This window comes from Pseudoalteromonas sp. OF5H-5, from assembly GCF_021530695.1.
Taxonomy (GTDB): domain Bacteria; phylum Pseudomonadota; class Gammaproteobacteria; order Enterobacterales; family Alteromonadaceae; genus Pseudoalteromonas.
Genome location: NZ_JAKGBF010000005.1, coordinates 227971 through 333937, shown reverse-complemented (window position 1 = coordinate 333937; position 105967 = coordinate 227971). Strand labels below are relative to the sequence as shown.

The 105967-nt window shown below is 42.7% G+C and carries 100 protein-coding genes and 2 pseudogenes (1 of these 102 cut by a window edge); 53 read left to right on the top strand and 49 right to left on the bottom strand.

Annotated features, from left to right (window positions below):
* Positions 1-484: 484 nt before the first annotated feature.
* The 3 genes and pseudogenes from L1271_RS10290 to L1271_RS10280 all read right to left on the bottom strand — a co-directional run bounded on the left by L1271_RS10290 (position 485) and on the right by L1271_RS10280 (position 3165).
* The gene (locus tag L1271_RS10290) at positions 485-1858 is read right to left on the bottom strand and encodes a hypothetical protein (RefSeq protein WP_235367761.1); all 1374 of its coding nucleotides are present in this window, start codon (positions 1856-1858) and stop codon (positions 485-487) included.
* 372 nt (positions 1859-2230) lie between these two features.
* Positions 2231-2576 (bottom strand): annotated as a pseudogene (locus L1271_RS24930) (transposase); the annotation flags it as partial.
* 172 nt (positions 2577-2748) lie between these two features.
* The gene (locus L1271_RS10280; RefSeq protein WP_235367760.1) at positions 2749-3165 is read right to left on the bottom strand and encodes a MerR family transcriptional regulator; all 417 of its coding nucleotides are present in this window, start codon (positions 3163-3165) and stop codon (positions 2749-2751) included.
* 154 nt (positions 3166-3319) lie between these two features.
* Between L1271_RS10280 and L1271_RS10275 the strand changes: the two genes are divergently transcribed.
* A complete protein-coding gene (locus L1271_RS10275; RefSeq protein ID WP_235367759.1) occupies positions 3320-4240 on the top strand; it encodes an NAD-dependent epimerase/dehydratase family protein in 921 nt (306 codons plus the stop codon).
* A gap of 137 nt (positions 4241-4377) precedes the next feature.
* Here the strand turns inward: L1271_RS10275 and L1271_RS10270 are convergent, their stop codons facing one another.
* The 3 genes from L1271_RS10270 to L1271_RS10260 form a co-directional block, all read right to left on the bottom strand.
* The gene (locus tag L1271_RS10270) at positions 4378-4686 is read right to left on the bottom strand and encodes a hypothetical protein (RefSeq protein ID WP_235367758.1); all 309 of its coding nucleotides are present in this window, start codon (positions 4684-4686) and stop codon (positions 4378-4380) included.
* A 111-nt stretch (positions 4687-4797) separates the two neighbouring features.
* A complete protein-coding gene (sohB, locus tag L1271_RS10265) occupies positions 4798-5811 on the bottom strand; it encodes a protease SohB (protein WP_235367757.1) in 1014 nt (337 codons plus the stop codon).
* 102 nt (positions 5812-5913) lie between these two features.
* Positions 5914-8343, bottom strand: coding sequence for a VolA/Pla-1 family phospholipase (locus L1271_RS10260; protein WP_235367756.1), 2430 nt, complete (start codon positions 8341-8343; stop codon positions 5914-5916).
* A gap of 196 nt (positions 8344-8539) precedes the next feature.
* Between L1271_RS10260 and L1271_RS10255 the strand changes: the two genes are divergently transcribed.
* Positions 8540-9283 (top strand): YciK family oxidoreductase, encoded by a 744-nt coding sequence (locus L1271_RS10255; RefSeq protein ID WP_010604961.1) that lies wholly within the window; start codon positions 8540-8542, stop codon positions 9281-9283.
* A gap of 301 nt (positions 9284-9584) precedes the next feature.
* Here the strand turns inward: L1271_RS10255 and L1271_RS10250 are convergent, their stop codons facing one another.
* From L1271_RS10250 to rnm, 6 genes are all read right to left on the bottom strand, one after another.
* Positions 9585-9989 (bottom strand): GFA family protein, encoded by a 405-nt coding sequence (locus tag L1271_RS10250; protein ID WP_206470951.1) that lies wholly within the window; start codon positions 9987-9989, stop codon positions 9585-9587.
* A gap of 273 nt (positions 9990-10262) precedes the next feature.
* Positions 10263-11123, bottom strand: a complete 861-nt coding sequence (rluB, locus tag L1271_RS10245) for a 23S rRNA pseudouridine(2605) synthase RluB (RefSeq protein ID WP_010604963.1) — start codon at positions 11121-11123, stop codon at positions 10263-10265.
* The gene (gene scpB, locus L1271_RS10240) at positions 11120-11707 is read right to left on the bottom strand and encodes an SMC-Scp complex subunit ScpB (RefSeq protein ID WP_010378581.1); all 588 of its coding nucleotides are present in this window, start codon (positions 11705-11707) and stop codon (positions 11120-11122) included. Before scpB ends, rluB begins: the two co-directional genes overlap by 4 nt.
* A gap of 53 nt (positions 11708-11760) precedes the next feature.
* Positions 11761-12555 carry a segregation and condensation protein A gene (locus L1271_RS10235; RefSeq protein ID WP_235367755.1) on the bottom strand — a complete coding sequence of 265 codons (795 nt, stop codon included), beginning with the start codon at positions 12553-12555 and terminating at the stop codon, positions 11761-11763.
* A gap of 11 nt (positions 12556-12566) precedes the next feature.
* Entirely contained in the window at positions 12567-13187 is a 621-nt protein-coding gene (locus tag L1271_RS10230) for an L-threonylcarbamoyladenylate synthase (protein ID WP_235367754.1), read from the bottom strand.
* 4 nt (positions 13188-13191) lie between these two features.
* Positions 13192-14037 carry an RNase RNM gene (gene rnm / locus L1271_RS10225; protein ID WP_235367753.1) on the bottom strand — a complete coding sequence of 282 codons (846 nt, stop codon included), beginning with the start codon at positions 14035-14037 and terminating at the stop codon, positions 13192-13194.
* Between the two features lie 437 nt (positions 14038-14474).
* On the opposite strand from rnm, the gene L1271_RS10220 reads away from it, so the two are divergent.
* From L1271_RS10220 to trpA, 6 genes are read left to right on the top strand one after another with little or no spacing between them, the layout of a single operon-like run.
* A complete protein-coding gene (locus L1271_RS10220; RefSeq protein WP_235367752.1) occupies positions 14475-16052 on the top strand; it encodes an anthranilate synthase component 1 in 1578 nt (525 codons plus the stop codon).
* A complete protein-coding gene (locus tag L1271_RS10215; RefSeq protein ID WP_235367751.1) occupies positions 16045-16626 on the top strand; it encodes an aminodeoxychorismate/anthranilate synthase component II in 582 nt (193 codons plus the stop codon). Before L1271_RS10220 ends, L1271_RS10215 begins: the two co-directional genes overlap by 8 nt.
* Before the next feature lie 9 nt (positions 16627-16635).
* The gene (trpD, locus tag L1271_RS10210; protein WP_235367750.1) at positions 16636-17640 is read left to right on the top strand and encodes an anthranilate phosphoribosyltransferase; all 1005 of its coding nucleotides are present in this window, start codon (positions 16636-16638) and stop codon (positions 17638-17640) included.
* Positions 17633-18997, top strand: a complete 1365-nt coding sequence (trpCF, locus tag L1271_RS10205) for a bifunctional indole-3-glycerol-phosphate synthase TrpC/phosphoribosylanthranilate isomerase TrpF (protein WP_235367749.1) — start codon at positions 17633-17635, stop codon at positions 18995-18997. The genes trpD and trpCF overlap by 8 nt, the downstream gene beginning before the upstream one ends.
* 7 nt (positions 18998-19004) lie before the next feature.
* Positions 19005-20189: a tryptophan synthase subunit beta gene (trpB, locus tag L1271_RS10200; RefSeq protein ID WP_010604969.1), complete on the top strand. Its 1185-nt coding sequence runs from the start codon at positions 19005-19007 to the stop codon at positions 20187-20189.
* Positions 20186-20992, top strand: a complete 807-nt coding sequence (gene trpA / locus L1271_RS10195; protein WP_010604970.1) for a tryptophan synthase subunit alpha — start codon at positions 20186-20188, stop codon at positions 20990-20992. The genes trpB and trpA overlap by 4 nt, the downstream gene beginning before the upstream one ends.
* A gap of 42 nt (positions 20993-21034) precedes the next feature.
* Here trpA and L1271_RS10190 read toward each other — a convergent pair whose 3' ends face one another.
* Positions 21035-21307, bottom strand: coding sequence for an HU family DNA-binding protein (locus L1271_RS10190; RefSeq protein ID WP_010604971.1), 273 nt, complete (start codon positions 21305-21307; stop codon positions 21035-21037).
* A 122-nt stretch (positions 21308-21429) separates the two neighbouring features.
* Between L1271_RS10190 and L1271_RS10185 the strand changes: the two genes are divergently transcribed.
* On the top strand, positions 21430-22005 hold the full coding sequence (locus L1271_RS10185; RefSeq protein ID WP_211866259.1) for an inner membrane-spanning protein YciB: 576 nt from the start codon (positions 21430-21432) through the stop codon (positions 22003-22005).
* A 90-nt stretch (positions 22006-22095) separates the two neighbouring features.
* Positions 22096-22737, top strand: a complete 642-nt coding sequence (locus L1271_RS10180; RefSeq protein ID WP_102056944.1) for a CPBP family intramembrane glutamic endopeptidase — start codon at positions 22096-22098, stop codon at positions 22735-22737.
* A 72-nt stretch (positions 22738-22809) separates the two neighbouring features.
* On the opposite strand, the gene L1271_RS10175 is transcribed toward L1271_RS10180, so the two are convergent.
* The gene (locus L1271_RS10175) at positions 22810-24234 is read right to left on the bottom strand and encodes a sodium-dependent transporter (RefSeq protein ID WP_102056945.1); all 1425 of its coding nucleotides are present in this window, start codon (positions 24232-24234) and stop codon (positions 22810-22812) included.
* Between the two features lie 221 nt (positions 24235-24455).
* Here L1271_RS10175 and L1271_RS10170 point away from each other — a divergent pair, with 221 nt between their 5' ends.
* From L1271_RS10170 to L1271_RS10150, 5 genes are all read left to right on the top strand, one after another.
* A complete protein-coding gene (locus L1271_RS10170; protein WP_102056946.1) occupies positions 24456-24755 on the top strand; it encodes a YciI family protein in 300 nt (99 codons plus the stop codon).
* Between the two features lie 108 nt (positions 24756-24863).
* Positions 24864-25121, top strand: coding sequence for a PepSY domain-containing protein (locus L1271_RS10165; protein WP_010374059.1), 258 nt, complete (start codon positions 24864-24866; stop codon positions 25119-25121).
* Between the two features lie 2 nt (positions 25122-25123).
* On the top strand, positions 25124-25798 hold the full coding sequence (locus tag L1271_RS10160; RefSeq protein ID WP_010374057.1) for a response regulator transcription factor: 675 nt from the start codon (positions 25124-25126) through the stop codon (positions 25796-25798).
* Positions 25792-27135, top strand: coding sequence for an ATP-binding protein (locus L1271_RS10155; RefSeq protein WP_211866261.1), 1344 nt, complete (start codon positions 25792-25794; stop codon positions 27133-27135). Before L1271_RS10160 ends, L1271_RS10155 begins: the two co-directional genes overlap by 7 nt.
* Positions 27119-27553, top strand: a complete 435-nt coding sequence (locus L1271_RS10150; RefSeq protein ID WP_010604978.1) for a hypothetical protein — start codon at positions 27119-27121, stop codon at positions 27551-27553. The genes L1271_RS10155 and L1271_RS10150 overlap by 17 nt, the downstream gene beginning before the upstream one ends.
* A 121-nt stretch (positions 27554-27674) precedes the next feature.
* Here the strand turns inward: L1271_RS10150 and L1271_RS10145 are convergent, their stop codons facing one another.
* Positions 27675-28712 (bottom strand): AI-2E family transporter, encoded by a 1038-nt coding sequence (locus L1271_RS10145; RefSeq protein ID WP_010604979.1) that lies wholly within the window; start codon positions 28710-28712, stop codon positions 27675-27677.
* Between the two features lie 115 nt (positions 28713-28827).
* On the opposite strand from L1271_RS10145, the gene L1271_RS10140 reads away from it, so the two are divergent.
* Positions 28828-29724 (top strand): TIGR01777 family oxidoreductase, encoded by an 897-nt coding sequence (locus L1271_RS10140; RefSeq protein WP_235367748.1) that lies wholly within the window; start codon positions 28828-28830, stop codon positions 29722-29724.
* 14 nt (positions 29725-29738) lie between these two features.
* On the opposite strand, the gene L1271_RS10135 is transcribed toward L1271_RS10140, so the two are convergent.
* Together L1271_RS10135 and L1271_RS10130 are read right to left on the bottom strand one after the other, a co-directional pair.
* Complete coding sequence (locus L1271_RS10135; RefSeq protein WP_235367747.1) at positions 29739-31064, bottom strand: transglycosylase SLT domain-containing protein; 1326 nt, start codon at positions 31062-31064, stop codon at positions 29739-29741.
* Positions 31065-31105: 41 nt separating this feature from the next.
* Complete coding sequence (locus L1271_RS10130; RefSeq protein WP_010604982.1) at positions 31106-31684, bottom strand: LPP20 family lipoprotein; 579 nt, start codon at positions 31682-31684, stop codon at positions 31106-31108.
* A gap of 176 nt (positions 31685-31860) precedes the next feature.
* On the opposite strand from L1271_RS10130, the gene L1271_RS10125 reads away from it, so the two are divergent.
* From L1271_RS10125 to L1271_RS10115, 3 genes are read left to right on the top strand one after another with little or no spacing between them, the layout of a single operon-like run.
* On the top strand, positions 31861-33522 hold the full coding sequence (locus tag L1271_RS10125; RefSeq protein ID WP_235367746.1) for a hypothetical protein: 1662 nt from the start codon (positions 31861-31863) through the stop codon (positions 33520-33522).
* Between the two features lie 4 nt (positions 33523-33526).
* Positions 33527-34144, top strand: a complete 618-nt coding sequence (locus L1271_RS10120) for a penicillin-binding protein activator LpoB (RefSeq protein ID WP_174168739.1) — start codon at positions 33527-33529, stop codon at positions 34142-34144.
* A complete protein-coding gene (locus L1271_RS10115) occupies positions 34092-35132 on the top strand; it encodes a hypothetical protein (protein ID WP_235367745.1) in 1041 nt (346 codons plus the stop codon). Before L1271_RS10120 ends, L1271_RS10115 begins: the two co-directional genes overlap by 53 nt.
* 36 nt (positions 35133-35168) lie before the next feature.
* Here L1271_RS10115 and L1271_RS10110 read toward each other — a convergent pair whose 3' ends face one another.
* The 3 genes from L1271_RS10110 to yejK form a co-directional block, all read right to left on the bottom strand.
* A complete protein-coding gene (locus tag L1271_RS10110; protein ID WP_010374038.1) occupies positions 35169-35573 on the bottom strand; it encodes a phosphate ABC transporter substrate-binding protein in 405 nt (134 codons plus the stop codon).
* 10 nt (positions 35574-35583) lie between these two features.
* On the bottom strand, positions 35584-36660 hold the full coding sequence (locus tag L1271_RS10105) for a porin (RefSeq protein ID WP_010604987.1): 1077 nt from the start codon (positions 36658-36660) through the stop codon (positions 35584-35586).
* Positions 36661-36814: 154 nt separating this feature from the next.
* On the bottom strand, positions 36815-37828 hold the full coding sequence (gene yejK / locus L1271_RS10100; RefSeq protein WP_102056952.1) for a nucleoid-associated protein YejK: 1014 nt from the start codon (positions 37826-37828) through the stop codon (positions 36815-36817).
* Positions 37829-37893: 65 nt separating this feature from the next.
* On the opposite strand from yejK, the gene L1271_RS10095 reads away from it, so the two are divergent.
* The 7 genes from L1271_RS10095 (at position 37894) to L1271_RS10065 (ending at position 44380) form a co-directional block, all read left to right on the top strand.
* The gene (locus L1271_RS10095) at positions 37894-38106 is read left to right on the top strand and encodes a DUF1414 domain-containing protein (RefSeq protein ID WP_010374035.1); all 213 of its coding nucleotides are present in this window, start codon (positions 37894-37896) and stop codon (positions 38104-38106) included.
* Positions 38107-38110: 4 nt separating this feature from the next.
* Positions 38111-39631 (top strand): DUF3413 domain-containing protein, encoded by a 1521-nt coding sequence (locus L1271_RS10090; RefSeq protein WP_235367744.1) that lies wholly within the window; start codon positions 38111-38113, stop codon positions 39629-39631.
* A 65-nt stretch (positions 39632-39696) separates the two neighbouring features.
* Entirely contained in the window at positions 39697-40173 is a 477-nt protein-coding gene (locus L1271_RS10085) for a hypothetical protein (RefSeq protein WP_102056954.1), read from the top strand.
* 162 nt (positions 40174-40335) lie between these two features.
* Positions 40336-42060 (top strand): bifunctional isocitrate dehydrogenase kinase/phosphatase, encoded by a 1725-nt coding sequence (gene aceK / locus L1271_RS10080; protein WP_010604991.1) that lies wholly within the window; start codon positions 40336-40338, stop codon positions 42058-42060.
* A 16-nt stretch (positions 42061-42076) separates the two neighbouring features.
* Positions 42077-43015, top strand: coding sequence for a LysR family transcriptional regulator (locus tag L1271_RS10075; RefSeq protein WP_010604992.1), 939 nt, complete (start codon positions 42077-42079; stop codon positions 43013-43015).
* Between the two features lie 99 nt (positions 43016-43114).
* Positions 43115-43489 (top strand): hypothetical protein, encoded by a 375-nt coding sequence (locus tag L1271_RS10070; protein WP_235367743.1) that lies wholly within the window; start codon positions 43115-43117, stop codon positions 43487-43489.
* A 282-nt stretch (positions 43490-43771) separates the two neighbouring features.
* Positions 43772-44380, top strand: a complete 609-nt coding sequence (locus L1271_RS10065; RefSeq protein WP_017219127.1) for a MarC family protein — start codon at positions 43772-43774, stop codon at positions 44378-44380.
* Between the two features lie 37 nt (positions 44381-44417).
* Here the strand turns inward: L1271_RS10065 and mltG are convergent, their stop codons facing one another.
* The 9 genes from mltG to yceD all read right to left on the bottom strand — a co-directional run bounded on the left by mltG (position 44418) and on the right by yceD (position 51549).
* Positions 44418-45389, bottom strand: a complete 972-nt coding sequence (gene mltG / locus L1271_RS10060; RefSeq protein WP_102056956.1) for an endolytic transglycosylase MltG — start codon at positions 45387-45389, stop codon at positions 44418-44420.
* A 5-nt stretch (positions 45390-45394) separates the two neighbouring features.
* Complete coding sequence (pabC, locus tag L1271_RS10055; RefSeq protein ID WP_010604996.1) at positions 45395-46234, bottom strand: aminodeoxychorismate lyase; 840 nt, start codon at positions 46232-46234, stop codon at positions 45395-45397.
* Positions 46235-46267: 33 nt separating this feature from the next.
* Positions 46268-47506: a beta-ketoacyl-ACP synthase II gene (gene fabF / locus L1271_RS10050; RefSeq protein ID WP_102056957.1), complete on the bottom strand. Its 1239-nt coding sequence runs from the start codon at positions 47504-47506 to the stop codon at positions 46268-46270.
* A gap of 86 nt (positions 47507-47592) precedes the next feature.
* On the bottom strand, positions 47593-47829 hold the full coding sequence (gene acpP, locus L1271_RS10045; protein WP_010374019.1) for an acyl carrier protein: 237 nt from the start codon (positions 47827-47829) through the stop codon (positions 47593-47595).
* 216 nt (positions 47830-48045) lie between these two features.
* Positions 48046-48792, bottom strand: coding sequence for a 3-oxoacyl-ACP reductase FabG (gene fabG / locus L1271_RS10040; RefSeq protein WP_102056958.1), 747 nt, complete (start codon positions 48790-48792; stop codon positions 48046-48048).
* A 13-nt stretch (positions 48793-48805) separates the two neighbouring features.
* The gene (fabD, locus tag L1271_RS10035) at positions 48806-49732 is read right to left on the bottom strand and encodes an ACP S-malonyltransferase (protein ID WP_010604999.1); all 927 of its coding nucleotides are present in this window, start codon (positions 49730-49732) and stop codon (positions 48806-48808) included.
* Between the two features lie 53 nt (positions 49733-49785).
* On the bottom strand, positions 49786-50832 hold the full coding sequence (plsX, locus tag L1271_RS10030) for a phosphate acyltransferase PlsX (protein ID WP_010605000.1): 1047 nt from the start codon (positions 50830-50832) through the stop codon (positions 49786-49788).
* A gap of 11 nt (positions 50833-50843) precedes the next feature.
* The gene (gene rpmF / locus L1271_RS10025; RefSeq protein ID WP_010374010.1) at positions 50844-51014 is read right to left on the bottom strand and encodes a 50S ribosomal protein L32; all 171 of its coding nucleotides are present in this window, start codon (positions 51012-51014) and stop codon (positions 50844-50846) included.
* 10 nt (positions 51015-51024) lie between these two features.
* A complete protein-coding gene (gene yceD, locus L1271_RS10020; RefSeq protein ID WP_235367742.1) occupies positions 51025-51549 on the bottom strand; it encodes a 23S rRNA accumulation protein YceD in 525 nt (174 codons plus the stop codon).
* A 119-nt stretch (positions 51550-51668) separates the two neighbouring features.
* Between yceD and L1271_RS10015 the strand changes: the two genes are divergently transcribed.
* The gene (locus L1271_RS10015) at positions 51669-52271 is read left to right on the top strand and encodes a Maf family protein (RefSeq protein ID WP_010605001.1); all 603 of its coding nucleotides are present in this window, start codon (positions 51669-51671) and stop codon (positions 52269-52271) included.
* On the opposite strand, the gene L1271_RS10010 is transcribed toward L1271_RS10015, so the two are convergent.
* Complete coding sequence (locus L1271_RS10010; protein ID WP_102056960.1) at positions 52257-52901, bottom strand: HAD family hydrolase; 645 nt, start codon at positions 52899-52901, stop codon at positions 52257-52259. The genes L1271_RS10015 and L1271_RS10010 overlap by 15 nt on opposite strands.
* Position 52902: 1 nt before the next feature.
* Entirely contained in the window at positions 52903-53853 is a 951-nt protein-coding gene (gene rluC / locus L1271_RS10005; RefSeq protein WP_102056961.1) for a 23S rRNA pseudouridine(955/2504/2580) synthase RluC, read from the bottom strand.
* 610 nt (positions 53854-54463) lie between these two features.
* On the opposite strand from rluC, the gene rne reads away from it, so the two are divergent.
* Together rne and L1271_RS09995 are read left to right on the top strand one after the other, a co-directional pair.
* Complete coding sequence (gene rne / locus L1271_RS10000) at positions 54464-57871, top strand: ribonuclease E (protein ID WP_235367741.1); 3408 nt, start codon at positions 54464-54466, stop codon at positions 57869-57871.
* Between the two features lie 148 nt (positions 57872-58019).
* The gene (locus L1271_RS09995; protein WP_010605005.1) at positions 58020-59678 is read left to right on the top strand and encodes a SulP family inorganic anion transporter; all 1659 of its coding nucleotides are present in this window, start codon (positions 58020-58022) and stop codon (positions 59676-59678) included.
* Here the strand turns inward: L1271_RS09995 and L1271_RS09990 are convergent.
* Positions 59665-60540: a LysR substrate-binding domain-containing protein gene (locus L1271_RS09990; RefSeq protein ID WP_235367740.1), complete on the bottom strand. Its 876-nt coding sequence runs from the start codon at positions 60538-60540 to the stop codon at positions 59665-59667. The two genes, L1271_RS09995 and L1271_RS09990, sit on opposite strands and share 14 nt — an antisense overlap.
* Before the next feature lie 95 nt (positions 60541-60635).
* Between L1271_RS09990 and L1271_RS09985 the strand changes: the two genes are divergently transcribed.
* The gene (locus L1271_RS09985) at positions 60636-61757 is read left to right on the top strand and encodes an S-(hydroxymethyl)glutathione dehydrogenase/class III alcohol dehydrogenase (RefSeq protein ID WP_102056964.1); all 1122 of its coding nucleotides are present in this window, start codon (positions 60636-60638) and stop codon (positions 61755-61757) included.
* Positions 61758-61813: 56 nt separating this feature from the next.
* The gene (gene fghA / locus L1271_RS09980; RefSeq protein ID WP_235367739.1) at positions 61814-62656 is read left to right on the top strand and encodes an S-formylglutathione hydrolase; all 843 of its coding nucleotides are present in this window, start codon (positions 61814-61816) and stop codon (positions 62654-62656) included.
* Between the two features lie 99 nt (positions 62657-62755).
* Here the strand turns inward: fghA and L1271_RS09975 are convergent, their stop codons facing one another.
* Positions 62756-64654, bottom strand: coding sequence for a beta-ketoacyl synthase (locus tag L1271_RS09975; protein ID WP_227387057.1), 1899 nt, complete (start codon positions 64652-64654; stop codon positions 62756-62758).
* 117 nt (positions 64655-64771) lie between these two features.
* Here L1271_RS09975 and L1271_RS09970 point away from each other — a divergent pair, with 117 nt between their 5' ends.
* Positions 64772-65764 (top strand): GlxA family transcriptional regulator, encoded by a 993-nt coding sequence (locus L1271_RS09970; protein ID WP_010605009.1) that lies wholly within the window; start codon positions 64772-64774, stop codon positions 65762-65764.
* A gap of 30 nt (positions 65765-65794) precedes the next feature.
* Here L1271_RS09970 and L1271_RS09965 read toward each other — a convergent pair whose 3' ends face one another.
* Positions 65795-66271 (bottom strand): transcription elongation factor GreAB, encoded by a 477-nt coding sequence (locus L1271_RS09965; protein WP_227387056.1) that lies wholly within the window; start codon positions 66269-66271, stop codon positions 65795-65797.
* Positions 66268-66702 (bottom strand): hypothetical protein, encoded by a 435-nt coding sequence (locus L1271_RS09960; protein WP_010605011.1) that lies wholly within the window; start codon positions 66700-66702, stop codon positions 66268-66270. Before L1271_RS09960 ends, L1271_RS09965 begins: the two co-directional genes overlap by 4 nt.
* A gap of 306 nt (positions 66703-67008) precedes the next feature.
* On the opposite strand from L1271_RS09960, the gene ccoN reads away from it, so the two are divergent.
* The 10 genes from ccoN to uspE all read left to right on the top strand — a co-directional run bounded on the left by ccoN (position 67009) and on the right by uspE (position 76104).
* Complete coding sequence (gene ccoN, locus L1271_RS09955) at positions 67009-68442, top strand: cytochrome-c oxidase, cbb3-type subunit I (protein ID WP_010373997.1); 1434 nt, start codon at positions 67009-67011, stop codon at positions 68440-68442.
* Between the two features lie 12 nt (positions 68443-68454).
* Entirely contained in the window at positions 68455-69129 is a 675-nt protein-coding gene (gene ccoO, locus L1271_RS09950) for a cytochrome-c oxidase, cbb3-type subunit II (RefSeq protein ID WP_010373994.1), read from the top strand.
* 5 nt (positions 69130-69134) lie between these two features.
* Entirely contained in the window at positions 69135-69320 is a 186-nt protein-coding gene (locus L1271_RS09945) for a cbb3-type cytochrome oxidase subunit 3 (protein WP_010373992.1), read from the top strand.
* Positions 69317-70282 (top strand): cytochrome-c oxidase, cbb3-type subunit III, encoded by a 966-nt coding sequence (gene ccoP, locus L1271_RS09940; RefSeq protein WP_102056969.1) that lies wholly within the window; start codon positions 69317-69319, stop codon positions 70280-70282. The genes L1271_RS09945 and ccoP overlap by 4 nt, the downstream gene beginning before the upstream one ends.
* 118 nt (positions 70283-70400) lie before the next feature.
* The gene (locus L1271_RS09935; RefSeq protein ID WP_010605013.1) at positions 70401-70892 is read left to right on the top strand and encodes a FixH family protein; all 492 of its coding nucleotides are present in this window, start codon (positions 70401-70403) and stop codon (positions 70890-70892) included.
* Positions 70893-70898: 6 nt separating this feature from the next.
* Complete coding sequence (locus L1271_RS09930) at positions 70899-73274, top strand: heavy metal translocating P-type ATPase (RefSeq protein ID WP_235367738.1); 2376 nt, start codon at positions 70899-70901, stop codon at positions 73272-73274.
* Entirely contained in the window at positions 73271-73471 is a 201-nt protein-coding gene (gene ccoS, locus L1271_RS09925; protein ID WP_102056971.1) for a cbb3-type cytochrome oxidase assembly protein CcoS, read from the top strand. The genes L1271_RS09930 and ccoS overlap by 4 nt, the downstream gene beginning before the upstream one ends.
* Before the next feature lies 1 nt (position 73472).
* The gene (locus L1271_RS09920) at positions 73473-74144 is read left to right on the top strand and encodes a sulfite exporter TauE/SafE family protein (RefSeq protein ID WP_102056972.1); all 672 of its coding nucleotides are present in this window, start codon (positions 73473-73475) and stop codon (positions 74142-74144) included.
* Between the two features lie 184 nt (positions 74145-74328).
* Positions 74329-75063 carry an FNR family transcription factor gene (locus L1271_RS09915; RefSeq protein ID WP_010373979.1) on the top strand — a complete coding sequence of 245 codons (735 nt, stop codon included), beginning with the start codon at positions 74329-74331 and terminating at the stop codon, positions 75061-75063.
* Positions 75064-75180: 117 nt separating this feature from the next.
* On the top strand, positions 75181-76104 hold the full coding sequence (uspE, locus tag L1271_RS09910; protein ID WP_010605017.1) for a universal stress protein UspE: 924 nt from the start codon (positions 75181-75183) through the stop codon (positions 76102-76104).
* Between the two features lie 176 nt (positions 76105-76280).
* On the opposite strand, the gene ttcA is transcribed toward uspE, so the two are convergent.
* The 4 genes from ttcA to L1271_RS09890 form a co-directional block, all read right to left on the bottom strand.
* On the bottom strand, positions 76281-77174 hold the full coding sequence (gene ttcA, locus L1271_RS09905; protein WP_235367765.1) for a tRNA 2-thiocytidine(32) synthetase TtcA: 894 nt from the start codon (positions 77172-77174) through the stop codon (positions 76281-76283).
* Positions 77175-77337: 163 nt separating this feature from the next.
* Positions 77338-78474 (bottom strand): ABC transporter permease, encoded by a 1137-nt coding sequence (locus tag L1271_RS09900; protein ID WP_010605018.1) that lies wholly within the window; start codon positions 78472-78474, stop codon positions 77338-77340.
* Complete coding sequence (locus L1271_RS09895; RefSeq protein WP_095729531.1) at positions 78471-79205, bottom strand: ABC transporter ATP-binding protein; 735 nt, start codon at positions 79203-79205, stop codon at positions 78471-78473. Before L1271_RS09895 ends, L1271_RS09900 begins: the two co-directional genes overlap by 4 nt.
* Positions 79206-79208: 3 nt before the next feature.
* Positions 79209-80693: an alpha/beta fold hydrolase gene (locus tag L1271_RS09890; protein ID WP_235367737.1), complete on the bottom strand. Its 1485-nt coding sequence runs from the start codon at positions 80691-80693 to the stop codon at positions 79209-79211.
* 89 nt (positions 80694-80782) lie between these two features.
* Between L1271_RS09890 and L1271_RS09885 the strand changes: the two genes are divergently transcribed.
* Genes L1271_RS09885 through L1271_RS09875 form a run of 3 tightly spaced genes read left to right on the top strand, consistent with a single transcriptional unit; the run spans position 80783 to position 83237 of the window.
* Positions 80783-81154: a GntR family transcriptional regulator gene (locus L1271_RS09885; protein WP_010605021.1), complete on the top strand. Its 372-nt coding sequence runs from the start codon at positions 80783-80785 to the stop codon at positions 81152-81154.
* Positions 81154-81987: an ABC transporter ATP-binding protein gene (locus L1271_RS09880; RefSeq protein ID WP_102056975.1), complete on the top strand. Its 834-nt coding sequence runs from the start codon at positions 81154-81156 to the stop codon at positions 81985-81987. Before L1271_RS09885 ends, L1271_RS09880 begins: the two co-directional genes overlap by 1 nt.
* Entirely contained in the window at positions 81984-83237 is a 1254-nt protein-coding gene (locus tag L1271_RS09875; RefSeq protein ID WP_235367736.1) for a hypothetical protein, read from the top strand. Before L1271_RS09880 ends, L1271_RS09875 begins: the two co-directional genes overlap by 4 nt.
* 120 nt (positions 83238-83357) lie before the next feature.
* Here L1271_RS09875 and L1271_RS09870 read toward each other — a convergent pair whose 3' ends face one another.
* Entirely contained in the window at positions 83358-83918 is a 561-nt protein-coding gene (locus L1271_RS09870; protein ID WP_010605024.1) for a TIGR00645 family protein, read from the bottom strand.
* Positions 83919-84091: 173 nt separating this feature from the next.
* Here L1271_RS09870 and L1271_RS09865 point away from each other — a divergent pair, with 173 nt between their 5' ends.
* Positions 84092-84337: a hypothetical protein gene (locus L1271_RS09865; protein ID WP_235367735.1), complete on the top strand. Its 246-nt coding sequence runs from the start codon at positions 84092-84094 to the stop codon at positions 84335-84337.
* Between the two features lie 208 nt (positions 84338-84545).
* Here the strand turns inward: L1271_RS09865 and topA are convergent, their stop codons facing one another.
* Positions 84546-87191, bottom strand: coding sequence for a type I DNA topoisomerase (gene topA, locus L1271_RS09860; RefSeq protein ID WP_235367734.1), 2646 nt, complete (start codon positions 87189-87191; stop codon positions 84546-84548).
* A 251-nt stretch (positions 87192-87442) separates the two neighbouring features.
* Positions 87443-90421, bottom strand: coding sequence for a hypothetical protein (locus L1271_RS09855; RefSeq protein WP_235367732.1), 2979 nt, complete (start codon positions 90419-90421; stop codon positions 87443-87445).
* A gap of 180 nt (positions 90422-90601) precedes the next feature.
* On the opposite strand from L1271_RS09855, the gene L1271_RS09850 reads away from it, so the two are divergent.
* Entirely contained in the window at positions 90602-91936 is a 1335-nt protein-coding gene (locus L1271_RS09850) for a dicarboxylate/amino acid:cation symporter (protein ID WP_102056977.1), read from the top strand.
* A gap of 254 nt (positions 91937-92190) precedes the next feature.
* Here L1271_RS09850 and L1271_RS09845 read toward each other — a convergent pair whose 3' ends face one another.
* From L1271_RS09845 to L1271_RS09830, 4 genes are all read right to left on the bottom strand, one after another.
* Entirely contained in the window at positions 92191-92385 is a 195-nt protein-coding gene (locus L1271_RS09845; RefSeq protein WP_235367764.1) for a hypothetical protein, read from the bottom strand.
* A 355-nt stretch (positions 92386-92740) separates the two neighbouring features.
* Entirely contained in the window at positions 92741-95407 is a 2667-nt protein-coding gene (locus tag L1271_RS09840; RefSeq protein ID WP_235367731.1) for a TonB-dependent receptor plug domain-containing protein, read from the bottom strand.
* Between the two features lie 316 nt (positions 95408-95723).
* Positions 95724-96374 (bottom strand): DUF2987 domain-containing protein, encoded by a 651-nt coding sequence (locus L1271_RS09835; protein WP_102056979.1) that lies wholly within the window; start codon positions 96372-96374, stop codon positions 95724-95726.
* The gene (locus L1271_RS09830; protein WP_010605030.1) at positions 96364-97185 is read right to left on the bottom strand and encodes a glucosaminidase domain-containing protein; all 822 of its coding nucleotides are present in this window, start codon (positions 97183-97185) and stop codon (positions 96364-96366) included. Before L1271_RS09830 ends, L1271_RS09835 begins: the two co-directional genes overlap by 11 nt.
* Positions 97186-97440: 255 nt before the next feature.
* On the opposite strand from L1271_RS09830, the gene L1271_RS09825 reads away from it, so the two are divergent.
* Complete coding sequence (locus L1271_RS09825; RefSeq protein ID WP_235367729.1) at positions 97441-98736, top strand: anti-phage deoxyguanosine triphosphatase; 1296 nt, start codon at positions 97441-97443, stop codon at positions 98734-98736.
* A 172-nt stretch (positions 98737-98908) separates the two neighbouring features.
* Here L1271_RS09825 and L1271_RS09820 read toward each other — a convergent pair.
* Positions 98909-99139: pseudogene (locus tag L1271_RS09820) on the bottom strand (response regulator); the annotation flags it as partial.
* Between the two features lie 158 nt (positions 99140-99297).
* Here L1271_RS09820 and L1271_RS09815 point away from each other — a divergent pair.
* Complete coding sequence (locus tag L1271_RS09815; protein ID WP_235367728.1) at positions 99298-101241, top strand: LTA synthase family protein; 1944 nt, start codon at positions 99298-99300, stop codon at positions 101239-101241.
* Positions 101242-101441: 200 nt separating this feature from the next.
* On the opposite strand, the gene L1271_RS09810 is transcribed toward L1271_RS09815, so the two are convergent.
* A complete protein-coding gene (locus L1271_RS09810) occupies positions 101442-102677 on the bottom strand; it encodes a DEAD/DEAH box helicase (RefSeq protein ID WP_235367726.1) in 1236 nt (411 codons plus the stop codon).
* 281 nt (positions 102678-102958) lie between these two features.
* Here L1271_RS09810 and L1271_RS09805 point away from each other — a divergent pair, with 281 nt between their 5' ends.
* The gene (locus L1271_RS09805) at positions 102959-103771 is read left to right on the top strand and encodes a hypothetical protein (RefSeq protein ID WP_010605039.1); all 813 of its coding nucleotides are present in this window, start codon (positions 102959-102961) and stop codon (positions 103769-103771) included.
* Between the two features lie 149 nt (positions 103772-103920).
* Positions 103921-104205 (top strand): hypothetical protein, encoded by a 285-nt coding sequence (locus L1271_RS09800; protein WP_010605040.1) that lies wholly within the window; start codon positions 103921-103923, stop codon positions 104203-104205.
* A gap of 39 nt (positions 104206-104244) precedes the next feature.
* Here L1271_RS09800 and L1271_RS09795 read toward each other — a convergent pair whose 3' ends face one another.
* Complete coding sequence (locus L1271_RS09795) at positions 104245-104679, bottom strand: hypothetical protein (RefSeq protein ID WP_010605041.1); 435 nt, start codon at positions 104677-104679, stop codon at positions 104245-104247.
* A gap of 265 nt (positions 104680-104944) precedes the next feature.
* On the opposite strand from L1271_RS09795, the gene xthA reads away from it, so the two are divergent.
* Both xthA and L1271_RS09785 read left to right on the top strand, forming a co-directional pair.
* Positions 104945-105754: an exodeoxyribonuclease III gene (xthA, locus tag L1271_RS09790; protein WP_235367724.1), complete on the top strand. Its 810-nt coding sequence runs from the start codon at positions 104945-104947 to the stop codon at positions 105752-105754.
* An 81-nt stretch (positions 105755-105835) separates the two neighbouring features.
* Positions 105836-105967: the beginning of an energy-coupling factor ABC transporter permease gene (locus tag L1271_RS09785; RefSeq protein ID WP_010605043.1), read on the top strand. 492 nt of this gene lie beyond the right edge of the window; 132 of the gene's 624 nt are visible here — the first part of the coding sequence; its start codon is at positions 105836-105838; its stop codon lies off the right edge, out of view.

Sequence of the window (105967 nt, the reverse complement as noted above, 5' to 3'; positions counted from 1 at the left end):
TCAAAGTGACTGTTTATCAATACATACAAATAGTAAATGAGAGATAAATAAAAGAAGCAACAAGGCTGTTAAAACAACCTTGTTGGATGAGTATTACTTGACTGCAGCTGAGCGTCCATATATGTCATCAATGATTCTATTTTAGAAATGGCTGTCCTTCTTTCTGTTAGAAATGGCTGTCCTTCTTTCTGCTCCCTTTGCCAGCATAGGTACAAATAATAGTGGGTGTCATCAATGATTCAAACTGCGAGCGCTTACTGGCTTAGTAAAACGAACATATTCAATTCTAGAGTTTCTTGCTGCTGTATTTTCAGCGCTTTGCCGTGCGCGATAACCCAATTTTAGTGTAGAGATACGCTTATCCGCCAAAGGTCACCCTATCTAAGAACTCTTTTTGTCCATATTCTTTAAGTGTTTCCGCACGTTTTAATCTCACTTTGTCAGCTTAGATACAAATAACGTTGGGTGTCATCAATGATTATTGCTATCGAATATCGCCACTTTTAATTAGAGCTTCCAGTTTTGGGGTTTCAAAGCCATGAAACTCAAGAAAATACATTGTGTCTCTGAACTTCAAATCAATATTACATTCGAGAGTATGCGCATTTAATATTGCTTGCTTTAACATCTCTGACAACTCACTTTCTTCTGTAGATTCAAACAAGATGATTATTGAGTGAATATTAGAATATAAAAAGTCTTGATTTTCGATCTCACGAGTTAAGTAAAACCTATAAAAATCAACGCATTGACTGGCAGATATTTTTTTATTTAACACGAATGAACTTATCCCGCCGTTGACGATATTTTCTTCTGCACCATATATTTCATCTAGTAGTTTGAAACTACCTGAAGACAAGTATTCTTTTGTTTCATGGGAATCTTTAATCAGGAATGTTTCGACAATATTCCACTCGTTTGAATATAAGTTAACCCCCAATTGCTTTGAAATAACATTAGCAGCTAAAACTCGAACAAACTGCAACGGATAAATTGTATCGGTAACCAGAGGAAAAAAAGGTTGAACTGGAAATATGGACTTATCGTAAAAAACTCGTCTTCCGTGGGCTACACTATTTCTAGCTTCGACCAAGTTTTTGATCCAAAATGCTGTTTGGTTACTATAAAGATCATATTTTTTGAGAAGGTAAAGTATCTTTCCTGTGACGGATAGGTCTTTAGACAATAAGCTTGAAAGTAACTTAGCCTTTGAGTTATTTTCGTTTTCTAGGGATTGCCCTGATAAAGATAAAACTTCTTCATTGTATTCTTCAACAAAAGTACTTATCAGATCATTAGACCTTGTTTTTAGTTCTTTTAAATAAAGATCTCCCAAAAGCTCAAGCACATGAAAATAGGCTAAAGTAGCTTCATCTGTGTATATAAGGCTCGTCTCGGAATCTTTTTCCATAAACCTCGCTTTTCGCCACCTGTCTAGCAAGGAAAAAAACAGCTCACTTTCGTGTTTTTTCATTGCATTAAGCTTTTCAATTATTTCGGTAAGGTATTGAGTATTATCCACTCCATCAATAATGAACCTAGACTCTACAGTCTCGGCATCGCCTTCAAAAACGTAACTTTTAGAGGTGGAACCAAATACGTCCAAAGGCTCATCAATAACGAATGACACAACTCCTAAAGCAACAAGATACTTAGATCGTGAAGATATTGCTGAATCAGTTATTGATTCATAATCTTTTAAATTTGACTCAACGGAAATTTTTAAATAACCATAGTTTGACAAAGCATCCGCACCGTCTAATTCAGTAAGGAATTGTACGGAAAAACCATTTAACTGAAACTGAATTTCTACAGGTTTATCTAGCTCGCAGTAATATTCATTAATACATTTTTTCATTTATGTTATTAAGAAACCATAGGTTAAAAATTTGAAAGCATATAACACTTTAGTATTTATGCGACACGCTGTTTGTGTTGCATAATCGCTTGTTGAACTGAGCTGCTACCTGCTCGATGTGACGGAGTTGGTGTTGTTTATGCTATAGCTTACTTAGAAAAAATAGGCTTTTTAGAGGCTCTCACTTTCCTAGCTAGTGTAATCAGTTTAGCTAGTGTTATGTAAGCTTTCCCTGCATTGCTCAGCGCTTATTATGTATTCATTACACCTAAATTTGTCTTAATAAGCAATTATATTTTTTACGCCTACAGAGGCCGCTAGCCTGAGCAATTAAGCAGGTTAACTAATTGATTTTAAGCAACTATCGAGCTGCTAACTCGTTCGCTCTACTTTGGTTGTTATTGCATCTAACTTGAATACGTCAATTAGCCGCAAGATATCTGCCTTACAATGCTAACAAGGCCAATGCGGTATCAGTGTCACGGTTTCTGTGTTTGGCCTCTTTGTTCAGCATGTGCATGTGCATGACGCCTGCGACCTTATCAGCGCTAACTTTCGCTTGCGGCATGCATTGGCTAAAAAACCGTAATGTCGAATACGCATAAATCCTTTCGGTAATTAATACACGCTGCAAATGACGCCGTATGAATTCGTCATTACTCAGTGTCATCACTTTATCGCAGTTATCATCTGCGTAATCTCGGTATGTGAAGCTCACCGGTTGGGTATTTGCTAATACTAAACGTGCTTTGTTATACACGCAGCATTAGAAATGGCTGTCCTTCTTTCTCTCCCTCTTTCAGATATCGCGCTGATCTTGATACTACTCAGTTGACAAACATTACAAAAAATAATCTCCGCTTTGGCAAGTTTACTGCATTTTTTTGCATCTACCTCCTCCCTTTACCCATCCCTATTTGTGATATCACTCGCTTGGCATTGTCGGCACACGCCATGTCACCCGGTTTGGCTTCTATGTCATTAAGGATGGAGTTTAATTGTCGTTTGTTGTCTGCAAGCTTTTTCTCCATCAGTTCAATATCAGCAAGTTTTTGACGTAAAGCGTTAAGTAGCTGATCATGTTTCCAGTCACTTAGATCACTCAGAAGTAATTTACTCAACTCATCTAAACTAAAGCCTGCCTTTTGACCATTTGAAATTAAATGCAATACAGTTTCAGCTTCAGGGGGATAGGTCCTATAACCATTGGCAGCGCGCTTAACTAATTTAAGTAGGCCAATATCCTCATAGAATCGAATTTTCGACGTCGCTAAGCCTGTTCTTTTTGATAATTCACCAATTTTCATAAACTCGAGTTCCTACTGCACTCAGTCTGCTACCTTAAATGAAAAAATCTGTGCTTATCCCAAACAATAGCAGATAACAGAAATTAAGTATTGACCTTCAAGTTTACTTTAACCTTATGCTTGCACAAAACAGATACAAATTAAGGTAATTTTTATGCAAACAATACTTGGAGCAAACGGCCAAATTGGTAGTGAACTCGCCCGAGCTTTAAAGAAAGACTTTACCGATAACATTCGTCTTGTCAGCCGAACACCAAAAAAGATAAACAACACGGACGAATTACTCAGCGCTAATCTACTTGACGGCAGTCAAACGCAAAAAGCAGTAGCAGGCTCTAAAATTGTTTACTTAACCGCAGGACTGCCGATTGACACAAACATGTGGGTTGAGCAATTTCCTATTATGATGCGAAATGTAATCGATGCGTGCGCAAAACATAATGCCAAATTAGTGTATTTTGATAACACCTATATGTATCCGCAAAGCAATGAACGTCTCACAGAAGAAACACCTTTTTTGCCATATGGCGAAAAAGGCAAAGTTAGAGGCCTAATAGCGAATATGCTGCTCGATGCGATGAGTACAGGCCAAGTCAATGCGATGATTTGCCGCGCGCCTGAGTTTTATGGACCGGGTAAAACGCAAAGTATCACCAATACAACGGTTCTTGATAAGCTGCGAGCAGGCGATGCTGCGAAAATCTTTATCAGCGATAATACGTTACGTACCTTGATATACACGCCAGATGCTAGCAGAGCAATGGCGTTACTAGGCAATACCTCTGATGCGTATGGCCAGACATGGCATCTACCATGTGATGACAATCGACTCACTTACAAGCAAATCGTTAACTTAGCGAGCGAAATACTCGGCATTCAAGGCAAGTATTCAATATTAAAGAAATGGCAGCTATCACTGCTAAGCATTTTTAGCAAACCTATAAGAGAAACACGAGAACTGTTACCTCGATATGCAGTCGACAACATATTTGTATCAGATAAATTTAAGCAGCGCTTTACGGAGTTTGAAATTACCACTTACCGAGATGGACTAACAACAACTCTCAAGGAATGACGACGTTATTTAATACCTAGATCATTAGGCGTTAAGTTAAGTGCTACAACTAACACACGCTTTGGCGAGGAACAAACACTTAGATTGCTAAACTTGGACTCTGTACGGGAAATTGCCCCGCACAGAGTTGATGCTTTTTATCTCATCCCTTTAAGAATTTCGACAATTTCTAGGGTGTTTTCAAGTACCCTGATGACCCTACCTTCAACGCTTATCGTTACCAAATCCCGATCTCTGTCGCGATAAATCACTTTGCCATGGTCGTAGATATCTGGATCTAAGCGTTCTCCAACTTGGAGTTTTTTTTGCCAACCTGGCGGAAGTGATTTGCCCTGCTTCAACTTTTTCTCAAGGCCCGGCGGTAACTTGTCCGGTTTTGCATTCGCCTGATTTAAACCTAAAGTCAGGCTAAAGGTAAGTAGAGAAAGTACAATAACTTTATTCATAACAACCTCTCTTTTAGCGCGGCATCATGCGCTTTGTGAACACAATGCCGTCTATAAAGTATTGTTAATAGTTTGAAATAAAGCTTATTGATATAAACTGAACAACAATCACTAATATTTAGATTGATTTAGTTTTGTTAACGCTTTAACGGAGAAACGTTCAATGGCGATCCCCAACTGAAGTCCAAACTTCTCAGCAACGCCTTTTTTAGCTTTATAAGCCACTTTATAAAGTTGGTGACTTTCATTTAGTGACATGAGTAAATCGTCACTGGTTGATATTTCATCAACTAGTTTAAGTTCTAACGCTTGTGTACCAAACCAATGTTCTCCAGTGGCCACTTTCTCAATATCGAGCTCGACACGATTATCAGAGACAAAGTGTTTGAACAGACCATGCGTTTCTTCAATCTCCTCTTTAAACTTTTCTCTGCCTTTATCCGTATTTTCACCAAACAGCGTGAGTGTACGCTTATACTCACCAGCGGTTACCATTTCAAAGTCAACGTTATTCTTTTTCAATAAACGATTGAAGTTGGGGATCTGCGCAATCACACCGATTGAACCAATAATTGCAAACGGCGCTGCAATAATCTTATCTGCAACACAGGCCATCATATATCCGCCACTTGCAGCAACCTTGTCTACACAGACGGTTAGAGGAATACCCGCTTGCTTGATACGCGTAAGCTGCGATGCACCAAGTCCATAACCGTGAACAACCCCACCACCACTTTCTACAGACACAATAACCTGATCCTTTTCTTTATCTGCAATCGTTAAAATAGCGTTGATCTCTTCTCTTAAACCCGAGACTTCGTGAGCGTCCATACTCCCGTTAAATTCAAGATAAAAAACGTTTTTCTCTGCTTCTTTATCTTTATTTTTTTGCGCTTTTGATTGCGACTTATTTAGGGCTTTTAGCGCCTTTTTATCAAGCGTTTGCTGCAAAAACTGCTGCTTAGATTGCGCCAAACTGTCACTTAAATCGATAACTTCAATCTCACCCTTTTTCGATTTTGGTTTTGAGCTTGCTCCCACCATCAAAATAATGACTACTGCGATACCAAAGATAATGGTTACTGTCTTGGCTAGAAATAACCCATATTCAAACAAAAATGCCAAGTCGTTCTCCTCATTTAGCTCATAAAGGGGGCCATTTAACTCAATATTAAATGGACACAAAAAAGACCGCTAGCGCGGCCTTTTATAGTCTCGAAAAATGTCTTAGTTTGCAACAACATCCGGGTTAGATACTTGTAAAACCAAACCCTTTGACTTCAAGAAGCTTGCAACTTGTGTTTGCATTTCGAGTGACGCTGCGGCGTGTCCTGCTGCTGTACCACCAGCTCTTTCATCAAAGCCTGTCGTCAAGATTGAACTATGATGGCCCTGAGAGAACTTCACTACATAACTTCCAGGTGTTCCGTCTTGACTCATTTGCGTTTCGCTTGCAGGCATTAAGCCCATGAAACCAGCAAGTGGTAAGCTACCTGACAAGAAGCTGCGTTCTGTTGTTGGAGGAATAACCAAGTCAGCAGCATTGCCATCAACACCACCCGTAACAACGCTCATATATACTGGCGTTTGTAGCGCTTTCACGGAAGCTGCATAGTTAAGTGGATCGGCACTGTCTAATGCCGTTTGTGCTGCAAAACCAAACTGCGTCACCGTACCATCAATCAGTGCAAGTGTTGCGGTATCTTCAGCCGCCTCGAGCCCTGCTCTAAAGGTTGCATAAGCACACGACACAAACTCACTTTGTACAGCAGCAAGCGTACCACAGTCAGCAATTGCGCCTTCTTGCAGATAGGTATTAAACGCTTGCGATGCTAGGTTACCTGCAGAACTCAACACTGAACCTTGTACAAACGGGCCAAATGATTTTGATTCAATCAAGAAATTAGCAATACCCGAACCACCACTTGCAAGCGCTGCTGACTCAACTTTAAAGAAGCCATCAATTGCTGGATTTAATGGTGTATTGGTTTGTGCAAGGAAGCTTGGGCCTACAATAGAACCAAGTGAGTGACCTAGGTAACTAACTTGTTGAGTATTAAAGTTAACTTGACCGCCAGATGCTAGATTAATGAAGTTTAAGCCTAAACGTAAACCCATTAAATCTGCTGCTGATTGCTTTAAGTTATCACGCGCAACCAACAACGATGTAAGGTTCATGTAGGATAACACGCTACCTGTCGAGGCATTAAAATCATCAGTGCCATCACCATCGATATCTAAACCGCGAGCACCGTGCATTGGGTGATCGATCGCAACTGTGGCAAATCCTGCTTGTGTTAATGACAACGTCAAACCAAGCATGTCTTCTTTTTTACTCGTGATACCATGTTGCAAGATAACAACAGGCCAGCCGCCTTCTGGGCGCTGAGACTCATCCGCAGGCATTGTGATTTGCACAGGAACATTAGCAAGCCACTGCTCTTTAGGGATTGGATTGTACTTAGTTAAGAACTTAGTACCATCTAAACCTAAATCTCTCAACTTTCCACCCGAAAGTGTATTACAAGCAATATCATTTGGTTCTGTTGGCTCTGGTAAACCACCAGCTTGCGCCGCATATCCAGCGACAGCTACCGCGCTGTCGCAGCGAGCTTGCCAATAGGTATCAGCTAGCGCAGAGATATCTTTATTTTTTGGTTGTGATAAGTACTGAGGTAGTTGTATTTGACCTTGCAATAAACGTACGCTTCTAAAAGCAGGTAAAATAGCATCAGGCACTTTTCCTGCAAGTGCATCTGCAACGGTGATCACCGGTTGTGCAGGTACAGCGACAACAGGGTTAGCACCACCTTGTAATTTAGCGGCTAACAATTGCTTAGTCGCCGCCAATGCGTGGCCTGTCGACTGTGTCGTCATTGCAGCTGTATATATAATCTCTTCTTTACTCACCGAACCCGCTGCAGTTACCGCCCCTTCATAGCTACGAATCACAGCCTGAAGAGACTTCTGAGCATCAGTTACCAATGGCGCGTCTTGGCGCAATAAGGTGTAAGTCGAAGAAGCATCTACACTTTGACCTTTTGAGTCTTTAAGACCTTTGGTCAAAACAGTAATGTACGTAGTTTCAGGTTTGAATGGTTTAACTGGGATAATAACTAAACCGTTACCTGTGCTATTAGCCATGGTAACGAAATCACCATCAGGGCCAAATTGTAATTCAGCAATTGGCTTACAAGCGATACCTGAAGGCACCTGAGCACAGTCTTCGTCGGTTTGTAATGGTCCACCCATTGCAACTTCAAAAATTCGTACAGAGCCCGGGGTCATGACGCTTTGCGCATCGAGTGTCAAACCATTCGGTGTCGTCATGTCGATAACGTAAGGCATTTGCGTCGACCAACCATCTAAGGCGCCAATCACAATACTTGGGTTTGCGTAGCTTGCACGCGTTACCAGAGGGTTACCTTCACCATCTTTCACTCCTAACATTTCGTCAGGTAGGTTTAAGGTACCGTCTTGAGTGCCGGATAAAAGAATATCGTTTGGAACTGAGATCACACCACCTGATGGATCAAATTTAACAGAAATCGTTGGAGAAACGGGTGTAGTATCATTTTTTACATCTTCTAACGTTTCACCGCCTCCACAGCCAGCGAGTGCTGCTGATACTGCGAGTGAGAGTAGCATTTTTTTCATTTTATAGGCTCCGACATAATCTTATTATTATTGTGATAATTCTCGTTAAATCTATGTAATTGCATTTTTAATAAGACATTAGACCAGTTAAACTTAACTCAAACTTTGTTATTTCGCCAGCCATATTTACAATAAATTCGCTAACTTGCTACGGCATTGTGATAAAATAGCTCAAACATCTTAATTGGAGTCCAGAATGCAGACTTATCAAGCTCCTGAAAACGCACTTGCGAATAAAACGATACTAGTAACAGGTGCCGGCGATGGCATCGGCCGTGTTGCGGCGATTAATTACGCCAAATATGGTGCAACGGTTATTCTATTAGGCAAAACCACCAGTAAACTAGAAGCCGTTTATGATGAAATTGTTAACGCCGGTTACCCACAACCTGCAATTGTACCTTTAGATTTACGTGGTGCAACCAAACAACACTTCCGAGACTTGGCTGCCACCATCGAGCAGCAATTTGGTAAGCTCGATGGCTTGCTAAATAATGCTTCTATTTTAGGCTCTTTAGGTCCAATGGAACACTTTTGCGTTTCAACCTTTGAAAACATAATGAAGGTAAACGTAACAGCCCAAGCGGTGATCACTAAATCGCTATTCCCTGTAATGAGAAAAGCGCCTAATGCTTCTATCGTCTTTACTTCATCGGGTGTAGGACGTAAAGGTCGTGAGTTTTGGGGAGCGTATGCAATTTCTAAATTCGCAACCGAAGGTATGATGCAAACTTGGGCCGAAGAAGTGGGTAAAACCAATATTCGCATCAACTGCATTAATCCTGGTGCAACAAGAACAAGTATGCGTGCATCAGCATTCCCAGGTGAAGATAAAGATAAACTAAAAACACCTGAAGAATTAATGCCAACATACCTGTACTTGATGTCTGATGACTCAATCGGAGTTAATGGCCAATCTTTAGATGCCCAAACCTACTAACTAGCACTTTAAAGGCTGCAGATCCACAATTGCAGCCTTCTATATTAACCTGAGGTTTGGATAAGGAATGTTCCAACTCATTGTTGCTAAAGCACAACTTAGTTTTCTCCTTGTCTAGCCAGAGAGTTTTAGGGAAAACACCGCTTCCTCGTCCTGCTCTCGCTAAGGTACCTACTTCCTGTAGGCAAGGCGAATTTACGCACCAATAGCTGGCTATTGGAAGTGAATTCAACGCAGTTAGCGCTAAAACTGGCTGCTAGAAAGGCATTAATTATCCGCAGCTCAGGTTATATTACTTAAGTTAATCTCTCGGCAAGGTTTCAAACGCCAGCACTTGCTCTAATTTTTCATCCCACTTCGCTTTACTCGCGATAAATAGGTGTGCAGTTGGCGTAAGACTCGGCGCATCATCTAAACTACCGGCAGGTACCACTATACCAACAGGCTGCTGGTTTGGTAATGCAGAGCCACAACAAGTACAAAAGGCTTTAACGTGCTTAGTATTCGGTAAAATAAAGCGGGTTATTAACTTTTCGCCCGCAAGCCAAGTTAGCACTGCATTTTGAAAAAATAAATTCGCAGCATGTGCGGACCCTGTGTCTTTTTGACAATACTCACAATGACATAAATAAAAGCCCTGCGCGTTGCCCTCTACAAGATATTTAACCTGACCACACAGACAACTACCAGCAAACATCTCTTTCATTTGCATCTCCTTATCAAATACAAAAACACCAGCTCACTAGGCTGGTGTTTAATACCAATTAGTCTTAATACTTGATCAATTTGAAGGAGCAAATCTGACGCTAACTACGTTAAAAACTTCTCATTTAGAACAACTAAATAGCAAAATTTTTGCCTTGCCTATATGGATGTAGGTACCTTGGCGATAGCAGGACGCGGTAGCGGTGTTATCGACAAGATTTTCTCGCCTCAAAATAGCTCACTTAAATAAGCTAATTGGTATAAAAAGCTTAAATTACTTTCTTCTTGGGGTTTTGACCCTTTGATTATGCTTTTTCACTGCTTTGCGGATCTTGTTAATTTTCGCGCGCTTGTCTTTGCGCTTTTCTGGCATAACCGACAACTTAGTTTGCTGCTCGGCCCTCATGCTTACCGATTTACGTAGGTAGTTAACATCTTCTAATTTTAATTCTTCCCATCCACCTTGTGGTAAACGCTTATTAAGCTCCAATTTACCATAGCGGATACGGATCAAACGCGACACTTCAACATCTTGCGACTGCCAAAGACGCCTAACTTCACGATTACGCCCTTCCGTCAGTGTTACATTGAACCACTTATTCAGACCTTCACCGCCAAGTGGCTTAATCTTAAGGAATTTTGCAGGACCGTCTTCTAGCTCAACACCTTTGGTTAATGTACGCAACGTTTGGTTTGTTACTTCACCAAATACGCGAGCAGAATATTCACGTTCCACTTCGTATTTTGGGTGCATCAAGCGATTAGCTAGCTCACCATCATTGGTAAAGAGCAACAGGCCTGATGTATTGATATCTAATCGCCCAATAGCTATCCAACGGTCACCATCTAACTTTGGTAGCCTATCGAATACAGTACGACGACCTTGAGGGTCGCGACGAGTACACAGCTCACCTTCAGGTTTATGATACATAAGTACGCGACAGATGCGCTCTTCTTGCTGCTCTATTTTAACAATATGTCCATCTACACGGATCACCGAAGTCTCTTCCACTCGGTCTCCTAGCTTGGCAACTTTTCCATCTACACTTACGCGGTTAGACTCAATATACTTTTCCATTTCGCGTCTTGAGCCAACGCCAGCTCTTGCCAATACTTTTTGTAGTTTTTCACTCATTCAGATGGTTCTCTCACAGAAGGATCGTTTAATAACTGTTCTATTTTCTCATTATGTTGTTCAGGTAATCGAGGTAATTCCCCAAGACCAGATAATGAGAAGTAATCTAAAAATTGTTTTGTCGTTGCATACAATGCAGGCTTACCCGGTACCTCTTTGTAACCCACCACTTTTATCCACTCGCGATCTATCAAGCTTTTGATAATATTAGAACTCACGGTGACCCCGCGCACTTGCTCTATTTCGCCTCGAGTGATTGGTTGCCGGTAAGCAATCAATGCCAAAGTCTCAAGTGTAGCACGTGAGTATTTTGGTGCTTTTTCCTGCCACAGTTTACTTAGCCAAGGGCTCAAGCTCGGGCAAGCTTGAAAACGGTATCCAGTACCAACCTCAACCAGCCTTACACCGCGAGTTTGATAATGATTTACCAGTGTTTCCAGTGCCTGATCAATACGCGGTGATGACACGCTGATATCTTCCAGCACAGTTTCTTTTAAGCGCTTTTTAGATAACGGCTTATCTGAAACGAAAATCGCTGCTTCAACCAATTCAACCAGTTGTTCATCGCTAACGCGTCTTTTCATATTTTATGCTTGAAGATAAAAATGCGGAGTATAGCAGAGGCTGCAGCCATCCCCTAGCCTTTTAAATGCAGGTAAATCGACGCTGCTGTTGCTGACTGAATATAGTCAACCAATTGCTCCTTAATGAGTTCGAGCATGGCAATAAAAGTAACCACCACACCACTGCGCCCTTCGTCCAAGGTAAAGAATCGCGCAAATTCTACCGGCTTATCCTGTTCTCGTAGCAATTGCAATATAAAGCTCATACGCTCTCGAGTCGAAAGTGCTTCTGCGGATATATGATGGTGCTCAAAGGTCTTGGCTCTAGCCATCACTTCCGACAGCGCCAAAAGTAATTCCCTCAGTTCAATGTCTGGGAATTCTGGCTCAGAGTCGGTACTACTGTCTACCAACGCATGAGCGACAAAGATATCACGCTCAACACGAGGGATCTCATCTAAATTCTCAGCAGCTTGCTTAAATTGCTCGTATTCCTGCAAGCGTCTCACCAGCTCTGCTCTGGGATCTTCCTCTTCCTCTAACTCTTCGTGTTTTGGTAGTAGCATTCTTGATTTTATTTGCGCCAGCAAAGCTGCCATCACTAAGTATTCACCCGCAAGTTCGAGCTGCATGTCCTTCATCATTTCAACGTACTGAACATACTGCTGAGTAATACTAAAAATCGGTAATTCTAGAATATCTAATTTATGTCTTTTTATAAGATAAAGCAGTAAGTCCAACGGGCCTTCAAAGGTCTCTAAGATAACTTCTAGGGCTTCGGGGGGAATATAAAGATCTTCCGGCTTTTCAATTACCGCTTCACCGTGTAAAAAAGCCAGCGGTAATTTCTGTTGGAGTGCTTCTGTCATCTCAACATGCGTTATTCAAAAGGCGACGTATCGCCACAGCCACGACGCAAAATTTCAATGGTGTCTTCGGACATATCAATAACGGTGGTTGCTTGCTCGATTAAATAGCCACCATGGATGATTAAGTCTACGTGCTTCTCAAGACGCATGCGGATATCATCGGGGTCAGACTCAGTAAACTGCTCTCCTGGCAAAATCAAAGAGCATGACATCAAAGGTTCACCTAGTGCTTCCAACAACGCGCAAGTAATTGGGTTATCAGTCACACGGATCCCGATGGTTTTTTTCTTCTCATTGAGCAAACGACGAGGAACTTCTTTCGTCCCTTTAAAAATAAACGTGTACGGACCGGGCGTATTATTTTTAATCATCCTAAACATTTGATTATCGACACGGGCATAGGTCGAAAGCTCCGACAGATCACGGCATAAAAGAGTGAAGTTATGGTGTTTTTCGATGCCGCGGATCCGCTCTATCCGCTCCTTAGCTTGCTTATTACCGAGGTTGCAACCAATCGCATAGCCGGAGTCGGTTGGAAACACCACTACGCCACCTTGTTCAATAATATCAGCCGCTTGGCGAATTAAACGCGCTTGCGGATTATCTGGGTGAATATGAAAAAATTGACTCATAAGCTTATTCCTCTTTGCCTCCCCAATGACGCCAAACTCCTTGACAATCTTTAGGTAAATACAAGTTACGACCAAGGTCGACCCAAGGCATTGGGAAGTGAAAATCTGACCCTTGGCTTGCTAACAATTCAAACTCTTGACTTAGTCGCCCCAAAAATTGGCGCTCAGTAGGCGCTTGCTGGGGCTGTGCAACTTCCATTGCAGCTCCCCCAACCGCTTTAAATTCAGCAATTAACTTTCTTAGCCACTTATTCGACATCTTATATCGAGCAGGGTGTGCCAGCACACTTACTCCACCCGCAGCGTGAATAGCAGAAACGGCCGTTTGTATATCGCACCACTGACTTGGCACATACCCAGTTTTGCCGCGTGCTAAAAATTTATTGAAAACGCTTTGCACGTTTTTAGCCACGCCCCGCTCAACCAGCACTTGAGCAAAATGCGCTCTGGTGATCTGCGCAGTTTGGGCAAGCGCAAGGGCATCTTCGTAGACATGCTCATAGCCCTTTTTGGCTAATCGCTCGCCGATTTCTTTTGCTCTGGCTTCTCGCTTTTGCTGCTGTTCGTGCAGTAACTTTGTTAATGCTTCATGCTCAGGGTCAAAATTTAATCCAACGATATGGATCTCAAAGCTTTCCCATTTTGTGGAAATTTCAACGCCATTGATAAGTTCTAACGTGAGATTATTTTGGCTAATGTAGTCACGGGCAGGCTGGATCGCATCTATCGTGTCATGATCTGTAATTGCAAGAATATCAACGCCTTTTTCCGTTGCTCGCTCAAGCAATTCATCAACAGCTAAGCGGCCATCGGAAAAAGTAGTATGGCTATGGAGGTCATATTTAATCAAAATGTATTAACTATCTCTATGAATTATCAACGTTTTGATTATATCACAAGTTAACTGATACGACCTTAGGTTATTTTCTGATATTTGCCCTTGACACTTGTAGCAAGAATAGGGTTTACTGTAGCTAATTTAGATTAAACAACGAAATATTCACAAATGAACAAACAAATTCAAAAAAACATTTGGTGGTGGCACTCGAACTAAGCGGGTGTGTTTCGTTATATCTACGATTTATCAACCCGCGCAATGTCGCGGGTTTTTTTATACTTTTTAGAGGCTTATATGAACAACAATATCACAGTAAACACAATTTGGTGGTGGTGGATGCCCTAGCGGGACGGTATTGTTGTGTCTGAACAATAACCCCCGCAGAGCTCAGCTTTCGGGGGTTTTTTTATTTTCTAAACAGAATATCTAGAAATTAAGAGGAATGAGGTTTGATTTTTAGTCATATAACGACCACACCAGGTGAGGTCACCAGCATAAGACAAAGGCGCGATTATATTGCCAGCCCACTGTCTTTATACGCAGGTTTAAACAAAGCAAACTCGTTACTGCTCGAATCGGCAGAAATAGAGTCTAAAGACAATGTGAAAAGCATCGTGCTTGTGGATAGTGCGATTCGATTCGAATGTAACGGCGCCCAAGTCATTGCTAAAGCCTTGTCTAACAATGGTGCTCAGTTGCTACCGTACCTTGCGCAAAAGGTCACAAATTGTGACGTGACCCTCAATGATAATACCTTGACGCTCACGTACAACGCATTGGAAAGTAACATTGATGAGCATACAAAACTAAAAGCGGATAACGCCTTTAGTGCGCTCAGAACCTGCACAAATGAAATTAAACGTAACTCAGATACGCCATTTTCAGTTTTTTTAGGTGGTGTATTCGCCTATGATATGGTGGCAAACTTTGAGCAACTTCCTGAAGTACCAGATGGGGACAACGACTGTCCCGACTATGTTTTCTATCTCGCTGAAACCCTAGTTGTGATCGATCATCAAGCACGAACTACAGAGCTCATTGGTAATGTTTTCAATGGCCCTGAGGTTCACGCCAATTGTTTTGAAGTAGGCAAACAGCTAGAAGAGCTAAACAGTCAGTGTGACCAAATCACTGAATTTCAGTTTGAGCCACAAAGTGGCGGTGCAGACGTCAAAGTCAATGTGAGTGACGACGAATATTGTCAACACGTTGAAAAGTTGAAAACCAACATTATCAACGGTGACATCTTTCAAGTCGTTCCCTCTCGCACTTTTTCACTTCCTTGCCATAACTCACTCGCCGCCTATAAACAGCTCAAACTACAAAACCCTAGTCCTTACATGTTTTATATGAAGGATGAGCGCTTTGTGTTATTTGGCGCATCTCCAGAGTCTGCACTCAAATATTGTGAGCAGAGTAACCAAGTTGAAGTCTATCCCATTGCGGGGACAAGACCACGAGGTAAGTTTGCTGATGGTAGTATCAATCCAGATTTAGATAGCCGCATTGAGCTTGAGCTGCGCAACGATCAAAAAGAGCGTGCAGAGCACCTTATGCTTGTTGACCTTGCTCGTAACGATGTCGCACGGATCAGTATTGCAGGTACTCGACACGCAAAAGAATTATTGAAAGTGGACCGCTACTCACAAGTCATGCATTTAGTATCGCGCGTCGTTGGCCAATTAAAGCCGGATTTAGATGCGCTTCACGCCTATCAGGCTTGTATGAATATGGGCACTCTCGTCGGCGCACCAAAAGTTAAAGCCGCAGAACTGGTTCGCCATACAGAAAAGCAGCGTCGTGGCAGCTACGGCGGAGCGGTAGGTTATTTGATGGGCAATGGCGCCATGGACAGCTGCATCGTCATTCGCTCCGCGTTTGTAAAAGATAACGTTGCTTACGTGCAAGCGGGTGCAGGTGTTGTGTTTGATTCAAATCCACAAAGTGAAGCAAATGAAACCAAAGCTAAAGCCATGGCAGTGATTAAAGCAGTACAGTCCACATATAAAGGTGCAAACCATGACTAAGGTATACTTTTTAGATAATTTTGATTCTTTCAGTTATAACCTTGTGGATGAGCTTAGTTTGCTAGGACTCGACTTGGTCGTTTATCGTAACAATATCTCTGCCGAAACCATTTTCAATAAAATGTGTGCAGAGGTTGATCCAGTGATATTAGTTTTATCACCAGGACCTGGCGCGCCATCGGAAGCAGGCTGTTTGCTCGCGTTAATTGAGCTATGTAAAGGTAAATTCCCCATGCTTGGGATTTGCCTCGGTCAACAAGCCCTAACCCAAAGTTATGGTGGTAAAGTTGGCAAAGCGGGTGAGACGGTACATGGCAAATCTTCTATTATTGAAGCGGATGAGCATCCGGTATTTGCCGGACTTGGGACGCAATTCCCTGTTGCGCGTTATCACTCTCTGATGGCAACAAGCGTACCACCAGCACTACAAGTGATCGCGAGATATCAGGCCATTCCGATGGCTATCTATCACAGTGAACACAAAGTAATTGGCTATCAATTTCACCCAGAATCAATATTGACCCCCAATGGCGCTCAGCTATTACAACAAAGTATCGCGTACCTTAGCGCTTAGGAGATCAGGATGGAAAAGTTACAACCTCTATTACAGCAACAAGATTTATCGTTCGACGCCGCCAAATCCTTGTTTAGCGATATTATGGCTGGACAACTGAGCGACATCGAACTTACCGCAGCGCTGCTTGCGCTAAAGTTTAAAGGTGAAACAGCGGCGGAAATAGCCGGAGCAGCTCAGGCCATGCGTGATCATGCCACCGCATTTGACAAGCAAAATCTACTCGCAGCAGACAGCTGTGGTACGGGTGGCGATGGCACAAATACCATCAACGTGAGTACCACCGCCGCCATTGTCGCCGCAGCATGTGGTATTAATATGGTCAAACACGGTAATCGCAGCGTGAGCAGTAAATCAGGTTCCGCGGATTTACTAAAAGCACTTGGGATCAACATTGATATGACCCCCGCACTTGCAGAAAAGTGCTTAGCAAAGACCGGCTTTACCTTTTTGTTTGCACCGCATTACCACGCTGGTGTAAAGCATGCCATGCCGGTTCGCACGCAACTAAAAACACGCACGATATTTAATATTCTCGGGCCATTGGCAAACCCAGCTAAGCCTGAGGTGCAATTACTCGGCGTTTACGACCCTGCCCTTGTTTTACCCATGGCCGAAACGTTAAACCGCTTAGGTACGAAACGAGCGATGGTAGTTCACGGTAGTGGCACAGATGAAATTGCCCTACACGGCGAAACGCTAGTCGCAGAAGTAAAGCAGGGTGAAGTGACGCAGTACACCGTTACCCCAAGCGATTTTGGACTAGAAAACTATTCACTTGAATCTATTGCTGGTGATACGCCAGAATATAACGCGAAAGCGAGCCTTGCGATTTTAAATGGTGAAGGCGAAGCAGCACACAATGCAGCGATAATTGCAAACGTTGCAGCCTTGTTGGTATTAACCGATAAGGCCACAGATTTTAAAACCGCAAGCGAACAAGTACGCGAAGTGCTTGCAAGTAAGAAAGCCATGACAACCTTGGCTAACATTGTAGAGGTGAGTAATGGCTAATGTATTAGAAAAAATTGTTGCCGATAAAGTCGAAGAATTAAAAGCGCGCAAGGCGCAGCGTCCGTTAAGTGACTTTATCGATGAAGTAACCCCCACCACGCTTAACTTTATCGCTGCGTTGGCGCAAGCTGGGACCCAATTTATTTTAGAGTGCAAAAAGGCGTCACCTTCAAAAGGCCTTATTCGCTCACATTTTGATTTGACTGAAATTACCAGTGTTTATCGTAAGTACGCGACATGTATTAGTGTACTAACCGACGAAAAATACTTTCAAGGCAGTTATGAATACCTTGCCACGGTGAGAAAGCTGGTTGATCAGCCTCTGATCTGTAAAGACTTCTTTATTGATGAATATCAAGTTTATCTCGCCCGCCTACACGGTGGCGATGCCATTCTTTTGATGTTGTCTGTATTAAATGACGAAGAATATTTGGCACTAGCGAGCGTGGCCAAATCACTTAATATGTCGATTTTAACGGAAGTAAGCAACGAAGAAGAAGTGACAAGAGCGCTTGCGTTAGATGCTGAACTTATCGGTATTAACAATCGTGATCTCAGAGATTTATCAACGGATTTAGCAACAACAGAGAAACTAAGAAAGTTAATCCCCGAAGACAAAGTGGTGATTTCAGAGTCTGGCATATACACGCACCGCGATGTGAAACGCTTATCACCGATTTGTGACGGCTTTTTGGTCGGCAGTTCACTGATGGCTGAACAGGACTTAGAACTTGCTTGCAGACGCTTGATTTTGGGCGAAAACAAAGTGTGTGGTCTTACTCGAAGCCAAGATGCGCAAGCAGCTTATGAAGCTGGAGCGGTATACGGTGGCCTTATCTTTTATCCAAAATCGCCTCGTTATGTCGACATTGATTGTGCGAAGGCCGTCGCCGATAGCGCACCGCTCAAGTACGTTGGTGTGTTCGTTAACGCACCGCTTGAGCAAGTTGCTGAGTATGCGCAAATATTAAAACTGAGTGCAGTGCAATTACATGGCAATGAAGATGAGTTGTACATCAATACCCTGCGAAAACAACTTCCAGTTACCTGTCAAATTTGGAAAGCACAGGGTGTGGACACAGCACTGCCAAGCCCCTTCGCTGGCGTAGACAAGCAATTGTACGATACCAAAACCGACACCGCATTTGGTGGCACGGGACAAGTGTTTGATTGGCAGCTATTAAATCGTAGTTCGAGCAATTATATGTTGGCTGGCGGCCTAAACCCCGAAAACATTCACGGTGCCGTTAATATAGGTGCCGATGGTCTTGACCTAAATTCAGGCGTTGAGCAATCGCCTGGTAAAAAATGCGCTCAAAAAATCGCTAACGCGTTTACACAAATTCGAAAATATTGAGGTGGACATGAGTAATTCAGCTTATTTTGGTGACTTCGGAGGCATGTTTGTGCCCGAGTTACTCGTACCTGCGTTAAAGCAGTTAGAACAGGAGTTTTATAAGTCACAAAAAGACCCAGAATTTCAACAGGAGTTTTATCAACTTTTGAATGAATTTGCGGGTCGCCCGACCCCGCTGACTAAGACACGCAACTTAGTTAAAAACCCTAAGGTCAAACTGTACTTAAAGCGTGAAGATTTACTTCACGGTGGTGCACACAAGACCAACCAAGTGTTGGGTCAAGCGCTCTTAACCAAACGTATGGGTAAAAAAGAAGTCATCGCTGAAACCGGCGCTGGACAACATGGTGTTGCAACCGCCCTAGCCTGCTCATTACTCGGCTTAAAATGCCGCGTATACATGGGGGCTAAAGATGTTGAGCGTCAGCAACCAAACGTATTTAGAATGCGTTTGATGGGTGCGGAAGTTATCCCTGTTACCGCCGGCTCAGGCACATTAAAAGACGCGGTAAATGAAGCATTACGTGACTGGTCTGCAAACTACAAAACGGCACATTATTTACTCGGCACGGCTGCAGGTCCTCATCCATTCCCGACGATTGTCCGTGAGTTCCAAAAAATGATTGGTGAAGAGGCGAAACAACAAGTACTAAAAGCGGAAGGTCGTTTGCCAGATGCAGTTATCGCTTGTGTGGGCGGCGGCTCAAATGCTATTGGTATGTTCGCAGATTTTATTGACGAAAAAGGCGTGAAATTAATCGGGGTGGAACCGGCTGGTAAAGGCTTGGATACTGACGAACACGGCGCAGCATTATGTAAAGGTACTAAAGGTATTTTACATGGCGCCTATACCTATATCATGCAGAACAAAGATGGCCAAATTGAAGAATCTTATTCTGTCTCAGCAGGTCTTGACTACCCAGCTGTTGGTCCACAACACGCCTACCTTCATGAAACAGGCCGCGCGCAATATGTTGGCATTACCGACACTGAAGCATTAAATGCCTTTCAAGCGCTTGCTAAACACGAAGGTATTATTCCAGCCCTAGAGTCAAGCCATGCTCTGGCATACGCACTAAAATATGCAGAAGCGCAAACGGAAGAAACGGTGATTGTTGTTAACTTAAGTGGTCGCGGAGACAAAGACTTAGCTCACGTCCACCAGGTACTATCTGAGCGAGGTGAACTATGAGACGTTATGACGCGATGTTCGCGCACTTAAATGAAAAAAACCAAGGTGCATTTGTTCCTTTCGTGACGATTGGTGATCCCGATAAGGCACTCAGTATTGAGATCATCAAAAGCCTGATTGACGGTGGCGCTGATGCATTGGAGCTCGGTATTCCGTTTTCCGATCCCATCGCTGATGGTCCTGTTATCCAAGCGGCTAACATCCGTGCATTAGAGCAAGATGTTAATACGCAAGACTGTCTTGAGATCATCGCTGAAATTCGTCGCTACAACAGTGATATTCCAATTGGTTTGTTGCTTTACTCAAACTTGATTTTTGCTCGTGGTATTGAGCAGTTTTATCAAGACGCCAAAACTGCGGGTGTGGATTCTATCTTAGTTGCTGATGTGCCACTGCACGAAGCCAAACCGTTTAGGCTCACTGCAATGGCAAATGACATCGCGCCAATTTTCATTGCCACACCGAATGCCTGCGATGATACGTTACGAGAATGCGCCACCCGAGGTCGTGGCTATACCTATTTACTTTCGCGTGCAGGCGTGACAGGTACAGAAACGACAGCACAAATGCCGGCAACAGAGATGATCACCAAACTTATCGAATATCATGCTGCGCCGCCACTGCTAGGGTTTGGTATTTCTGAACCGGAGCATGTAAAGCATGCGATTGGCTCAGGTGCAGCAGGTGCGATAAGTGGCTCTGCAGTGGTGAAAATCATCGAAAAACACTTGGATGACCCTAGCACCATGTGCTTTGAGCTAAAAACCTTTGTTGAGCGAATGAAAGCTGCAACGCAGAAGTAATATTACTTTCAAGCCAGTGTTTAACACTGGCTTTTCTTAGAATTAACGCAAGTTATCTTTTAAGGCTTTAGCAGGCTTAAATAATACCTTATTTTGTCCCTCAATGGTGATGGTCTCACCCGTTTGAGGATTACGTCCTTGCTTTGGGGGATGATAACTTAACGCGAATGTCCCAAGTCCATTGATTTGCATCTGATCGCCTTCTGACAAGCGCTTTTTAGTGGCCTGTAAAATGACATTTAACACCGTCTGTGAATCTTTCTTTGTTAATCCACTAATTTCCGCCATTTTTGTAACTAAATCGCTCTTATTCATGCAAATACCTCTGAACCATTGAATGAGCGCAGCAGGCTATGGGTTTCGTTAAAGAAAGTCAATGTTGATGTTCTCGCCGTATCTTGGTAAAACCCTTACAACCAACTTTGTTAGGATAAAAAATGTCATTTTTAATTGAGTACTTACCGCTTATCCTGTTTTTTGCGGTTTATAAGTTTGTCGATATTTTTTGGGCAACGGGTGTGCTAATCATCGCTTCTCTTATACAGGTTGCACACCAATACATCACTAAGCGCGAAGTCGCAAAACGTCATTGGGTATTCTTAGCGATTGCGTTGATCCTCGGTGGAATGACGATTTTCTTCCATGATGAGCAATTTATAAAATGGAAAGCCACTATTATTTATGCAATTTTAGGTGTGGCTTTACTCGTATCGAGGTACTTGTTTAATAAAAACTTGGTAAAAGGCGCACTCGAAGGGGTTTTAAAGTCAGTAGCTGAGAAGGAAAAAAGCGAGATTGAGATTGATATTGATTTACCAGTAAAAGACTGCGACCAATTAAACCTATTTTGGGCAGTATTACTTTTCTTCATCGCTGGCCTAAACCTTTACGTTGCGTACCACTTCTCTCTTGATTTTTGGGTGAACTTTAAAGTCTTTGGTTTAATTGGGATCACCTTCGTTGCACTCCTCTTTACCATGTTTAAAATTCAAAAATATTTACCTGAAGAGTAACCATTCAAGGTTCATCTGCAGCTGCTATAGTTAACGAGTAAGAGCTAACTATAGCGGCTTGTAGCCGCCAAATATTTTGGGGAACCAGCCTTGAACGCAAGCCAATACCGGTGGTGTGAACTCGTATTTGTATTCTTTGTCCTGCCCATTGTCGCTTATCAATTCCGTGATCACCTCAACAATTGGCTTTTTCCAGCACTGATCATTTTAATGGCAGTCTGTACCCATTTACTACTAACCGACCCCCATTTCAAACGATTTAGGTTAACCAGTTTGGGAGAGTTTTCGTCCGTCAAAAAACGTTTATTCACCACGTTTTTCGCAGGTGCGATGTTTTCAGCCATGCTCTATGGTTTAGTTAGTCAAGGAAATTGGTTTTCCCTGCCGCTCAATTCACCTAGCGACTGGTTATTATTATTATTTGCTTACCCTATTCTTTCTGTCTTACCACAAGAGTTAATTTTCAGGAGCTACTTCTTTCATCGCTATAAAAGGATTTTACCAAATAAAAACAACCGAGTTTTGTTAAGTGCATTGGTGTTTGCGCTTGCTCACTGCGTCTATGACAATTGGATAGCCGTGGCGTTATCTTTTGTTGGAGGACTACTATTTTCTTATACTTACGCACACAGCCGTTCCCTTGCCGTGTGTGTGTTAGAGCATAGCCTGTGGGGGCTGTGGATGTTTACAATAGGAGTTGGGCAGTACTTAGATTCGGGCGTAAAATTTTAGTGGCTTAGTGAAGAATAAACATCGGCGCATTAATACGCCGATGTCATCGTGCCCAAACCAAATGTTCCGTTGCTAGAAGCCAAAGATACTAAATGCAAAATATTTAGTTGCAACGGTATTAATGAAAATAGCTAACAGGATCACCGGGATGAATGTAGATAGGGAGAAATTAATATATTTCTCAGTAAAGCTGCCTACGTACCCCTCTGAACCTTGCGCAAGTTCTTCATTCAAACCAGATTTTTTCCAGCGATAAGTAACAAATAGACACAACAGCAAACCATTCAACGGTAAAATAGTGTCGTAAAACACATCGTAGATTAGGTCAAAGAAGCTCTTCTGAGCATCGCCATAACTTACAAAACTTGTAAGCCAATCCACCATTCCAAAAGACATAGTAGATAGCACAGTCAAGATACCTGTGGTCAACGCTAAGATAATCAATGCCTTTTTACGTGAAATACATTTTTCTTCCATCAAAGTCGCTGTAGGCACCTCGACAATTGACACTAGCGACGTTATCGCAGCAAAGAAAACCAGTAAAAAGAAAGTACCTGCAACTATTGAGGCACCGACGTAGCCAATATCATCTTGTAAAGCCAATAACAATTTCGGCAAGTAATCGAAAATCATAGATACAGAAGAGTCAGATAACTTACTTGGATCTGTATTCGGATTGAAACTGAAGATAGCCGGAAGTACCATCAGACCTGCGATAAACGCCACTAATGAATCTGTAATAGCGACCATTTTGGAGCTACCGACGATGTCGTCTTTCTTAGAAATATACGAAGCGTATGTGATCAATATACCCATCCCCAAAGACAGTGAAAAGAACGCTTGTGACAGTGCGCCATTTAACACACTTGCATTCATCTTTTCGAAGTCAGGAACGATGTAATAGCGTACACCTGCCATCGCGTTATCAAGAGTTAATACGTATGCGACAAGGCCAATTAACATGACAAATAACGCTGGCATGAGTAACTTAGCTGCTTTTTCAATCCCTTCTTTTACACCGCCAACCAAGATAAGATTCACGATCACACCCACTATCAACATATAGATGAAAACATTGGTATCGTTGATAAAAGTGCCAAAGTACTTCGGAGAGGCGAGTGCATCTAAGTTACCTAAAGCTGTTTGCGCTAAGAAGCCAAAAATCCAAACGGTAATAACCATATAGAAGACGGCAATCATAAACGGCGTGAGTACAGCCAAGAATCCAGCTATTGACCACTTTTTATCATGATTAGATAGCAGCTTATATGCGCCAAACGGGTCCTTTTGGGCTTTCCTACCCATTGCCATTTCGGCCATCATGACAGGTAAACAGATAAACACTACAAATAGTGCATAGATTAGTAAAAATGCCCCACCACCATTTTTTGCGGCGGAAACAGGAAAGCCGACTAAGTTACCAATACCAACAGCAGAACCTGCAGCGGCAAGGATAAACCCTAATCGGGAGCTAAAATGCTCACGGTTTGCACTCATTGCAATCAACCTTATTATTATTTTCTACAAATATCCGAAGGACTCTACCAGTCAAGCTGAGTGTTTTTCAAGTTTAAATGTCTAATCACTGAAAAACTCTGTGTACATTTACTTTTGCACTGAGGGCGTTTTATCATAGTATTGATAAACGGGCCTGAACAGCCGACAAAATACGTAAAAATAACAATAATAACCTAGAAACCAATCCGGAACTAATACTTATGCTTTACATGATCTATTCAACCGACGCTGAAAACTCATTAGAAAAGCGTCTTGCTGTACGCCCTGCTCATCTAGCTCGTTTAGAAGAATTAAAACAACAAGGTCGATTGTTTGCAGCAGGCCCGTTACCGGCGATTGACTCGGAAGATCCTGGTGAAGCGGGTTTTGCGGGTTCTTTGGTTATTGCTGAGTTTGAAAACCTAGAAAGTGCACAGCAATGGGCGAGCGTCGATCCCTATATTGATGCTGGTGTCTATACTGCTAGTATTGTAAAACCGTACAAGCGAGTTCTGCCATAAAAGTTTACTGAACGTTAAGTTCAGCAAAGGTTAATTACAAAAGCACTAAATTTGTTTGAGATTTATGAAGTTTAGACACTTAGTATCTATGAAACTGTGGAGCTTAAAATGCGATTGCAACTCACTCTTTTAGCGTTGATTTTGGCGTTCGCTTCGAGTGTAGCAGACGCCAATAGCCGCAATGATAAAAATGTAAAGACAATTACAAAAAAAGAAGCGGTGTCTCTGGCGCTTGATAAGTACGCTGGGAAGACGCTTAAGATTTCTGAAGAAAATCAGTTTTTTGTGGTAAGAATTCTCCAACCAGATGGTCGAATTGTTGACTTAAAAGTAAACAAGAAGACAGGTGAAGTAAATAAGGACTAAGGATGCGTATTTTAGTTATCGAAGACGATATTCAACTAGCAGAAAACCTGCGAAATGCATTAGAGAAAGAAAAATATAGCGTTGACTTGTGTCATGATGGTGAGTCTGGATTATTTCACCTTGAAGAATATCCGTTAGATATGGCAGTAATCGACCTCGGTTTGCCAAAACTTGACGGTATTGAAATTATCCGTAGAGCACGTGCTAACGGCGTTAAGATCCCTATTTTAATCTTAACGGCACGCGACCGCTGGCAAGACAAGGTGGAAGGCCTTGATGCAGGTGCTGATGACTACCTCACTAAACCGTTTCATGTTGAAGAGCTAATTGCGCGCTGTAATGCACTTATTAGACGTAGCGCTGGACAAGCAAATCCAGAGATTTGCATTGGTCCAATCAAAATCCATACTCGCTCACAGCAAGTCTGGGTTAACGATAACGAGCTATCACTAACAGCCTATGAATATAAAGTTTTAGAATACTTAATGGTTAACCCACAAAAAGTCATTTCTAAATCTGAGCTCACTGAGCACATATACGATCAGGACTTTGACTTAGACTCTAACGTCATTGAAGTGTTTGTCTTAAGGCTGCGTAAGAAACTTGATCCTGATGGCACTCTGAACCCTGTTGAAACCCTTAGAGGACGTGGATATAGGTTTAAAAATCAGTGGTAAACAGCTCTCAAATTTCGCTTAAAATAAGACAAGGATTTATCCTTGTCTTTGTGCTTATTATTGCCCTTCCCGCGCTATTTTTCTCCGTGGGCAGGGCTTATTACTCTTCTTTAGTCGATGCGACTGAAAAAACATTGGAAGCCCACCTCTACTCACTTATCTCTGAAGTCGAATTTGTCTCTAACGGACTCGAAATGCCTCGCAGTATTCTTGCACCTGAGTTAAACAGATTGAATTCTGATACTTATGCTCTGGTCTATCAAGATAACTCCCTCGTTTGGTATTCCGAGTCGGCTGTAAACCTCTCAATTTCACCTGACTTTTCAGAAAACCAGGCTGGAGCATCTGAGTTTAAGCGAGTTGAATATAATGGCGTACTGTTTTGGCAACTTAGCCTGACCGTTATTCTCGGAAATGCAGAGCAATCGCAGCAAGCCCGCTTTGTACTTTTAAAGAAAAATGACGCGCTGATGGAGTTAATGTCAGGGTTTAGAAACACCTTGGTCAACTGGATGCTGGTTATGGGTGTAGTGATAGCCGGATTGATGGCATTTGGGTTTGTATGGAACGCAAGGCCGCTGCAACGACTCGATAGAGAAATTAAAGAGATTGAAGCTGGCGAGCGCGATAAGATCACAGGTCTTTACCCCGTCGAACTCCTAACAATCAAATCCGACTTAAACCTACTATTGGAATCTCAAAAGCGTCAAAAAGAGAGATATAGAGCTTCACTTAGCGACCTTGCGCACGCGTTAAAAACTCCCCTTGCGGTGATCAAATCCAGTCCACTGGCAAAAGATGCAGACGCTCAGGAGCAGCTAGACAGAATCAATGCAATGATCGAACATCAATTGAAACGTGCTGCAACGGGCGCATCCGATACATGGAAGAAACAAACATCAGTAAAACCCGTACTTGACTCAATACTCAACGCCATGACTAAAGTGTATCATGACAAGCACATTCAATTTTCATCCGAATGTGGTGAGGAGGTTGCATTTTTAGGTGATAAAACGGATTTAATGGAAATTCTTGGTAATATTATAGATAACGCCTGTAAAGCATGTGGTTCCTTGGTCGATATAAAAGTAAGTGCACCTAAAAAGCGCCTACTAATCATAGAAGTAGAAGATGATGGCCCTGGCATTCCAGAGCATCGCCGCTCAGAACTACTAACCAGAGGTGCAAGATTAGACACCTATGAAGCTGGCCACGGCGTAGGAATGGCTATCGTATCTGATTTAGTTAAGTCCTATCATGGCTTGATGCAAATAGGTACTTCCAGACATGGTGGCGCGAAATTTACGATAGAGTTTAACCATGAAAAGAATAATTAGCAGTCTATTGGTATCGGGATTAACCTTTTCTGTGATTGCAGACGACGATGTCACACTACAAGACTGTACGAAGTATGAGTCAACGCATCCGGAAAAGGCAAAAAAATTCCTCATGTGCCTGGATGGCAATATCAACTTACTTGAACGTCATCGTCAAACCTGGATCACTAAGTTATTGCTCGATACTAAAAAGTACCAAGCGGACACTGGTAATACACAGATCTTGCCAATTATGGAACGTGCCCTTCGCAATCAGGAGGAATATATGGAAGACAGCTGCCGGTGGCGATACTTACTAGACATGCCAAACGCGACGCGCTCAGCGACAGCTTATAAAAATTGCAAAATTGCATTTTTAAAAGCGCACATCATCGAGCTAAAGAGCAGTAAAGTATTGAAAGAAGATTTGAATCTCTAGCGACATTTTTGATTGGATTATTAGGTGCTAAGCTTTAATAACCTGAGCTTCAGATAATGACGAGTAAACCTTAGAAAGGAGCTGTTTATAGCTCCTTTTTATTTGCCGGATCTCAGCGTTGTTAAGATGGTCTATTATCGGGTTGTTCTGAACCGAGAAGGATTGCAAGCCATTTACCCTCTTCGCTGGTTTCAAGGGCAATTTTCACAACCATGGTAAGTGGCACAGAAAGCAGCATTCCAACAGTTCCGAGTAACCACCCCCAGAAGATTAACGAGAGAAACACTACCAAGGTCGATAAACCTAACCCTCGACCCATAAACCTTGGCTCAATAATGTTGCCCATCAAGGTATTAATACAAATGTAACCCACAGCAACAATGCCGCTCACCAATGGCCCCTGTGTCACTAAGGCCAGAAAAACAGGCGGCACAGCCGCAATGATTGAACCTATGTTTGGAATATAGTTAAGCAAAAATGCAACTACGCCCCAAAGCACGAAGTAATCAACATCTAACGCCCATAAAAAAACGGCCGCCACGACACCAGTCGCCAGTGAAACAAGCGTTTTAATCGCCAAATAGCTATTGATAGAATCTAAAAATCTATCAATTTGCTGCATTTTCATCTCTGGATCGTCTAGTGCGAGATGCACTTTGTGGCCCAAAGAAGGCGCTTCAAAAAGCATGAAGACGACGATAAGCAGAATTAAAAAACTATTTGCCATCACACCACCAAAGCCAGTCAGCATGTTGGTGGCCACATCGATTAGCTTATTTGGGTCTAGCATGCTAATAAGTTGTTGTTTATCCAATAATATATTGTAGTTCGCTGCAGTATTGACCAACCAAACGAACTTTTCTTGTAAGTCTTCTTTATAAGTTGGCAGCTGCTTAGAGAAATCATTAACTGATTGCCCAACAAGCCCACCAATGCTTGCACCAATTAAAATCACAAGTGCGATAATCACCAGAATGGCCAGACCTTTTGGTATCTTAAAACGGGCCAAAAGCTTGAGCATGGGATTACAGATAATCGCAATGAATGCGGCTAATATAAACGGCACAACAATCTCAGACGCAAGCTTGATCCCACCTAACACTAAAAATAGCGAGGCCAAAACCACCAGCGTTTTGTTAATTCCAGTCAGTGAAGACACAGTTCACTCCTTTTGCTTTTTTACCATTCTAAAACAAACCACCTATAATGAAAATGAGTGATCTAACTCCTTGCTAAAACGTAAGTTTATTTTATTACAATAAAGAGTATTGAGAATGAATATATTCATAACAGGCGCTACAGGATTAATTGGTAAAAAGCTATGCCAATTTTTAGTACACAAACATAATCTAGTTGTACTGACCCGTTCGCCTTCAAAAGCTGTAAGCCTATTACCAGGAGGGGTTAGCTGCGTCACCGATACTGATGATGTCGACTTTAATGAGCTTGATGCGGTCATTAATCTTGCGGGTGAACCAATAGCCAATGGCCGGTGGAGCAAAGAAAGAAAACAAGAGATCTACAATAGCCGGATAAAAATCACTGAGCAAATCGTTACAGCGATAAACACTGCGACGTCACCGCCCAAGGTGTTTATTTCAGGTAGTGCAATAGGTTTTTATGGACGCCAACCGGATAACTTGACCATCACTGAAGATTTCAAGGATTACCATGATGAATTCTCCCATAGGCTGTGCCGAGATTGGGAAGATACCGCCTTTAGAGCCAGCTCCAGCCAAACTAGAATATGTATAATAAGAACAGGCATTGTGCTTTCAAAATCGGGAGGTGCTTTAGATAAAATGTTACCGCCTTTTCGATTTGGCGTTGGCGGCCCGATTGGTTCTGGAAGACAGGTGATGTCTTGGATCCATATCGACGATATGATTCAGGCGATAATGTATCTACTTAAACATGACGAGATCTGCGGTGTTATTAATGCAACAGCCCCAAACCCGGTATCAAATAAGCAATTTTCTCAAGCCTTAGCACGCGCTATCTCACGCCCTTGCCTATTTACCGTACCACCGTTTGTCCTCAAATTGGCATATGGTGAAATGTCAGAATTGCTATTGTACGGCCAATACGTCGTACCAAAAAAACTTCTCGATGCAGGTTATCGATTCCGCCACGATCATATTGAAGATGCCTTGAACGCACTTAACTTATAACTTTGTGCAATACTTTATTCAGATGGTATATAGAGCTTTTCCCGCGTTAAGACTTTATCCAGGTAATGTTTGGTTTCATCATACGGTAAACTTTTGTCTAGCGCTGCTAGTACGTTTTCTGGCGAGAGTGAATTAATTATCTTTGCTGCTTTTGTAATTGATCTCGAATCATCAGCATTAAAAACGCGAGCAACATTTCCAGCACCGGTGTTATAAGCCGCAATCGTGCAATACTTACGACTAAGTGGGTTATGTATTTTACTCAGGTAGCGCTTATCTAGAATATTCAGGTAAGCCGTCCCCGCTTCAATATTATTATCCGTCACATATAGATAAGGTGCCGACATCGGTTCATCGCGATTGTACAACATACGATTCACATCAACACCCGCACTCGTCGGTACTATCTGCATCAAACCAAACGCAGGAATGTGTGACTTTGCCATTGGGTTAAAGTGGCTTTCGGTGTGCATAACCGCAAAAATTAAACTAGGTTCAATGTCAAAGCGCTTCGCTTGTGCATTCACTTGGCTCACATAACGTTCTGCTCGATGCTTGGAAAGTTCAGTCTGCTTGGGTAGCTTAAGCACGATTTCAGATACGACAGTTGCTTCACTTTTACCAGTATTACTAGCTGTTTCTAATAGCTTTTTAAGGCGTTTTTGCTTTAACAACTCCAACTTTTTCTGTTGCGCTTGTTGTTGAGCCTCTGCTAATTTTGAATCTTCACCGTCAATGATGGCCTCATCCGTCTGACGTTCTATGTACCGTTGCTGTTGTTCAAATTGGCTATCTATTTGCTTTTTCGCTGCGATCAACGCTTTTGCACGAGCAGCGTTATCCACTTCACGTTTCGTTGTTTCACTTTGGTTTATCGCGAGCGTATCAACATTAAATACATCAATTACTGCACGGTCTTTTGCGGTAAATTCCTTGTATAGGGCTTGAAGTTGAGCCTGAGATACCTTTTCATCTTCTGCATGCCTAATGCTTACTACCAACTCATTGGCTTCAAAGTCGACAACCATTCTGGATGATAAATCGTCACTGTAGGTGACAAATGCAGCTTGATCAGCAACAGTTATATCTCCCCACTGTTGGATCACATTATCACGAAAGGCATCGTACTCTTCAAAATGCTCTTCGACATAATCAGCAAACTCACTTAATTGTTGGCGTTTATATTGCTCAAACTCGCTCAGCTCTTCATCATTAGGCTCGGAGGTTTGCCAACGTGACATTTTCTCTGATAGCTCTTCAAAAAGCTGGGCTTGACTCGCCACCGCACTTGGAATGGCACTTAACGCCATGACTAAAAATGAGTATATCGATTTGCGCATAGAGCGTTCCTTTCAAAAAATTAAAGCGTGAAACTCACGCTTTAATTAGTTAGCCTTGCAATTTCCTTCTCCAGATCTTTTTCTGCTTTGTAAGCTTTAAATTCTTGATATAAAAACTTTTCATCTTGAGGGTTTACACTGCGCTTACTTTCTTTGATCAAATCTTTGAAAAGTTCTTTAGTCTGATCAGGTGATAACGTCGTCAATGCACAGAAATAATCTTTACCAGAAATATCGATAACATCGGCCTTAACGATACGAGAGCCATTTAATGTTTGTTTAGTCAATTGTTTGGATACAGAGCTAAAGGTTGCGCCTACCGTTGTGTCATCGTTTGCATCTGTACGGTTCGCGAATGTCTTATCAAGGCCTTCAACACGGGTTTCAATTTGCTGAGCTAACGCAAGACGTGCATTTGCAACCGCCATTTTTTGATCGATTGAAATGTTGCCCGAGTATTTCACACAATCTGCTGCAGCTATACCATCTTCGATTGTTGGATTGAGAACCCATTCTGGAATATTAACTCTTGGGCTTGAAGCCGCATCATCTTTACTTGAACTACAAGCCGATAGCATCCCTATAACGGCCACTGATATAAGTAGTTGTTTTGCTTTCATGTTGGGTTCCTTAATTGCCCTGATTACGGAATAAAATTTATCAAAAAAATTATTGATTAACAGTAATAAATTGTAAAAACGATTTTTAACAATTTAGCACTTTCAATTCAATTTTTTACTATTTAATTTATTGTTATATGATTGAACACCACAACACTGCCATTATAAGAACAAGTATGCAAGGAATGCGATTCCAAATTGATTTATATAACTTCATGATAAAGCTCTTTATCTTTACAGGTTGCTTGATGCTGAGCGGCTGTAACTTGACCCCTAAAGCCAACAAGCAGGCCATAGAATACGCGGAGCAAGGAGATTTTATCTCAGCCCAACAGCGTATTGACGATGCCTATAAAAATTCATCTAGTGACGAATTATTGTATTACCTAGAATCAGGCATGTTAGCTCACTTACAACATCATTATGAGTTAAGTAATCAACATCTTTCTCACGCAAAAGAAATTATTGAAGCCGCTTACACTGTCAGCATCAGCGACCAGCTTTTTTCTGCTTTTACTGGTGCGAGTTACAAAAAATATACTGGCCGTGCTTTTCATAAACCTATGATCCATACATTAATGGCGCTTAATTATGTATCGTTAGCAAACGCATCAAAAGTGAATCGTGTTGCTATGTATGACTCTGCACTGACAGAAATGCGTCAACTGGATTTATATCTCTCTCAATTACAGCAACAAACCGGAGGCTACGTAAATCAGCAAAAGGCAGGAAATGATATTGAGCAAATTTTTAAAGCGATTTTTAATCAACCATTTATCAGCGGTGAACTTGAGTATAAAGACGATGCATTTGCACAGTATTTAAGCGGCGTTCTATATGAGCAACAAGGCGAGCTAGATAGTGCTCGGATCCAATATGAGCGAGCGGTGAGCGCATACAAAAATGGCTTTAGTAAACAATACAAACTAGGTCAATATGCAGGCCAACAAGCACAGCAAGACCTCAACAGAATGGTTGCAGACAAGGAAGAAAACTACTTCACATTAGTTCAAAGCTTAGGTGTATCACCGCAACGCAAAGAGTTTAACCTTTACCTTAGACCTGATGAAGAGGCACAAGCATTAGTGATTACGCCAATTTATTGGGGAACAAAAGAAGAACGCCAAGCCCAGTTCGCATGGTTTAATTTAATGTTTGCTGATACCAGTCTGTTTGATCTCATTCAAAACTATGCAACAGGCGACTTTAGCGATGTTGTATTAGGCACTGTCACAAAACGCTTACCTCTCGGTGATAAATTATGGCAAAAAGCGGTAGACGAAGGGGTGATTGATGCACTCAAGTATGGCAGTAGAATCTCGGTTACTTACTTACAACCTCATAAAAATGATATTCAACATGTTGCGCTTTTCGCCAACGGACAAAAACTTACAGAATTACACCCCTTTTATTCGGTAAACTTACTCACACTGTACGACGCGCTAGGTAATGCCAATATGGAAATTTACACCGCTATTTCACGAGAAGTGTTAAAAGCAGTCACAGCAAGTAAAGCTATAAAGCAAGTTGGCATCCAACAGAACTCGCTGTTGGCAGGGCTTGCTCAGCTAACATCATCTGTCACCAACGCCATTACAGCAGCGGCAGACACAAGGCAATGGCAATCTTTACCGGGTGAGATTAGAGTGGCTCGAGTGAAATTACCCGAAAATACCACTCACCTGCAATTGCAAACCCAATTAAGGACTGGCAGAGTAATTAAACAGGATATACCGCTGACTCAAACAGCACCATTGCTCAGCCACATTCGCACCTTCACCGGTGTAGCTGAACCAGAAAAACAAAATTATTTATCATCTCTAACTAACATGGACTGAATACATGAAGCCTAAATTTGCAGTTAAATTAGTTGTCCCAATGCTCATCGCGTCTTGCGCAGCTATGACGGGTTGTTCTTCAACAACCAAAGTGAGTCGCGTGGACGCCAATGAAGAAATAGCGCTTTCAGATAAATGGAATGCCAAAGACTCTCAGTTAGTTGCTGAAGCAATGATAAGCGATATGCTCGGCTTCCCTTGGGTACGTGAACACCGTGCCAAAGAAGGCACTCGACCCGCAATCATTATTCAATCTGTTCGTAACAAGTCGCATCAGCATATTGCAGTTGACACTTTTTTGAATGACCTCAAGCGCGCCATATTGCGAAGCGGGCAAGCTGACTTCGTCGCAAACCGCTATGTACGAGATGAAATTCGTGAGGAAAGGCGAGACCAAGAGCTTAATTCAAGCCTCGAAACTCGTAATGAGATCGGCCAAGAGCAAGGTGCTGATTATGCACTATCCGGCACGATTAACTCATTTGTTGATGAACAAGGTGGTAGTCGAGTCACTTTCTACCAAGTAGATCTTCGATTAATAGACATGACGACTAACCGAGAGGTGTGGAATGGACAGAAGAAAATTCAAAAACTTCAAGAGCGCAGCGGGTATGGTTTCTAAACGTCTAGCGTTACCTCTGTGTATTCTACTTAGTTTATCTGCCTGTCAGTCTACCAGGCAGGCTGTTGCAAAGGAAGAAAGCTTGCCCATTTGGGCTACACAGCAACCGAGTTCCGATTATCTAGTGTATGGCGTTGGTTCAGCGAGTCATATTGTAGATAGGACGGAAGCCAAACTTGCCGCCCAAGAAGCAGCTAGATTGGCGATTGCCAAACAGTTAAATGTGGAAATTGAAGGAACAACACAAGTTGCTCAAAGTCAAGCTAATGGCGATTTTTCGTATCGAGTGGATGAGATTTTATATTCTCGAGTCCCAAGTATACAATTACAGGGGATCAATATTGAGCAGGAGTTTTACTCCACAGAGCAAAAAACGGCCTATGCCCTTGCCTCATTTAACAAAATTGAGTCAAGAATGCACGCTGAGCTTGATATTAGACAACTTGACGAAGAGATCAGTAACGCGACTATTTCGGCACTAACCAATTCAGAAAAATTAAAAGAAGCGATGGCAATTAAGCGACTAATTGCTAAAAGACGCAAAGCAAACGAATATCACAGGCAATTAGGTGGCGGCAGCATTGCCATACCAACCTCAGTGAGCAACAAAAACAAAATGCTGAATGATTTTATTCAGTCATTAACTTTTAGTATTTCATCAAAGTTTTGGGGACAGGAGTCTATCCGCAATCAGTTAGCCGAGAGCCTGACTAAGCAAGGTCTTACTGTCGTGGGTGAAAAACAAAGTGCAGACTTTCAAATTGATTTTAGCGTTGATTTCGAAGACGTGAAGAAAAACAGCACTTATTATGTTTTTGCCAACTCAAGTTTAAAACTCATGGAAAACGATAAAGAAAAGGCGCATGTTTCTGCACAAATAAAAGCAGCGTCTAGTTTTGAGAACATGGCTAAGTCTAGTGCTGAAGAAAAGTCAGCAAAAATGCTAAGCAAAAAACTGACGATGTTAATCATTGATAGCAAAATCTAAAGTAAGGCCCTTTTATAGGGCCTTACTTATCTCTTCCTAAAATGACTTCACCACTTTAACGCTGCTATCTGCAGCTCCCGAAGATACAAACCCAATTAGGTTAGGGTTACTCGCAACGAGTTTAAGTACCTCAGCATCATCGGCGGCTTCTTTTGGTGGTGTCCCTTTTCCAGTAAATACTAATTTTGACCAATAAGCTTTAAGTTGGCTTGATGACTTATTAAGTACCTTTTCATTAAACTCATCGGTTACCGTCGAGCCATCAGCCTGAGTTATCGGAAGTGCTTTAGAGCCATCGGAGAATGACTTTGATTTACCAATAAAAATTTGCTTAATTTCGTTTTCATCAAGTGTAGAGGTATTGGCAGGATTGACAATGACATCCACGGCTAGGCAACTAAAAGCGCTGCAAAGTAGAGTAAGTAAAAATAATTTTTTCATGCTTCTCTCCTTAAAATACCATGTCGATGCCAATTGTAATGGCTTTACTATCACCTGCGACCGCTAAACCAACGGAGTTATCCTCTACCTCATCGTACTGAATCTTGAAAGCAGCGGAGGAATGAAAATCCCAACGTACTCCAAACGAAGTGGTTTCATGGCTTTCGGCATCGTCGCCCTCGCCTTCAAAATCTGCGTAAGATACGAATGGCGTGATATTGTCAAAGCGATAGCCCAGTGTCAGCATCTTAGTGTCTAGATTGCCGTCTAAGTCCAACCGATTTAGCTCAGATAAAATAAAGAAATTTCCCCAGTCTGCATTTACTGCTAAACCATAAAACTTACCATCTCGCTCATCACTCCCCTCCCATAAAACAGGCTCTCCAGAGCGATACCGCTGGTTGGTGTAACGCATATGGGTTAAACGCACTTCAAGCCAATCATTACTGGTTTGAATTACGCCGCCTAGGATGTCTTTCCAGATTTCTCTAGTTGGCTCTTGAAAGAAAAACTCGCTCAACAGCTTATTGTCATCATCGTCTTCTTTACCGGCGTAAATATTCCCGCTTAATGACCAGTCGCCTATACTGCCGCTGTAGAGCATATTGATGCCATTATAATTAAAGATTTGCCAGGTGTAGTTGTCCGCGGGTGCACGCATCCAAATATAGGCGTAACCCACATCATAAAAGTCGGAGTAATAGAATAGCGGTAAGCGCTTTTTACCTGCTTGGAACGTCCAATTCTCATTAATCTCATAGGACAAATAAGCCCACTCGAACTTTGCATCAAAATCGTCTGCGCCGCGCGCAACAATTTGACCAGTAACACTTAAACCTTCTGTTAGATCAGCACTAAATTGAAGGCCCATCAGTGTTTCAGGTTCAAATGAGATATCCTCGTCGTAAACACTGACGATAGGATAATCGGCGAGAAATATTGGATCGTTTATTCCGAATTGTGGAACACCGCTTCCGCTCAGCACCTTACCAGCATTGATACTTGCGAATCCGGAAAAGTTAACCTCTGCATGCCCTGAAAAACAGGCAAGGCAAAGGGTACAACCTAAAGCTAGTTTCATCTTCATTGTAATTCATCCCAATTGCTTGTTCTACAAGTACTACATTGCAAGTATAGTTAAATTTAAGAAAATGCTAGCAAAAGCAGCAAATTGATATAAATATTTGCAGAAAAAGGGATGAAACAGGAACAAAAAAGCAGCTTACGCTGCTTTTTATAAACTAAGATTCGCCATTATAATAACGTTCAATTTGGTCCTTTAAGTTAGGCGGTACACCTTTAATCGTAAGTGTATCAGTCGCAGCATCATAAATAACCCGCTCACCCAAATGCTTACGTTCAAAGCCAACGCTTACTCCACCGCCAAGCCCGGAAAATTTCACCATACTCGTTACTGTCTTTTTATCGACAGGAAAGCTTTCTTCCAGCTCATAGCCCTGCTCTTTATAAAAGTCTTCAAACTTTACGTCTGAAGACTTAGAAAGCGTCTCGGACAGTGTATTAACATCTGCGTCCTCGCCGCTTGAAACACAGTCGTTACAGTAATCAAAAATTTCCTTGCGGATGTCGTCTTTTTCAGACTTTTCAAATTGCTGTGTAGACAAATAATCCTCAACCGCGTGTAACATAGTTTGTGATTGCTGCTTTGGATCGATCCCCTCTTCACAACCAAGAAAATCTAAAAAGAAATCAGCAACTTTTCGACCAGCACGCCCCTTAATGAAGGAAATATAACGGTTTTCTTCTGCGGCTGTATCCCAAGCATCTAAATCGATTCTAGCAGCCAATTGCATACGTGAAATATCTAAGTGTTTTGCTGCGGATAAGTCTAAGTCTGAGGTAATCGTGTAATGCTCTTTAATATTAATCAGTGCAATCATAATAAAATTGCTGGCAACATACTGATAATGACAAAACACTAAATACCCAGTTTCATGAAATGCATATTTATTAAGCTCTTCTTTAAGCACATTGGTTGCTTCTTGGGTTAAATTCCAAAAGTTAAGCTCATTATTTCTATAACTCTGCATCGCAGACGCGACCACACTGCTTTTTTCGCCGCTAAAAGCACAGAACCCTTTACCCGGTTTGCCATTGTAGGCATGATGCAATTGTTCAATGAAAACATTAACTTTGTCATTGACTTGCATTTCATCGTCACGTAGATGTATTTCGGTATCTTCGTCTTGTTTGTCTACATAGTGAACAACTAGTTTTTTTACCTCAACGCTCATCTTTGTTTTTCACGCCTCTAATGTTAAAATGTAAAAATTATTGCTTTTATAAATTGAACCAACTGATGCCTATCCAATCAAAGTATTCCAATAAACAAGTAGAAGAAATTGTTGACCAATTAGTTAATGTATTAAGCTCGCAAAACGCACCAGTTGATCTCAGCTTAATGTGTTTGGGTAATTCTATCACGCACATTCTAAAAGAACATGTTCCAGAGAGTAAGAGACAATCTGTTGCCGAAAATTTTGCCAAAGCACTTACACAATCAGTAAAGTAACGGAATGAATCTTACACCGCACAGTCCTTTTTCATCAAAAGCAAGTCAATTACTCAGCTGGGGACACTGGTTTACCTTTGCTAACATTGGCTTGGTTTTATTGATTAGCTCAGTTTATTTGTTCGCCGACAAAGCGCCAAGTACCTTTGTCGGTTGGTTTTATATGCTGATCACGTGGATAAGCCATACCAGCTTTATCACTTTTTGTGCGTTTGTATTAACTATCTTTCCGCTTAGTTTAATATTCCCTTACCCGCGACATATTCGCGGGATGGCTGCAATTATTGCCTCGGTTGGTATTGTTGTACTAACAGTGGATGCCTTTGTTTACCTACAACTTGGCTACCATATAAACCCAGCTTCGCTTTCCGATATTTTTGTTTTATTGTGGGAAACCTTAGTCGGATCATCCCTCATTAATCTCATTGTTACCATTGCAATGCTTGGACTGGTGCTCACTTTTGAACTACTCGCAGGTAATTATGCTTGGCGTCATTTGGCCGAGCTTAAATCCTATAAATTCCCTCGCTATGCAACGGGGACCATTGTTACCTGCTTTGCGCTCAGTCACAGCCTGCATATTTGGGCCGATGCGAATGCCTTTTTCGATATCACTAAGCAAGATAATGTATTACCTCTCTCATATCCTACAACCGCAAAGAGCTTACTCGCCAGACACGATTTACTTGATATCGAGCAGTATGAAGAAGCGCACTCACTAAGCATTGGTGATACGCATTCAAAATACAAAGCCCCTGTAATTTCGGCGGTATGCAAAGAAAAGAAAGATACCACAGAGCAACCTATCAACGTTTATGCTTACACAGATGAGGCGCTTTTCCAAAAAACAGCAACAGCACTTCAGAGCAACGGTAAAAATAACGTGTTCCGAATGGATTCTGTTTTACGCGCAGGAAATAGCAGCGATGCACTATTCAGCCTGGTATACGGTCTACCGAGTTATTATAAAGAGTCTGTCCTGCTACAGCAGCAAGTTCCGGTATGGTCAATTAATAATGACTTAATGAGTGTTAATGCTAACGGCGAGTTCTCTTTTGTACCCTCTCATCAAACAAGTAAATTAACAATCATTGAAGTAAGTGACGAAATTGACATTGATAGTTCAAAGCCGTTCGTGGCAATTGATATTAGTGCACAGCAAGCGACGGTATTAACCAGTTCTGCGGTAACGAACATTGAGCTGTTTGCTCAGGCTTCTGGTCTTGTGCAGCCCAATGACATCACCTACACCCTATTAAGCTCTTATCTAGGCTGCGACCCCCTTGCTCAACAAAGTATGCTGGCATCGAACATTAAAACTCGCTCTCATGCAGAAGGCGTTAACTTTACGCAAGGTGTCTTAGTTGCCTTCAAAAAAGACAAAATCACCTTAGTCAATCAAGATGGTAGCTTCAAGCAGATGTCAGCAAAGGAAGGCTTTGTGTTAAACGGCAATCTAGATATTCCATTTTTAATACAAAGTATTAAGACATTAAAAAAATTCACAGCCCCTGAAGCGCAATAACCTTGAACAAAATGGGATGTCATCTATGGTTAAGTAGATATTAACTGTTACAGCAAGGATGCCAGATGCAATTATATCTAAAACTACTCGTACTGATTTTTGTCTCTACTCATTGTTTCGCCACAACAACGGTAAAATACTTTAAATGCACGACCGACAGAGGCATCGTTTTTAGCCAATTTCCCTGTTCGGCCAATGCGACCCAGCATACGATAACCACATCCGATCCTAAAGCCTCGGCTCCCTCAGAGCAGCACTATAAAACGTTAAACAATTTGGAACGTAACCAAATTGCGAAAAGGACAAAGCGTGCACTCAGAGCCAAACACCATGAAAAAGCCGTGCTCAATCGCAAAAGAGATACCGCAGTTAGAGAGCAACAAGATCAATTAACTAAACTGATGAATGAAGACAGGCGCAAAAAGGTCGTCAGACAAGTTAAAAAGGAAATAAAGGCCATTAATAAGGCACATGCTAAAGCGATTAAAAGCCTAGAGAAAGAGATTTCAAAATTAGAAAGGCAACTCAAAGAATATGAGTGATATAACCGCTCAATTACATTGGTTGTTTTTTGAGAATCACACTTGGTCTATGCGCATTCGCTATAGTTATGCAAACACCTTAACTGGTATTACCAGATGACTTTTCGCACATTACCTTGTAAAGTGAAACCACTCCGCGTGGATAATTTATGAGGGATGTAGATGCAAGCACAGCAGTTAGCAGAGCGAATTTTATCAGGTTTTCAAAACCACTATCACGCATTTGTAAAAATTACCAAACTGGCACCCATCGCTTTTGCTGCTCAAAATTGGGGAGAGATAGAGCGGATAAGTAAAGCGAGGATCAGCCAATACGATAGTAAAGTTGATGAAACCGCACAGAAGTTAATACAACTCTATGGCTCTACGCAACTGGATGAATCGCTATGGTATAAAGTAAAACAGGCTTACCTTGAGCGTCTTACCTTTCACCCTCAACCAGAGCTTGCTGAAACTTTCTATAATTCAGTTTTTTGTCGCCTCTTTCACCGCCGATATTACAATAGCGATTTCATTTTTGTTGAAACCCAGCTTGCTAACGCCACATCACTCCCTGTAGAAGCAGAGTATCGAAGCTATTTTCCAGTCGTCAGTGGCCTCAAACCCACCATCAAAAGAATCATTGAACACATTGACTTTCATTGTGAATTTGAAGATTTAGATAGAGATATTCGACTACTCGTTAAGGCGTTTCTTAAACAAGCACCTAACACGCATCATCAGGCACACTTAATGCGCTTCGACATCCTCAGCGCACCTTTCTATCGTAATAAAGGCGCCTATATTGTCGGCCGAGTGGTATCTAAATCTGGTGTACAGCCGTTTATCATTTCGGTATTACACGCACAAACTGGGGGCTTACTGATCGATGCGCTGCTTACCAACAGCTCACAAATGCGGGTGATTTTTGGTTTTGCGCGGGCTTACTTTTTAGTAGAGACCCACGCCCCATCTGCGCTAGTTAAGTTTTTAAATCAACTCATGCCAAATAAAACAAAGGCTGAGCTTTATAACGCCATCGGCTTTCATAAACAGGGGAAAACCGAATTTTATCGTGAGTTTTTACACCACTTAGCTAATTCCGAAGAACAATTTGAAGTCGCTCCAGGTACGCCCGGCATGGTAATGATGGTATTCACTCTGCCAAGCTTTCCCTATGTTTTTAAAGTGATCCGTGACCAATTTCCAGAAAGTAAGCCATTTACAAAAACAACCGTTCTAGAGCGGTATCAACTTGTAAAACGCCACGATCGCGTAGGTAGAATGGCAGATACAATTGAATATTCCGATGTGGTGATCCCACTTGCACGTATTTCACCAGCCCTTTATCAGCTATTGCTGGACTCTATCTCTCAAAGTATACGTATTGAGGGGGATAATATGGTGATAAAGCACTTGTATATTGAACGCCGTATGACACCGCTCAACCTCTTTGTACAGCAAGCCGATGAAGAAACGTGTGAGCAAGTCATTAGAGATTACGGCTATGCGCTCAAAGAAATGCTCGCTGTAAACATTTTTCCAGGTGACATGCTGTTAAAAAACTTTGGCGTGAGTAAACACCATAGAGTTATCTTCTATGACTATGATGAGGTGCAATATCTCACGGAAATGAACTTTAGAGCGCTGCCAAAACAAGGGCTAGATAATATGTACGACTCTGGCGATATTTCCAGTGCACCACAAGACGTCTTTCCTGAACAGTTGTGTACATTTGTTCTGACAAATCCTACACTAAAGGAAATGTTTCTGCGCCATCATGCTGATTTGGCTGAGGTGTTGTTTTGGCAGCAAGCACAACGAGATATTCGTGAGAAAGTCGTAAGACATATTTACCCTTATCCACATGACAATCGCTTTCTCCAAAATGCCAAAAAAGAAGAATAATACAAAGGAAAACTGAGTGAACATTAGTAAAATTGACCTTAACCTGCTGGTTTACCTCGATACCTTACTTCGAGAATGCAATGTAACACGTGCCGCAAATCAATTAAGTATTACCCAACCGGCAATGAGTAACGGTCTTAAGCGTCTCAGAAACCTCTTTAATGACCCTATTTTAGTACGTACCAGCGAAGGCATGGTGCCAACAGAGCGCGCGCTTGAGCTACAGCCTGTGATCCGTGGCATACTCATGACTTTGGAAGAAACCTTAGCCCCTAACAGGGAGTTTGAAGCAGCGAGTAGTAATCGAGTGTTTAGGATTATGGCCAGCGACTATGCTGCAAGTACGCTTGCGCCGAAACTTCTAACTAAACTTCATGAGGAAGCCCCAGATACGACCCTTGATATTCTCACGCCGAGTGATGTTACTTTTCATGATGTAGAAAATGGCAAGGTAGACATGGCAATTAACCGCTTCGAAAATCTACCGCAATCGTTTCACCACAAACGAATTTGGAAGGATAGTTTTTGCTGTCTGGTGAAGTCCGATAACCCCGTTATTACCAACTTTACGCTTGATGCCTATTTAAAATCTCGCCATATTTGGGTAAGTAAAACCGGATTTGGTGTTGGGGTCGGAATGGATCCCGCCGATGTACAGAAACTTGGCTGGGTTGACGAGGCACTCGCACACTTTGGAAAACACAGAAACATCGCAACTTTTACACGTAATTACCACGTTGCAATTCACTTAGCAAAAGAGCAGAACTTAATCGCAACATTACCGTCAAAAGCCGCGAATATCTATCGTGATGATCCGACCTTAACAGTTTTGGAGCCGCCATTCCCTATTCCGCCGTTTGAGTTAGATATGATTTGGAGCCCGCTATTACACCGTGATGCAAGCCACATTTGGCTGAGACAAAAAATCGCTGAGGTAGCTGAAGAGCTAGCATAGCGATATAACTAAGCTTTGCTTTGGTGCGCTTTTTGAAATTGGTATCGCCAGCTAATTGAACTATCCTTTTATCTATATGCATAAAAGGTGCAATAGAGCATGGCAAAATTCTCTTATAGAGCAACGGTTGATAGTAAAGAGAAACTTATCCACGCAGCCGCATACGGGGAATGCGTGGAAGCCAATATCATCGAGATGTACAAAAATTTAGGGCTTGCACTTAAATCGAATCAGCTAAAAAGTTTAGTTATCGACGTCTCTCAATTACATATCACCTACGACTATCCAAGCGTGCTAACCGTTTTACAAAAACTCAATCAATTTGTCGATGGGGTTACTCTTGCCCGAGTTATCTCCCCCTCAGACACCAAAAGTGGATTAATTGAAGCATTTGCTGACAAGCACGGCTTAGCGATTAAAAACTTCGAGAACTACAACGACGCAGTAGCTTGGGTACATGCTGTGAATACATAAAATAATTAAGGAAATTCAGAATAAAGTCATGAAATTAGTGATATTATTTGCCGTTGGTCAATAGCAGATGGCCAACCATAAGTAATACCAATTGAATTAATTCTCTAATCAATTTGAAGGGTGAAATAGCATATTAGCTTCGTTAAAAATTTCTCATTTAGAACAACTAAATAGCAAAATTTTTGCCTTGCTACTAAAGCTATTTCCCCGCTTCAAGATAGATCATTTACTTAATACAACTGGTATAATTTGTGAACAACCTTTATTTCATAATAGGGAACTATGGAACACTATATCTCAACGTTCATTTTTTTCTTTGCGGTCATCGACCCCATTGGCACTATACCGGTATTTATCGCAACCACCACAGGCTTTGATATTGCGACGAAACGAAAAATAGCGGTAAAAGCTACACTGGTTGCAGCCATTGTGTTGCTGTTTTTTATTATTGCGGGCGAAATCATTTTAAACGCAATTGGTATTCCCCTACCTGCATTCGCGATTGCCGGAGGCATCGTACTGTTCATCTTTGCCATGACAATGATTTTTGGCGAGGGTAAGCCAAGTGAAGAGATTAAGTTAGACAGTAAAGCATCCGATACCGCTATTTTCCCTTTAGCAATGCCTTCTATCGCAAGCCCAGGGGCAATGCTAGCAGCCGTTTTGCTTACTAAAAACAGCGAAAACAATGTATTTGAACAACTCCAAACGTCGATTATTATGCTCAGCGTATTGGCTATCGTGTTGATATTTCTACTGGTTGCGACAAAAATTCACCAATGGATTGGTGATAGTGGCGCAAGTATCGTCAGCCGAGTAATGGGACTTATTTTAGCTTCAGTTGCAGTATCTAGTGTATTGGCGGGTATTAAAGAATATTTTATGTTGTAATAGAGAGTAACGAGAGGGTTAGCCCTCTCTTTCGATGTCATTGTTTCAAAATAAATTTCTTCACCGCTTTATTATGTTCAGTCAGTGTTTTCGAAAAGTGGTGTCCACCATCTCCTGACGCAACAAAGTACAAGTATTCGGTTGTTGCTGGATTAAGTGCCGCATGGATCGCAGCACGAGACGGCATTGCAATGGGTGTCGGTGGCAAACCATCAATCCGATAGGTGTTATATGGTGTCTTTTCACGGATATCTTCACGTTTAATATCACCATCAAACTGCTCACCGATACCATAGATAATGGTTGGATCTGTCTGTAAACGCATGCCCTTACGCAAACGATTGATAAAAACGGAGGCAACTTTATCTCGTTCTGCGACTACACCCGTTTCTTTCTCAATAATCGAAGCCAAGATCAAGGCTTCATAAGGCGTGTTTAAAGGAAGATCTGGCATTCTATTTTGCCACTCTTCTTCAAGCACACTCTGCATTTTGGTATGGGCACGTTTAAGTAAGCGCTGTGCTGAATCATTTCCATGATAGTGGTAGGTGTCGGGGTACAACCACCCTTCAGCTGAACTTTGCGATATATTCAGTTGTGCTGTCAGCTTATCAATGTCTTGCGTTAAGTAGGGGGCGCTGAGGAGCTTGTCTTTGACTTCCCAAATGGGCATCCCTTCAATGATTGTAAAGCTAAAGTTGTGTTGCTCCCCGCGACTAATTTTGCTGATGGCATCTAGTACAGTTAGCCCTTTAAGATCGTAAAAGCCCGCTTGTAACGCGAATAACTTAGGCTCTAACTTACTATAAAGTTGATAAGGAAAGCAGTTAGATAACGCCCCGCTACGCTGCCATAGATGACATAGCTGATTGAATGTTTGCCCAGCCTTTATCTCAACTAATGGCTCAGAGATATTAAGTGGTTCAAATTTAACCTTATTTATTTGCTGAGATAACCACCATGACGCTGCTGCTATCAAAAATGCGACTATGATGAACAGTTTTTTCATTTATATTATTTCCCTAAAAATCGCCTTTTCAATTCATGTAAGTCGGCGATATCGAAATGTTTATTCTCAATTCTTACTACAGGTACCAACTGCATTAAACTATTACAAATAAATACACCATCAGCCGCTTGTAACTCGTCAAAAGCAATATTTTTGACCCTAATATCGTGTTTACTTTCAAGTGCGGTTAAAAACACGCCTTTAATGCCTGAGCCACTAAGTTCTGGTGTATACAGCCTGTTGTCTTTAATCATGATGATATTTGCCGCTGACGCTTCAATCACCCTATCATTGATGTCCGTCACAATGACATCGTCACAAACCAATGTCTGAGCATCTTGTTTAATAAGTACTTGTTCTAACCGATTCAGTGTCTTTAATCCAGCGAGTAACGGCTGAATACCCAGTTTAACCCGGCTTAATGCGACTTCAATCCCACTCTGCTGCCAAGTTGTATAGTGTGAAGGAAAAGGTAATATCTGAATACTCACACTCAGCTCAGGCGTCTCAGGAGCTTGATAACCACGGCCCCCTTCCCCTCGAGTGATAAGGAGCTTTAGCACCGCTTCCCTTTTATCTTTAACTTGCTCTTGAACCAAAGACTCGATTTCGCCTAGTCGTAACTCAGGAAAGCCCAAGCGCTGCTGACATTCCACCAGTCGGTTTCTATGAAGTGGCCACAAATCAACATTTCCATCACGGACTAACGCGGTGGTAAAAAAGCCATCGCCATAGGCCAATCCTCTGTCAGTGTTAGAAAAAAGCTGTTGATTATCCACATCACTTTCCTTTTTAAGGGTATCAAAAACATAAAAAAACTCGGCAATGCCGAGCTTTTTTATCATAACCTACTTTGCTATCAAATTACTAAGGCTGATCTACACCTTTTTAAATAGCAACGAACCGTTTGTTCCACCGAAACCAAACGAGTTACACAAAGTGTACTCTAGTTTCGCATCACGGGCAGTATGAGGCACATAATCTAAATCACAGCCTTCATCTGGGTTATCCAAGTTAATGGTCGGCGTTACTTTTTGGTCTTGCAGCGCAAGAATCGAAATAATTGATTCAACTGAGCCTGCAGCACCAAGTAAGTGACCCATCATTGATTTAGACGAGCTCACCATCACATTTTTTGCCGCAGAACCAAATACCGACTTAACAGCATGCGTCTCTGCAACGTCACCCGCTGGAGTAGAAGTGCCGTGTGCGTTGATATAGCCAACCTGCTCTGCATTGATCCCTGCATCATTCAATGCATTAACCATGGCCTGTGCAGCACCTGCACCGTCTTCTGGTGGTGATGTCATGTGATATGCATCGCCACTCATACCAAAGCCAACCAGTTCAGCGTAGATCTTCGCACCACGAGCTTTCGCATGTTCATATTCTTCCAGTACGATCACACCGGCTCCATCAGCTAGCACAAAACCATCACGGTCTTTATCCCAAGGGCGAGAAGCCGCTTGCGGATCATCGTTACGTGTAGAAAGCGCACGAGCCGCGCTAAAACCACCCATACCAATTGGCGTTGACGCTTTTTCAGCACCGCCTGCTACCATCGCATCCGCGTCGCCGTACGCAATCATACGTGCCGCATGGCCAATATTATGAAGGCCAGTTGTACATGCAGTCACAATCGAAATATTTGGACCTCTCAAGCCATGCATGATGGACAAGTGGCCAGAGATCATATTGATAATGGTAGACGGAACGTAAAACGGAGAAAGCTTGCGTGGACCGCTATTTAATAGCTTAATGTGGTTTTCTTCAATTAGCGTCAAACCACCGATACCAGAGCCGATGGCCACACCAACTCTAGCGGCATTCTCTTCGTTAACTTCAAGACCTGAGTCTTTTAAAGCCTGTACACCTGCAGCGATACCATACTGGATGAAAACATCCATTTTTTTAGCATCTTTAGGGGAAATGTACTCAGTGACATCAAAGTCGTTCACTAAACCAGCAAACTTAGTCCCGAAACCTTCTGTGTCAAAATGCGTGATATTGCGAATACCACTACGGCCTTCTAATAAGCCCTGCCAGGTAGATGCAACATCATTACCCAGCGGCGTCAACATACCTAAGCCAGTTACTACGACTCGACGTTTAGCCACGGTGTCCTCCAAAAAGGGATTATTATAATAATTGGGGGGTCTAGAAAGAGTTAGGGCAGCGAGTGCTGCCCTAATAGAAAAGCTAGTTACTCAGCGTGAGCAGTAACGTAGTCGATAGCTGCCTGAACAGTAGTGATTTTCTCAGCTTCTTCATCAGGGATTTCTGTATCGAACTCTTCTTCTAGCGCCATTACAAGCTCAACAGTGTCTAGAGAGTCAGCACCTAAATCATCAACGAAAGACGCTTCTGATTTAACTTCTTCTTCTTTAACACCTAGTTGTTCAACAATAATTTTCTTTACGCGTTCTTGGATGTCGCTCATTCTTCTTTCCTTTATTTAAACGCTACTGCGTTAATTTTCAGATTGCGGCGCAGTTTACGACGCATCATTCTGGGATTCAAGGATTGACCCGTACTTTTTTTTCTGGTCAAACCTGTTACAAAGCTTTGGATCTTTTTATCGCCTATTTTCGTGACGATTTCAAGTACGTTGTCGACAAGATCACAAAAATTTCAATTGATTTGTGATCTTAGCGGGTTAAACCATGTACATCGCACCATTTACGTGCAAAGTTTCACCAGAAACATAAGCTGCCACATCTGATGCTAAATAAACCACAGCCGCTGCGATTTCTTCAGGCTGACCTAAACGACCTGCTGGTACATTCGCCAAAGTCGCTGCTTTTTGCTCATCAGTTAGCTCATCCGTCATGTCTGTCTGAATGAAGCCCGGTGCTACAGTATTTACCGTAATACCACGAGATGCAACCTCACGCGCCAATGATTTTGTAAAACCAATTACGCCCGCTTTTGCAGCAGCATAGTTAGCTTGACCCGCATTACCCATAGTGCCCACTACTGAACCAATGTTAATGATACGGCCATTTTTCTTCTTCATCATTGGGCGAAGTACCGCTTTTGATAAGCGGAAAATGGATGACAAGTTAGTATCGATGATGTCATCCCACTCTTGATCTTTCATGCGCATCAGCAAGTTATCACGAGTGATACCAGCATTGTTTACCAACACATCGATATCACCTAAGTCTGCTTTGATTGCATCCAAAGTTGCTGCGATTGAGTCGGCATCTGTCACGTTTAGCGCATAACCTTTACCACTTTCGCCTAGATACTCAGAGATACGCTCTGCTCCAGACTCACTCGTTGCAGTACCCGCAACTTTTGCACCTTGTGCCACTAAGGCGTTAGCGATTGCTTTACCAATACCTCGGCTAGCACCCGTTACTAGTACTACTTTTCCTTCTAAAGAAAATAAATTACTCATAATACTCTCGTTATTATTCTGCTGCTGCAATGGCAGCTAAATCATTTACCGACACGCACGACACTGAGCGGTCGATGCGTTTGACAAGACCCGAAATCACTTTACCAGGGCCGAACTCAAAAGTTGTTGTAACACCTTCTTTTGCAACCGCTTGTACAGTTTCAGTCCATCTTACTGGACTATAAAGCTGGCGAATAAGCGCATCTTTTATTGCTGCAGCATCTTTTGCAACAGCAACGTCAACATTGTTAATCACGTCAAACTTTGGCTCTGAAAAAGCGAGTATCTCAAGATCTTTAGCTAATTTATCAGCTGCTGGTTTCATTAATGCGCAATGAGATGGAACGCTAACTGCAAGTGGTAATGCGCGTTTAGCTCCTGCTTCTTTACACGCTTCAGAGGCTCGATTTACTGCTTCAACATGACCCGCAATCACCACTTGACCTGGTGAGTTGTAGTTTACCGGCGAAACAACATCCCCCTGTGCAGATTCGGCACACACCTTTGCAATCACGTCATCATCTAAACCAATAATTGCCGCCATTGAACCCGTACCAGCAGGAACTGCTTCTTGCATGTATAAACCACGTTTTTCAACTAACTTAACGGCATCTGCAAGGGTTAATACTTCTGCACATACTAATGCAGAGTATTCGCCTAGACTATGACCTGCTAACGTCAGTTCAGCTTCAACACCTTTCTCTTGCCACGCTCTAAAGATAGCGACACTTGCGGTCAATAATGCTGGTTGGGTACGGTGCGTTTGGTTTAATTCTTCTTCAGGACCATTTAGCACAAGTTCGGCTAAATCGTAGCCTAGTGCTTCTGACGCTTCAGCGAACGTCGCTTTAACGATGTCAGAAGATGCTAATAATTCAGATAACATGCCCACGCTTTGTGAGCCCTGCCCTGGGAAAAATAATGCGATTTTTTGTGACATATTGTGCTCTTATTTTCTCTGTTGTCGCCACGTCCTCATGTCACTTAGAAGTGTTAGGGATGCGGACCTGACGGTTGTTTTTCTGTGTCGACCTGAGCAAACACCGTTTGGATCTTTTCAGGGATCTTACGTTGTACTTCTTGCGCAGCTTCTTCAATCGCGGCTAAAAATGCCTTAGTTGTGGCATTTCCGTGACTTTTCACAACAATACCGCGCAATCCTACCAGACTTGCACCGTTATACTGGTCGGGGTTCACCCTTCTATACAATTTTTTTATAACGGGTCGAAGTAAAAAGGCCAACGCTTTATAAAAAAAGTGCTTTTTTAACGCTTTGCTAAACTTATGCATGATGAGTTTGGCAATCCCCTCACAGGTTTTCAAGGCAACGTTGCCGACAAATCCCTCACACACAATAACATCGGCTTTGCCAGAGAACATATCGCTCCCCTCACAATAGCCTTGATAATTAATAACAGATGAGGATTTCATTAATTTTGCAGCTTGCTTGATACCATCATGACCTTTGATTTCTTCAGAGCCAATGTTTAGCAAGCACACTTTAGGTGAAGGAATATTTAATGCCTCTCCAGCCACGATTGAGCCCATAATACCAAACTGATAGAGGGTCTCAGGGTCACAATGCACATTCGCACCAAGATCAAGCAGATAAACGGGCTGTTTTTTCTCTGTTGGAACGGCTGAAATTAACGCGGGACGCTTGATGCCAGGCAACATTTTTAGCACATAGTGGGCCATAAAAAAGAGCGCACCTGTATTGCCTGAACTTACACAAGCCTGAGCTTCGCCAGATTTCACCAAATCAAGCGCAATACGCATTGAAGACTGCTTTTTATTTCTAAGTGCAGAGGCAGGTTCACAACCGTTAGTGACGACTTCTTTACAGTGTTTAATTTTGAGTCTTGGATGATCCAGCATATTTGCTTTAGTCAAAGCACTTTCAATAACTTGCTGATTACCACAGAGGATTAGATTTAAATTTGGGTGCTTAAGCACAGCAGCGATGGCTGCGGGGATAGATGAACGGGGGCCGTAATCGCCCCCCATCATATCTAACGCAATGGTTAGATCAGTCAGCATAAAGTAATCTCTTACTTAGAAATTACTTTAACGCCTTTGTAGTAACCGTCAGCAGTCACGTGGTGACGACGATGAGTCTCGCCAGAAACCTGATCTACAGTTAGAGCTGGTCCACTGATCGCATCGTGTGAACGACGCATACCACGACGTGCGCGTGACTTCTTGCTTTTTTGTACCGCCATTAGCCTTCTCCTAAGAATCTTTCTTAAGTTGTTTCAAAATTTCAAATGGATTTGGTTTGCTATCTTCTGCTTCAATTTCACCAAAGCTCTTTGGCTTATCAGAATAAGAGCATAGTGCTTCATCATGCGTCGGGACTATCGGAATCGCGAGTAGCAGTTCATCTTCGACGATTTGTCTTAGATTAACTTCACCCTCTTCATCCAGTTCCAACACATCATAACGCTCGGGAAGATCATCCGACTCTGCACCTAATCCGACTGGCGAATACGCAAAGTCTTGTTCCAAATCCAACCCTAATTCATCATTACAACGCTGACATACAACAGTTAGATGGGCTCGGACTTTGCCTTGCACAACAACCAAACCTTGTTCGTCGATGTTGAAATGAATGTCTACCGCTATTTCACTATTTTGATCACGCACAACTTGCTGCAATCGAGAAAGTTCTTCAAGCATTACAACACCGTAATAAGATGCTCGACGTTGCGCTGCTCTGCATGGATCAATAGTGATGGGAATTTTCACCTTTTGCATAGGGGCTGCATCATATAGATAGTTACTGTGTTAGTCAAAGTAAAAATACACTTTCCCTTTGTTTTTCGCGTTATTGCGCATTATCCTGTTGGCAATGTTGTCACAAAGATAAAAATCTCATGAAAACGCCCCTTATTCTAGCCTCAAGTTCGCCATTTAGGCAGTCAATTTTGAAAAAATTAATGCTTCCTTTTGCATCTTTTTCACCGGATGTAGATGAGCAAACACTCGAAGGTGAATCAGCGCAGCAACTTGTTGCACGGTTGAGCGAATCAAAAGCCAAAGCAGCAATAGCAAAATATCAACAAGGTGTGGTGATTGGTTCAGACCAAGTCGCGCTGTTCAACGGTGAGATCCTAGGAAAGCCGCATAATAAAGAGAACGCGATTAAGCAACTAAGCCTATTTAGTAATAATCGCGTGACTTTTTTGACTGGTTTAACCGTTTTCGACATTGAAAGCGGCAAAACGGTCACTGAAGTAGTACCGTTCTACGTTTACTTTCGCCAACTTACCCAAGCACAGATCAGTAACTATTGTGATGCGGAAACACCTTACAACTGTGCTGGAAGCTTTAAAAGCGAAGGATTAGGGATCTGTCTGTTTGATAAACTTGAAGGAGAAGACCCCAATACCCTGATTGGCCTTCCCCTTATTCAACTCACTAAAACACTGCTCACATTTGGTATTGATGTGCTCGCTGAGCAATCAGGCCAACAATAGGTTAGACAAGTCATGATAGTTATCGCAAATATGGGCAGCCGATGTTTGCGATAACAGCTCTCTTGTTGCAACACCCATAGTGACGCCGATCGCGTCAATGCCTGCATTCTCCGCTAAATTCATATCAATTATCGTATCGCCTATCATGACAGCCTCTGTAGCTTCCACATTTAGTTCAGCCAAAATCTGAAGCAACATATCGGGATGCGGTTTAGACTCCGCCTCACATGCTGTCCGTGTCGTGACGAAAACATCACTCAACCCGCTTTCTGTCATCAGACGGTCAAGCCCGACTCGGCTTTTTCCTGTTGCAACCGCAACTTTGACTCCATTGCCATGTAATTGCTTTAAAAGTGTTTCAGCGCCTTCAAATAGAGGCGCTGGAGTTTTATCTTGATGTTTATAGATATACTTATAAGCCGCTATTAAAGACGCTAATTTGTCTTCATGATTTGGAAAAAGTGTCAGTATCGCTTTATCGAGAGACAGGCCGATAATACTTTTCGCCGCTTCGTTACTGACGGGTGCAATTCCACAAGATTCAGCAGCTTGATGAATGGTGTTTACGATTTTTGGCACAGAGTCCATGACGGTACCATCCCAGTCGAAAATTACACACTTATAACGCATGTTACTTCCTTAATTTAACTAAGCATGCTTCCAAAGCCCCATCCAATGGCGCCTCTACATGGTGTGTCGTTTCTGTTTTTGGGTGCATAAATCTGAGTTCTTTGGCATGCAAAAACAGCCTATTTAATCCCACTTCACGCATTTTGGCATCAAACACCTGATCGCCATACTTATCATCACACGCAATCGGATGTCCTTTACATTGAGTATGCACTCGGATCTGGTGCGTTCTGCCTGTTACTGGTGACGCCTGCACTAAAGTTGCGGACTCAAAACGCTCGACGACTCTAAAACGAGTATGAGAAGGCTTGCCTTGCTCATGATCCACTCGCACCACTCGCTCACCTGACTTTAAGGTATTTTTACGTAGCGGTTCGGTGACATTTTTATGTTTGGCATCCCATTGCCCTGAAACCAGCGCAAGGTAATTCTTCTCCATGGTCTTTTCTCTTAGCTGCTCATGAAGTCCTTTAAGCACAGCGCGGCGCTTTGAAATCAACAAACAACCCGATGTGTCGCGGTCCAAACGGTGCACCAACTCCAAACTTTGCTCTTGTGGGCGTAATGCTCTTAATGCTTCAATTAAGCCATAGCTTAAGCCGCTGCCACCATGTACCGCCATACCGGCTGGTTTATTTATAACTATCAGATGCTTATCTTCATAAAGAATGGCATCTTCTAAGTTTGCGACTTTATCTAGATTTTTAGGCACAAACTCTGTTTTCTCCGCAACACGCACAGGTGGGATACGGATTTCATCATTGATTTGTAGTTTATATACAGGCTTCACCCGCTTTTTGTTTACGCGCACTTCCCCTTTACGAAGAATTTTATATACGGCGCTTTTTGGCACCCCTTTCAAATGCGTAACTAAAAAGTTATCGATCCTTTGACCTTCTTGGTCTTCCGTCACGGTAACGAAGCTAACTTGTAATGCGGGTTTCTCTGACATTGCCTAATCACTGATTTGAGTAATAATTTAGTTGCTATCTCGACATTATTAGTGGGATAATCAGGCCGCAAATTTTTGCGAGGTGCTTTTTATCGCAAAAACAATATCGTGATGCACATCTTGGATGGCAGATCATACAGATTAGAGCTAATATTTCCAAAGCTTTTATCATACATCTAAGATAAACACGTGCGAACAGTCAATGCGAAGCGCGTAATATTTCGTTTAATGACTGGACACGATGAACAAACCAAAAAGCAAGAAATTAAAATTTGTCTGATACGTTTACCACAGTTGCAGTAATACCCGTGCATAGCAGGCCGCAACTCGTGAATAACCACAAAGCAATCAAGTCAAAAGATGGTGATAGCTAAGCTTGGCAAACCAAGCTCAACTTGCCCCGTGCATGACTACTTTGTGAAACGAATAAACGTGCAAAGAGCGAACGATGGATCAGTGATTTTACCCTGATTTAAAGCGGAAACTGTGAATATGTTCCCTTTCCCCCAGTCGTGAGACTGCATCATTTAATAGGAACATGCAAGGTGTAGCACGCTGTCGCTGGCAAGACGTATCAGGCGCTGTAAATAATTAAGTAGAGAATTACAATATGAAACGTATGCTGATCAATGCAACGCAGCAAGAAGAAATGCGCGTGGCACTGGTTGACGGCCAGCGTCTATACGATCTAGATATAGAAAGCCCTGGTCACGAACAGAAAAAAGCCAATATCTATAAGGGTAAAATTACCCGTATCGAACCATCCCTAGAAGCCGCATTTGTTGATTATGGCGCTGAGCGTCACGGATTCCTTCCTTTAAAAGAAATCGCTAAAACGTATTTCCCAGATGGCTACACATTCAATGGTCGTCCTAACATCAAAGACGTGATCAAAGAAGGTCAAGAAGTCATCGTTCAGGTTGATAAAGAAGAACGTGGTCAAAAAGGTGCGGCACTTACAACGTTTATCAGCGTCGCTGGTAGCTACTTGGTATTAATGCCAAATAACCCAAGAGCTGGCGGTATTTCACGTCGTATCGAAGGTGACGAGCGCATTGAGCTTAAAGAAGCATTGAGTCGCTTAAACGTACCTAAAGGTATGGGTCTTATCGTACGCACCGCGGGCGTAGGTAAATCTTTCGAAGAACTAGAGTACGACCTTAAAGCGTTACTTGTTCATTGGGACGCAATCCAAAACGCAGCAAATAGCGGTAAAGCACCTTTCTTAATTCACCAAGAAAGTAACGTGATCTTCCGTGCTATTCGCGATTATTTACGTCGTGATATCGGTGAGATCCTAATTGATAAACCGCGTGTTTTTGAAGAAGCGAAAGCGCATATCGAGCGTTTCCGTCCAGATTTCATCAATCGTGTTAAGCTTTATCAAAACGATGTGCCATTATTCACGCATTATCAAATTGAGAGTCAGATTGAGTCAGCTTTCCAGCGTGAAGTGCGTTTGCCTTCAGGTGGTTCTATCGTTATTGATCCAACAGAAGCACTCACTTCTATCGATATCAACTCGTCAAAAGCGACGAAAGGTGGCGATATCGAAGAGACTGCGCTGAATACTAACCTAGAAGCGGCTGACGAGATTGCACGCCAGTTACGTTTACGTGACTTAGGTGGATTAATCGTTATCGACTTTATCGATATGACTCCGCCTCGCCATCAACGTGAAGTAGAAAACCGCTTGAAAGAAGCCGTTCGTACTGACCGTGCTCGCGTGCAAATCGGTAAGATTTCTCGTTTCGGCTTATTAGAAATGTCGCGTCAACGTTTGCGTCCGTCTTTAGGTGAAGCGAGCCAACATACGTGTCCACGCTGTGACGGCCAAGGCACCATTCGCTCAAACGAATCCATTGCTTTGTCTATCTTGCGTCTAATCGAAGAAGAAGCGATCAAAGATAATACCGCTCAGGTCAACGCCCAAGTGCCTGTCGCTGTTGGTGCTTATCTATTAAATGAAAAGCGTCGTTCTGTACAACGCATCGAAAAGCGCCACGAGTGCCACGTTGTTATCATCCCTAATCAACACCTAGAAACACCTCACTATGAAGTGGTTAGGTTGCGTAAAGATGAAACAACAGAAGCTGCAAGCTATGAGCAGATCACCGCGCCAGAGCCTGAAGTCGTTGAAATTGCTCGAGCTCAAGCGATTGTGAAAGAGGAGCCTGTGTTAAAAGGTGTCGTTATGCCTGATGCACCAGCACCGGCGCCTGCGCCAGCCCCTACTCCAGCTCAAACAGCAAAACCACAAACGCGTAAGCCACAAGCACAACCTGCTCAAAACGGCACCAGCCTGTTTGCAAAGATTGGTCAATGGTTCAAGAGCCTATTTGCTAGTGACAGCGATAACCAAGAAGAAAACAAGCCTTCTGAAGAAAAATCATCACGCGATAACAACCGTGATAATCGCCGTCGCAATAATAACAATCGTCGTCGTAACAATAACCGCCGTCGTAACGATCAACAAAAAGACACAACGGTTGAATCGAAAGACGAAAACAACAGTAACGAGCAACGTGGTGATAACCGCAAACGCCGTCGTCCAAATAACAGAAAGCGCCAAGATCAGGACAAAGCAAACCGTCCAGCTAAGGAGCCTGTAAACGATAACGTTGAAACGGTTCAGGCTAAAGACGCGCCAGTTAAAGAAGCGACAGTAAAACCACGCAGACAAAGACGTAATCTTCGCAAGAAGGTACGTGTGGAAGAAACCAATGCGCAGGATACTAACACGTCAGAGCAAGCTAGCACTGAAGAAGTGAAAGTAGAAGCAAAGCCGCTTGAACAACCAGCGAAAACGGCAGCTGATTCTAAAGCTGAACAAAAGCCAAGGCAAAGAAAAGCGAAACCTGTCGCTGACAAATCAGAACAAGAGTCTGCAACTAACGAACATGTAGCAGCACCTTCTGAACAATCTGACGTACACGCTCAAGCAAAGCAGCAAGAAACTGCTAACACTGAGCGCCACGAACAAAACGATGTTACCGAGGTGGTATCTGCCGAACTTTCAGAATCGCAAAATGATGACGAAAATAAAGAAGGCCGCACTCGCTCTAGACGTTCTCCGCGTCATCTGAGAGCGGCAGGTCAACGTCGCCGTCGTCAGGATACGCCTGAAAAAGGTCAAGCTGCTGCATTTGTGCCCGTTGCAGATCAAGCAGCTGCAGAATACGAAGCAGAGCTAAAAGCAAAATCTTCTTCTGACATTGACGTTCAAGAAGGTGTACAGCAAGAAGCAAATACAGTTGAGACTCAATTGTCACCTGAAGCGGTAACTGAAGATAATGCGCCAGCGGCAGAAGTGACAGTTTCTGAGACACACACTGATGCAGAGCAGCATGTCGAAACTAAGCCAGCCGAAGCACAGGTTGACGAAAATGCAGCGCAAGAAGCGGAGCCTGTAAAAGAAGTTGAGGCAAGTACTGCTGAAGCACCATTGCAACAAGCTGCACAGCCCGAAACATCCGCAAGCGCTGACGAAGTAGTCGCAGAAGCAGTAGAAGCTATGCCGCCAGAAGCAGCAAAAGAGGTGAAAGCTGAGCCAATCGCTGACACAGTAGAGGCTGAACAAGTTGAATCGACAGAGGAAAAAGTTGAGGCTGAAACTGCAGTTGTAGAAGAAACTCAGGCTTCTGACACTGAGGCAACACCTGAAGTTCAGGAGCCAGCAGCCGAGGCACCGGCAACAGAAGCGGTTGTGGAAACAACAGCTGCTGAAACAGTTACTGAATCTTCAACTGAAGATACACCAGTCGCTGAAACAGTTGAAGCACCTACTCAACAAGTAGTAAACGGCAATTCAGTACAAAGCCGTATACGCTTCAATCAAACGGCTGCCGCGCCAATGACAAAAGCACAAAGTGTGATTGAGGATGTCGTGGTAGAAACACCATCTGCGATGCCACATGAACAGCGTCAGACTGTGGCGAATAGCGGATTAGGTGTTGGCTCTAAGTCACCAACAGGCAGAGCAAGCGCCGACATGGCCTCTCCTGCTCAGGTTGACTAAGCAGTAATTGAAAAGCCAGTCTTTTTAGACTGGCTTTTTTGTGTCCGAATTTTACTGAGCAGACAAATGGTAATACCAGTCCTTCGTAGCACTCCGTGTTATTTATCAGTAGAATGCCGTCAATTCTTTGATCGTTAAAGTCAAAAGTATGATCACACTTAAGAGATTTAAAAACGCCTCTTTAAAAGGTGACCTATTCGGTGGTGTAACCACTGCAATTATTTCTTTACCACTCGCACTCGCTTTTGGTGTTGCTTCTGGTGCTGGCGCAGAAGCTGGGATGTGGGGCGCAATTTTAGTTGGCTTATTTGCCGCGCTGTTCGGTGGTTCAACCTCCCTCATTTCTGAACCAACCGGCCCAATGACTGTTATCATGACAGCAGTACTCACCGCCATGATGAGCAAGTACCCCGAAAATGGTCTTGCGATGGGCTTTACTGTTGTCATGATGGCAGGTGCTTTTCAGGTTTTACTCGGTACGCTCAAGTTAGGTAAATACGTTACCTTGATGCCTTACAGCGTCATCTCCGGATTTATGTCTGGTATTGGTGTTATCCTCATTATTTTGCAGCTTGCTCCTTTACTTGGACACCAAGCGCCTGCAGGTGGTGTTGTTGGCACTTTGTCTAATTTGCCCAGCCTGCTAATGGATTTACACTTTTCTGAGTTGTTCCTCGGGGTGATCACACTTGCAATCTTATTCAAAATGCCAAGTAAGTGGCGCCAGTACGTGCCAGCTCAACTGGTCGCACTCGTCGCCGTTACACTGCTTTCAATTATTATTTTTGATACCGATAGTATTCGCCGCATCGGAGAAATTCCAAGTGGCTTGCCAAGTATTGTGTTGCCAGTATTATCACCAGAGCTATTCGTTGAAATGCTTATCGACGCATTGGTACTGGGCACTTTGGGCTGTATAGATACGTTACTAACAGCAGTAATAGCCGACAGTTTAACGCGAACCGAACATGATTCTGATAAGGAGCTCAGAGGCCAAGGTATTGCCAATATGATAGCTGGCCTTTTTGGTGCATTGCCAGGTGCTGGTGCAACGATGGGAACTGTGGTCAATATTCAAGTGGGCGCTCGCTCGCCCATCGCTGGCATATTCAGGGCACTAATTTTGATGGCCGTAGTCTTTATCGCGGGCAGCCTGACCGAGCCAATCCCAATGGCGGTGCTTGCTGGTATTGCAGTGTATGTTGGTTTTAATATTCTGGATTGGAGTTTTATCCAGCGTGCTCATAAGCTTAGTGTCAGTCAAATGGCGATTATGTATGGCGTAATGCTACTTACCGTTTTTGTTGACCTGATTGTTGCCGTGGGCCTTGGCGTATTTATCTCTAATGTGATGATCATAGAGAGATTAAGCCGAGTGCAAGCTAATCATGTTAAAGCAATTAGCGACAGTGATAGCGACGAAGATGTGCCACTAACAAAAAAGGAAAGCGAGCTGTTAGATAAAGCCAACGGTAAACTATTATTCTTTTATCTTTCCGGGCCAATGATTTTTAGCGTCTCAAAAGCAATCGCAAGACAACACCGCAAGATTAGTGAATACAAAGCCATGGTATTAGATTTAAGCGACGTAGCTATGATTGATGTCACCGTGGGCTTAGCCATTGAAAATGCGATTACAGATGCGCTTGATGCTGACTGTAGCGTGTTTATCTATTCACCGAATTTGGAGACCACCGATAAGCTCAAGCGCTTAAACATTCATGACCGTCTAGGCGACCGTGCATTTTGTGATAGTCGCGAGATAGCGCTCAGTCAAGCCATTGATACTATGGCTAAAACTTATTAAAGTGCGCACTTAAGTGATCCAGTAATAACCGTAAGCTGGTCGCGACAAATTGTCTGGGTGGATACAGCGCCCAGACCCCCTCTTCTTCAGGTCTAAAGTTGGTTAGTACCTCTGTTAACTCACCACTCTCTAGCGACTCTTGCACGTAATAATGTGGTAACTGTACCAAACCTAAGCCTTGCTTTGCTGCTTCCAAGAGCCCCCAACCACTGTTGCAACGCAGTGGCCCCGCCACTTTAATTTGTCGCGTTTTACCGTGCTCAACAAAGCGCCATTCGCTGCTATTGCCAATCAAACATTTATGATTGCCAAGCTCAGCGAGCGTATGCGGTTGGCCAAATTGATTTAAATAGATATTCGCGCCACACACCATGGTTTTACGTGTGGTTAGCCGTTTGGCGCGCAGTGATGAATCCTGTAACTTACCGAGTCGAATTGCCAAGTCAAAGCCCTTATCGAGCAAGTCGACTTGATTGTTCGTCAAATGCATTTCAACCTCAACTTTTGGATACAAACGCATAAAGTCAACCACGGCAGACATGACATAAGATTCGCCGTACATTACCGGTGCGGTAAGCTTAAGTTTGCCTGTTGGCTGTCTATCACGTTGACGGATTGCAGCAGTGGCGTCATCTAATCCATGCTGCAAATGCTTTGCGTGAGATAAAAACACTTCACCTTCCTGAGTCAGCGCTAATTTTCGGGTAGTGCGCGTCAAAAGTTGTATGTTGAGGCGCTCCTCTAACATTTTCACTCGGCGACTAATTTGCGCAACCGAAGTATTTAACTGAGTTGCAGCCCCACTAAATGAGCCATTACTCGCAACCGCTACAAACTCATCAATGCCAATCCATCTATCCATTATTACATATACGTAAAAGTCTTTATGATTTTTATAGATTATCAAAAATCATAATGTAGTTATACTGCTATCAACTTTTAAGAAAGGAACAAACCATGTCTGAATTTATTAAATCTAAAGCAGCAATCGCTTGGGGCCCAGGTCAACCGCTTAGTATTGAAGAAGTTGATGTTATGCCACCGAAAAAAGGCGAAGTCTTAGTTAAAATCACCGCAACAGGCGTATGTCATACCGATGCTTTCACTTTGTCTGGCGACGATCCTGAAGGCGTATTCCCAGCAATCTTAGGTCATGAAGGTGCAGGTATTGTTGAAGCGATTGGTGAAGGCGTTACTAGCGTTGCCGTTGGCGACCATGTGATCCCATTGTACACACCGGAATGTGGCGAATGTAAGTTCTGTAAGTCTGGTAAAACGAACCTTTGTCAGCAGATCCGTGAAACCCAAGGTAAAGGCTTGATGCCTGATGGCACAACCCGCTTTTATAAAGACGGCCAACCAATTTATCACTACATGGGCACGTCAACGTTCTCTGAGTACACTGTGCTGCCAGAAATCTCTTTGGCTAAAGTAAACAAAGCAGCGCCTCTTGAGGAGATCTGTTTGCTTGGCTGTGGTGTCACCACAGGAATGGGCGCAGTAATGAATACCGCTAAAGTGCAAAAAGGCGATACCGTCGCCATTTTCGGCCTAGGTGGTATCGGCTTGTCCGCTATCATTGGCGCGGCAATGGCTGGCGCGAGTCGGATCATCGGTATCGACATCAATGAAGATAAGTTTGAGCTGGCGACAAAGCTTGGGGCAACCGATCTTATCAACCCGAAAGACTTCGACAAACCTATCCAAGAAGTGATCGTTGAAATGACCGATGGCGGTGTGGATTTCTCGTTCGAATGTATCGGTAACGTAGATGTTATGAGAAGTGCCCTTGAGTGCTGTCACAAAGGTTGGGGTGAGTCTGTCATCATCGGTGTTGCAGGCGCTGGACAAGAGATTTCAACACGTCCATTCCAATTGGTTACCGGTCGCGTATGGCGCGGCAGTGCTTTTGGTGGCGTAAAAGGTCGCTCAGAGCTTCCTGAGATTGTTGAACGCTATATGGCTGGTGAATTCAAACTCAATGACTTTATCACTCATACCATGAAGCTCGAAGATATTAATGAAGCCTTTGATTTAATGCATGACGGCAAGAGTATCCGCTCAGTGATCCATTACTAGTACCCGCTCAAGGACGCACAGGTTGCGTCCTATTTCGCTTAATTAAGGAGCACTTGATGGAACTGATTTCCAGCAACAAAGTATCCGGCGGTTGGCATAAGCGCTACACACATACCAGCCAGTCGACACAGTGTGAAATGACCTTCGCCATTTTTTTACCTGAAATTGTCAACGAGGGACAACAAGTCCCGGTTTTATATTGGCTCTCAGGGTTAACCTGCAGCGATGAAAACTTCATGCAAAAAGCAGGCGCGTTTAAAAAAGCCAACGAGCTTGGTATCGCTATTGTCGCGCCAGATACAAGCCCGCGTGGAGAAGGCGTTGCAGATGATGAAAATGGCGCTTATGACTTTGGTCTAGGTGCGGGGTTTTACGTCAATGCGACACAGGCACCGTATAGTCAACATTATCAAATGTATGACTACGTGACCGAAGAGCTGCCCCAGTTAATCGAAGCGCACTTCCCTGTTAGTCCGCAAAAAGCCATTAGTGGTCACTCCATGGGGGGGCATGGTGCGTTAATTATTGGGCTTAGAAACCCTGATGCCTATACGAGTATCTCAGCGTTTAGTCCAATCGTGAACCCAAGTAACTGCCCCTGGGGTCAAAAAGCGCTAACAGGATATTTAGGGGACGACAAACAGCGCTGGCAACAATATGACGCGACCGAATTATTGTCGCACTATGTTAGTCCAACGAAACGTCCGATACTCATTGAGCAAGGTTCAAGTGACCAGTTTTTAGACGAGCAGTTAAAGCCTTGGTTATTCGAACAAGCTGCAGAAAAAGCAGGCTACCCTATCACGCTAAACATGCATGAAGGTTACGATCATAGCTATTTCTTTATCTCGAGTTTTATTGAAAGTCATCTTGAGTTTCATGCTAACTATATGAAATGAGCCTGACTGCCGCTTGCGCTTTGAGCACTAAGCTAAAAATAAAAAAGGCGTACTCCCTGTACGCCTTGCTTGCTTAACATTATTCTTGGTATCAAATCATCAGATTAAATCGCCGTATGGATTCGTTGGGCAAAGCTGTATACTTTGCTCGAACCCAGGAATGGCTAACTCTTGCTGACTTAAATTCAATTCAGACTCATCAATCATGCCATTGCCAAAACGGTAAATGAGTTCGTACTGACCATAATCGGCCGCTTGCTGATATGCAATTTGCCTTTGTGTTGTAATGGCAAGTTGTTGCTCATAATTTGCAAACTCAGCTTGGCTATAGCGCTTGCTTAGTAGCTGCTTCGTGAGCTTTGGAGAAAGTACAGTTGCCGTTGCATTGTTGCCGCCAAAGCCCTTGGAGTTTATAAAGGCGATATCCATTGGCTCGCACTCATAGTGCTCGGTACGAATATCTAAATGCTCGGCGTGAACATCTTCTGCTACTGCATTGATTGTGGTGATCCCGGGCATAATATTGTATTCGAACACCCCAAGTGCCATCGCAAGCTGGTCGCCAGACGCTGGCGCTATAGTATGACCAACATATGCTTTTGGCGCCGCCACTTTCCAACCATTAATCGCAAAGGTCTCTGCGATTTTGTGGTAGATAAGCGACTCAGTGACCCGGTTTTGTGGTGTGCTTGAGCCATGTGCCAAAATAAAGCTGCGTTTTATTAAAGCCTCTGTGCCTGCGATTTGCTGAGCCAGCGCGACCGATTTTGCCATGGTAATATAGTTACCAGGTCCAGGTGCCGTAATCGACTTTTTCACGCCGTCTGCATTGACATATACGTCAGCAACCGAGCCCATGATCTGCGCGCCTAGTTCAATTGCTAAGGCGTCATCCATCAAAATCGCCACTTGTGCCCCTTCACCAATTGTAAAGCCACAGTTTTCACCAAAAGGACGACTTGTTTTGCGATAATCTACATGCTCAGTACCATCAAGTTTACGCAAACCTTCTTCATTTGCGAGTGCGCCCATATTACCGAAGCCTTCGATGATCTCTGGTGTAATGGCACACTCAACACTGGCTACAATCGCCACTCGAGTACGGCCAGCCTGAATATCATTCACTGCAGCGCGGAGGTTATATAGAAACGTCGCACAGGCACCTGATGTCGTAAATGTTGTGCCAACGCTACCAGTAACATAAGCATTGATAAAGTCAGTGGACATGGTGTTGAGTCCTAGCGCTAACTGCTTAGTGCTTACTCGGTCGCCACGCAAACGACTACGTACTAATCCACCTAAGCCCTCATCATTCATTTGCCCTGCCACAGAGGCGGAGTAAGTGCCGATTTGGTCCGGTCGCACGCTGTTCATTACCTTGTCCCACTCAAGACCCGTTGAGCGGATAGCGTCGGTTGCAGCAAAAATCGTCGCCTGAAGACCGCGTGGTTGGTAACGGCTGTTATACATGAGTGACGGCTCAAAGCCTGTTGGTAATTGACCTGCGGCTTTAATTGGATTGTCTCTATAGCTATCGTGCTTAACTTCAATCTGGTCCGCAATGGTTACTTCAACCGTTTTTGGATCAAGCTCAATCACTTGCCAAGCTGCAGGAACAGGCTCTGGTAAGTCACGTTTACGACAACTGAATACTATCTTGCTATCATCATTTGCTTTCATTGTGAGCTTTTGCTGCCAAGGGGTCGCATCTACATCAAAATGGTTTTTTTCGATTTTACGGATCAACGTTCCCGCTAAGATCTGCTCACCAAAACGCGACTCAATCTCCATCTCTTGAACGACTTGGTCGTTTTGGTCAATCAGCTGGCCATCTTCATAACGCACTAAGTTCATTAAACTCGCAAGGCCCAAATAGGTCTCTTGTCGGTCTTTAGCATTTAGCTTATCAAGTACAATACGTTTGTAGCCTTGATGGAAAGAGGTGCGCCCCGCGGCGTTAATTCCCCCCATTCCTATAATAATTGGCAATGCTGTCATGTCGTTCCTACTTCTGAACTAAGATAATGACTTGATTTTAATTGCATTCGAATTTAAGTTTTTACAAAATACGCCACATATAAATCATTTTTCGCCAAAATTAAGAGGTCGGAGCAGATGAAATCCTATACTAAGGTCGCCATTGTGCTTTACAAGCATATGCTCGTTACCAGTGTCACCTTACCGCTGGAAATGCTCAAAGCCGGACAAGCCTTTGCTAAAGTACATCTAAAAGAGGCTTATGTTCCTTTAGAAGTTCTCCTTTGCAGCAGCCAAGGCGAGGCGGTCAACGCCGATAATTACCTGACACTTGAGGCACAAAGTGACTTTAGCTCATTGCCTTTATATGACTACATTATTGTGCCAAGTATATGGCGAAATCCAAGACCTATTGTAAGACAAAACCAAGCGCTGAGTGAGTCACTTGCGGATGCATGGGGAGCAGGAAGCACACTGATAGGTGTTGGTACAGGTGTTTGCTTTTTAGCAAGTTCAGGCCTGCTTGACGGGCATTCAGCAACGACCCACTGGCATTTTGCCAAACAATTTTCTCAGCTATACCCCAATGTTGAATTAAAACCGGATTACTTTATCACTCAATCAGAGCGGATCTACACTGTAGCCAGCTTAAATGCGCTGGCTGATGTTATTGTACATATTATTGAACTACTGTACGGGATAGATGCCGCACACCATGTGCAGCAAAACTTTTCTCATGAAATTCGTAAACCATACGAAGAACAGCGCTATTTAGAAGGGGCTGTGGACCGTCATGCTGACGAGCAAATTGCCGCAATTCTATTTTGGCTGAAAAATAACGCCGCATCGGAAATCTCTTTACCCGCTGTCGCGGCGCAATTTGATTTGAGTTATCGCACCTTTAACCGCCGCTTTAAACAAGCAACAGGACAAACCGCCGTTGCCTACTTGCAACAGGTGCGTATAGAAATGTGTAAAGAGCTACTCGCGAGCAGTAACCTCTCCATTCAAGATATTGCCCTTGCTTCTGGATTTAATTCACAAGGGCAATTAAGTAGAGTATTTAGGCAATTAATGGGAAAGTCACCAAGCACATACCGGGCAATAGTAAGAAAGAAATTGTTCTCGTAGCAACTCGTAGCAAAACGAGAGTAAACTACTCTACAGTATTTGCATCACGGTTAACGTTTGCTGTTGGCCGTTGAAGAAAAACGAAATATCTTCGTCTACCGTTAACCCCTTTAGTCGCTTGCCAAGAGGCGCATCAAACGTTAACACCAACACTGGTGTTTCTTTATATTGGATTTTTAGCCCACCTTCGCAAGGCGCAAAATAGAACCAATGACAGTTGCCCTGCTCGTCTTCAATTTCAACTAGTGCGTTATGTGCAATTGTTTTGCTTACAGCTAGAGCCAACTGATTCAATATTGTTTGTTTTGCCAAATGCATGGCATCAACGCGCTCACTTTGTCCTTCTGCCAAATACCCATATTCGATACTCAACGAGTCATATTGTGTTTCAGCAGCACTTTGTTCATGGGTAGCATCAGCACGTGCACTGTTTGCCGCTTCAGTGGCTTCAATCAGCTTTTGTTCAAGTGCAAACTTGAGATATTCGATAAAAACAGATTTATTCATTGGTAGTTTACAGCTATTGGATGACTGGTAGTAACAGACTGGCCGTTAACGGTTAGCGCCAAACGTAAAATCCAACGCATAGATTTATCCGTGCAAACACCGACCATGGTTTTTGCTATCAGTGTGTTTTTGTCAAAGAACACGGGAATTCTCCCCATGTTCATATTTTCTCCCTCAAGCCATGCCGAAACGACCTCTACTTTAGTCGCACTTTTTAGCCCAATGGTAAATTCTGTTTCCGGTTGAACCTGCTCTGAGCCCAGATAAATCTGCACTTGTGGAGTCAAATCACAGGGCGTTGAAAAATTACAGACATTTCTTGTTACTGAACTTTCACTTTTTTCTGAACTTTCATGTATAATAATAGTCGGGTCTGAACAGGCCACGAGGAAAACACCTAGCAACCCGATTGTTAATTGCTTTGCAATCATGAGGGATTTACCGTCACTTCTGAATCCTGCGCAGTGTACGCAAGTTTCAGGGCAAATGCTAGGTTGCTTAAGAAGCGAACAAAAAGCGCCTGAAAACTTGATTGATGTCATAATTTTAGGCGTTTTAGGTATCTTTTCATAAGCAAAAAAATTATCATTTCCTCGCAAAAATAAAGGTTTCTCGGGCTGGTTAGGTTTTCACTCATCTTTTGAGTTAAAACATGACGGGCTTGAAGAAATATAACTAGGGCCTGTAATTCAGGTAATTCATTTCTAATCGCAATAAATTGCAGCGGAATCCAGAAAATGAGCCAAACAGTAGCATCACAAACTGAGTACAATTATAAAGTTGTACGCCAATTCGCTATCATGACAGTGATTTGGGGCATTGTTGGCATGGGTGTAGGTGTATTTATCGCAGCGCAACTTGCGTGGCCTGCGTTAAACTTCGACATTCCATGGTTAACTTACTCTAGACTTCGTCCGTTACACACGAACGCAGTAATCTTTGCATTTGGTACAAGTGCACTATTTGCAACCTCTTACTATGTTGTTCAGCGCACGTGTCAAACGCGCCTGTTCTCTGACAAACTTGCCGCATTTACCTTCTGGGGTTGGCAAGCCATTATCGTATCTGCGGCTATCACGCTTCCTCTGGGCATTACTTCTTCAAAAGAATACGCTGAACTAGAGTGGCCGATTGATATCGCAATCGCGGTAGTATGGGTTACTTATGCTGTAGTATTCTTTGGTACTCTTATCAAGCGTAAAGTGTCACACATCTATGTAGCAAACTGGTTCTACGCTGGTTTCATTATCACTGTTGCAGTGCTTCACATTGTAAACAGTATGGCTATCCCTGTATCACTTACTAAATCTTATTCAATCTACGCAGGTGCAGTAGATGCGATGGTTCAGTGGTGGTATGGTCACAACGCAGTAGGCTTCCTACTTACCGCTGGTTTCTTAGGTATGATGTACTACTTCGTACCAAAACAAGCAGGTCGTCCAGTGTACTCTTACCGTCTATCGGTTGTTCACTTCTGGGCTCTTGTTTCTCTATATATTTGGGCAGGTCCTCACCACCTTCACTACACCGCACTACCTGACTGGACACAGTCTCTAGGTATGGTGATGTCAGTTATCCTATTCGTTCCTTCTTGGGGCGGTATGATCAACGGTATCATGACGCTGTCTGGCGCTTGGCACAAACTACGTACTGACCCAGTACTGCGTTTCTTAGTTGTGTCTCTATCGTTTTACGGTATGTCTACGTTCGAAGGCCCAATGATGGCTATTAAGTCTGTAAATGCGCTTTCACATTACACAGACTGGACAGTAGGTCACGTACACTCTGGTGCACTAGGTTGGGTTGCGATGATTTCTATCGGTGCAATTTACCACCTAATCCCTGCCCTATTTGGTCACGGTAACATGTACAGCATCAAGCTAGTTAACACGCATTTCTGGCTACACACTGTTGGTGTTGTGCTTTATATCGTTGCAATGTGGATCTCTGGTGTTATGCAAGGCCTAATGTGGCGCGCAGTAAATGCTGACGGTACATTAATGTACAGCTTTGTTCAGTCACTAGAAGCTTCTAAGCCTTTCTATATCATGCGATTCCTAGGCGGTGTATTCATCGTAGTTGGTATGCTGGTAATGGCTTACAACGTATTCCGTACGGTTACTGCAAAAAGTGGTCAACTTGCCACTGATGCAAACCCGCAAGTGGCTTAAGGGGTATTGAGTATGAGCAACAATAACTCAACAAACAAACACGAAATCGTTGAAAAGAACGTTGGCCTGATGGCTATCCTAACGGTATTCGCGATTAGCTTCGGTGCACTAGTTGAAATTACTCCACTAATGTTCCAAAAAGATACCACTCAGCCAGTAGAAGGCTTACGCCCGCTTACCGCGCTTGAAATGGAAGGTCGTGACATCTTCGTACGTGAAGGTTGTTACAACTGTCACTCACAGATGGTTCGTCCATTCCGTGATGAAGTTGAGCGCTACGGTCACTACTCTGTAGCCGGTGAGTCAGTATGGGATCACCCATTCCAGTGGGGCTCTAAACGTACAGGTCCAGATTTGGCACGTGTTGGTCAGCGTTATTCTGACGACTGGCACTATGCGCACTTAATGGATCCTCGCTCGGTGGTACCTGAGTCAAACATGCCAGGCTACCCTTGGCTTGATAGCACTAAAGTAGATACCACTTATACTCTGAAAAAATTACAAGTGTTCCGTGATGCATTTGGTATTGATAAGTCGTCAGACCGCTACAATGGCAAAGGCTACGGTGATGATGCTGAACTACAAGCGCAAGTGGATGAAATCCACGCGATGAACGGTGGTGAAGGTGCGACAGAAATGCAAGCACTTATCGCTTACTTACAACAACTTGGCACACATTTGAAGTAATTGTTATGGATTACGGCACATACAGAGGCATTTTGACTCTGGTAATTTTGGTACTGTTTATAGTGATTGTTGTGTGGGCATATAGCAAGCGGTCTAAGCGCCGTTTCGACGACGCTGCTAATGCCATTTTTGAAGATGAGAAAAAACATAACAACACTATCTCTAACGAGGAAAAGGAGTCTGAAAAATGACTAGCTTTTGGAGTATTTGGGTTATCGTACTAACCCTAGCGTGTCTAGCTCTGATTTTCGGCCTGCTAATTTGGAACCTGAAAAACTACACAGGTGTCAAAGAAGGCGAAAGCTGTGGTCACGAGTTCGACGGAATTGAGGAATTAAATAATCCACTACCAAAGTGGTGGACTTACATGTTCTTCGCGACTTTTGTTTGGTCAGTATATTATCTTGCTGCTTACCCAGGTCTTGGTAACTTTAAAGGTTTCTTAAACTGGACGAGCTCTAACCAAGGTATTACTACCTTGGCAGAGTCTAAGAAAGCAGTCGCTGAAGCACATGAAAATGGCCAGTGGGTACAACTTGATAAAGAAGTTGAAGCAGCACAAGACCGTTTTGGCCCTATCTTCCAAGAATTTGCAAAGCAAGACGTACTTGCGCTTGCAAAGAATGAAGAAGCACTTGAAATCGGTCAACGTTTATTCTCGCAAAACTGTGCTCAGTGTCATGGCTCTGATGCTCGTGGTGGCGCAGGCTTCCCTAACCTAACTGATAAAGACTGGTTATATGGTGGCACGCCTGACAAGATCAAAGAAACACTGCTTAACGGTCGTGTTGCAGCGATGCCAGCTTGGCAAGATGCACTTGGTGATCAAGGCGTAAAAGAAATGACTGCTTATGTACTAAGCCTTTCTGGACGTACTGTTAACCAAAAAGATGCTGAAGCAGGTAAAGCTAAGTTTGCAATGTGTGCAGCTTGTCATGGTATGGATGGTAAAGGTTCTGTTGCACATAACCTGCCGTTCGGTGCACCAAACTTAACCGATAATATCTGGCTATACGGTGGTTCTCAACGCGCAGTTGAAGACACACTTCGCCACGGTCGTGCGGGTGTTATGCCAGCATGGAAAGATATCTTAGGTGAAGATAAAGTACACCTTCTAACAGCGTATGTTTATAGCTTGTCACAAGACCAATAAGCTTAGCTTTTAGAACATTATTTGAGATCAAAAAAGCCTCCATTTGGAGGCTTTTTTTTAGGTATTTACCGCAACTTACGGTAGAATACGAGCAAGTTTTATAGCCATGTGAGCAACTATGAACCCTACCCCTTGGTATAAGAATTTTTGGCCTTGGTTTTTAATTTTTTTCCCACTCGTTACTGTCGTTGCCTGTGTTTTTCTCATCACGTTTGCAGTCGGTAATGGTCCTGATATGGTCGTTGATGACTACTACAAAAAAGGTAAAGCAATCAATCTAGAGCTGAGTAAGTTTGATAAAGCAAAAGCGCTCTATTTACATGGTGACCTGCAAGTAGCAGAGCAAAAAGTCACCTTTAAATTTACCAAGGGCGACGCTTCTAAAGTTCATGCATTAAAGCTTTCGTTTTACCACCGCACTATTGAGAAATACGATTTTGCAGTCACGCTGACTAAAAACGCCAGCGGCGAGTTTACGGGTTTATTTGATGAACCACATAGCGGTGTGTTCACGGTATTTATAGAGCCTATGGACAACAGTTGGAAAATGAAAGAAAAAATCCAACTGCCACATGATGGTATTATCGCGGTCACTCCACAGTATAAGTAAGCTGCCATGGCAAATTCGTGTTTTCATTGTTTGGAGCCTATTCCTAAAGGGTTTGTAGGCTCGGTTACCTTTGAGGGTAGCGCACAACCGGTTTGCTGTATTGGCTGTCAGGCCGTTGCCGAAACCATTATTTCTCAAGGTATGAGTGACTACTATACTTACCGCACAGAAAGTGCAGGTAAAGTTGAAGAGCTTGTACCTGAACAACTCAAAATGCTACTCAGCTATGATAACGACGAGATCCAAGAGGACTTCGTCGAAATTAGCGGAGAACATAAAGAGGTACTGCTCAGTGTTGAAGGAATAAGCTGCGCCGCTTGTGCTTGGCTTATCGAAAAGCAACTGCTGGCGCTCGGTGGTATCGTTCGTGTTGATGTTAACACCTCCACTCACCGCGCCATGATTGTATGGCAAGATAAACACGTTAAGCTTAGCGATATCATTAAATCTTTGATGGAAATCGGCTATAAGGCCTACCCATTTCAAGCCGATGAAGAAGCTGCACAGAAACAAGCCGTAGCGAAAGCATACATCCGTCGTTTAGGCGTTGCTGGCCTCATGACTATGCAAGTGATGATGTTTGCATTTGCCATGTACTTTGGCATGTTTTCAGGCATGGAAGAGAACTTTGAACAGTACTTTCGTTGGATAAGTCTCGTGCTTGCCTCTCCTGTTATTCTGTATTCAGCGATGCCATTTTTAACGAATGCGGTTAAAGGGCTGAAAGCTAAACAACTGAATATGGATCTCCCTGTTTCACTTGCTATATTCGGAGCTTACGGCGCCAGTACTTACGCGACTTTTATGGAAGTCGGCGAAGTCTATTTTGAATCCATCTGTATGTTTACCTTCTTGCTGTTGTTAGGTAAATACCTTGAGTTCAGGGCCAGATTAAAAGCCAGTGAGTTTACTGCAAACCTGCAAAAGCTGCTGCCATTGACCGCCAGAAAGGTTGATGAGAATAACAATGAGCAACATATTGCCGCCAAAAAGCTAAAACTGAACGATCTGATATTAGTTAAGGCTGGAGAAACTATCCCTGCGGATGGCTTAGTGATCAAAGGCCATACCACAGTTGATGAGTCGATGATGACAGGCGAACATTTGCCAGTTAAGAAATATCAAGGCCATCAAGTGTATGCTGGAACCGTGAATCACGACGGTATAATTACGTTAGAGATCAATAAAATTGGGCAAAATACCCTGCTCAACCAAATTATTCGACTGCAACATAACGCACTTACCAAACGCCCTAAGTTGGTGGAAATCACCGATAAAGTCGCGCAGTGGTTTGTTGCCTGTCTATTAGTTTTTGCCTCAATTACCGCCATCGGCTGGTATCCCATTTCACCAGATAAGGCTTTTTGGGTCACGATTTCGGTGCTAGTAGCAACCTGCCCTTGTGCATTGAGCCTAGCTATACCCACCGCGCTGACTTGCGCCGTGGCGTCACTTACAAAGAAAGGGATCTTGATTAAAGAGGCCCATGTATTAGAAACGGCAACCAAATTAACGCGTGTTGCCTTTGACAAAACAGGCACACTGACCGAAGGCCGTTTCTCAATCAAACATATCGAATTGCTACAAACTGACTATAACGAGCAACAAGTCTTGGATTTTGCAGCAGCGTTAGAGCGGTTTTCTGAGCACCCTATCGCTCGCGCATTTGCACATATCACCCCAACCGAAAACCTAGTCCAAGATGTTGAAGTTGTGTCTGGTTCAGGTATCCGTGGTCACTGGCAAGGAATCACTATTGCCCTTGGGAAAAGCCATTGGTTTGATAACCACGCGTCATTTGCTCAAGCAACCTTGTTCATTGATAACAACGCAGTCGCTGACTTTTACTTCAATGACAAAGTAAAAAGCAATGCAGAAACAGTTGTTGAACAGTTACAACAAGCGGGCCTTACATGCCATATGCTAACTGGGGATAGCTCCAATGCAGGTAAAGAGTTATCGCAGCAGTTAGCATTAGATAGCTACCAAAGCGCTTGCACACCAGAGATTAAGCAACAAGCCGTTGAGGCTTGGTCCAAACAAGGCGAGATTGTCGCTATGGTAGGTGATGGCATCAACGATAGCCCAGTATTCAATAGCGCTCACTTGTCAGTTGCGATGGATACCGGCGCTGATATCTCAAAAAATACCGCTGATGTAGTGTTGTTAAATAGCGATTTGAATGCCATTCTAGCCCTTCAGCAAGTAGCGAAACAAACGCGCAGAATAGTAAAGCAAAACTTAACCATATCACTTTTGTATAACGGCTCCATTTTGCCACTCGCTGCACTTGGCCTTATTCCACCTTGGATAGCAGTTATTGGCATGTCAGCCAGCTCGATCATCGTGATCGGTAATTCATTAAGGTTATTAAAGCTATGAGTATCATCTACGTATTAATACCTATCGCCATTTTATTCGTCATTATTGCTATTGGTATTTTCTTTTGGGCAGTAAAAAGCGAACAATTTTCAGATTTGAATAAACAGGGCCACAGCATCTTATTCGATGATGATAAAGCGCAAACGGGTGATAAGTCCGTAAAACCATCAAATGACAAAAGTAATAACGACAACTAGCATGAATGAGATAAGCTTGCTGAGTGCATTTGTGATGGGGCTTGCGGGAAGTGGCCACTGCTTGGTGATGTGTGGCAGTATTGCCAGCTCGCTACAACTGGCGAGCAAGCAACTTTCTGCGGTGGTTGTTACCCTGTTGTATAATATCGGACGTATCTCCAGCTATGCGCTTGCTGGCAGCCTTGTTGCCCTACTCGGGGCAAGTCTCGCCAAGCAAAACACATCTCTCGCCATTATATTACAATTGATGAGTGGTATTTTTATGGTGCTTGTCGCTATCTACGTAATGCGCTTAGCCAGTACCTTAAAATGGCTAGAGTCGTTTGCTAAAAGCTTAATTTGGCAACATATTGTTAAGCTCAATCGCTACTTAGTCCCGGTCAACACAAAAACCAAAGCATTTTGCTACGGCGCCTTATGGGGCTGGCTACCCTGTGGCCTAGTTTATTCGGCTTTAACATGGACATTACAAGCGAGATCAGCAACTGAAGGCGCACTCATTATGCTCGCCTTTGGTGTCGGCACAATGCCTGCAATGATTGTAATAGGACAATCGGCTCAGCTGCTACAAAAGTTTATAAATCATTTAGTTACACGTATTATTATGGGTAATTTATTGATTTGGTATGGTGTTTATTTAATTATTATTGCAACTGATAAGTTAGTACATTAACCTATCCTTATCTAAGCAAACTCATCATTTAAGATTATTGGTTAGCGCTTTGAGATTAGGAGCTCCAATTGATAACCAAATTTTCTTTTGCGTGTCATATGAGTTTGTGGCGATCTGTAGTACCAAAGCCGTTATGCTTTGTACTAGGTTGCCTTCACGTGCGTCATAGACTTATGGAAATTTTATGGACTTAAGTAATCAAAACCGCTCAAAGAGCCAATGCACAATCAGCTGCAATAATTGCAGTATCAGTCAACTTTGTCTCCCATTTTCGCTCAATGGCAGTGAAATGGACAAGCTAGATGAGATCATTGAACGTAAAAAGCCGCTTCATAAAGGAGATTTTCTTTTCGAGTCAGGTGCGCCATTAAATGCTATCTTTGCCGTTCGTTCCGGCTCATTTAAAAGCTACACACTGTCTGAACAAGGTGATGAGCAGATCACAGGATTTCACCTTGCGGGCGATCTTGTGGGTTTTGATGCCATTAATAAAATGCAGCACCAAAGCTTCGCACAAGCTTTAGAAACCTCTATGGTATGCGAAATCCCTTTTGACACCCTTGATGAGTTAGCTGGTAAGCTGCCAAAACTGCGCCAACAGATCATGCGATTAATGAGCAGTGAAATCAATTACGACCAAGAAATGTTGTTATTACTGAATAAAAAGACTGCTGAAGAACGCTTAGCAACTTTTATCTATAACCTTTCAAATCGCTTTGGCGAGCGTGGTTTTTCTCGTAAAGAATTCCGCTTTACGATGACGCGCGGTGAAATTGGTAACTACTTGGGTCTTACTGTAGAAACCATTAGTCGTTTACTCAGCCGTTTCCAAAAAGCTGGAACAATAAAGGTCGAAGGCAAGTTCATTACCATTATTGATGCTGCAGCCCTAGCTGAAACAGCCGCGATTGCATCTTGATTTAGAACAAACTATTTATCGTTAAGACTTTATCCTTAGATAGGATCGGTTACACTCAATAAGGTCAGAGGTGAAAAGCTTCTGACCTTATTTGTATACCGTTTTAAGGAGATAGTCGTGGATAAAATCAAAAGTATACTCACCGTAATTGATCCAACTAAAGAGCGCCAAAATAGCTTAGAACGCTCTATCAATCTTGCCAAGCGTACCGGTGCAGCCATCACTGCATTTATGTCTATTTATGACTTCTCCTATGAAATGACCACGATGTTGTCTAAAGACGAGCGTGAAGCAATGCGTGAAGCGGTGATCAAAGACAGAGAAGCATGGCTTGCCGATATGGTTAAGGACTTTTCTGATGTGAGTATCCAAACTAAAGTGTTGTGGCACAATCGCCCCTACGAAGCGATCATCAAAACCGTGCTTGCGCATGATTATGATTTGGTCATTAAATCTACGCATCAACACGACACCCTGAAATCAGTGATCTTCACCCCAACCGATTGGCATTTAATTCGCAAATGCCCTGCGCCTCTATTACTGGTTAAAGATCACGCTTGGCCAGATCAAGGCAACATTATTGCAGCGGTAAACTCTGTCAGCGATAACGAGCAACATCAAGAACTCAATAAACGTATCATTACGGATGCTCAGTTTTTATGTGAATTAGCCAATGCCAAATTGAGCCTGGTAAACACCTATCCAGCAACGCCTGTTAATATTGCCATTGAAATTCCCGAGTTTAACCCATCGCAATACAATGAAGCCGTGAAAAAACACCATGAAGACGAGACATTTGCACTCGCAGAAACTTATTCAATAGATAAAAGCGATTGCATCATCAAAGAAGGTCTACCAGAGGACGTTATCCCCTACGTTGCTAAAGAAAAAGACGCTGAGTTGGTGGTCATTGGCACTGTCGGTCGCACTGGACTGAGTGCAGCGCTGGTTGGCAATACTGCTGAACATGTGATTGATAGCTTAGATTGTGATGTCTTAGCACTAAAGCCTGATGGCTATAAATCCCCATTAGAAGACTGAGGCGTAGACTCGGAATAACAGCAGCTAGAGAAAAGAGCTGATCACAAGTTTAGATTGGAATGTGCGGCAAATACACAGCCACACATTCCGTTTACTTGAGCTGTGCAAGCCAAAAAGTAAAATAGTTAAGAAGTATAAGACTATTTAGGCTAGTCTGGGTAAATCACTATTGAGAATTAAATATTGGTTACATCAATGAACAATGATTCATCAATGTTTGTCGAGGAAACCACCGCTTCGTTAAAATCATAAGCTTCTCGCTCACCGTCTCTATCTAGAGGCAAACTTTCAAAATCAAAGAGTTCAGTGTCAGCCAGTTGGCTTGGACTAACATTCTGAATTGATTTGAAAATATTCTCTACTCGACCTGGCGTCTTCTTGTCCCACTCAACCAACATAGATTTAATATTTTGACGTTGCAGGCTTTCTTGCGAACCACATAGGTTGCACGGAATAATAGGAAAATCCTTGTGTTCAGCGTATTGAATAAGATCTTTTTCACGTGCATAAGTGAGTGGGCGGATCACCACATTACGACCATCATCAGAACGTAGTTTGGGTGGCATCGCTTTCATTCTCGCGCCGTAGAACATGTTTAAAAACAGCGTTTCAACAATATCATCTAAGTGATGACCCAGTGCAATTTTTGTCGCGCCAATCTTTTCAGCAAATGAATACAAAGTACCACGGCGCAAGCGTGAACAAAGGCCACAAGTCGTTTTGCCCTCTGGTACTTTTTCTTTTACGACTGAGTAGGTATCTTTATCAATGATATAATAAGGAATGTCTAACGTTTCGAAGTACTCAGGCAAAATATGCTCTGGGAACCCAGGTTGCTTTTGATCCAGATTGACCGCGACCACATCAAAGTGAATTGGTGCCGCTTTTTTTAGGCTAAGTAAAATATCCAGCATAGCGAATGAATCCTTACCACCGCTGATACAAGCCATCACCACATCGCCTTCTTCGATCATATTGTAATCTTTGATGGCGTTGCCGACATTACGGCGCAGACGCTTTTGCAGCTTATTAAACTCTAAAACTTCTTTGCGATTATCTTGCTCTGTCATGGTGTTAGGTGCCGTATTCATACTTACTCAACTGCGTACTGTGCGCGTTATCGCGCTAGTACATTACTACATCAATTATGGGGCGCCGATTATACGTGAAATTAAGATGAGGTAAAATACAAAAATGGCGCCGCTTTGGGCGCCATAGTTGGGAACAAATAAATTAAAGGCCGAACACTACCTTTTCACTTTTTAGCATACGACTGCTTAGGTAGGTGAAAATAGCAAACAACCCCAGTGTGACCGCGCTCGACAATAATAGTTGTGGTACCGGTATCGCATTGCCTTTAATGATTTCAATCATTGCATTTTGCTGCGCTGCGATCGGCATCCACTGCATAATGTCAGTGGCAATATCATAGGTCGTTGCCATACTCATCATTACCGGAATGAACAGCGCCATCGCCACATAAGATTGCGCTTCTTTAAATGATTTAGCTAAGAAAGAGATAAATATCAATAAACTGGCAGACATTAATGCAATAGGCAGGCCAATTATAATTGCTGAAATAATAAATTTAGGACCAATGACCACTGTAAAGCCCATCATTTCCCATGGCACCATATTATAAGCAAACTTAGATACTATGGTGGTTAACACTAAAGCAATGATAGAAAAACCTGCGATTGCCCCCACTTTAGCTAACACAATATGCATGGTGCTGATCGGATGGCTAAGTAATAGCTGTAATGAGTTACGTTCACGCTCCCCTGCACTACTGTCAATCGCCATACCCATCGCCGCATAAAATAGCGAAATAATAATAGATAATGTTGCAATACCTAATACGAAGCCTCCTTTAGAGGTCGGTGTCGCTTGGTCATGAGTTTGGACATCAATCGCACGTGCAATAGTCGGATCGATACCACGCGCGACTAATCGCAATGAAGCAACTTCGCTGTTGTATAACATGAGGTTACGCTCTAGTCGGTTAATTGATGAACGTAACTTTTGCTCCGATTTATCAGCAATGATAAATACCGTCGCACTCTTACCTTGCATCATATTTTCTTGGTAATCTTCGCTGATCTCCAAGGTAATAGCTTTAACTTCTTCGCCTTCACCATGTTCAATTTCTTTACTCGCTAAAAATTGCACTAAGTTTGGCGCATTTTCTGCGTTATTAATGGTGATTTTGAGTGCTTCAGGCGAAGCCATTTGCTTAAACATGACGGTAAACAATACACACATTAGAATAGGTGCACCGATACAATAGTAAAGGCCAGCCATCACTGAACGTTTGTCGCGGCTTGCGTCTAACACTTCTTTTTTAAATAAAACTGAGATTAATTTCATCATGCTGCAATTCCTTCATCTGTACCTATCAGGGTAATGAAAGCTTCCTCAAGCGACGCTTTACCTGTTTGTTCACATAGGGCCTCTGGAGAACCTTCCGCGACCACTTTGCCTTTCGCCATGACCACAACATGGTCGCAAAGTGCTGCAACTTCTTGCATCACGTGGCTAGAAAATAAGACACAGTGACCTTGCGCCTTAAGCATCATCAACAAATCCCGTAACACTCTGGTACTCATTACATCTAAACCACGTGTTGGCTCATCAAGTACAATATTCGTTGGTTTATGCACGATTGCCTGTGCCAACGCCGTTTTCATTCTTTGGCCTTGTGAAAAGCCTTTACAGCGTCTATCCGCGATATCCAACATTTGTAGCTTTTCTAATACTTCTTGCGTCGCTGTAGCGGCCGATTTTGCGTCCATGCCACTTAGTTCAGCGTAAAATTGGGTATATTCACGCGGCGTCATGCGCTCGTAGAGCCCACATGGGTCTGGGAACAATCCTAATTGTTGTTTTGCCCTGGTTGGCTCTTTGGCAACATCAATACTATCGATAGACGCCATACCTTGATCCGCTTGAAGCAGGCCAAATACGGTCCGTAAGCAAGTCGTTTTACCAGCTCCGTTGGGTCCCAATAGTCCCGTAATTTGACCATCACGAGCGGTAAATGACAGCCCGTCTAGCGCGTTCACTTCACCAATCTTTTTATGTAAGTTATCTACTTGGATCATGAGTTACTCCTTATCAGCTGTTGCAGGGCCATTGATGTTCATAAAGAATTGTTTGCGTGTGTCTTCTTCAAGACAACTGGTATCAAAGTCTCCCACTGTCTTTTCATCGTAAAACTTAGCAATAAGCTTATTAGCACAGCTTTGCCCTGCGACAATATGCGTTGCCGTTGGTGCAACTAAGTGTGTGGCATTGCTTAGTTTTTCCATCGCAACTTCGGCCCACTGAGCAGGCGTTGCTGGGTCTAATCCGCCAGAAAGTAGTAAGGTTGGAATATCGGACGCAACGGGTTCATAGTAACTACTCGACACCGGACTCACATTCCAAATTGGGCACGTCACATCCAATCCTGTAATCATCATCTTACCCATATAGTTTTCACTATATTTCGCTTTGTCCGCAGCCGTTAATCGTGGCCAATCTTCCCCACATACAATTGCCTGATGCATCCCCATGGCCAATCCAAGGCCGTCTTCACTTGGTGCCATCATGCCAACTAGAGGAGCAAGGTTGCCTTTAGTCGCTTCACTAATCGCAAGCGGCACCAATGCTCGGGAGGTATGAGAGTAAAGCGCCATCCTAATCGCGCTAAATAGCTTCATTTTGGTCATCGTCATTGCGAGCGGTTTACTGGTTCTGGGGTGAAGCACAGAAACCTCTATCGGCGTTTGCCCAACTTGCTCCAGCAAGCTTTGCCATTGCTGCTTTAGATTAGGATAATTATTTGCACACTTTTTATCGGCTTCACATTGTGCAAATAGGGCGTTCAATGACTCTTCTATTGCACCACCAATCGCCATTAAACTTTGGTTATTGGGTGCAAGACCATCTAACACGGCCGATGCAACACTATCAGGGAACTGTCTCATATACTCAAGTGCGATGCGTGTTCCATATGAGCCACCGTATAAGTGTAACTTGCTATAACCGAGTGCGGTTCTTACCGCGTCAAAATCTTTTGCTGCCGCAACAGTTGTGTAATCGGAAAGATCTGTGTCTAATTTTTCTTTGCACTTTAGGGCGTCTTCTTTGTAAAAATCGAGACCCAGCAAAGTATCATTTAGCGCAAATTGTTGTTCAAGGTTATCCATATCACATTGCAATAGATTGGATTTTCCAGTTCCCCGTTGATCAACAAGTATAATGTCTCTATTTTCTCTAGCGTATTTAAGGATCCTTTCAAAGTTTGCTGCGATTTCGGTGGCTGATTGTCCAGGTCCCCCTGCAAACGCAATAATTGCTTCTTGTGGGTAAAGTTGTTTTATTGCAGGAATAACCATAAAGTGAATATCAATTTTTTGTTCTGTTTTGGTTTCACTTAATGGTTGTGAGATTTTTCCGCATTGTGCTCTATCATCGAGTCCCTTTGCATAGCAAGCGGATAATTCTGCTGTTGATGCTGCTGCTTGTAATGGCAGCACAGCTCCTAAAACGAGAGGAAGCAGCGCTAGCTTTACTAAGCTTTTCTTAAACTTAAATGGCTTTTTCATAGTTATTTCCTTGTTGACTCACGGTCAGTATGCTAACTTTAAGTGAGTGTATCAGTGTATTATTGTATTAATACAGTAGAATTAGAGTAATGCTAGATCTTATTCATGTCAACCCCAACAGCGCAGAGCCGATTTATAAGCAGCTATTTGATCAGGTAGTGCGTTTAATTGTGTCAGGTAAAGCACAAGCCGGAGAAGAGCTACCTTCTGTAAGAAAGCTAGCTGAACATTTCTCGGTAAATCCGATGACTGTCTCTCGAGCAATCGGGCAACTTGTCGATCAAGGTTGGCTTGAACGAAGACGCGGTCAGCCGACACGAGTAGCACAACAGCCAACCACACAACAGACCGATAGTCTGCTCAACAAAAACCTAGATATTTTAATTAATGATGCGAAACAACTTGGGATCACCAAGGTTGAGTTGATATCATTGATAGATAAAAACTGGGGACAAGAATAATGACAAGCCCACTACTACAATTCACCAAAATCCATAAACAATTTTCCGACAAGTCTGTTCTTGAAAACATAAACCTTACTATTGAACCTGGTATGGTTATGGGTCTACTGGGACGAAACGGTGCAGGTAAAACTACGCTACTGCGAATTGCACTTGGACTAATCGAACAAAATAGTGGTGAAGTTAGCTGCCTCAACAGCAGCAATCTAGAGCTGAGTCCTACATGCAAGAGCCAAATTGGCTATGTGCCACAGCAACCCTGTGGTTATCAAGGTTTTAAAGTCAAAGACGCCCTCGCACTGCACCGCAGCTTTTATCAAAATTGGGATAATACGCTAGAACAAGAGTGGCTTTCTCGCTTCGAGTTAGACGAAAACAAGCTAGTAAGTAACCTTTCAGTTGGTCAGCAACAAAGCTTAGCGCTGATAATGGCGATGTCGTATCGACCTAAGTTACTGATCCTTGACGAGCCTGTTTCAAATCTCGACCCCATCGCACGCCGAGAATTTATGTCGGACTTATTTGAGCTAGCGCTTGAGTCCGGCTCTGGTGTACTTTTCTCCTCGCATATTACATCTGACGTTGAGCGCGTCGCGAGTCATATTGCTATTATTAAAGATGGTAAGGTATTGGTTACTGGCGAACTAGATACACTGAAGGAACAGATTAGACTTGTTCCGCATCACCTTACAAGCAACCTTCCATCAGCAGAGCTGCTTCACCAATCTGAACGTTTTAGCATTTACCAAGCTCAAGACGGCTCAAATTGGCCAACGGACCTACAGCAAAGCCATAGCAACCTTGAACAACTTTTTGTGGAGCTACACACATGAGCACGTTAACTCGGCGCAATTGGTGGACAGGGTTTTCCGGCTTTTGGTTACGAGAGTGTGGCTCTGCAAATTTTTTCATTCCGGGGATCTTAGCTTCTATTGCTACACCATTATTAACCTTAATAGAAGAGCAAAACATACAAACATTTAGCTTGGTCTTTGCTATCAGCGCCTTATGGATGGCTTTTTGCTGGCAGTTAGTGAAATTACAAGCACAGGAAAGCGCATTACTATTCCCTGCAATTAAACGGCACGTATACTTACAAGGACTTGTAATACTAGTCGTTGGCTACATGTTCAATGCACTCGCTCTTTTCAACCGCCCCGCGCCAGAAGTTGCCTATGCCATGTTGTTTGCAACGAGTTTTGGTGGTAGTTTCTTTTTATTATGTATTCGAAATAGCTTTTATTTCAAACATAATAGCTACGTTTTCATGCTCGTACTCATGCTCGCTATGTTTTTTGGTGATACTCCACAAGTTTTAGCACTACTCGCTATTCCCTTCATATTAGTGGCAGTTTATCTGCTGATTACACCAAATAATAACTGTCAATGGCATCATTTGGCATATCAAACCTACATAAATAATATACAGACTGGCTGGCTCCCGAGTAATACCTTTACCCCTGATTTCCTCACTCAGCGGTTTAGGCAATTTTTTATGCCGATGAGCTATTTTTCAGGCAACCTGTTGATACAAACTTGTCAAATATTTTTTCTCTCAGGGCTTTTAGCCATTGTGGCAGTCGGCTTTTTTGGTGTCACAATTCAATTTATCACTGGCTTTACCGATATGCTTGTTTTGATGGTCGCTATTTTTGTCTGTTGGTCCAAACTACAAACAAAAATGACATGGGACCAGCTCTATCTATTACCTGTCTATTCAAGCCTAAAATCAATTAAACAGGCCTATCATGTCGCAGCAGTTAAGCTTGGCTTTTGCTTATCTTTGTTTCAACTTACAGTATTGCTGGTTTGCAGCTTCCTTACCACATTTGAGACTGTGGTTTTCTACCTTATAATATTTATCGGCTCGGTTGCAGGATTTATTCTTTGCGTTGCGCTAGGGAGCATCATAACGAGCGCCCTTACATTGTCACTTTCGTGCATGTTCGTAATCATTTTACATAGTGCGTTTAAATCTTACCTGTTAAATCACGAACACTCAGTTGCCACTCTATATCTGTTATTGGGCTATGTTGTGGTAGCCACGTCATTGCTCCTTTACAGTAATAGAAAGTTTGACTAAGACGTGCTCGGATCCGAGATGTTGCTCATATAGGCGTAGCACGAACCAAAGACTGTGCTAATAAGAATAAAAGAGTGATAGTGAGCATAAGTCGATTATCACTCTTTTTATCCGCTATATTTAATGGGAGTGGGTTCGACTATTAATAAAGTCGGTAACCGAAAACAACACCCCAGAGATCACGAAAGTAATATGTATGCCTACTTTCCAAGCAAGCTGCTCACTGGTTAAGTCTTGAGAATGGATAAAGACTTTGAGTAGTTCTACCGCAGATATTGCTACGATGGCACTGATCAATTTGATTTTAAGGCCTGAGAAGCCAACCTTTCCCATCCAAGTCGGCTTATCTTCTTGGGGCTCAACATTGAGCTTAGAAACGAAATTCTCGTAGCCACTAAAAATAATAATGATCAACAACCCGGCCAGTAAAGCCGTATCAACCAATGTTAAGATACCAATGAGTAACTCTTGGTTTGTCGCCGTAAGCGCACTGATGGTCATCACATAAAGCTGTTTAAAGAACTTAAGTAACAACAACACAATCGCGAGCAGTAGGCCAACAAAGAAAGGCGCTAACAGCCATCTTCCTTTAAATAAGGTTCTTTCTAAGAGATATTCATAACGATTAAATTGCTCATTCGCAGACTTAGTTTCTTGCTCCATGTTTTTGATTTTCACCATGTTTAGTTAGTTTTACTTAACCTTTAAATGTAGCATCAACGCTTGTATTTCTCACCATTTATTAATGTAAATTTGAATCAATTTTCTGCTCTTAAGGAGAAAATTAATTCGTTTTCCTTATTTTAAATTTTGCTTTAAAACATGCTTGTTCTTTCAACTAACAGGTAACACGAATGAAAACCTTAGTTTCATCATTAATCATCGCTCTATCTCTTTTTGCTTGTGTACAAGTACAAGCGGATGAAGAGCTACCAGTCGCGCCTGCAGATTTGGTTCAAGAGTTAACTCAAATGTGCCTTGATTGGGCAAAAGATGATGATGTACAAGCATCTGAGATGAAAAAATATGTTTTGAATTGCGTTAATGACGAGCTAGAAGCAACTGGCTATCAAAAAGTCAAAGACGTGAACGTTAAATAACACCATTTGTTTTAAGTAAATGAGTTATTTCGCCCTTCAAATTGCTTGGAGAATTAGTGTAATTGGTATAATACCAGTTCGCTTAATTAAGTGATGGCATTCATGATGAAAAGGCCGCTCAATACGTTGAACGGCCTTTTGTTTTTAATAACATTTTGGACAAAATATCCATAGCATCCGAAGACGCTTATCGATGTTTGGCTAGCTGTTAAGCTTTCTTTTTCTTGGTAGTTTTCTCTTCTTCTACCCATTTACCATTGCTATACGTCGCTTTCCAACCCGTCGCTTTACCATCCACTTCTGTCATCACATATTGTGTCTTGGTTTTTCTAGAGTAACGAACAATCGCAGGATTACCATCCGAGTCTTGCTCAGGCGCATCAGCCAGATAATAGAATTTAGGTGAAATTCTATCTCTAAAGCGTTTTAGCTCTGATACCTTAGGAGCACGTGTTTCACGTGACTTCGGGAATGTGTGCGCCGCTAAGAAAATACCTGAAGCGCCATCTCGAAGCACAAAATGCGCGTCCGATTTTTCGCATTCTAGTTCCGGTAGCGGAACTGGATCTTCTTTCGGTGGCGCAGCTTCGCCGTTTTTCAATAGTTTACGTGTATTTTTACAGTCTTCATTTGTACAACCAAAATACTTACCAAAACGGCCAGATTTAAGCTGCATATCCGAGCCACACTTGTCACACTCAATCAGTGGTCCATCGTAGCCCTTGATCTTAAATGCACCTGTCTCAATGACATAGCCCTTACATGCAGGATTATTACCGCATACATGGAGTTTTTTCGTTTCATCAATAAGATATGAATCCATTGCTGTTTCGCAAATTGGGCAACGCTTCATATGACGAAGTGATTCGGCTTCCGCCTCTTCATCCGCATCCGCGGCAACCGCTTCGTCACCTGACACGAGATTAATTGTCGTAGTACAGCGCTCTTTTGGCGGTAAGTTATAGCCTGTACAGCCAAGGAATACCCCAGTAGAAGCAGTACGAATACCCATCTTACGTGAACATGTAGGACAATCTATGTCTGTTTCGACCATCACATTTTGTCGCATGCCGCCTTCACTTTCATCGCCAGCTGCGATTTCTAGCTGGTTAGAAAAGTCGGCGTAAAACTTATCAAGTACCTGCGTCCATAAGCGTTCACCTTCTGCGATATCATCAAGGCGACCTTCCATTTTTGCGGTAAAGTCAAAGTCCATTAAATCGTTAAAATTCTCAACGAGTCTGTCAGTTACGATCTCGCCCATTTTTTCAGCGTAAAAACGGCGGTTTTCAACTCGGACATAACCACGGTCCTGAATCGTCGAAATGATAGCAGCATAGGTAGATGGACGACCAATACCACGCTTTTCTAATTCCTTAACTAAGCTTGCTTCGCTGAAACGTGCTGGTGGTTTAGTAAAGTGCTGCTTAGGATCAATTGCAATAAGATCAAGCTTGTCGCCAACTGAAACACTTGGAAGCGCCTGCTCTTCTTCATTCTTCTTACGAACGGCTGGTTGTACACGTGTCCAACCATCAAAACGTAGCACGCGCCCTTTCGCTTTTAATGTGTAATCTTCCGCGGCGACGGTCAGCGTCGTTAAGTCATACTCTGCAGGCATCATCTGACACGCCACAAACTGACGCCAAATAAGCTCATAGAGCTTCTTAGCATCAGCCTCTACGCCGTCTAAATGACCGGATAAGATTGTCACATCAGAAGGACGAATTGCCTCATGCGCCTCTTGTGCGTTGCCTTTTGCGGAATAACGCAGCGGTGCTTCTGGTAAATACTTACTACCAAATTCACTATCGATATAGCCACGACACATTTCTAACGCATCGTTTGATAAATTCGTCGAGTCTGTACGCATATAGGTGATGTAACCCGCCTCGTATAGACGCTGCGCTAACATCATGGTTTTCTTTACGCCATAGCCTAAACGAGTACTTGCCGCTTGCTGCATTGTCGAGGTAATAAATGGCGCACTCGGCTTACTCTTACTTGGCTTTTCTTCAACCTTGACTACTTCGTAAGCACTGTTTTCAAGCACTTGTACGGCTGTATCAGCTTGCGCTTTATTTACTGGCTTAAATGCTTCGCCTTTAAACTTAGTAACCGCTAGGCGAATATCATCTTTTGTTGCTTTAACATCAGCGTGAAGATCCCAAAACTCTTCTGGAATAAACGCTTTAATCTCACGCTCTCGTTCAACAAGTAATCTCACAGCAACAGATTGTACACGACCTGCCGATAACCCTCTTGCTACTTTTTGCCAAAGCAGCGGGGACACCATAAAGCCAACAACACGGTCAAGGAATCGTCTTGCCTGCTGCGCATATACCATGTCGGTGTTAAGGTCGCCAGGCGCCTCAAACGCTTGAGTTATCGCGTTTTTGGTGATCTCGTTAAAGACCACACGCTTATACTTGCTCTCATCGCCACCGATAATCTGCTCAAGGTGCCAAGCAATGGCCTCCCCTTCTCTATCCAAATCGGTTGCGAGATAGATATGGTCAGCATCTTCAGCAAGCTTTTGTAGTTCTTGAACTACTTTTTCTTTACCCGGCAAAATTTCGTAATGCGGTTCCCAACCCTTCTCAGGATCAATCCCCATCCTCGCAACTAAATTTGCATAATCTTTTTGCTTTTTATATTGCGCTTTTTCTTCAGGTGACATTTTACGTACTTCAGCTGGCGACTTAGTTGCCAAGCCTTTCGTTTTACCTGCCCCTGAGGTAGGAAGATCTCGAACATGGCCTACACTGGATTTAACAATGTAATCCTTGCCGAGGTATTTATTGATTGTTTTTGCCTTCGCGGGAGACTCTACAATTACTAGCGATTTGCCCATAGCTGCCTATTTTTGACCGATTCTGTCTGATGTTTGCCCTTACTTGGGCGTTAAATTACTTATAGGTATATCTACAAACACCTATTGTTACAAGCTAAAAATACTAACTTTTCCCTGATCACCGAATTATTATCCAATTTGTGTACAATATTCAGCCAATTTAGGGACGCATTCATATATATAAGGTTAAGGCACGGGAATATAAAGGAATAGAAACAAAAATGCCAACCCGAAAGTTGGCATTTGTTGAATTATCCTGCGTCTGTAACGCTTATTCCTATTGATTGTGTCTTTCGTTCGTCATCATCATCTCCCAAAGCTGGAAAAGTAAATTTGATCCCTAATACACCAGAAAGTTTGTTGTTTGGCTCAGCTTCCCTCGCCAACGTAACGTTGAAGAAGTTTGGCTTGTCACTTGTGTAATTCCCTAAGGTGCCAGACACACTTCCACTGGTTAATTCACCGTTATTTGTTGAAATCTCGACTTCTGTGCCAGCCGGAAGCGGATTACCAAACTCATCAGTGAAATAAATTGTAATAGGAACAGCTGAAGGGCTACCTGCTGCCGTAAAATCTACACCGGCGAGATCGCACATTCCCTCTACTCCAGATGGTTCAAGCACTAAGCCATTGCCACTTGGGCACGTATTCGAACCTGCAAGCGCAGCCGGCACTGTAAATCGCACAAAAGCATTATCACCAGACATTATCAATTCAAATTGTCTGTATACATTAACTAGCTCTTTCGTACATTCTCCTGCAGCTTCAGCGGCTTCTGAACAAAGCAAGCCATTATACTTGCCGTCCCCTTCATAAACACCGTTACCATCGTTATCAAAATCAAAGCGACCATTGTTATTGCTATCCATCCACCAATCGTCATGACCGCCATTTACAGTTCCGGTTGGAGAACAAGGTCCAGTGTTTGCGGCAGAATCACAATTCTCTTTATCAAAGCGACCATTTTCATTGGTATCTAGGAATGCTTCTGTAAGGTCAAACTCTTGGCGATATTCGCCAATATCAAATCGACCATTACGGCGCTCTACACCACCGCTTGATTGCTCATCTCTGAAATTTTCTTGGCCTTTAACAAAAGCCAACACACTTACACGCCCACCCATTACAATTCGTCTAAGCGCAGTTGCAGCATCGTCGCCCGACGAAGCGTCTTTTTGTCGTAGCATGCCATTAATACATGGTGCAGCACTACCAAAATATGGGTCACAGTTCCAATTAGCTGAGTCTTGCTTTTGAGTATTTGATAATGTAGCTGCTAGCCTAGGCGCTACCGCTTCAAAGGTATTCGCATTGCCATCTATATCACCAATGCGGTTACCCCAACGATATTCATAGAAAGGTCTATCTCCTTGGCTGCGCCATACCACAGTACAAGCAGCATTATTCGTTCTACAATCATAAGTGTCCTCAGACTCAGTACTACCAATAGCACCGGCTTCAGCAATCACCGTTGCAGCGACACCATCAGCATTAAACTGATTGAATTGATCACCAAAAAACAAGGTAATATTTGTTGTTACCCCATTATAATTAAGCGAGTTGGTATTGAATGTAACAGGGGAGGCATCAAACGTATCCTGATCTGTGACACCTGAGCTTAAAATTAACCCTGACGATACGCCAAATATTTGCTCACTTAGCTCAATAGTATGCATTACGCCTGTAGGACAACGAGCATCGTCGTTTGATGCATCTGCATCATTACATGCTTTGGCGATATCCGTCCAACAGGTAATCGCATCACCATCAGGTAAATTCGCGTAAGATTCTTCAGGGATATAACATGCACTAACAACGAGCGGACCTGGCACAATACCAGACTTAACAGTCGTTCTTACAATACCACTTGCATTGGTGTTTCCGGTAATTTGCGTCAGCGATGCAAGACCTTGCTCATCTGACAACCTAAAGTCGACTCGAGCACGTGGAATTGCAAGGTTATCTTCATCTACCAGTTTAAAGCTCACAACAGATTGGGTTGGTAAACCGCCTTCACCTGGAGGTAAAGCAATAAACTGATTAAATCCATCTTCCTCAGGTAAAAACTGTACCGCTTGTGCAAGTGCACTATCCACTTCAATAATTGTTTCTTGATTTATTGGAGAGCTGCCGTTTTGAATAGTAACAGAAATTCTATCTTCGCCTTGACAACCTTTTGCACGGTAAGTAGAGCGGGCGAAGCCATTGGAGGTATTTACCGTTTCATCTAATTCAGCCAGCGCAGGGGTTGCTATAGAACAAGCTGAGCTAAATGCAACTTCAACAGCACTATTGATTAATGCCCCATTCTGATCTTTCAGTATCACAGTAATAACCGTACTTCCACCTGCGGAAAGCTTTTGTTGGACGCCATTGCTATCCACCAAACCGTTGTCAATCGTAACATTCAACTGAGCAACACCAACATTAAAATTGATAGCCTGAGTGACATCGACATAATCTGGAGAGTTTACGGTAATGGTACCTGCGCCACCTTGGTTACCAGGCTGAAACTTTAAGATTGCAATACCAAAAGAATCCGTCAACGCAGTGCCTGTCGATGGTAAAATAGTCCCTAAAGTAGTTTCAGCGCTAATTAACCCATTGGCAATAGCATCGCCAGTTTGGCTAGATGTCATTTTGATGAATACATCAGCCGTCTCGTTTGACGATACTTGATTGACGCGAGTACACCCAGCAGCGATAGGATCTATCATGGCCTGATCTCGGCTATCATCCCATCCAGCAGGGCATTTACTTAATAGCATGACCTCAAGTTTTGCAGACGCTGTTACATTGCCGTCATCGCCGCCACCTTGAGAGGTAAAATCAAAAGATCCCGTTGCACTATTATCGCCTTGAGTGTAAGTCGCCGTAATACGTCCAGCACCTACAGTAGCAGTTACTTTTAGAGTAATTGACGCTTTACCCTCATCATTGGTAAGGACAGACCCTGAGCTGGGTTCCATGGTTGCAAATTCGTCGCTCTCAAAAACGACTCGACTATTTGCCTGAGGGCTACCATCTTTTGTTAACGAGGCAGTGATTACTAAAGGAGATGAAGATGAAAGTGTATTCGTAGAATTACCACTAGTATCCGCTCCTGAAAGCGTAATGGCATAAGTGCCATCGCTACCATCATCACCATTATCTGTATCTTTTTGAATACTGCCACCGCCACCGCACGCGGTCAGTAAGAATGCTAGCATCAGTATGCTAAAATAGCGCATCAAGGGCATTCACCTATCTCCCTAGCTAAGTTAATTTTATTATTGTTCAATAGTAACCCAATTTTATCGATAAAATCACAATTTTTTATTAGATTAGGTAGATTTTCTGTCGTGAAATGCTGTTCATCTGCGCCAAGCCTGTTAAGCTTTAGCAGTTTTAAGATACATAGTGTTAGGGCAATGTCAGAAAATAAAAAAATGGGCCTAACGGCGCGCATTATGATAGGCATGGTGTTGGGGGTTGTACTAGGCCTCACCCTTCAAGCCATCCTAGGTAAGAATAAAGAAATACTTATTCCTTTAGGTCTCTTTGACCTCCCCATTAAAGGTTTCTTCGTTGACGGTTTATTCCACATCGGTGGGCAGATCTTCATTGCAAGCTTAAAAATGCTTGTTGTTCCTTTAGTGTTTATTTCCCTTGTATGTGGCACATGTAGCCTTAGTGACCCAAAAAAATTGGGCCGCTTGGGTGGTAAGTCCATTGGTTTGTATCTCATTACAACAGCAATCGCAATCACGGTAGCGATTACGCTCGCACTACTTATTGCACCGGGTGGTGGCGTTGAAATTCCAAGCAGCGCGTCATTTGACGCAAAGCAAGCGCCGACACTTGTGCAAGTTATAATCAACATGTTCCCGACTAACCCAATTGACGCGATGGCCAACGGTAACATGCTTCAAATCATTGTCTTTGCGCTGCTATTTGGTATTGCTATGGCACTAAGCGGAGATGCCGGTGCTCGCCTAGCATCTGTATTTGAAGATCTCAATACAGTAGTGCTTAAGTTAGTGACTTTATTGATGAATGTCGCACCATATGGCGTATTTTGTTTAATGGCTAAGCTGTTTACAACCATCGACATGGGGTTAATCGCCGAGCTCGGCAAATACTTTATGGTAGTGTTGGCAGCTCTGCTAATTCATGCATTCATTAACTATTCAATTTTGTTCAAGCTGTTAACAGGCTTGAGCCCTATTATCTTCCTGAAGAAGATGAAAGACGCATGCATGTTTGCCTTTAGTACGTCAAGCTCAAGTGCAACTATGCCCGTAACACTGGAGACCGCGACTAAGAAACTAGGTGCGCATAACTCAGTTGCCTCTTTTACGATCCCTCTGGGTGCAACCATTAATATGGATGGCACGGCTATCATGCAAGGTGTTGCAACGGTCTTCATCGCTCAGGTATTTGGCGTAGACCTCACCATCAATGACTATCTCATGGTTATCTTGACTGCGACTCTTGCGTCAGTTGGTACGGCAGGCGTGCCTGGTGTTGGCTTGATCATGCTTGCAATGGTGCTTAACCAAGTTGGATTGCCTGTTGAAGGTATCGCGCTTATCATTGGTGTAGACAGACTATTAGATATGACAAGAACAGCAGTTAACGTAACAGGTGACTGTATGGTAACTTGTGCTGTGGCCAAATCTGAAAACGAATTTGATATCGATGTTTTCAACGACCCTGATGCAGCAAAAGAACTAGAAGAAACCACTTCTAAAGCAAAAGCGTAAATATCAATAACGCAGCTAACTATAAATAGCTGCGTTATTTTCCTCAACTAGCCAACTCAATACTCCTCTCTGCGACATATCAGCTATCCATACCCTTTTCTTCATTGTCACTTTTTCCTAGTTACAGAATAAGATTAAGCAGAAGATTCTCCATGCCTATGCATGTGAGTGCTTTAGTTATAGCAGGATTTGGACGTGAAGTTATCGGTAATCCTCTCTCATCTCAAAGATAGAACACTTATCTAGACATTTGCTCAGGCTAAGCCCTGTGCAACAAATACACTGTTGTGGATAATACCAATTAGTCTTAATACTTGCTCAATTTGAAGGAGCAAATCTGACGCTAACGGCGTTAAAAATTTCTCATTTAGAACAACTAAATAACCTGAGCTGCGGATAATTAATGCCTTTCTAGCAGCCAGTTTTAGCGCTAACTGCGTTGAATTCACTTCCAATAGCCAGCTATTGGTGCGTAAATTCGCCTTGCCTACAGGATGTAGGTACCTTAGCGAGAGCAGGACGCGGAAGCGGTGTTTTCCCTAAAACTCTCTGGCTAGATAAGGAGAAAACTAAGTTGTGCTTTAGCAACAATGAGTTGGAACATTCCTTATCCAAACCTCAGGTTAAATAGCAAAATTTCCGCTTTGCCTACACGGATGTAGGTACCTTGGCGATAGCAGGACGCGGTAGCGGGGTTATTGACAAAATTTCCTCGCCTCAAAATAGGCCACTTAATTAAGCGAATTGGTATAAGAAAAAACCGCGCTATAAAGCGCGGCTGTCATCTTAATAAACGTTAACGTATTAGAATTGGTATGCAAACTTCACATATGCTTGACGACCAAGGATACTGTGCGTTTTATTGTCAATTCCCATTGACTCTGAAGGAGCAAGCGGCGCTTCTTCATTGAACAAGTTAGATGCACCTAGAGTTACTGTCAGCTTTTCTACGCCAATATAACTGACACTTGTATCTACAGTAGTCCATGAATCAATCTCATATTTATTGCCATCACTGTCAGCAAGATCTTTATAAGAATCAACATAGTTTACGCTGATATTTGCAAGCCAATCGTTTTTAGCCCAGTCCATACCCGCTGTCCAGCGGAACTGCGGATGCTGATACTCTCCATTGAGATCTTCAGCAACATTGAATGTGTTACCTTGTTCGTCACTTTCAAACGACTGTTCTTCAAAGTTAAGCGCGTAAGTTAAGTTGTAATTGAACTTAAACTCACCCATTTCACGAGTAGTTAATGCATAGGCTAAGTTAACATCGAAACCGTCTGTTTCACGACCACCAATGTTAACAAAGGTGTCGTTAATGGAGAGAATACGACCAAGTGTGCTACCTTGATTAGGCGCACGAACTACCAGATTAGGATCGGTACCACAACAATCAACTAACTTCTGTGCTCCAATTTTCTTGATGAGATCTTCCTGATCATAATTCCAGTAATCTACACCGATACTAAAGTCATCAGTTGCTTGCCACACTACACCTAAATTGTAGTTTTCTGACTCTTCTGGTTGTAGGTTTTTGTTACCAGACACAATCGCAGTGTATTCATACGGGCTACAATCATCATCAGCACCCGTTTGGCGACAACGTTCACGGTCTATCACGCTTGGTGATTCGTCTGTTCTACCAAGATGTAGCTGAACAAGAGAAGGCGCTCTGAATGCTGTCCCCCAAGAACCACGAACCACTAAACTATCAAGCGGTGACCAACGGAATGCTACTTTTGGATCTGTTGTAGTTCCAAAGTCGCTATAGTCTTCATAACGCAAAGCTAATTGCAGCTCTAGTGTATCTAGCACTGGTACGCTAAATTCTGCGAATATCGCAGTATTATCGCGATCTCCGTTAGCTTGCGTTGCTTCTGTACCAAAGATTTCGCCTCTGATGTATTGACTATCCGGGTTATCTTCAATTTTCTCGTAGCGATGTTCAAAACCAAACGCTGCGGCAACGTAGCCGGTTTCCAATTCAAATAATTCGCCCGAGATAGTACCATCTAGTGACTGCATGGTTGATGCACCATAACGCGTAGTGGTAGTTTCAAAAAACGCCAAACCGGCTTCTGTATTAGTGCTTGGTTCAAATGGGTTCCATAAACCTTCATCAATCGCTTGCTGCGCTCTTAGCTTGTTAGGGAAACCATCAAAGCCTTTTTCAACTGCACTTGAACGAATAGCAGAGTACGCAACTTCCCAAGACCACGCGTTCCACTCACCACGTGCTCCAAGGACTGCACGATAGTATTCTGAATCGACATCTTTTTTACGGTTGCCGATATCAACCGTTCGACGACGCATTGAAATATCTACACCATGTAAGAAGTGGTCTGGATCGTTAAATAATGGGTGGTTTGGGTTATCACCATCCATAAATAGTTCTGTAAAGCTCGGGCTACCTGCACCTTGAATGAAAGTTGAAGAGTGCTGCGCCGAGATTTCGGCAAAACCTTCAATACCATCGATGATTTCTTGTACGCCATTGTAGTTAAAGCTAATACGTTCCGTCGACGGAATAGCAGTCATGTACGGTGCATAATCGTAGCGACAGATATCACCAATATCTAAAGCAGGGTCGCATTTGTCATTCCCCCATACGTCCGTAAAGATAGTCTGCCTTACCTGAGTGCCATCATCTTCAACACGAACGACTGGTAATCCTGCCCACTGTTCGTCTGTTAGCATGCTTCTCATCACCTCAACGCTGCCGGGAATACCTGCAGAGCTTAATGAGTTGTTACCACCGCGAAAACGTTGATCAGCAGAAGCTGTGTAGTCACGATCGGCATAAGTTAGGTGACCGCGTTTGAAATAATCGAGTGAGAAATTATGATGGCCATTTTGCGTTGACGATCCCCAAAGAAGAGTAAAGTTCTGTTCTTCAGCCCCACCATCGGCGGTGTTGGATAATTTACCAGCGACCTCGAAACCGTCTATATCGTCACGTAAAATAATATTAATAACCCCTGCGACCGCATCAGAACCATAAGTTGCAGAAGCACCGTCTTTTAAAATATCAATACGTTTAACTGATGAAACAGGAATGGTATTTAAGTCCACAAATGATGTTTCTATATCTTTTGCAAACGGGCTCACGGCAACACGACGACCATTAATAAGAACAAGCGTAGATGATGCTCCTAATCCCCTTAATGCAACACTTGAACCGCCATTTGCGGTGTCATCGCTGGAGTTACCTTGTGTACTAAAAGTACCAGTACCCGACACAGGCAGCTTTTGTAACGCCCCAATAAGGTCGGTAGATCCCGTTGAAGCTAGGTCAGCAGCTGACAAGCTTTGAATTGGTGACGGACCTTCTAAGTCTGTTCTTTTAATGTGAGAGCCTGTCACTTCAATACGTTCAACTTGCGTCGTCTCTTCGGCCTTAACTTGTTGATTCATGCCGATTAATACGGCAATTGAGAGCGCACTGAGTGGTAATTTATAGGTCATCCTGTTTCCCCTTAAGTTAATAATTACACTGTAGTTTTTTTAATAATCCAGCCATTATTAGCATACCAAAGCAACTTTAACAATGCATTTATTTAACATTAAGTTTCCATTTTGGGGGTCTAATAGCAGAAATTCGCGACGAAAGAATATCGTTATTTATCAGTATGAATTATTGTTGAAATTGGGATTACAGGGAGGAGAAGCGTTTTACAAACAGCTTCAAAAAGTTGATAAGACGCCTAAAATCTTTACTGAATAAGAGCGGTTTCTTAGCCTAAAGTTTAAAGACGTCAATGATCGTGTTGTAACTACTTAACTATAATGCCAACCAAGGTTGCACTGACTTCACATTTGCAGAGTCGGCAAAGTGAGTATTGTCGTTTGACCACGTCTTCGGGACACTGATTCGACAGACTTGCGACTCACACTTCACTGTAGCATCTGTGACGTTTTGACTTCTGCCAAAGGTCACGATGACTCCCTGTTGCTCAGGCAGCAAAAATGACAACAGGTTTTTAATAAAGAAGCCTGATAGATCAGCCAGCAACTCTTCAAACTCCTGTTGCATTTTATACAGATCAGACTTGCTTAGAGATCTCGTATTAAATAACTCGGCCTCAATCTGCATTTTTAGCTGGCAGTCCGAGCTTTCGCCCTTCGTTTCAATTACCACTTTAGCTTTGTCTTTGTCCAATTCTTTGTCAAATGGTAGCAATAATTGCGCTTCATTGGTGTACGACAATGGAAAGCTCGCTTCCTCGGTCACAATATTACCCGCCGTGATTTTACACGCCTGCATGCTAAGTGTATCGACAAGGTAAAATCCCACACGTGCAAACTCAAACTCGCCTTTATTTACCACTTTCAGTCTGTCGTAAAAGCTGTCGTATGCAAAGGTGACCGTTTTAGCGGACGCTATCGCACTCCAAAGTGTCATTATCAGGACAAGTACAATCTTATTCTTCATCAAAATACGCTCGGTTATGCCTTATCATATCGTTAAGTTCATTTACGTAGTCTTCACCACGCTCTGAATAACTCAAAAGGCCACTTGTTAATACTGTAGCGTCAATCGGTGCTTTTTGAGCTCGCAGCTCTGCTCGTACCGCGCGCAAGTCTTTGTATGCATCATTAGTATTGATATTCCTAAAGTACGATTTGACCGCGGCTCTTACCGACTGAAAGGCTCTTACTTCGTGATCGGCCGCATCTTCTCGCCGTTTCGGCACCATACCGCAGCCTTTGGTGTAACACCATTGACCAAAAAAGTTTAACCCAATTCGCGCAAATCGTGACGTACCCCAAGCAGATTCATTAGCGGCCTGCATCAACGCCAGCTCTTTAGGAATAATATCCACGCGGCGTAAAGCACGTTTAAGCGAAGATTCATTGATGGCTTCACCTTTTAAATCATACTTTGTGAAAATCAATGCAACCTTTTCTATTTGTTTGCGTGTCAGGGTTTCATCAAATTGCAGCATCATTAGGGCGATTTCAAGTGTTGCCCGCTGCTCTAAGATCTGTTTATTTTCGGCTTCTACGTGCGGTTTAATAAAGTCGAAAAATGCCGTTTTCTTCTCCTTGATATCACGAATGGCTGCAAAATTAGGTAGTTTTACGCTATGGAGTGGCTTTTCGGGCACCTTAGGTACAACCTCCGCCCCCGTATCCTCTTGATCTAATACGGTGTCTTGCGGACTTTTATCTTGGATAAAAGGGAATAAGAGTGCCCAAATAGTCACTAGGGCAACAAAGAGTTTAATCAGTTTAGCTTGCATACTTCTCCTCGCAGCGGCGGTGTTCTGGAAACGGAGTCTCTTTCCTTAAGTCTCTAAGAACTTTTATCAAGCCCACTCTGTAACAGAATTATTCTGTTACTATAGTTTGATAGAGCGTTGATAAATTACGCCAAAATAACAGTATTCAAAAATAGCGGCTGATAATATCAAAAGCCGCAATTAAACGCGAATTTTCGTTCAGTTATCGTACATAGTTTAGACGAGTTTAAGATATAAAGAAAAAGGAACAGAAGTATGACGTCTAACGCTTGGCAGCAGCGTCTGCTATCGCAGCAAAAAAACCGCCCTAACGACAATCGTTCAGCATGGCAAATAGACCGCTCTAGGATCATACATGCCGCGGCTTTTAGACGCTTGCAAGCCAAAACCCAAATTATGGCAATCGGCGTTAACGACTTTTATCGGACTCGCCTAACTCACTCTTTGGAAGTATCGCAAATAGGCAGCGGTCTACTGCGCCATTTAAGAAAACAACACCCTGAGTTTGAACACTTTCCTTCGACTAGTCTTATTGAAACTTTATGTCTAGCGCATGATATCGGCCACCCGCCCTTTGGCCATGGAGGAGAAATAGCGCTTAATTACCTTATGCGTAATCATGGAGGGTTTGAAGGAAACGCTCAAACCTTGCGCATTGTCACCAAATTGGAACCATACACTAAAGGTTATGGCATGAACTTAACACGCCGTACCTTACTAGGTTTTATTAAATATCCTGCATTAATCGACACACTTTGGTATCACCAACCAACGCAAACACAAAGTCGAAAATACATTTTATCTAGTGATTGGCTGCCAGCAAAAGGTATTTATCAATGCGACCAATCGGTATTTGATTGGATCCTCTCGCCATTTTCTCAAAACGACCGAATAAAGCTGCAAGAAACCGAGGTTAAAGACACCTTCCGTCGCAAGACTAAGTTTAAATCGCTAGATTGCGCCATTATGGAATATGCCGATGATATCGCCTATGCAGTTCATGATTTAGAAGATGCGATTGCAACCGAGACCCTTAACGAGGCAGCATGGCATGATTTCGCTCTACCTGAATTACAAAAGTTAGACTCACCTTGGTTAAAGCACAACTTACAACGCGTGAGCGAGAGTTTATTTTCAGAAGATGAATCTAATCGTAAAGATACCATAGGTGAGCTCGTGAACCTGTTTATTGTGCACTGTAAACTCACCGTTCAAGACTCAGATTTTGACTCCGCCCTACTTCATTTTACCGTTGAGATGGCACCCGAATTTCAGGAAATCCTGCAAGTATTAAAAGTGTTCGTATATCGAAGATTAATTCGTGAACCTAAAATGCAGCAAATTGAGTTTAGTGGTCAAAACCTGCTTATTGATTTATTTGAAGTTTTTGCCAGTGATCCCATGCGATTATTGCCGTATACAACCCAAACACTGTACCAACAAGCAACCGATGAAACGCAGCAAATGCGCGTGTTAGCGGACTATCTTGGTGGCATGTCTGATGAGTATGCAAGAAAAACGCATCGACGCTTATTTACCGGGGAGCTGTAAGTAACCTGAAGTTGACAGCTGGGAACTTGGTTTATCAATGGAAACTCACTTTTAAATAGCGCTTCAAAGGATCAATGTAAAGGTGATGGTGCTCCCTTCCAACGCAACAGTGAGTTCCGCATCAATGGCTTCAGCAATAGGCAACCCTAACCAAAGCAATCATTCGCACTTCTCGAGTGTCGTTCTTCTGTTGCCTTAGCGCTTTAAGCACACTTATGCTATCCAAACTGGGCAACATGATATCTAAAATAATTACATCATAGTGATCCATCAGCGCCATACTCAAACCGCTAGAGCCGTCCGCCGTATCATCTACCGTAAAGCCCAGTTTAGAGAGCCCTAAGGTTAAGCTGCGACGCAAGGACTCAGAATCTTCAATCAGTAAAGTAACACATTCATAAATAAACCTTTGGCTAGTGCTTAATGTCACATAGCTTAGTTGCTCAAACTTAAGATTCGCTAAAGAGAACTTCAACTTTCATCAATTCCGAAGGATTTCCTAAGCTTTTCTTAAGTTTCGCCGGATAGTCTTGTGATAAATGCAACTATTCCTAACATTCTATGAATAAAGTACACTTTTCAACTCCTTATGCAAAACCTTTCATGGTGTTTTTCCTTTCCTTGTTGATGATTTTGACGCTTAGCCGTTTAGGACTATCAACTTGGATGTTAGAGAGAATGACTGGCTCTGATCCTTTGACCTTTGTGATATCAGGCCTGCGAGTTGATTTGAGTACTATCGCATATCTCGCGATACCACTCTTATTGTTAATGGTCACGCACTATTTTATGCCCAAGCCACTGAAGCCTTTACTTACTGCGCTAGTAACGGGGTATATTGCGTTGGGTATTGTATTTGTCCTACTACTCGAAGCTGCAACTCCTGCATTTATTTTGCAATACGACATCAGACCAAACCGTTTATTTATTGAATATCTGATTTACCCCAAAGAAGTCATTTCAATGTTGTTGAGTGGTCACTTGGGCACAGTGATATTGACCCTACTTTTATGTACTTTGGCTTTAATAACCACCTTGAGATATTTTCCTCGCATTAGCAACGATGCGCCATCAAAGCGGAATATGGCTATCTCTACTTTTTGTAGTCTTATCTGTTTAGCGCTGTTAGCAAGAGGCACTCTGGGTCATAGACCACTTAACCCTGCTACCGTCTATTTCTCACAAGATGCATTGGTTAATTCGCTGACCATCAACTCAGCTTATAGTGTTGCGTTCGCAGCAAAAAATATGGGCAGCGAAAAAAGTGCCAGTGCGCTTTATGGTTCGCTATCCAAAGAAAAGGTTTTTGATACAGTAAGAAAAGCAAGTTACAAACAAGGTTTTATCTCAAATACACTTCCTACCCTAGCCACTAATCCGGCATATCATCAGGGCAAAAAGAAAAACTTAGTGATTATCTTAGAGGAAAGCTTAGGCGCACGTTTTGTCAGCTCGCTAGGGGGAGCAAACCTAACCCCAGAGTTAGATAAACTGTATCAAGAAGGCTGGGGACTGGAGAACCTCTACGCAACGGGCACCCGTTCGGTTCGCGGAATTGAAGCCGTGATCACCGGCTTTATCCCCTCACCATCACGCTCCGTCGTTAAGCTTTCAAAGTCTCAGCAACAGTTTTGTACGTTGGCGGATATTTTAGCCAAAGAAAACTATACCACACAGTTTATTTATGGTGGCGAAAGCCACTTCGATAACATGAAAAGCTTCTTCTTAGGAAATGGCTTTCAACGTATCGTTGACTTTGATGATATTGAAAACCCAGAATTTGTTGCGTCTTGGGGCGCCAGCGACGAAGATCTGTTTAATCAAGCGGATAAAGAACTAACTCAGCTGAGTGAAGAAGAAAAGCCATTTTTTAGTTTGATCTTTACATCTAGCAATCACGACCCGTTTGAAATTCCTGACGGAAAAGTAATGTTACCAACAAATCATAAAAGTGATAAACCTGCGCGAGATCTCGCTATCAAGTACGCCGACTATGCGCTCGGAAAGTTTATTGATAAGGCCAAGCAAAGCCGATATTGGCAAGATACTATCTTTTTAGTCGTTGCAGATCATGATGTCAGGGTGTATGGATCCGAGCCCGTCCCTATTAAGTCTTTTCATATTCCAGCCGTTATTTTGAATTCAGGCTTTAATCAGAAACAAGATAAAAGGTTGGTCAGTCAAATTGATTTACCTGTCACTTTGCTTTCTTTAATAGGGGTTGAACGCCCAACGCCTATGCTTGGCTTTGACTTAACCAAACAATATCCAGTGCAAAGAGCGATGATGCAATATTACGATAATTTTGCCTACATTGAAGATGACAAAGCCGCCATTTTGATGCCAGGCAACAAAGTGAGTTATTGGCAATATGATACGGCGACTAAGATGCAAAAACCACTGGTGAATACAACGCACACCGCTGATTTGAAAGAAAAAGCACTATCTCATGTATTATTTAGTAATTTGGCCTATCAGGAGCAAATTTATCGATTAAAAGAGTAAAGCATAAGGTTGTCTTAAGTATTTCTATAGAAAATAAAGATAATTTAGTTTTTATTTTCTCGTCAGGAGTTAGACTGACGAATTAAGCCTATGTTTGGATAAAAGTGAGTCCAAACATAGGCTTTTGCTCTCACCCTGGTTTAGCCGATTGCTTTAGAGTGCGTTGCTTTAACATCATAAACCAAGGTCGCGCTAACCCATTACTTCCTTCTACGCTTGGTTCTTGCTCCTAGAATACGCTTTTTGTCTCTTTGCTTCTTAGACTTACCAGAATTACGGCGAGTGTCTTTAGGCTCTTTGGTCAAATCAGGTTCATAGCCTGGCAGCCATTGCGGCGCAAACCGCTCATCTAGGAAAATTTCTATTTCTTCCAGTAGCCACTGCTCATCAATACTCACAAGCGAAATAGCTTGGCCGTTTTGTCCAGCACGACCACTACGGCCGATACGGTGCACATAGTCTTCAGCAACATAGGGTAACTCAGCATTGAAGACATAGTTTAGCGAGTCAATGTCAATGCCACGGGCAGCTACATCCGTTGCGATCAAGACGCGAATTTCATCTGATTTGAATTGAGATAGCGCTTTGTCACGCGCGCCTTGAGACTTATCACCGTGGATCGCTGCGGTTTTAAGGCCATCCTTATTCAATTCTTTTGCGTAGCTATCAGCACTATTTTTTGTGCGAGTAAACACCAGTACCTGATGCCAATTATTTTTGCCAATCAAGTGGGAGATCAATTCACGTTTGCGGTCTTCGTCTACCGAATAGAACGTTTGCGTAACTGTACTTGCGGTGCTGTTCTGGGATTCAACACCTACTCGCTTAGGGTCGTTCAACCAAGGCTTTACTTGGGATAACACAGCATCGTCAACCGTAGCTGAAAATAGCAACGTTTGACGCTTAAGCGGCATAGTGCGCATGATCCGCTTAATTTCCCCCATAAACCCCATATCTAACATGCGATCTGCTTCATCGAAGACCAAGTGTTGAATATTTTTGAGTGTTAATGTGCCTTTGATTAGGTGGTCAAGTAAACGCCCAGGTGTCGCAACTACTACGTCTACACCCGCTCTTAAGCGCTTTTCTTGCGGGCCAATATTTGCACCGCCATATAAGCACACGACATTTAAACTGGTGTTCACCACTAACTTTTCAGTGTGCTCTGCAACCTGCTGTGCCAGCTCACGAGTCGGCGTTAATATCAATGCCTTAACCGATTTCTCACCTTGCGTGGCGCCTATCAGCATGGAGTGCAAAATCGGCAGCATGAAGGCGGCTGTCTTACCGGTTCCAGTTTGGGCACTTGCAATTAAATCACAACCACTGAGCAGAAGTGGAATACTCTTTTCTTGAATTGGTGTGGGTGACGCAAACCCAAGCTCAGTAATTGCGCTTAGTAGTTCAGGGTGAAGTTGTAACTCGCTAAATGTCATTGGAGATCAGTGTCTATTACCAAAATTGTGCAGATTATAGCAAAGGATTGTAAGGAAAAAACTGGGAGATAGTTTTATTAAGCTAAATAAGTAAAGGTAATTAACTGATACTATTTTAAGAATCTAATTAAAGCAAACAACTCATTATTAGATAAAAAAGAACAAAACTATTTATAGCTCAGACTTGACAAACACCCAAATTGAAACAAAATTGTAAACCAGGTTAACTAAAGGTTCTCCTGCTTAAATATTACGATTATTAATTTAAAAAAGGATTTAATATGAAATATCTGTTTTCAACTGTCATTATGGCAGCATTTTTGTTCTCTAGTTTTACCTTTGCTATGAATGATAATACTACAATTTATCTCACTGAAAACGGGATTAAAGGAGTTATCCAGGCTCAACATAGCGTTAAAACAGAGTCGTTTGATCAGAAAGGCATGCATTCTCCAATCGAGTTTTCAGTATCCAATGACTTGCTTGATACTATTTCCGCATCTATCACATATCAGGGCAATCACTATGCTTTGTTACTCAATCAAGTTAAAAAACAAGTTAAGATAACTGGTACTGATATCAATAATAAACCTCTTATTAATACCCCAGCACTTCGTGCCGACATAAAGAATATGCTACACGACGTAGAGCTTAATAGTGGTTTGATTATGAAAAGCCAATCAACTCTAGATAAGGAGTCGAAACTTGCACTCTTAAAATTCTTCGAATTTTTATCTACCTATCCATTAGGTGAAGCAATTGATCAGCAAATAGAGAGCAAAATCAGTGCACAAGATTGGACTGATCTCTGTGCGTATATGGGTAAATCAAAGACTGCTGTTTGGGATATTACCAACTCGTCTGTAAAGACAAAAAATTATATCGTCGGTGGTCATGGCTTTTGTGCAGCTAGATGTGGTGCGGGTTGTCCAATGTTTGGTGATGGTCAATATACCCAAGATTGCTTGAATCACGATGCCTGTGCCGATGTTGAAGGTGAGCAACTAGGTGTATGTGGTGACGAATGGACTTCAGCCTCAGACGACTTTTGGTTTTCTCCTGACTGTACAACTCCACCACCATCATTACGTTAAAATAATAATTTTTGGCTGGTATGCTGTTTTGCAAGCGAGATCACTACATCCATATAGGCATTGAGCATGACTAAGTGAAATCGGTATTATCAGCCTAGGTTAATCTATCGGGGGCACAGTCACCTGAAATGACTAATAAGGAAATGTTCATGTCACGACAAAGATTGAAGCTATTAACGATAGGTCTTTGCTTAATAGCCTTTACACCTTTGCTTGGTTTACTTCTTGCGGAGCTTATCGCTGAAATTCTTCACTGCCATGTTGCAGAAAGTGCTAGCTCAGATTGTATTGTCGCCGGCTATGATTTTGGTATGCCACTAGCAATTTTATACACAGGTGGTTGGGTAAGTATGATTACGGTCCCTGTTGCGGGCTTGGCAGCTTTAGTTTGTTACATCAAATACCGTGATGCAAAACTAAATAACAACCAATAAAAAAGGGGCTTAACGCCCCTTCTATTCACATCAACTTGATTAAATTGCTGCGTTTCTGAATTCTCTTACAAATTGCTTAACAGGCATATCGTTACAACGTAAGTTGCGAACCTGTTGGTTATTCAAACGTAGGTGATTAACGCCGTGACGTACTGCATCTAAGCATAACTCAGTTGCTGTATCTGACTTTTCAGCAATTAGCTCCACTTTCTTTTCTTGCTTTTGCGAGCGCTTCGCTGCTTTTGCAAACTCACGAATATCTTCACCATTACAGTGGATGCTTGGTGAGAAGCGAGAAATAAATAGGCCTAGTGATGCAGCTTCTTTACGTGCTGCACTGAAACCTTGCTCTGCTGCAACAGCACATACTTTTGTCGCTGGTGATGCGTCAGCTTGAGTGAACTCAACCTGTGAAGCGAAAGCTGTTGTAGAAACCAAAGAAACAAGACCAAAGAAAGAGAGAGATTTAAGCATAATATACCCCAATTGAACGATTCGGCGCGGATTATAATTACAACGACGAATAAGTAAACAGCTAAATCATGCAATTTTGGTTATTTAATGATCTATTTACACTAAGCTAAAATCCTCGTTATCCTCTCGCTAAACTTGTGCAAAATTTAACAACTGCCAACATGCTTGTCAGCTGACTAAATAAGTAATTTCACCCAAGCGCTGACCCTCTCGTTTTTAAGTGATAAACTTTGCCAAATAACAGCAAGAATCTAAAGAGAGCGCTATGAAAATTGTTTCGTTTAATATAAACGGCCTCAGAGCTAGACTACATCAATTACAGGCATTGATTGAAAAACACCAACCTGATGTCATTGGACTGCAAGAAATTAAAGTCCATGACGAAGCTTTTCCTATCGACGATGTAGAAGCACTTGGCTACCATGTTTACTTCCATGGTCAAAAGGCGCATTACGGTGTGGCACTACTCTCCAAGAAACCTGCAAAAGCTATCCAAAAAGGCTTCGCTACGGATACTGATGAATCACAACGTCGCATGATCAGCGGTACGTTTGAAAGTGATTCAGGTAACGAAGTTACCGTTATGAATGGTTACTTCCCTCAAGGTGATAACATCAGCCATGAAACAAAATTTCCGTATAAAAGACAATTTTATGCAGATCTCATGACCCACTTAAATGATTTTGCCGATCCTCAATCTAACCTTGTAGTCATGGGCGATATTAATATTTCTCCATTGGATGTGGATATTGGTATTGGTGAGCAAAACCGCAAGCGTTGGTTAAAGACGGGTAAGTGCTCGTTCCAACCAGAAGAGCGCGAGTGGTTAAAAACACTGCTAGATTGGGGCTTTAAAGATACATTTAGAGTGCTGACACCTGATGCAACCGAAAAGTATTCGTGGTTTGACTACCGCTCAAAAGGGTTTGATGATAACCGAGGTCTGCGCATAGATGTGGTTTTAGCAACCGCTCCATTAACGGCGAAATGTATTGAAAGTGACATAGATTACGAATTGAGAGGAATTGATAAGCCCTCTGATCACGCACCAATTTGGGCAACTTTCGACATTTAATCATCTGCTTTTTCCGCCGAGACTGTAAATACAGTGCTCGGCATAGAGCAAAATCACCAATTTTAAAAACTGGATAGAAACGTGACGTTTATCGCTGCCCTTGGGTTATTTTTACTCAGTTTTCATCGCAAAGAATACCTGCAATTACTACAAGTACCAGCCAGACAAACCGGCGTATTAAGTTGTGCGGTTATCCTCACGTTACTGTGGCAA

What these genes read in the sequence shown, in the direction of transcription:
- L1271_RS10290 (WP_235367761.1), bottom strand. Translation starts at nt 1,858, where the DNA reads ATGAAAAAATGTATTAATGAATATTACTGCGAGCTAGATAAACCTGTA.
- L1271_RS10280 (WP_235367760.1), bottom strand. Translation starts at nt 3,165, where the DNA reads ATGAAAATTGGTGAATTATCAAAAAGAACAGGCTTAGCGACGTCGAAA.
- L1271_RS10275 (WP_235367759.1), top strand. Translation starts at nt 3,320, where the DNA reads ATGCAAACAATACTTGGAGCAAACGGCCAAATTGGTAGTGAACTCGCC.
- L1271_RS10270 (WP_235367758.1), bottom strand. Translation starts at nt 4,686, where the DNA reads ATGAATAAAGTTATTGTACTTTCTCTACTTACCTTTAGCCTGACTTTA.
- L1271_RS10260 (WP_235367756.1), bottom strand. Translation starts at nt 8,343, where the DNA reads ATGAAAAAAATGCTACTCTCACTCGCAGTATCAGCAGCACTCGCTGGC.
- L1271_RS10255 (WP_010604961.1), top strand. Translation starts at nt 8,540, where the DNA reads ATGCAGACTTATCAAGCTCCTGAAAACGCACTTGCGAATAAAACGATA.
- L1271_RS10250 (WP_206470951.1), bottom strand. Translation starts at nt 9,989, where the DNA reads ATGAAAGAGATGTTTGCTGGTAGTTGTCTGTGTGGTCAGGTTAAATAT.
- rluB (WP_010604963.1), bottom strand. Translation starts at nt 11,123, where the DNA reads ATGAGTGAAAAACTACAAAAAGTATTGGCAAGAGCTGGCGTTGGCTCA.
- scpB (WP_010378581.1), bottom strand. Translation starts at nt 11,707, where the DNA reads ATGAAAAGACGCGTTAGCGATGAACAACTGGTTGAATTGGTTGAAGCA.
- L1271_RS10235 (WP_235367755.1), bottom strand. Translation starts at nt 12,555, where the DNA reads ATGACAGAAGCACTCCAACAGAAATTACCGCTGGCTTTTTTACACGGT.
- L1271_RS10230 (WP_235367754.1), bottom strand. Translation starts at nt 13,187, where the DNA reads ATGAGTCAATTTTTTCATATTCACCCAGATAATCCGCAAGCGCGTTTA.
- L1271_RS10215 (WP_235367751.1), top strand. Translation starts at nt 16,045, where the DNA reads ATGACTAAGGTATACTTTTTAGATAATTTTGATTCTTTCAGTTATAAC.
- trpD (WP_235367750.1), top strand. Translation starts at nt 16,636, where the DNA reads ATGGAAAAGTTACAACCTCTATTACAGCAACAAGATTTATCGTTCGAC.
- trpCF (WP_235367749.1), top strand. Translation starts at nt 17,633, where the DNA reads ATGGCTAATGTATTAGAAAAAATTGTTGCCGATAAAGTCGAAGAATTA.
- trpB (WP_010604969.1), top strand. Translation starts at nt 19,005, where the DNA reads ATGAGTAATTCAGCTTATTTTGGTGACTTCGGAGGCATGTTTGTGCCC.
- trpA (WP_010604970.1), top strand. Translation starts at nt 20,186, where the DNA reads ATGAGACGTTATGACGCGATGTTCGCGCACTTAAATGAAAAAAACCAA.
- L1271_RS10190 (WP_010604971.1), bottom strand. Translation starts at nt 21,307, where the DNA reads ATGAATAAGAGCGATTTAGTTACAAAAATGGCGGAAATTAGTGGATTA.
- L1271_RS10185 (WP_211866259.1), top strand. Translation starts at nt 21,430, where the DNA reads ATGTCATTTTTAATTGAGTACTTACCGCTTATCCTGTTTTTTGCGGTT.
- L1271_RS10175 (WP_102056945.1), bottom strand. Translation starts at nt 24,234, where the DNA reads ATGAGTGCAAACCGTGAGCATTTTAGCTCCCGATTAGGGTTTATCCTT.
- L1271_RS10170 (WP_102056946.1), top strand. Translation starts at nt 24,456, where the DNA reads ATGCTTTACATGATCTATTCAACCGACGCTGAAAACTCATTAGAAAAG.
- L1271_RS10165 (WP_010374059.1), top strand. Translation starts at nt 24,864, where the DNA reads ATGCGATTGCAACTCACTCTTTTAGCGTTGATTTTGGCGTTCGCTTCG.
- L1271_RS10160 (WP_010374057.1), top strand. Translation starts at nt 25,124, where the DNA reads ATGCGTATTTTAGTTATCGAAGACGATATTCAACTAGCAGAAAACCTG.
- L1271_RS10150 (WP_010604978.1), top strand. Translation starts at nt 27,119, where the DNA reads ATGAAAAGAATAATTAGCAGTCTATTGGTATCGGGATTAACCTTTTCT.
- L1271_RS10140 (WP_235367748.1), top strand. Translation starts at nt 28,828, where the DNA reads ATGAATATATTCATAACAGGCGCTACAGGATTAATTGGTAAAAAGCTA.
- L1271_RS10135 (WP_235367747.1), bottom strand. Translation starts at nt 31,064, where the DNA reads ATGCGCAAATCGATATACTCATTTTTAGTCATGGCGTTAAGTGCCATT.
- L1271_RS10130 (WP_010604982.1), bottom strand. Translation starts at nt 31,684, where the DNA reads ATGAAAGCAAAACAACTACTTATATCAGTGGCCGTTATAGGGATGCTA.
- L1271_RS10125 (WP_235367746.1), top strand. Translation starts at nt 31,861, where the DNA reads ATGCAAGGAATGCGATTCCAAATTGATTTATATAACTTCATGATAAAG.
- L1271_RS10120 (WP_174168739.1), top strand. Translation starts at nt 33,527, where the DNA reads ATGAAGCCTAAATTTGCAGTTAAATTAGTTGTCCCAATGCTCATCGCG.
- L1271_RS10115 (WP_235367745.1), top strand. Translation starts at nt 34,092, where the DNA reads ATGGACAGAAGAAAATTCAAAAACTTCAAGAGCGCAGCGGGTATGGTT.
- L1271_RS10110 (WP_010374038.1), bottom strand. Translation starts at nt 35,573, where the DNA reads ATGAAAAAATTATTTTTACTTACTCTACTTTGCAGCGCTTTTAGTTGC.
- L1271_RS10105 (WP_010604987.1), bottom strand. Translation starts at nt 36,660, where the DNA reads ATGAAGATGAAACTAGCTTTAGGTTGTACCCTTTGCCTTGCCTGTTTT.
- yejK (WP_102056952.1), bottom strand. Translation starts at nt 37,828, where the DNA reads ATGAGCGTTGAGGTAAAAAAACTAGTTGTTCACTATGTAGACAAACAA.
- L1271_RS10095 (WP_010374035.1), top strand. Translation starts at nt 37,894, where the DNA reads ATGCCTATCCAATCAAAGTATTCCAATAAACAAGTAGAAGAAATTGTT.
- L1271_RS10090 (WP_235367744.1), top strand. Translation starts at nt 38,111, where the DNA reads ATGAATCTTACACCGCACAGTCCTTTTTCATCAAAAGCAAGTCAATTA.
- L1271_RS10085 (WP_102056954.1), top strand. Translation starts at nt 39,697, where the DNA reads ATGCAATTATATCTAAAACTACTCGTACTGATTTTTGTCTCTACTCAT.
- aceK (WP_010604991.1), top strand. Translation starts at nt 40,336, where the DNA reads ATGCAAGCACAGCAGTTAGCAGAGCGAATTTTATCAGGTTTTCAAAAC.
- L1271_RS10070 (WP_235367743.1), top strand. Translation starts at nt 43,115, where the DNA reads ATGGCAAAATTCTCTTATAGAGCAACGGTTGATAGTAAAGAGAAACTT.
- L1271_RS10065 (WP_017219127.1), top strand. Translation starts at nt 43,772, where the DNA reads ATGGAACACTATATCTCAACGTTCATTTTTTTCTTTGCGGTCATCGAC.
- mltG (WP_102056956.1), bottom strand. Translation starts at nt 45,389, where the DNA reads ATGAAAAAACTGTTCATCATAGTCGCATTTTTGATAGCAGCAGCGTCA.
- pabC (WP_010604996.1), bottom strand. Translation starts at nt 46,234, where the DNA reads ATGATAAAAAAGCTCGGCATTGCCGAGTTTTTTTATGTTTTTGATACC.
- acpP (WP_010374019.1), bottom strand. Translation starts at nt 47,829, where the DNA reads ATGAGCGACATCCAAGAACGCGTAAAGAAAATTATTGTTGAACAACTA.
- fabG (WP_102056958.1), bottom strand. Translation starts at nt 48,792, where the DNA reads ATGAGTAATTTATTTTCTTTAGAAGGAAAAGTAGTACTAGTAACGGGT.
- fabD (WP_010604999.1), bottom strand. Translation starts at nt 49,732, where the DNA reads ATGTCACAAAAAATCGCATTATTTTTCCCAGGGCAGGGCTCACAAAGC.
- plsX (WP_010605000.1), bottom strand. Translation starts at nt 50,832, where the DNA reads ATGCTGACTGATCTAACCATTGCGTTAGATATGATGGGGGGCGATTAC.
- rpmF (WP_010374010.1), bottom strand. Translation starts at nt 51,014, where the DNA reads ATGGCGGTACAAAAAAGCAAGAAGTCACGCGCACGTCGTGGTATGCGT.
- yceD (WP_235367742.1), bottom strand. Translation starts at nt 51,549, where the DNA reads ATGCAAAAGGTGAAAATTCCCATCACTATTGATCCATGCAGAGCAGCG.
- L1271_RS10015 (WP_010605001.1), top strand. Translation starts at nt 51,669, where the DNA reads ATGAAAACGCCCCTTATTCTAGCCTCAAGTTCGCCATTTAGGCAGTCA.
- L1271_RS10010 (WP_102056960.1), bottom strand. Translation starts at nt 52,901, where the DNA reads ATGCGTTATAAGTGTGTAATTTTCGACTGGGATGGTACCGTCATGGAC.
- rluC (WP_102056961.1), bottom strand. Translation starts at nt 53,853, where the DNA reads ATGTCAGAGAAACCCGCATTACAAGTTAGCTTCGTTACCGTGACGGAA.
- rne (WP_235367741.1), top strand. Translation starts at nt 54,464, where the DNA reads ATGAAACGTATGCTGATCAATGCAACGCAGCAAGAAGAAATGCGCGTG.
- L1271_RS09995 (WP_010605005.1), top strand. Translation starts at nt 58,020, where the DNA reads ATGATCACACTTAAGAGATTTAAAAACGCCTCTTTAAAAGGTGACCTA.
- L1271_RS09990 (WP_235367740.1), bottom strand. Translation starts at nt 60,540, where the DNA reads ATGGATAGATGGATTGGCATTGATGAGTTTGTAGCGGTTGCGAGTAAT.
- L1271_RS09985 (WP_102056964.1), top strand. Translation starts at nt 60,636, where the DNA reads ATGTCTGAATTTATTAAATCTAAAGCAGCAATCGCTTGGGGCCCAGGT.
- fghA (WP_235367739.1), top strand. Translation starts at nt 61,814, where the DNA reads ATGGAACTGATTTCCAGCAACAAAGTATCCGGCGGTTGGCATAAGCGC.
- L1271_RS09975 (WP_227387057.1), bottom strand. Translation starts at nt 64,654, where the DNA reads ATGACAGCATTGCCAATTATTATAGGAATGGGGGGAATTAACGCCGCG.
- L1271_RS09970 (WP_010605009.1), top strand. Translation starts at nt 64,772, where the DNA reads ATGAAATCCTATACTAAGGTCGCCATTGTGCTTTACAAGCATATGCTC.
- L1271_RS09965 (WP_227387056.1), bottom strand. Translation starts at nt 66,271, where the DNA reads ATGAATAAATCTGTTTTTATCGAATATCTCAAGTTTGCACTTGAACAA.
- L1271_RS09960 (WP_010605011.1), bottom strand. Translation starts at nt 66,702, where the DNA reads ATGATTGCAAAGCAATTAACAATCGGGTTGCTAGGTGTTTTCCTCGTG.
- ccoN (WP_010373997.1), top strand. Translation starts at nt 67,009, where the DNA reads ATGAGCCAAACAGTAGCATCACAAACTGAGTACAATTATAAAGTTGTA.
- ccoO (WP_010373994.1), top strand. Translation starts at nt 68,455, where the DNA reads ATGAGCAACAATAACTCAACAAACAAACACGAAATCGTTGAAAAGAAC.
- L1271_RS09945 (WP_010373992.1), top strand. Translation starts at nt 69,135, where the DNA reads ATGGATTACGGCACATACAGAGGCATTTTGACTCTGGTAATTTTGGTA.
- ccoP (WP_102056969.1), top strand. Translation starts at nt 69,317, where the DNA reads ATGACTAGCTTTTGGAGTATTTGGGTTATCGTACTAACCCTAGCGTGT.
- L1271_RS09935 (WP_010605013.1), top strand. Translation starts at nt 70,401, where the DNA reads ATGAACCCTACCCCTTGGTATAAGAATTTTTGGCCTTGGTTTTTAATT.
- L1271_RS09930 (WP_235367738.1), top strand. Translation starts at nt 70,899, where the DNA reads ATGGCAAATTCGTGTTTTCATTGTTTGGAGCCTATTCCTAAAGGGTTT.
- ccoS (WP_102056971.1), top strand. Translation starts at nt 73,271, where the DNA reads ATGAGTATCATCTACGTATTAATACCTATCGCCATTTTATTCGTCATT.
- L1271_RS09920 (WP_102056972.1), top strand. Translation starts at nt 73,473, where the DNA reads ATGAATGAGATAAGCTTGCTGAGTGCATTTGTGATGGGGCTTGCGGGA.
- L1271_RS09915 (WP_010373979.1), top strand. Translation starts at nt 74,329, where the DNA reads ATGGACTTAAGTAATCAAAACCGCTCAAAGAGCCAATGCACAATCAGC.
- ttcA (WP_235367765.1), bottom strand. Translation starts at nt 77,174, where the DNA reads ATGACAGAGCAAGATAATCGCAAAGAAGTTTTAGAGTTTAATAAGCTG.
- L1271_RS09900 (WP_010605018.1), bottom strand. Translation starts at nt 78,474, where the DNA reads ATGATGAAATTAATCTCAGTTTTATTTAAAAAAGAAGTGTTAGACGCA.
- L1271_RS09895 (WP_095729531.1), bottom strand. Translation starts at nt 79,205, where the DNA reads ATGATCCAAGTAGATAACTTACATAAAAAGATTGGTGAAGTGAACGCG.
- L1271_RS09890 (WP_235367737.1), bottom strand. Translation starts at nt 80,693, where the DNA reads ATGAAAAAGCCATTTAAGTTTAAGAAAAGCTTAGTAAAGCTAGCGCTG.
- L1271_RS09885 (WP_010605021.1), top strand. Translation starts at nt 80,783, where the DNA reads ATGCTAGATCTTATTCATGTCAACCCCAACAGCGCAGAGCCGATTTAT.
- L1271_RS09880 (WP_102056975.1), top strand. Translation starts at nt 81,154, where the DNA reads ATGACAAGCCCACTACTACAATTCACCAAAATCCATAAACAATTTTCC.
- L1271_RS09875 (WP_235367736.1), top strand. Translation starts at nt 81,984, where the DNA reads ATGAGCACGTTAACTCGGCGCAATTGGTGGACAGGGTTTTCCGGCTTT.
- L1271_RS09870 (WP_010605024.1), bottom strand. Translation starts at nt 83,918, where the DNA reads ATGGTGAAAATCAAAAACATGGAGCAAGAAACTAAGTCTGCGAATGAG.
- L1271_RS09865 (WP_235367735.1), top strand. Translation starts at nt 84,092, where the DNA reads ATGAAAACCTTAGTTTCATCATTAATCATCGCTCTATCTCTTTTTGCT.
- topA (WP_235367734.1), bottom strand. Translation starts at nt 87,191, where the DNA reads ATGGGCAAATCGCTAGTAATTGTAGAGTCTCCCGCGAAGGCAAAAACA.
- L1271_RS09855 (WP_235367732.1), bottom strand. Translation starts at nt 90,421, where the DNA reads ATGCGCTATTTTAGCATACTGATGCTAGCATTCTTACTGACCGCGTGC.
- L1271_RS09850 (WP_102056977.1), top strand. Translation starts at nt 90,602, where the DNA reads ATGTCAGAAAATAAAAAAATGGGCCTAACGGCGCGCATTATGATAGGC.
- L1271_RS09840 (WP_235367731.1), bottom strand. Translation starts at nt 95,407, where the DNA reads ATGACCTATAAATTACCACTCAGTGCGCTCTCAATTGCCGTATTAATC.
- L1271_RS09835 (WP_102056979.1), bottom strand. Translation starts at nt 96,374, where the DNA reads ATGAAGAATAAGATTGTACTTGTCCTGATAATGACACTTTGGAGTGCG.
- L1271_RS09830 (WP_010605030.1), bottom strand. Translation starts at nt 97,185, where the DNA reads ATGCAAGCTAAACTGATTAAACTCTTTGTTGCCCTAGTGACTATTTGG.
- L1271_RS09825 (WP_235367729.1), top strand. Translation starts at nt 97,441, where the DNA reads ATGACGTCTAACGCTTGGCAGCAGCGTCTGCTATCGCAGCAAAAAAAC.
- L1271_RS09815 (WP_235367728.1), top strand. Translation starts at nt 99,298, where the DNA reads ATGAATAAAGTACACTTTTCAACTCCTTATGCAAAACCTTTCATGGTG.
- L1271_RS09810 (WP_235367726.1), bottom strand. Translation starts at nt 102,677, where the DNA reads ATGACATTTAGCGAGTTACAACTTCACCCTGAACTACTAAGCGCAATT.
- L1271_RS09805 (WP_010605039.1), top strand. Translation starts at nt 102,959, where the DNA reads ATGAAATATCTGTTTTCAACTGTCATTATGGCAGCATTTTTGTTCTCT.
- L1271_RS09800 (WP_010605040.1), top strand. Translation starts at nt 103,921, where the DNA reads ATGTCACGACAAAGATTGAAGCTATTAACGATAGGTCTTTGCTTAATA.
- L1271_RS09795 (WP_010605041.1), bottom strand. Translation starts at nt 104,679, where the DNA reads ATGCTTAAATCTCTCTCTTTCTTTGGTCTTGTTTCTTTGGTTTCTACA.
- xthA (WP_235367724.1), top strand. Translation starts at nt 104,945, where the DNA reads ATGAAAATTGTTTCGTTTAATATAAACGGCCTCAGAGCTAGACTACAT.